Annotated in this window: 105 protein-coding genes and 3 riboswitches (2 of these 108 only partly in view); of the genes, 23 read left to right on the forward strand and 82 right to left on the reverse strand. The window is 45.5% G+C overall.

The window, feature by feature from the left end; translation table 11 throughout:
• The 14 genes from MKY95_RS17920 to MKY95_RS17985 all read right to left on the reverse strand — a co-directional run.
• Nucleotides 1-319 carry the beginning of an XdhC family protein gene (locus tag MKY95_RS17920; RefSeq protein ID WP_339193654.1) on the reverse strand. 974 nt of this gene lie to the left of the window's left edge, so only the first 319 of its 1,293 coding nucleotides appear in the window; its start codon is at nucleotides 317-319; its stop codon lies beyond the left edge, outside the window.
• A gap of 30 nt (nucleotides 320-349) precedes the next feature.
• Complete coding sequence (locus tag MKY95_RS17925) at nucleotides 350-1,672, reverse strand: 5'-deoxyadenosine deaminase (protein ID WP_339193658.1); 1,323 nt, start codon at nucleotides 1,670-1,672, stop codon at nucleotides 350-352.
• Between the two features lie 138 nt (nucleotides 1,673-1,810).
• On the reverse strand, nucleotides 1,811-3,406 hold the full coding sequence (gene ggt / locus MKY95_RS17930; protein WP_339193660.1) for a gamma-glutamyltransferase: 1,596 nt from the start codon (nucleotides 3,404-3,406) through the stop codon (nucleotides 1,811-1,813).
• Nucleotides 3,400-4,641 carry an alanine--glyoxylate aminotransferase family protein gene (locus MKY95_RS17935; RefSeq protein WP_076250345.1) on the reverse strand — a complete coding sequence of 414 codons (1,242 nt, stop codon included), beginning with the start codon at nucleotides 4,639-4,641 and terminating at the stop codon, nucleotides 3,400-3,402. Before MKY95_RS17935 ends, ggt begins: the two co-directional genes overlap by 7 nt.
• A gap of 6 nt (nucleotides 4,642-4,647) precedes the next feature.
• Nucleotides 4,648-5,955 carry a Zn-dependent hydrolase gene (locus tag MKY95_RS17940; protein WP_076328575.1) on the reverse strand — a complete coding sequence of 436 codons (1,308 nt, stop codon included), beginning with the start codon at nucleotides 5,953-5,955 and terminating at the stop codon, nucleotides 4,648-4,650.
• Nucleotides 5,952-7,355 (reverse strand): allantoinase AllB, encoded by a 1,404-nt coding sequence (gene allB, locus MKY95_RS17945; protein ID WP_339193661.1) that lies wholly within the window; start codon nucleotides 7,353-7,355, stop codon nucleotides 5,952-5,954. The genes MKY95_RS17940 and allB overlap by 4 nt, the downstream gene beginning before the upstream one ends.
• Before the next feature lie 43 nt (nucleotides 7,356-7,398).
• On the reverse strand, nucleotides 7,399-7,776 hold the full coding sequence (uraH, locus tag MKY95_RS17950; protein WP_076250339.1) for a hydroxyisourate hydrolase: 378 nt from the start codon (nucleotides 7,774-7,776) through the stop codon (nucleotides 7,399-7,401).
• Nucleotides 7,776-9,281: a factor-independent urate hydroxylase gene (gene pucL, locus MKY95_RS17955; protein WP_076250336.1), complete on the reverse strand. Its 1,506-nt coding sequence runs from the start codon at nucleotides 9,279-9,281 to the stop codon at nucleotides 7,776-7,778. Before pucL ends, uraH begins: the two co-directional genes overlap by 1 nt.
• Before the next feature lie 239 nt (nucleotides 9,282-9,520).
• Nucleotides 9,521-11,143, reverse strand: coding sequence for a PucR family transcriptional regulator (locus MKY95_RS17960; protein WP_076328573.1), 1,623 nt, complete (start codon nucleotides 11,141-11,143; stop codon nucleotides 9,521-9,523).
• Between the two features lie 221 nt (nucleotides 11,144-11,364).
• Complete coding sequence (locus MKY95_RS17965) at nucleotides 11,365-14,109, reverse strand: CHASE3 domain-containing protein (RefSeq protein WP_076328572.1); 2,745 nt, start codon at nucleotides 14,107-14,109, stop codon at nucleotides 11,365-11,367.
• 176 nt (nucleotides 14,110-14,285) lie between these two features.
• Nucleotides 14,286-15,674, reverse strand: a complete 1,389-nt coding sequence (fumC, locus tag MKY95_RS17970; protein WP_076250332.1) for a class II fumarate hydratase — start codon at nucleotides 15,672-15,674, stop codon at nucleotides 14,286-14,288.
• Between the two features lie 132 nt (nucleotides 15,675-15,806).
• Nucleotides 15,807-16,817, reverse strand: a complete 1,011-nt coding sequence (locus tag MKY95_RS17975; protein ID WP_047843331.1) for an aldose 1-epimerase — start codon at nucleotides 16,815-16,817, stop codon at nucleotides 15,807-15,809.
• A gap of 179 nt (nucleotides 16,818-16,996) precedes the next feature.
• A complete protein-coding gene (locus tag MKY95_RS17980; RefSeq protein WP_036673769.1) occupies nucleotides 16,997-17,806 on the reverse strand; it encodes an MBL fold metallo-hydrolase in 810 nt (269 codons plus the stop codon).
• Nucleotides 17,807-17,986: 180 nt separating this feature from the next.
• Nucleotides 17,987-18,253 (reverse strand): hypothetical protein, encoded by a 267-nt coding sequence (locus MKY95_RS17985; protein WP_083669612.1) that lies wholly within the window; start codon nucleotides 18,251-18,253, stop codon nucleotides 17,987-17,989.
• Nucleotides 18,254-18,469: 216 nt separating this feature from the next.
• Here MKY95_RS17985 and MKY95_RS17990 point away from each other — a divergent pair, with 216 nt between their 5' ends.
• The 4 genes from MKY95_RS17990 to MKY95_RS18005 all read left to right on the forward strand — a co-directional run bounded on the left by MKY95_RS17990 (nucleotide 18,470) and on the right by MKY95_RS18005 (nucleotide 22,794).
• Nucleotides 18,470-19,702 (forward strand): aminopeptidase, encoded by a 1,233-nt coding sequence (locus tag MKY95_RS17990; protein ID WP_036613753.1) that lies wholly within the window; start codon nucleotides 18,470-18,472, stop codon nucleotides 19,700-19,702.
• Between the two features lie 90 nt (nucleotides 19,703-19,792).
• Nucleotides 19,793-21,025, forward strand: coding sequence for an aminopeptidase (locus tag MKY95_RS17995; protein WP_127550689.1), 1,233 nt, complete (start codon nucleotides 19,793-19,795; stop codon nucleotides 21,023-21,025).
• Between the two features lie 247 nt (nucleotides 21,026-21,272).
• Nucleotides 21,273-21,863, forward strand: coding sequence for a sigma-70 family RNA polymerase sigma factor (locus MKY95_RS18000; protein WP_017688141.1), 591 nt, complete (start codon nucleotides 21,273-21,275; stop codon nucleotides 21,861-21,863).
• The gene (locus MKY95_RS18005) at nucleotides 21,841-22,794 is read left to right on the forward strand and encodes a hypothetical protein (RefSeq protein WP_339193667.1); all 954 of its coding nucleotides are present in this window, start codon (nucleotides 21,841-21,843) and stop codon (nucleotides 22,792-22,794) included. Before MKY95_RS18000 ends, MKY95_RS18005 begins: the two co-directional genes overlap by 23 nt.
• 2 nt (nucleotides 22,795-22,796) lie before the next feature.
• On the opposite strand, the gene MKY95_RS18010 is transcribed toward MKY95_RS18005, so the two are convergent.
• Nucleotides 22,797-23,309 carry a hypothetical protein gene (locus tag MKY95_RS18010; RefSeq protein WP_339193668.1) on the reverse strand — a complete coding sequence of 171 codons (513 nt, stop codon included), beginning with the start codon at nucleotides 23,307-23,309 and terminating at the stop codon, nucleotides 22,797-22,799.
• Nucleotides 23,310-23,538: 229 nt separating this feature from the next.
• Here MKY95_RS18010 and MKY95_RS18015 point away from each other — a divergent pair, with 229 nt between their 5' ends.
• Nucleotides 23,539-24,189: a hypothetical protein gene (locus MKY95_RS18015; RefSeq protein WP_339193669.1), complete on the forward strand. Its 651-nt coding sequence runs from the start codon at nucleotides 23,539-23,541 to the stop codon at nucleotides 24,187-24,189.
• Between the two features lie 70 nt (nucleotides 24,190-24,259).
• Here the strand turns inward: MKY95_RS18015 and MKY95_RS18020 are convergent, their stop codons facing one another.
• From MKY95_RS18020 to MKY95_RS18105, 18 genes are all read right to left on the reverse strand, one after another.
• Nucleotides 24,260-25,576, reverse strand: a complete 1,317-nt coding sequence (locus MKY95_RS18020) for a hemolysin family protein (protein WP_339193671.1) — start codon at nucleotides 25,574-25,576, stop codon at nucleotides 24,260-24,262.
• A 377-nt stretch (nucleotides 25,577-25,953) separates the two neighbouring features.
• The gene (locus MKY95_RS18025; protein WP_339193673.1) at nucleotides 25,954-27,537 is read right to left on the reverse strand and encodes a sigma-70 family RNA polymerase sigma factor; all 1,584 of its coding nucleotides are present in this window, start codon (nucleotides 27,535-27,537) and stop codon (nucleotides 25,954-25,956) included.
• A gap of 233 nt (nucleotides 27,538-27,770) precedes the next feature.
• Nucleotides 27,771-28,169: a spore coat protein GerQ gene (gerQ, locus tag MKY95_RS18030; protein WP_235193948.1), complete on the reverse strand. Its 399-nt coding sequence runs from the start codon at nucleotides 28,167-28,169 to the stop codon at nucleotides 27,771-27,773.
• 135 nt (nucleotides 28,170-28,304) lie between these two features.
• Nucleotides 28,305-28,727, reverse strand: coding sequence for a cell wall hydrolase (locus MKY95_RS18035; RefSeq protein WP_076217086.1), 423 nt, complete (start codon nucleotides 28,725-28,727; stop codon nucleotides 28,305-28,307).
• A gap of 160 nt (nucleotides 28,728-28,887) precedes the next feature.
• Complete coding sequence (locus MKY95_RS18040) at nucleotides 28,888-30,573, reverse strand: hypothetical protein (protein WP_339193675.1); 1,686 nt, start codon at nucleotides 30,571-30,573, stop codon at nucleotides 28,888-28,890.
• Between the two features lie 204 nt (nucleotides 30,574-30,777).
• The gene (locus tag MKY95_RS18045; protein ID WP_339193677.1) at nucleotides 30,778-31,527 is read right to left on the reverse strand and encodes a glucose 1-dehydrogenase; all 750 of its coding nucleotides are present in this window, start codon (nucleotides 31,525-31,527) and stop codon (nucleotides 30,778-30,780) included.
• Between the two features lie 147 nt (nucleotides 31,528-31,674).
• Nucleotides 31,675-32,067, reverse strand: a complete 393-nt coding sequence (locus tag MKY95_RS18050; RefSeq protein ID WP_017688132.1) for a DUF2500 domain-containing protein — start codon at nucleotides 32,065-32,067, stop codon at nucleotides 31,675-31,677.
• A 209-nt stretch (nucleotides 32,068-32,276) separates the two neighbouring features.
• Complete coding sequence (locus MKY95_RS18055; RefSeq protein ID WP_339193679.1) at nucleotides 32,277-32,846, reverse strand: hypothetical protein; 570 nt, start codon at nucleotides 32,844-32,846, stop codon at nucleotides 32,277-32,279.
• 252 nt (nucleotides 32,847-33,098) lie between these two features.
• A complete protein-coding gene (locus MKY95_RS18060; RefSeq protein WP_339193681.1) occupies nucleotides 33,099-34,202 on the reverse strand; it encodes a collagen-like protein in 1,104 nt (367 codons plus the stop codon).
• A 315-nt stretch (nucleotides 34,203-34,517) separates the two neighbouring features.
• Nucleotides 34,518-35,111, reverse strand: a complete 594-nt coding sequence (locus tag MKY95_RS18065; RefSeq protein ID WP_339193683.1) for a C39 family peptidase — start codon at nucleotides 35,109-35,111, stop codon at nucleotides 34,518-34,520.
• Between the two features lie 175 nt (nucleotides 35,112-35,286).
• The gene (locus MKY95_RS18070; protein WP_127550660.1) at nucleotides 35,287-36,033 is read right to left on the reverse strand and encodes a class I SAM-dependent methyltransferase; all 747 of its coding nucleotides are present in this window, start codon (nucleotides 36,031-36,033) and stop codon (nucleotides 35,287-35,289) included.
• A gap of 241 nt (nucleotides 36,034-36,274) precedes the next feature.
• Entirely contained in the window at nucleotides 36,275-36,700 is a 426-nt protein-coding gene (locus tag MKY95_RS18075; protein ID WP_076317651.1) for an NUDIX hydrolase, read from the reverse strand.
• Between the two features lie 57 nt (nucleotides 36,701-36,757).
• Nucleotides 36,758-37,537 carry a phosphotransferase gene (locus MKY95_RS18080; protein WP_076317650.1) on the reverse strand — a complete coding sequence of 260 codons (780 nt, stop codon included), beginning with the start codon at nucleotides 37,535-37,537 and terminating at the stop codon, nucleotides 36,758-36,760.
• A gap of 441 nt (nucleotides 37,538-37,978) precedes the next feature.
• Nucleotides 37,979-39,547 (reverse strand): peptidase G2 autoproteolytic cleavage domain-containing protein, encoded by a 1,569-nt coding sequence (locus MKY95_RS18085; protein WP_083669608.1) that lies wholly within the window; start codon nucleotides 39,545-39,547, stop codon nucleotides 37,979-37,981.
• Nucleotides 39,548-39,846: 299 nt separating this feature from the next.
• Nucleotides 39,847-41,484: a peptidase G2 autoproteolytic cleavage domain-containing protein gene (locus MKY95_RS18090; protein ID WP_256721189.1), complete on the reverse strand. Its 1,638-nt coding sequence runs from the start codon at nucleotides 41,482-41,484 to the stop codon at nucleotides 39,847-39,849.
• A 207-nt stretch (nucleotides 41,485-41,691) separates the two neighbouring features.
• Nucleotides 41,692-41,856, reverse strand: a complete 165-nt coding sequence (locus MKY95_RS18095) for a helix-turn-helix domain-containing protein (RefSeq protein ID WP_143780985.1) — start codon at nucleotides 41,854-41,856, stop codon at nucleotides 41,692-41,694.
• A 218-nt stretch (nucleotides 41,857-42,074) separates the two neighbouring features.
• Nucleotides 42,075-42,284, reverse strand: a complete 210-nt coding sequence (locus tag MKY95_RS18100) for a hypothetical protein (protein WP_076317649.1) — start codon at nucleotides 42,282-42,284, stop codon at nucleotides 42,075-42,077.
• 146 nt (nucleotides 42,285-42,430) lie between these two features.
• Nucleotides 42,431-43,708, reverse strand: a complete 1,278-nt coding sequence (locus MKY95_RS18105; protein WP_179088615.1) for a YCF48-related protein — start codon at nucleotides 43,706-43,708, stop codon at nucleotides 42,431-42,433.
• A gap of 306 nt (nucleotides 43,709-44,014) precedes the next feature.
• Between MKY95_RS18105 and MKY95_RS18110 the strand changes: the two genes are divergently transcribed.
• The gene (locus tag MKY95_RS18110; RefSeq protein WP_036613729.1) at nucleotides 44,015-44,944 is read left to right on the forward strand and encodes an L-lactate dehydrogenase; all 930 of its coding nucleotides are present in this window, start codon (nucleotides 44,015-44,017) and stop codon (nucleotides 44,942-44,944) included.
• Between the two features lie 272 nt (nucleotides 44,945-45,216).
• Here the strand turns inward: MKY95_RS18110 and MKY95_RS18115 are convergent, their stop codons facing one another.
• The 5 genes from MKY95_RS18115 to MKY95_RS18135 all read right to left on the reverse strand — a co-directional run bounded on the left by MKY95_RS18115 (nucleotide 45,217) and on the right by MKY95_RS18135 (nucleotide 51,575).
• Nucleotides 45,217-46,137 (reverse strand): tyrosine-type recombinase/integrase, encoded by a 921-nt coding sequence (locus tag MKY95_RS18115; RefSeq protein ID WP_074095433.1) that lies wholly within the window; start codon nucleotides 46,135-46,137, stop codon nucleotides 45,217-45,219.
• A gap of 99 nt (nucleotides 46,138-46,236) precedes the next feature.
• Entirely contained in the window at nucleotides 46,237-47,316 is a 1,080-nt protein-coding gene (locus MKY95_RS18120) for a hypothetical protein (protein ID WP_076317648.1), read from the reverse strand.
• 259 nt (nucleotides 47,317-47,575) lie between these two features.
• Nucleotides 47,576-49,012 carry an amino acid permease gene (locus MKY95_RS18125; protein ID WP_076317647.1) on the reverse strand — a complete coding sequence of 479 codons (1,437 nt, stop codon included), beginning with the start codon at nucleotides 49,010-49,012 and terminating at the stop codon, nucleotides 47,576-47,578.
• 520 nt (nucleotides 49,013-49,532) lie between these two features.
• Nucleotides 49,533-50,912, reverse strand: coding sequence for an amidohydrolase family protein (locus MKY95_RS18130; RefSeq protein WP_036613721.1), 1,380 nt, complete (start codon nucleotides 50,910-50,912; stop codon nucleotides 49,533-49,535).
• Between the two features lie 111 nt (nucleotides 50,913-51,023).
• The gene (locus MKY95_RS18135; protein WP_036613719.1) at nucleotides 51,024-51,575 is read right to left on the reverse strand and encodes a CGNR zinc finger domain-containing protein; all 552 of its coding nucleotides are present in this window, start codon (nucleotides 51,573-51,575) and stop codon (nucleotides 51,024-51,026) included.
• 142 nt (nucleotides 51,576-51,717) lie between these two features.
• Between MKY95_RS18135 and MKY95_RS18140 the strand changes: the two genes are divergently transcribed.
• The 6 genes from MKY95_RS18140 (at nucleotide 51,718) to MKY95_RS18165 (ending at nucleotide 57,761) form a co-directional block, all read left to right on the forward strand.
• Nucleotides 51,718-52,218, forward strand: a complete 501-nt coding sequence (locus MKY95_RS18140) for a DinB family protein (protein WP_036613718.1) — start codon at nucleotides 51,718-51,720, stop codon at nucleotides 52,216-52,218.
• An 84-nt stretch (nucleotides 52,219-52,302) separates the two neighbouring features.
• A riboswitch (FMN riboswitch) is annotated at nucleotides 52,303-52,456 on the forward strand.
• A 144-nt stretch (nucleotides 52,457-52,600) separates the two neighbouring features.
• A complete protein-coding gene (locus MKY95_RS18145; protein WP_036613716.1) occupies nucleotides 52,601-53,581 on the forward strand; it encodes a DMT family transporter in 981 nt (326 codons plus the stop codon).
• Nucleotides 53,582-53,911: 330 nt separating this feature from the next.
• Nucleotides 53,912-55,408: an amidase gene (locus MKY95_RS18150; protein WP_036613714.1), complete on the forward strand. Its 1,497-nt coding sequence runs from the start codon at nucleotides 53,912-53,914 to the stop codon at nucleotides 55,406-55,408.
• Between the two features lie 134 nt (nucleotides 55,409-55,542).
• Nucleotides 55,543-56,151: an urea carboxylase-associated family protein gene (locus MKY95_RS18155; protein WP_036613711.1), complete on the forward strand. Its 609-nt coding sequence runs from the start codon at nucleotides 55,543-55,545 to the stop codon at nucleotides 56,149-56,151.
• A 139-nt stretch (nucleotides 56,152-56,290) separates the two neighbouring features.
• On the forward strand, nucleotides 56,291-56,917 hold the full coding sequence (locus MKY95_RS18160) for a LysE family translocator (RefSeq protein WP_017688112.1): 627 nt from the start codon (nucleotides 56,291-56,293) through the stop codon (nucleotides 56,915-56,917).
• 82 nt (nucleotides 56,918-56,999) lie between these two features.
• Nucleotides 57,000-57,761: a YqcI/YcgG family protein gene (locus tag MKY95_RS18165; protein WP_036613709.1), complete on the forward strand. Its 762-nt coding sequence runs from the start codon at nucleotides 57,000-57,002 to the stop codon at nucleotides 57,759-57,761.
• Between the two features lie 56 nt (nucleotides 57,762-57,817).
• Here the strand turns inward: MKY95_RS18165 and MKY95_RS18170 are convergent, their stop codons facing one another.
• The 4 genes from MKY95_RS18170 to MKY95_RS18185 all read right to left on the reverse strand — a co-directional run bounded on the left by MKY95_RS18170 (nucleotide 57,818) and on the right by MKY95_RS18185 (nucleotide 62,156).
• Entirely contained in the window at nucleotides 57,818-59,164 is a 1,347-nt protein-coding gene (locus tag MKY95_RS18170) for an amino acid permease (RefSeq protein WP_339193691.1), read from the reverse strand.
• 623 nt (nucleotides 59,165-59,787) lie between these two features.
• Nucleotides 59,788-60,681 carry an aldo/keto reductase gene (locus MKY95_RS18175; protein ID WP_339193693.1) on the reverse strand — a complete coding sequence of 298 codons (894 nt, stop codon included), beginning with the start codon at nucleotides 60,679-60,681 and terminating at the stop codon, nucleotides 59,788-59,790.
• Nucleotides 60,682-60,815: 134 nt separating this feature from the next.
• Nucleotides 60,816-61,589 carry a glucose 1-dehydrogenase gene (locus MKY95_RS18180; protein ID WP_339193695.1) on the reverse strand — a complete coding sequence of 258 codons (774 nt, stop codon included), beginning with the start codon at nucleotides 61,587-61,589 and terminating at the stop codon, nucleotides 60,816-60,818.
• Between the two features lie 78 nt (nucleotides 61,590-61,667).
• Nucleotides 61,668-62,156, reverse strand: coding sequence for a GNAT family N-acetyltransferase (locus MKY95_RS18185; RefSeq protein WP_339193697.1), 489 nt, complete (start codon nucleotides 62,154-62,156; stop codon nucleotides 61,668-61,670).
• A 178-nt stretch (nucleotides 62,157-62,334) separates the two neighbouring features.
• Between MKY95_RS18185 and xerS the strand changes: the two genes are divergently transcribed.
• Complete coding sequence (gene xerS, locus MKY95_RS18190; protein ID WP_339193698.1) at nucleotides 62,335-63,441, forward strand: tyrosine recombinase XerS; 1,107 nt, start codon at nucleotides 62,335-62,337, stop codon at nucleotides 63,439-63,441.
• Between the two features lie 243 nt (nucleotides 63,442-63,684).
• Here xerS and mobB read toward each other — a convergent pair whose 3' ends face one another.
• Together mobB and glp are read right to left on the reverse strand one after the other, a co-directional pair.
• Nucleotides 63,685-64,215, reverse strand: coding sequence for a molybdopterin-guanine dinucleotide biosynthesis protein B (mobB, locus tag MKY95_RS18195; protein ID WP_339193700.1), 531 nt, complete (start codon nucleotides 64,213-64,215; stop codon nucleotides 63,685-63,687).
• Nucleotides 64,216-64,231: 16 nt separating this feature from the next.
• Nucleotides 64,232-65,521: a gephyrin-like molybdotransferase Glp gene (gene glp, locus MKY95_RS18200; RefSeq protein WP_339200004.1), complete on the reverse strand. Its 1,290-nt coding sequence runs from the start codon at nucleotides 65,519-65,521 to the stop codon at nucleotides 64,232-64,234.
• A 200-nt stretch (nucleotides 65,522-65,721) separates the two neighbouring features.
• On the opposite strand from glp, the gene MKY95_RS18205 reads away from it, so the two are divergent.
• A complete protein-coding gene (locus tag MKY95_RS18205) occupies nucleotides 65,722-66,012 on the forward strand; it encodes an HNH endonuclease (RefSeq protein ID WP_143780984.1) in 291 nt (96 codons plus the stop codon).
• Between the two features lie 112 nt (nucleotides 66,013-66,124).
• Here MKY95_RS18205 and MKY95_RS18210 read toward each other — a convergent pair whose 3' ends face one another.
• From MKY95_RS18210 to MKY95_RS18230, 5 genes are all read right to left on the reverse strand, one after another.
• Nucleotides 66,125-66,865: a DUF4247 domain-containing protein gene (locus MKY95_RS18210; RefSeq protein WP_017688102.1), complete on the reverse strand. Its 741-nt coding sequence runs from the start codon at nucleotides 66,863-66,865 to the stop codon at nucleotides 66,125-66,127.
• A gap of 12 nt (nucleotides 66,866-66,877) precedes the next feature.
• Entirely contained in the window at nucleotides 66,878-67,384 is a 507-nt protein-coding gene (locus MKY95_RS18215) for a DUF4178 domain-containing protein (protein WP_339193701.1), read from the reverse strand.
• Between the two features lie 23 nt (nucleotides 67,385-67,407).
• Nucleotides 67,408-67,809 carry a DUF350 domain-containing protein gene (locus tag MKY95_RS18220; protein WP_036613690.1) on the reverse strand — a complete coding sequence of 134 codons (402 nt, stop codon included), beginning with the start codon at nucleotides 67,807-67,809 and terminating at the stop codon, nucleotides 67,408-67,410.
• Nucleotides 67,810-67,904: 95 nt separating this feature from the next.
• Nucleotides 67,905-68,576, reverse strand: a complete 672-nt coding sequence (locus MKY95_RS18225; protein ID WP_339193702.1) for a PspA/IM30 family protein — start codon at nucleotides 68,574-68,576, stop codon at nucleotides 67,905-67,907.
• A gap of 129 nt (nucleotides 68,577-68,705) precedes the next feature.
• Nucleotides 68,706-69,029 (reverse strand): hypothetical protein, encoded by a 324-nt coding sequence (locus MKY95_RS18230; RefSeq protein ID WP_339193703.1) that lies wholly within the window; start codon nucleotides 69,027-69,029, stop codon nucleotides 68,706-68,708.
• Between the two features lie 153 nt (nucleotides 69,030-69,182).
• Here MKY95_RS18230 and MKY95_RS18235 point away from each other — a divergent pair, with 153 nt between their 5' ends.
• The gene (locus MKY95_RS18235; RefSeq protein WP_076250626.1) at nucleotides 69,183-69,974 is read left to right on the forward strand and encodes a polysaccharide deacetylase family protein; all 792 of its coding nucleotides are present in this window, start codon (nucleotides 69,183-69,185) and stop codon (nucleotides 69,972-69,974) included.
• 108 nt (nucleotides 69,975-70,082) lie between these two features.
• Here MKY95_RS18235 and MKY95_RS18240 read toward each other — a convergent pair whose 3' ends face one another.
• From MKY95_RS18240 to MKY95_RS18250, 3 genes are all read right to left on the reverse strand, one after another.
• Nucleotides 70,083-70,757, reverse strand: coding sequence for a 3D domain-containing protein (locus MKY95_RS18240; protein ID WP_339193704.1), 675 nt, complete (start codon nucleotides 70,755-70,757; stop codon nucleotides 70,083-70,085).
• Between the two features lie 2 nt (nucleotides 70,758-70,759).
• Nucleotides 70,760-70,954: riboswitch (cyclic di-AMP (ydaO/yuaA leader) on the reverse strand.
• A gap of 217 nt (nucleotides 70,955-71,171) precedes the next feature.
• Nucleotides 71,172-71,894 (reverse strand): amino acid ABC transporter ATP-binding protein, encoded by a 723-nt coding sequence (locus MKY95_RS18245; RefSeq protein WP_036613682.1) that lies wholly within the window; start codon nucleotides 71,892-71,894, stop codon nucleotides 71,172-71,174.
• On the reverse strand, nucleotides 71,881-73,344 hold the full coding sequence (locus MKY95_RS18250) for an ABC transporter permease subunit (RefSeq protein ID WP_339193705.1): 1,464 nt from the start codon (nucleotides 73,342-73,344) through the stop codon (nucleotides 71,881-71,883). Before MKY95_RS18250 ends, MKY95_RS18245 begins: the two co-directional genes overlap by 14 nt.
• Before the next feature lie 183 nt (nucleotides 73,345-73,527).
• On the opposite strand from MKY95_RS18250, the gene MKY95_RS18255 reads away from it, so the two are divergent.
• The gene (locus tag MKY95_RS18255) at nucleotides 73,528-74,703 is read left to right on the forward strand and encodes a M20 family metallopeptidase (protein WP_047843367.1); all 1,176 of its coding nucleotides are present in this window, start codon (nucleotides 73,528-73,530) and stop codon (nucleotides 74,701-74,703) included.
• A 310-nt stretch (nucleotides 74,704-75,013) separates the two neighbouring features.
• Nucleotides 75,014-76,780 carry an alpha-glycosidase gene (locus MKY95_RS18260; RefSeq protein WP_339193707.1) on the forward strand — a complete coding sequence of 589 codons (1,767 nt, stop codon included), beginning with the start codon at nucleotides 75,014-75,016 and terminating at the stop codon, nucleotides 76,778-76,780.
• Between the two features lie 142 nt (nucleotides 76,781-76,922).
• Here the strand turns inward: MKY95_RS18260 and glgA are convergent, their stop codons facing one another.
• On the reverse strand, nucleotides 76,923-78,365 hold the full coding sequence (glgA, locus tag MKY95_RS18265) for a glycogen synthase GlgA (protein ID WP_036673819.1): 1,443 nt from the start codon (nucleotides 78,363-78,365) through the stop codon (nucleotides 76,923-76,925).
• On the reverse strand, nucleotides 78,362-80,368 hold the full coding sequence (glgB, locus tag MKY95_RS18270; protein ID WP_051449962.1) for a 1,4-alpha-glucan branching protein GlgB: 2,007 nt from the start codon (nucleotides 80,366-80,368) through the stop codon (nucleotides 78,362-78,364). Before glgB ends, glgA begins: the two co-directional genes overlap by 4 nt.
• A 193-nt stretch (nucleotides 80,369-80,561) precedes the next feature.
• On the opposite strand from glgB, the gene MKY95_RS18275 reads away from it, so the two are divergent.
• A complete protein-coding gene (locus MKY95_RS18275; RefSeq protein WP_036613675.1) occupies nucleotides 80,562-81,788 on the forward strand; it encodes a glucose-1-phosphate adenylyltransferase in 1,227 nt (408 codons plus the stop codon).
• A 115-nt stretch (nucleotides 81,789-81,903) separates the two neighbouring features.
• Here MKY95_RS18275 and MKY95_RS18280 read toward each other — a convergent pair whose 3' ends face one another.
• The 5 genes from MKY95_RS18280 to MKY95_RS18300 all read right to left on the reverse strand — a co-directional run bounded on the left by MKY95_RS18280 (nucleotide 81,904) and on the right by MKY95_RS18300 (nucleotide 87,441).
• The gene (locus MKY95_RS18280) at nucleotides 81,904-83,412 is read right to left on the reverse strand and encodes a HAMP domain-containing sensor histidine kinase (protein WP_036673821.1); all 1,509 of its coding nucleotides are present in this window, start codon (nucleotides 83,410-83,412) and stop codon (nucleotides 81,904-81,906) included.
• Nucleotides 83,409-84,107 (reverse strand): response regulator transcription factor, encoded by a 699-nt coding sequence (locus tag MKY95_RS18285; RefSeq protein WP_017688086.1) that lies wholly within the window; start codon nucleotides 84,105-84,107, stop codon nucleotides 83,409-83,411. The genes MKY95_RS18280 and MKY95_RS18285 overlap by 4 nt, the downstream gene beginning before the upstream one ends.
• Complete coding sequence (locus MKY95_RS18290) at nucleotides 84,100-85,314, reverse strand: hypothetical protein (RefSeq protein ID WP_143780983.1); 1,215 nt, start codon at nucleotides 85,312-85,314, stop codon at nucleotides 84,100-84,102. Before MKY95_RS18290 ends, MKY95_RS18285 begins: the two co-directional genes overlap by 8 nt.
• A 127-nt stretch (nucleotides 85,315-85,441) precedes the next feature.
• Entirely contained in the window at nucleotides 85,442-86,167 is a 726-nt protein-coding gene (locus tag MKY95_RS18295; protein WP_036613671.1) for an ATP-binding cassette domain-containing protein, read from the reverse strand.
• A gap of 83 nt (nucleotides 86,168-86,250) precedes the next feature.
• Complete coding sequence (locus tag MKY95_RS18300) at nucleotides 86,251-87,441, reverse strand: MFS transporter (RefSeq protein WP_051449964.1); 1,191 nt, start codon at nucleotides 87,439-87,441, stop codon at nucleotides 86,251-86,253.
• A gap of 391 nt (nucleotides 87,442-87,832) precedes the next feature.
• Between MKY95_RS18300 and MKY95_RS18305 the strand changes: the two genes are divergently transcribed.
• Together MKY95_RS18305 and MKY95_RS18310 are read left to right on the forward strand one after the other, a co-directional pair.
• Nucleotides 87,833-88,753: a helix-turn-helix domain-containing protein gene (locus MKY95_RS18305; protein WP_036673823.1), complete on the forward strand. Its 921-nt coding sequence runs from the start codon at nucleotides 87,833-87,835 to the stop codon at nucleotides 88,751-88,753.
• Nucleotides 88,754-88,802: 49 nt separating this feature from the next.
• Nucleotides 88,803-89,567 carry an HAD family hydrolase gene (locus MKY95_RS18310; protein ID WP_036673824.1) on the forward strand — a complete coding sequence of 255 codons (765 nt, stop codon included), beginning with the start codon at nucleotides 88,803-88,805 and terminating at the stop codon, nucleotides 89,565-89,567.
• Nucleotides 89,568-89,602: 35 nt separating this feature from the next.
• On the opposite strand, the gene MKY95_RS18315 is transcribed toward MKY95_RS18310, so the two are convergent.
• The 9 genes from MKY95_RS18315 to pdhA form a co-directional block, all read right to left on the reverse strand.
• Nucleotides 89,603-91,942, reverse strand: coding sequence for a type IA DNA topoisomerase (locus MKY95_RS18315; RefSeq protein WP_036673825.1), 2,340 nt, complete (start codon nucleotides 91,940-91,942; stop codon nucleotides 89,603-89,605).
• 125 nt (nucleotides 91,943-92,067) lie between these two features.
• Nucleotides 92,068-92,559 (reverse strand): Fur family transcriptional regulator, encoded by a 492-nt coding sequence (locus MKY95_RS18320; RefSeq protein WP_036613667.1) that lies wholly within the window; start codon nucleotides 92,557-92,559, stop codon nucleotides 92,068-92,070.
• A gap of 231 nt (nucleotides 92,560-92,790) precedes the next feature.
• The gene (locus MKY95_RS18325; protein WP_036673826.1) at nucleotides 92,791-94,278 is read right to left on the reverse strand and encodes a glutamate synthase subunit beta; all 1,488 of its coding nucleotides are present in this window, start codon (nucleotides 94,276-94,278) and stop codon (nucleotides 92,791-92,793) included.
• Nucleotides 94,279-94,894: 616 nt separating this feature from the next.
• Complete coding sequence (locus MKY95_RS18330) at nucleotides 94,895-95,383, reverse strand: dihydrofolate reductase (RefSeq protein WP_339193712.1); 489 nt, start codon at nucleotides 95,381-95,383, stop codon at nucleotides 94,895-94,897.
• 50 nt (nucleotides 95,384-95,433) lie between these two features.
• The gene (gene thyA / locus MKY95_RS18335) at nucleotides 95,434-96,228 is read right to left on the reverse strand and encodes a thymidylate synthase (RefSeq protein WP_339193713.1); all 795 of its coding nucleotides are present in this window, start codon (nucleotides 96,226-96,228) and stop codon (nucleotides 95,434-95,436) included.
• Between the two features lie 477 nt (nucleotides 96,229-96,705).
• Nucleotides 96,706-98,121, reverse strand: a complete 1,416-nt coding sequence (gene lpdA, locus MKY95_RS18340; protein WP_339193714.1) for a dihydrolipoyl dehydrogenase — start codon at nucleotides 98,119-98,121, stop codon at nucleotides 96,706-96,708.
• Nucleotides 98,122-98,124: 3 nt separating this feature from the next.
• Nucleotides 98,125-99,444 (reverse strand): dihydrolipoamide acetyltransferase family protein, encoded by a 1,320-nt coding sequence (locus MKY95_RS18345; protein ID WP_047843378.1) that lies wholly within the window; start codon nucleotides 99,442-99,444, stop codon nucleotides 98,125-98,127.
• Nucleotides 99,445-99,620: 176 nt separating this feature from the next.
• A complete protein-coding gene (locus tag MKY95_RS18350; RefSeq protein WP_100527394.1) occupies nucleotides 99,621-100,598 on the reverse strand; it encodes an alpha-ketoacid dehydrogenase subunit beta in 978 nt (325 codons plus the stop codon).
• Between the two features lie 101 nt (nucleotides 100,599-100,699).
• On the reverse strand, nucleotides 100,700-101,767 hold the full coding sequence (gene pdhA / locus MKY95_RS18355) for a pyruvate dehydrogenase (acetyl-transferring) E1 component subunit alpha (RefSeq protein ID WP_017688072.1): 1,068 nt from the start codon (nucleotides 101,765-101,767) through the stop codon (nucleotides 100,700-100,702).
• 256 nt (nucleotides 101,768-102,023) lie between these two features.
• Here pdhA and MKY95_RS18360 point away from each other — a divergent pair, with 256 nt between their 5' ends.
• Nucleotides 102,024-102,758, forward strand: coding sequence for an alpha/beta hydrolase-fold protein (locus tag MKY95_RS18360; RefSeq protein ID WP_100527393.1), 735 nt, complete (start codon nucleotides 102,024-102,026; stop codon nucleotides 102,756-102,758).
• 165 nt (nucleotides 102,759-102,923) lie between these two features.
• On the opposite strand, the gene MKY95_RS18365 is transcribed toward MKY95_RS18360, so the two are convergent.
• Together MKY95_RS18365 and MKY95_RS18370 are read right to left on the reverse strand one after the other, a co-directional pair.
• A complete protein-coding gene (locus tag MKY95_RS18365) occupies nucleotides 102,924-103,394 on the reverse strand; it encodes a low molecular weight protein-tyrosine-phosphatase (RefSeq protein WP_339193715.1) in 471 nt (156 codons plus the stop codon).
• Nucleotide 103,395: 1 nt separating this feature from the next.
• On the reverse strand, nucleotides 103,396-104,097 hold the full coding sequence (locus tag MKY95_RS18370; protein WP_100527391.1) for a trimeric intracellular cation channel family protein: 702 nt from the start codon (nucleotides 104,095-104,097) through the stop codon (nucleotides 103,396-103,398).
• Between the two features lie 182 nt (nucleotides 104,098-104,279).
• Here MKY95_RS18370 and MKY95_RS18375 point away from each other — a divergent pair, with 182 nt between their 5' ends.
• Nucleotides 104,280-104,921 carry a thiamine diphosphokinase gene (locus MKY95_RS18375; protein ID WP_339193716.1) on the forward strand — a complete coding sequence of 214 codons (642 nt, stop codon included), beginning with the start codon at nucleotides 104,280-104,282 and terminating at the stop codon, nucleotides 104,919-104,921.
• 296 nt (nucleotides 104,922-105,217) lie between these two features.
• Entirely contained in the window at nucleotides 105,218-105,718 is a 501-nt protein-coding gene (locus MKY95_RS18380; RefSeq protein ID WP_253509110.1) for a C40 family peptidase, read from the forward strand.
• A gap of 110 nt (nucleotides 105,719-105,828) precedes the next feature.
• On the opposite strand, the gene MKY95_RS18385 is transcribed toward MKY95_RS18380, so the two are convergent.
• The 12 genes from MKY95_RS18385 to MKY95_RS18440 all read right to left on the reverse strand — a co-directional run.
• Nucleotides 105,829-106,533, reverse strand: a complete 705-nt coding sequence (locus tag MKY95_RS18385; RefSeq protein WP_339193718.1) for a response regulator transcription factor — start codon at nucleotides 106,531-106,533, stop codon at nucleotides 105,829-105,831.
• Nucleotides 106,534-106,652: 119 nt separating this feature from the next.
• Entirely contained in the window at nucleotides 106,653-107,702 is a 1,050-nt protein-coding gene (locus MKY95_RS18390; RefSeq protein ID WP_339193719.1) for a ThiF family adenylyltransferase, read from the reverse strand.
• Nucleotides 107,699-108,466, reverse strand: coding sequence for a thiazole synthase (locus tag MKY95_RS18395; protein ID WP_289392812.1), 768 nt, complete (start codon nucleotides 108,464-108,466; stop codon nucleotides 107,699-107,701). Before MKY95_RS18395 ends, MKY95_RS18390 begins: the two co-directional genes overlap by 4 nt.
• Before the next feature lie 2 nt (nucleotides 108,467-108,468).
• Nucleotides 108,469-108,672, reverse strand: coding sequence for a sulfur carrier protein ThiS (gene thiS / locus MKY95_RS18400; RefSeq protein WP_036613636.1), 204 nt, complete (start codon nucleotides 108,670-108,672; stop codon nucleotides 108,469-108,471).
• Nucleotides 108,669-109,841, reverse strand: a complete 1,173-nt coding sequence (gene thiO / locus MKY95_RS18405; protein WP_339193721.1) for a glycine oxidase ThiO — start codon at nucleotides 109,839-109,841, stop codon at nucleotides 108,669-108,671. The genes thiS and thiO overlap by 4 nt, the downstream gene beginning before the upstream one ends.
• A 17-nt stretch (nucleotides 109,842-109,858) precedes the next feature.
• Nucleotides 109,859-110,521: a thiamine phosphate synthase gene (locus MKY95_RS18410; RefSeq protein ID WP_339193723.1), complete on the reverse strand. Its 663-nt coding sequence runs from the start codon at nucleotides 110,519-110,521 to the stop codon at nucleotides 109,859-109,861.
• 226 nt (nucleotides 110,522-110,747) lie between these two features.
• A riboswitch (TPP riboswitch) is annotated at nucleotides 110,748-110,857 on the reverse strand.
• 75 nt (nucleotides 110,858-110,932) lie between these two features.
• Nucleotides 110,933-112,483: an ABC-F family ATP-binding cassette domain-containing protein gene (locus tag MKY95_RS18415; RefSeq protein ID WP_339193725.1), complete on the reverse strand. Its 1,551-nt coding sequence runs from the start codon at nucleotides 112,481-112,483 to the stop codon at nucleotides 110,933-110,935.
• 138 nt (nucleotides 112,484-112,621) lie between these two features.
• Complete coding sequence (locus tag MKY95_RS18420; RefSeq protein WP_339193727.1) at nucleotides 112,622-113,605, reverse strand: hypothetical protein; 984 nt, start codon at nucleotides 113,603-113,605, stop codon at nucleotides 112,622-112,624.
• On the reverse strand, nucleotides 113,592-114,143 hold the full coding sequence (locus MKY95_RS18425; protein WP_339193729.1) for a hypothetical protein: 552 nt from the start codon (nucleotides 114,141-114,143) through the stop codon (nucleotides 113,592-113,594). Before MKY95_RS18425 ends, MKY95_RS18420 begins: the two co-directional genes overlap by 14 nt.
• Entirely contained in the window at nucleotides 114,140-114,538 is a 399-nt protein-coding gene (locus MKY95_RS18430; RefSeq protein ID WP_339193731.1) for a hypothetical protein, read from the reverse strand. Before MKY95_RS18430 ends, MKY95_RS18425 begins: the two co-directional genes overlap by 4 nt.
• Nucleotides 114,539-114,554: 16 nt before the next feature.
• Complete coding sequence (locus tag MKY95_RS18435) at nucleotides 114,555-115,040, reverse strand: hypothetical protein (protein WP_036673846.1); 486 nt, start codon at nucleotides 115,038-115,040, stop codon at nucleotides 114,555-114,557.
• Nucleotides 115,041-115,102: 62 nt separating this feature from the next.
• Nucleotides 115,103-115,343, reverse strand: partial view of a hypothetical protein gene (locus MKY95_RS18440; protein ID WP_339193732.1) — the final stretch only. The gene runs 1,826 nt beyond the window's last position; only the last 241 of its 2,067 coding nucleotides appear in the window; the start codon falls outside the window, past its right edge — the gene reads right to left on this strand; it ends in the stop codon at nucleotides 115,103-115,105.

The raw sequence follows: 115,343 nt of genomic DNA on the forward strand, positions 1-115,343 counted from the left end.
ACACGGGTTCAAGCAACACAACAACGAGTCCGCCGCAGCCAATCGTCTCACCCCAGGACAGATCATCCTCGGGACGCATGTCGTATTCCGCGAATTCCATCTGCTTCGTATCCAGCACATGGCTCACCCGGGCCTGAAGATCACTCTCCAGACATCCCGGACTGATACTGCCAACCATTTTGCCATCCTCAGTCAACAGCATAGAGACTCCCTGCTTACGGTAAGCATGACCCTCTACCTTAATCGCTGTTGCGAGCACGCAGCGCGTTTCACGGGCTGCAATTGCACACAGATCATGCATTTCCATAGCGGTCTCCATCCTTTCTGGAATTGCATAAGCTTCCTTCGATCAGATACGTTTCATCAATCTTGCAATACTCTTATCCGACTCACGCAGCACAATGCTACGATCAATCGTCTGAATCTTACGATTCTTGAGCACGATACTTCCGTCAATAATAACGGTATCCACACAGCTACGTGTTGCGGAATACACTACGCGGGAATAGACATCCGTCTCATAGGAAGGGTACGTGTGGAAATCATCCAGATCCAGCAGCAGCATATCTGCCTTTTTGCCCACTTCGAGACTGCCAATTTCCTTCGACAAGCCAAGCACCTCTGCACCGCCCATGGTAGCCATGCGTAATACGGTCCGAGCATCCATCACCGTTGGGCCATGAGGGATCTTCTGCATCAGGGCCGTGAGGCGCATTTCCTGAAACATATCCAGATTGTTGTTGCACGCGGCACCATCAGCCCCGATCCCAACCGCGATCTGACGATTCAGCAGATCCGGAATATCCGCTACCCCGGAGGAAAGTTTCATATTTGATCCAGGACAGTGAGTGACTTTGACACCACGTTTGCGGATGATCTCCTTCTCTTCCTCACTCAGCCATACACAGTGTGCCAGTACCAATCTGGGGGTCGCCAGACCGATATGATCGAGGTATACGATGTTACGCATTCCGCGTTCGTGTTCTACCAGTTCAATCTCTCCGCGATTCTCGGAGGCATGGGTGTGGACTTTGACATGATATTTATTCGACAGGTCGCGCACCTCTACCAGCAATTCTTCGGTACACGATACAACGAAGCGTGGACAGAAAGCATACTGAATGCGACCTCCGCCAAACCCGTTCCATTTCTCCAGCAGATCCACACTCTGTTGTAGCGAAGTTGCTGTATCCTCACGCAGGGGTTCCGGAACTTCGTCTCCATGATCCATCATCACTTTGCCAGAGATGACCCGGATGCCGCTCTGTGCCATCGCCTGAAACGCCGAGTCCGTGTGATGTACCGTCTCCATATCCAGAATGGTCGTGGTTCCGCTGGAGATCAATTCGCCGAGTCCAAGCATTGCCGAATAATACACGGACTCCTCATCATGCGCTGCTTCCAGCGGCCAGATACGTTGACGGAGCCAATCCATCAGTTCCAGATCATCCGCACGTCCACGGAACAAGGTCTGACACAGATGAATATGCGTCTGGATGAAACCTGGCAACAGCACTTTACCACGAGCATCAATGACTTGGTCAGCTTGCATGTCGATGTGCATTGCAATCTCCTTGATTTTATTATCCTCGATCAACAGATCTCCAATGAACACTTCCTCTTCTGCATTCATCGTCACAAGCTGTGCACCCTTCAGCAGGATCGTTCCCATGCCAATCTCCCCTATCTGTGTCTGTCTATATATTACAACTCATACATATTTACACTCTCACTCCAATGACAGACTAACCTTCCGATCGCTGTTATCGTGTAAATATCTAGTTGAACTTATAAATGTCCAATGTAGCTGTTACCACCCAATAGCCATACCATCACCTCTAGGGTCTGCTGCGCCACTAATCATGCCGTCCTCACGAATGACAATGCCTTGCGACTGTCCCATAATGCCGTCCCACGGCGCTCTCGCTTCAACGTTATGTCCCCATTGGGCAAGGGTTGCACATACGTCATCGTGATATCGGTTCTCCACACGCATCGTATCGCCTTCTTCGCCCCAGGTACGTCCATACACCCAACGCGGCAGGCTGATTGCTTCCTGAATGTTCAGCCCATAATCAAGCACTCCGGTAAGCACAGATAATTGTGTCTGCGGCTGCCCTTCTCCCCCCTGTGTACCCACGAGCATATAAGGTTTGCCATCTCGTGTAACAAGGCCCGGCATGAGGGTGTGGAATGAGCGTTTGTTGGGTTCCAGAACGTTGGCATCCCTCGGATCTAAGGAGAAAAACGACCCCCGGTTCTGCATGATAACTCCCGTATCCCCCGGTACATACGCTGCACCGAAGTCAAAATACAGGCTTTGGATGAATGAAACGGCATTGCCTTCGCTATCGACAATCGCTGCATACGCCGTGTCCTGACCTATCGTTTTGGACAGAAACGGCTGTGCCACAGGTGGAGCAGACTGAATCTCATTCCACAGTTGGTCTCCATAACCCTTGGATAACAGATGATCCAGCGGAATATCCCTGAAATCCGGGTCAGTCAGATAACGATCACGATCACGAAACGCCTTTTTCACCACTTCCGCCATCAGATGATAGAATTCCGGTGAGGTACGTGCTACAGAGGACAGATCCGTATGCTCCAGCATATTTAACATCATCAGCATCGAGAATCCCTGCGAGTTGGGCGGCATCTGATGAACTTCATAGCCACGATACCCCGTACTGACCGGTTTCACCCACTCGCCCCGATGGCCTGCAAAGTCTGCTGGGGCAAGCATGCCCCCATCCTCACGAATAGCTGAAGTCAGACGATCCGCGAGTTCTCCTGTATAAAAAGTATCTCTTCCACCCGTCTGAATCAGACGAATGGAGGCAGCAAGATCAGGCTGGATCAGCAGCTCACCTTCCTGCAAAAGTGTACCCAAAGGCGCAAATACCGCTCGCAGCGGTGTATGCCCCATAATGAAATCTTCATCCCTTTCCATCCACAGGCGGAGATTTCGGGATACAGGGCATCCTTTTTCCGCATACTGCGCGGCAGGTTCAAGCAACTGCTCCCACGGTAACTTACCGTACCGTGACCAGACTTCCCACCAGGCATCCACCATTCCCGGAACTGTGATGGCACTAAGCACACCACGTTGAGGGATGGCATTCATGCCCATCGCTTTGAACGTATCCGCATGAATGCCTGCGGCTGAGCGGCCACTTCCGTTATAGGCGGTAATCTCACCGCTGGCTCCGTCATGAATCAGGAAGAAGGCATCCCCGCCAAGTCCGGTCATATGCGGATATACCACACCCAGAGCTGCACTGACCGCAACAGCGGCATCATAAGCATTCCCGCCCTGCTGGAGGATGGAGCTTCCCACTACACTTGCCAGATAATGAGGAGAGGTGACCATAACCTCTCTGGAGATTGGCATCTGATTTAACATAAGGCACCCTCCTTCCCTGCATACACATCCAATGCGGCCTGCACCGCTTCACCGGCTGGTAATACGTGACGATGACGGAGAAGAACAGCTTCCAGCGCTCCCAGCACATGAAGTACGTTCTTGCGTTGGCAGCTGAATCCCATTGTACCGATCCGCCAGATCTGCCCTTTCAACGGTCCAAATGAACTGGCAATCTCAATGCTGAAATCGTTCAGTAACATGCTGCGCACCGACTCACCATCGATCCCCTCCGGAATCGTGATACAAGTGACCACCGGAAGTTTACTGGACATATCCCCATACAACTGTAGTCCCATTCCCTGAATTCCAGCAACCAACGCACGTTCATTCACCAGATGTCTCTGGAACCTTGCCTCCAATCCTTCTTGCAGCAGAATACGTAATCCTTCGTGAAGACCGTAGAGCATGGAGGTAGCTTCTGTATGGTGGTTCAACCGTGCTGAACTCCAGTAATCCTGCAATTGGCTCAGGTCAAAATAATTGCTGGCAATCGTGCGGCCTTCTGCCCTCGCACTGGTTGCATCTCGCAGTCCGCGTTCAACTGTTTTGCGGCTCATCAGTTTCTGCTCCACTCGACTGTTGTATGTGAGAGGTGCCATCCCTGAAGGAACAGACAGGCATTTCTGCGTACCACCCATTACCGCATCCAGATGCCAGGCATCCGTCTCTACCGGAGTCCCACCAATGGTTGCTACAGCATCTACAACGAGTAAAATATCAAGGTCGCGACAGGCTTTGCCAATCTCGGCAAGGGGCTGCATCTGACCGGTGGAAGTCTCACCGTGAACCATTGCAACCAGACTTGGTTTATGGGTATGGATCGCCTTGATCACCTCTTCCGGATCAAATACCGTTCCCCATTCCGTTTCAAAAAAGACAACCTCTGCACCGCAACGTTCCGAGATTTCAACCAGCAGATGTCCGAATCGCCCGTAGATCGGAACGAGAACTTTGTCACCGGGCTGAATTAGGCTGACCAACACAGCTTCTATCCCTGAACGGGATGTACCATCAACTGGATAACACCACTCGTTATCTGTCATATACAGCTCTCGCAGCATCGCCATTGTCTCGTTCATCAAGGATGTGAACTCCGGGTCAAACTGCCCCAGGATCGGAAAGGATAATGCTCTTAGCACACGCGGATCAACCTCAACGGGTCCCGGGGTCATAATGGTCCGCAAGGACGGAGATAACTCTTTATAGTTGGACATCTGCATTCAACTCCCGTAACCGTATTTATAGAGTAGCCGGACCAGAACCTGAAAACCGTGAATCAGGTCTGCTTCAGCTGTATATTCAAGTGGATTATGACTAATACCGTCCTGGCTCGGCACAAAGATCATGGCCGTCGGACAAGCCGGCTGAAAAATCTGCGAATCATGTCCCGCCCCGCTTGGCATTGGCCAATAGGACAATTGCTCCTGCTCACAGATATCTTGAATGTCCGAGATCATCTTCGCATTCATAGGAATGGGTGTCACCGACAGATGTTCTTCCCAGTCCAGTCCAAGCTGCTGCTCGGCTGCAATCCGACTAAAAGCTTGAAGCATATCCTGCCAGCAGCGATCAATACTCTCCTGCCGGATATGGCGGATATCCAGTGAAAACACCGCCCGTGCTGCAACCACATTCCCAACACCCGGATCGGCCGTGATTCGCCCAACCGTGGCTACGAGTGGTTCTCCGACATCTAATGCGATACTCCTTACCACAGCAATCATCTCGGCTGCTCCGGCAAGTGCGTCCTTGCGCCAGGACATCGGCGTTGTTCCCGCATGATTCGCTTCTCCGCTGACGGTAATACTGAACCGCTTCTGACCTACGATATCGGATACAACTCCAATCGAATGTCCGAGACGTTCCAGAACCTGACCTTGCTCAATATGAAGCTCAATAAAGGCACCGTAATTTTTCGCGGCGGGTCTATATGCACTATCGGGCCCAAAGCCTGCATCCCGGATCGCTTGTGCAAAGGTAACGCCGTCTTGATCCTTCAAATGTTCTACGTCTTCCAGAGCCGTTATGCCTGTTATACTGCGTGAACCCCAATACGCAAAAGGGAATCGACTTCCTTCTTCTTCGCATAACGATACCACTTGAAGTGTGTGCTTCGGTGCTCCGAAATGCTTCTGCAAATACTCCAATGCCAGGACTCCCGCCACCACACCGTAAGCACCATCATATTTGCCGCCATAAACCACCGTATCAATATGTGATCCGGTCACAATCGGTAATTCTTCAGCACCAGTCGCTGATTCCTTACCCTCACTCTTGAGTGTGCCATACAGATTACCGGACTGGTCAAATTCGGGAGACAATCCTTTCTCCTGCATTTTGGCTGCAAGGGCACCTTGTGCTTCACACCAAGCCGAGTCATACAACAGTCTTGTAACGCCGTCCTGTGCATCCGCGCCATATGTCGACAGCCAGTCAAGCATGGCTTGCAGCTCCACCTGTTCCACATCCGGCAAAGGAAGAGGTGCATTATTGGTACCGGATGACCGGTATACTCCAGATTCTGTCATGGCGTCTCCTCCATTCCCGCTTCGATGGGACTAGAAGAGTAAGCCACAATGTGTTGCCCGAGAGGCACAGGAGATAATCCGGATTCCGAGTTATATACCCGTTGCCCACGGCAAAATACGTCTGCAATCTGACAGTTAAATGTACGTCCTACATAAGGGCTCTGTTTATGCGTATAATGAAGATCCTCCGTGTTCAGGGTTGTGCTTTTCTCCCAGTCAATCAGGACCAGATCTGCGTCTTTGCCAATTGCAATCTCTCCTTTGTTCTCCAGCCCAAGCCTTCTGGCAGGCTGAAGGGAGAGCACTCTTCCGAGCAACGGGAGGTTGATATTACGCTGAAGATGTCCGTCCTCCAGCATGATCAGCAATGTGCTTTGCGCCCCGGATATACCGCCCCATATTTCAAAAAAGTTATCGGATTGTTTCATGGATGGCGGACATGGAGAGTGGTCTGAGGCAATAACATCAATTAATCCTGACGTCAGTGCATCCCATAACTGCTCCTGCTCGGAAGAGCTACGAAGCGGTGGAGCGCATTTTGCCACAGCACCCAATCGGATCACATCCTGATCGGTCAGCGTCAGATAATGAGGGCATGTCTCCGAAGTGACGTCTTGCCCACGCCGTTTAGCCGCTGCAATCAAGTCCAGTGCTTCCCGGGTGCTAATATGCACAAAATGCAGTGCACACCCGGTCTGTTCACCGTATTTCAACGCTCGCGCAACCGCGACGATTTCGGCTTCCACAGGACGTGACCGGACATAGTCCATCGGATCAGTCTTTCCATCTGCAATGCTTTTCGCGCCGAGTTCGGCAACCATGCTTTCGTCTTCTGCATGAAGTGCCAACACACGTTTTAATGTTGCAATTTCATGCATTCCGTCCAATAGCGTGTGGTCATCGGCTCTGGCTAAGATGTCTTCCCCTTCGCCTCCCGGCTCAGACATAAATGCCTTGAATCCGGCAGCACCCAACCCTGCCAGTGGCGCAAGTTCCTCACGATTGCCGGGAACCAAACCTCCCCAGAAGGCATAATCAACATAGGATTGGTCTGCCGCTGCTTTCATTTTCATCTCCCATGCTTCCGGCCTTGTGGTTGGTGGTACACCGTTAAGCGGCATATCGACATAGGTCGTGATTCCCCCTGCGGCAAGGGCTGCCGAACCCGATCGAAATCCCTCCCAACTGGCGAGTCCGGGTTCATTGAAGTGTACATGAATGTCCACGACACCCGGCATCACTGTAAGCCCCTCAGCTTCTATGATGCAAGTCGCTTCACCAGCGGTCAGCCGCGTGGATAGTTCCGTTATTTTTTCACCAGTTATGCCAATATCCAGTTGCTCTACCCGATCTCTCAGCACCACCCGGGCCCCCCGGATGATGGTATCAAATGTTGTCATGTGGATGACCCTCCCCCTGAATCAGAACCGGATGTGTGCATGTTCAGCTTCCCCGGTATGTACTGTAACCTCCTGGAGCAATCAATAATGGAATATGGTAATGGCTTAAGCCATCAGATACGGCAAAACGAATCGGAACAATCGTCCATAATGCCTGGCCTAGCTCCTCCAACGAACGCTGTGCGTAATAACTCTCGACATGGAATTGAAGCTCATATATGGCTGGCTCCAACTTGCCACCATCCAACAGCGGTGCATCCAAACGTCCATCCGCATTGGTCACCGACTCAGCCACTTTTGTCTTGCTTTCCTGCTCCCCATCCCTCTTCAGGGTATACAGCTCGATCCGAACACCCGCAGCAGGCACGCCTTTGGATGTATCCAGCACATGAGTTGTAATTCGTCCATCAGACAGCGCCATTAGACGTCACCTGCTTTCCCGGAGTCACGGCCGTCTGTTCCCAGATCATCCCTTGTCATCGAGAAACCCTGGAATCCATATGGCGGTCTCGGCTCGGTAAACACTTTGCCTTCCCCCTCGTTCACTTCCTCCAGCACTGTCTCCCATGTCCGGTTGTTGGACTCAAATGAAACCTCACTCAGTTGCTCGAATCGACTTAACAACCTTCGTCCAATCTGGTAGATCAGATGTTGAATGGAAGCGGATCGACACTCATGAAATACCGCAGCAGCCAAATCTCTGACCTGTTCCGCCGCTACATACCGTCCACGCTGATCGTCCATGCCATCTCTCGGATCTTCATAACGCCAATTGATGTTCAGAAAAATAAATAACGGTCGATCCCATGTCTCTGGAAGAGTGGTATATTCATCCTGCATGAATCCGGCAAATTCACTGCCTTTGACCTTGATCAGTCTCAGATCGGCTACACCACTGAAATGGTTGCTGAGTTCAATCGAGTCTCCTGATCGTTCTGCTTCCACAGCAGCTGTCGCCCGATCATTCTGCGAATAACGAAATACGAGCGCACTCGGTCGATAACTTCCTTCTAATCCAATGGGTATATCTTCAAACGGAATCTGGTCCGCTGTCATCTGAACCTTGCTCATCTGCGGATACGTCTCCAGGAAACGCCGACTTACCAGCGCAAGAAATCCTTCCACCGTCGCTCCTGTGTAATCCGCTGCATGTTTGAGAATGAAATTTTTCATCGAATCGGTTGCGACCACCAGCGAATTATCCCCTTCTGCAAAAGAAGGCAAGAATTCATCCCCCTGCACAGCCACCTTGATGTTCAATCCAAACAGAATATTGCTGCGTCCCATAAAAGGAGATTCCGGAATGGACTGGATACCCGTCAACGGTTTGGCGTAGGAACGGTACATCCACACATCCCCTTTACCGTAATACATCGTCCGCTGCTGCACTGTGGCTGGCTTGCTCACGAACTCATGTTCATGACCGATCTGTGCAAGCCACTGCTCCAAACGAATGCCCGCAATTTTGAATACTTCCTTCATTGCAGTCTCGAATTCTTCTTCCCTGCCTCGGCGATGACGTTGCCGCATGGATTCGAGGACGGAACTTGCGGTATGGCCTTTAACGGCCAATATGAATGGAAAGCCAAATTGGCTTGTATATACTTTGTTTAATTGTTGAATTTCGTTGAATTGTTCCTGTGAAAGTGAATCCAGCCCTGCACCAGCCTGCTCCTGAACGGAGTTGCTGCTCATGCTGATTCGCGCTCCAAGATCCGGGTGATTTCGAAGCAACTGCAACTTCACCTGGTCATCCGATGCCTGAACCACGTTTTTCATCACTTTCATCATCTGTTCAAATGAATCAAAAGGTCGTAAAAGCCCGGCTCGCTCAGCCACCCATGGTGATTCCTCAAATAAGCCCCCAAACGTATGCACAAACTGTGTGATAGACCAGTTGTTAACAAGTTTAATTAAGTCGCTCATGTTAGAACCTCCGGTCTGTTGTGGATTATTGTTCTTCATTCTAAGTGCCGTTCAATGTCGCGACAACAATATTTACGCAATTTTGTAATATAACATAACATCAGAGTTGTGATTTGTTTGCTGTGCACGGGAAGAGCAGCTTTAGTTACCCTTAAACATGAAAAAACCGCACTCCATCAACGGAATGCGGTTCTTGGGGGTCTAACCCGGTAGCATTGTCATGTTGCACAATGTGCGGTCTAGAGTTGGACATTGTGCGGTCTTGCAACTGCTTTGTCCCGCACGAACTTGCGGAAGGTAAATACCAGCTTTAATTTAAGCAGATCATTCGTTTTCTTAAAGTCCATTTGCAACAAGCTGCCAACTTTCTCCATACGATAAGTGACCGTGTTGCGATGCACAAACAGTTGCTTGGCAGCTTCATTGATCAGTCCGTCATTCTCGATAAAGGACTCCAATGTATTCATCAGCACCTGATTGGGATCACCATCCCTGGCAAGTAGTGGTTCGAGTACTTTATTGCAGTAGTTCTCCATGATGTTATCCGGTACGTGTTGAAAAACGTAAGCAAATTCGAGCATTTCAAATTGCAACGCACGGTCTTTCATGCCAAATCGACGAGCCAGTTGTCGAGTATCCAGACACTCCTGGTATGCTTCACGGAGCGATTTGGGCTCATGTTTCATTTTGCTGATCCAGAAACGCGGAGCCGGTGCTCCTTTTGCTTCTTGCGCTGCCAGAACATCACCGAAACGGCTCAAGAGAAAACTTGACAGCTCTTCTCCATAATCTCGCCCTGTTGGACAGGTGTAGATGGACAGAATGCCATCTTCGATCTGAAAATGCTGTGAGGCCGTGAATTGCATCAGCGGATTGTATTGTAATTCACGATGAATCTGTTTAAGCAGCTTTCCCTCGGCAAACAGAGTCGGCTCAAGTGTAATCAATACGCACTGATAGGTTCCCTGGAACAGATGTACACCTTTGTTCTCACTCATGGTGGTCAATTCCTGAACAGTCATTTTGTTATCCAAATACTGTGAAAGCAGTGTACGCATCTCATCTTGCACGGTCGGATTAATATGCTCACGGTAAGTCATATCCATATAAAATGCTAGTACATCGGCAGCCTGCTGGAACAGCTCTTCCTCCGCTCGAAGGGATAGGGCTGAATCCGTAAACACAAGCAACGATCCGTATTCTTCATCATTTTGCTTGATGGGTACTCGATGACAACTTCCCTGATTCCATTTCACTCGGTGCATGACGGATTTCCAAGGCCAGCCTTGGGTTACCGCATCTCCTGCAATGCCTTCACTGCCATATAGCACATGCCCACGAGAACCAATGACGGCAAGCGGATAGTTCAGTACCGTGGCTAGTTCCGCGAACACATTCCGATGCGGCTGCTGTTGCAGCGCAAACTGCATTAATTTCTTCTGTTTCTGCACAACCTCATGCAGTAATCGGTTACTGCGTTCATGTTCAGCCTTGAACAAGGCATTCATCTGGTCCGAGAAGGTGAATTGAAAGGGGAGCTCAAGCAGTGGCAAACGAAGCCGATCAGCTTCCTCGACAATACCTTGGGGAATGGACTGCCAGAAACGCCCCAGCTTGATGCCGAGTCCTGCGCAGCCGCGTTCATTCAAACGTCGCATCAAACGTAGTGCATCCGTCTCACTGTCTTTCATAATAAAAGCGGTGGTGAACAACATTTCTCCGGATTTGATCCAATCCGCGATATCAGGAGCGTCCATGACGTTAACGGATTTCATCATCCGTGAAGTCCCTTCTCCACCCGCAACCAGTTTAGCCTCTGACAACGGGTATACCTGTAAAGCCTCTTTAACCGTAAGTTGCATGGACACTACCTCCCATATATATAACACAATATTATGTCATTCTGGTTAATGAAACTGAATTTCGCATTATTTTTCTAATTAAATCCATATTCATGCGTTCAACTTTTATTTGTTGTTAAGTATTATAACATCATTTTTCCGAATAAAGCTTACACGGCAAAAAAATAAAACCTATGACCTAATTACAGCGCACTTTCCTGTAATGGGCATAGGTTTTTAGATCAGATTTCCATGGTTTCGTGATTCATCCATAATTTCATACGGGATAATACATCTTTGATATTCAGTGGTTTGCTGAGATAGTCCGAAGCACCTGCTGCAATACATTTCTCCCGATCCTCTTTCATGGCCTTGGCTGTCAGTGCAATAATGGGAAGCTGAGTCATACCAAGTCGTTCACGGATCTGGCGAGTTGTCTCATAACCATCCAGTTCCGGCATCATAATATCCATCATGATGATATCAGGCTTGACTCCTCCACGCTCCAACAATTCCAGACACTCGTATCCGTTCTGCGCTGAAATAACATTCATGCCGTATTGCTCAAGAGCGTTAGCCAGCGCATATACATTTCGAATATCATCATCAACGACAAGCACTTGGCGTCCGCTGAGCAACGCTTCTTCCAGAGGTGTCAATAAAACATCAGATTGTCCGGAAGTTATTGAAGGAAGCTTATTGACCTCAGGTGTAGTGGTAGCCACCTCATTCAGGAACAACCGCGATGCATTCATAGTCTCAGGTTCATCTCTTCGCAGTGGCAGGAACAGCGTGAACACACTGCCATGCCCCTCACGACTTGTAGCCGAGATTGAACCACCCAGCAAATTCGCAAGCGATTGAGAGATGGACAGGCCAAGTCCGGTCCCCCCGTATTTACGTGCTGTAGCTCCATCCGCCTGTTTGAAAGCATCGAAGATCTGCACGAGTTTGTTATCCGCAATTCCGATCCCTGTATCACTGACGGAAAAAGCAATCACGTCGGTCTCTTGATCTTTCAATTCAGGATGAGCCAGACTCATTTTGGAGATGGTTAAGGCAACTTCACCCTCACTGGTGAACTTGAATGCGTTCGAGAGCAGATTTCGGAGAATCTGATGCAATCTCATCTCATCCGTCACGATCGTTTCCGGTAAAGGACTTTGGAGCTGAATCCGGAAATCTATTTTTTTCTGTTCCGCTGTTTTCAGGAAATACTGGTTCATAACTTCAGGAATACTACCCAGATAGACATCATCGAAATCCACTTCCATCTGTCCGGCTTCCACCTTGGATAGATCCAGAATATCATTGATCAGATTCAGCAGGTCTTTTCCTGATTTGTGAATGACTGAAGCATAGTTCTGCTCTTCACTATTCAAGTGTTGATTTTTATTTTCAGACAATATCTCAGATAAAATCAACATGCTGTTGAGCGGTGTCCGCAGTTCATGGGACATGTTCGCCAAGAATTCGGATTTGTACCCCGAGCTCGTGCGTAACTGATCCGCCACAACCGAAAGTTCATTGGCTGATGTCTCTGCAGCACTCTTCTGTACTTCCAGACGATCGTTCAGCATATGAAGTTCTTCGGTCTGCATTTGCAATTCCTCCGTCTGAGACAACATTTCTTCGGTCTGAGCCTGAAGTTTCTCTGATTGTGCCTGTAATTCTTCATTCAGAACTTGTGACTCATCATATAATTGCTGTAACTCCATGCGAGTGACGGTCGAGTGTAGTGAAACACCAAAAATATCCGTCAGTTCTTGCATCAGCTTCATATCATTCTCTTGCAACGGCTTCATTGAAGCGAGCTCGATTACCGCAATCGTTCTGCCTTCGAAGAGGACCGGTACTACAGTAAGTGATGTGGCAGATGTATACCCAAGACCCGAAGAGATTCGGATATAGTTCTGGGGCAGATCATTCATGCGTAGAACTCGCTTCTCCACAGCACTTTGACCTACAAGCCCCTCACCCGGAGCAAGCGACACTTTACCGAGCGAACGTTCTTTCTCTCCATCCCCAGCATATGCAGCCAAGCGCAGCAGTCGATTGTCTTTCCAGTAATATAAGACGCTATAGGGAACTTCAAACAACATGGCTAGCTCGTTCAGGAACAAGCGGGACAATCCTTCCAGGTTGGTCGGGTTCTGTAAGAGTGTGGCAATGCCTGTGATCTGATCCTTGACCCGATTCTGTTCCTGTACTTCATCCAGTAATTTGTTGGTTTCGTGGCCCAGATCCCCCACTTCATCATGTGTCCGCACCTGAATTCGTTGCTTCAGGTTTCCACCTTTGGAGATATCACTGATGGTCTGCATAACATCTCGCAACGTTTTGACGATATTTCCGGATATCACAATCGCGGCTACAATGGATAATGCTGCAATAATACCCCACAGCGTGTACATAATCGTCAGCAGTGTGGAGCTGCGTCTGGCAAGTTCAGTCACCCTCGCCTCGGTCAGAGCGATCTCTGTATTACGGAAGGTTGTAAGTTGAGAGCGCAGTAGATCAATTTCAGTTTTACCCGGATCAGATTCGAAGAATGCAACAACTTTCGCTTGATCCCCTTGCTTTTTCAAGTCCACCGACGGCTCCCCAGCAATCTCAATCCAGCGTGTAATATGAGCTTTAATGCTTTGCAGACTCTGCTGCTGTGAAGGATTATCGCTAATGAGAGCATTCAACTGATCATAGTTGGAACTCCACTGGGAGAGGCCTTGGGAATAAGGCTCTAGGTAACTTTCATTGCCTGTAATCATGAATCCACGCTGTCCTGTCTCCATGTTCAAGACATTTTTTTCAATCGCGTTAGTCAGATTATGTACTTCCAGATCATGATGGGAGATAAAATCATTTTCCTTCTGTAACACGTTAATTTGGGCCGTAAGCACTAACAGAACAGCTCCAAACAAAAGCACAACCACAAGATAGCCCAATAAAATTTTGGAGCGTATCGTAAATCTTCTCGTTTTTGACAACGCGGAAACCTCCAAATATATACGAATCCCATAATTAAATTAAAACTGGTGCATATGTAGTTTATATGTATACGTATAGTCTGACAAGCTTTAAGTTCATCGATAATCATAAGAAAAACGACCTGCTTGTGCAGGTCGTCCTCTTCAGTGATCTATATTGCTCATTTTGGCTGATTTTAGGCCTTTGGAGCGATCATTTTGGCTGGATCGACATATTGATCAAATTGCTCTTCGGTAAGCAGGCCCGTTTGTAACGTCGCCTGTTTCAAGGACAAACCTTCTTTATGTGCAAGTTTCGCGATTTTGGCTGCATTCTCATAACCAATATGCGGGTTGAGCGCTGTAACCAGCATAAGCGAATTGTTCAGATTATGTTCAATCTGATCCAGATTAGGCTCAATGCCCACGGCACACTTGTCATTAAACGCAATAATGGAGTCCGCCAGGAGTTGCACGGATTGCAAGAAGTTATAGATGATAACCGGTTTGAATACATTCAGTTCAAAATTACCCTGACTTGCCGCGAAACCAATCGCTGCATCATTACCCATGACCTGCGTAACCACCATAGTAATGGCCTCGCTCTGAGTTGGATTGACTTTACCCGGCATAATGGAGCTGCCTGGCTCATTCTCAGGAATACGGATTTCGCCCAATCCACTACGAGGGCCACTGGCCAACCAGCGGACATCATTGGCAATTTTCATCAAATCAGCTGCAAGCGCTTTAACCGCACCGTGCGCATATACAACTTCATCATGACTTGTAAGTGCGTGGAATTTGTTTGGTGCAGATACAAAATCTTTCCCCGTATGTTTGCCAATCTCCTTGGCAGTGAAGTCCCCAAAGTCCGGATGCGCATTAATGCCCGTTCCGACAGCTGTACCGCCGATTGCAAGCTCCTTCAGGTACTGTACACTTTCACGGATCATACGCTCACTCTTGCCCAGCATGGCTTCCCAACCACTGATCTCCTGGCCAAGCGTAATTGGTGTTGCATCCTGGAGGTGGGTACGTCCAATCTTGATAATATCCTTGAATGCATCCGACTTGTCTGCAAAAGTGGCTTTCAATACCGCGATTGCTGGCAAGAGTTGATCCTCAACAGCCAGAACACCTGCGACATGCAGAGCCGTTGGGAATGTATCGTTGGAGCTCTGGGACATGTTCACGTCATCATTTGGATGCAGACGCTCTTCCTTGCCCTTTTGCTCCAGCAGTTGGTTCCCCAGATTGGCAATCACTTCGTTCACGTTCATATTGGATTGTGTTCCGCTTCCCGTCTGCCATACTACCAGTGGGAAATGGTCATCAATTCGGCCTGCAATAATCTCGTCTGCTGCATAAGCAATAGCATCGGACTTAGCCGCAGATAATTTACCTAATTTATGGTTACTAGCCGCAGCACTTTTTTTCAAAATGGCAAGAGCACGGATAACTTCCATCGGCATATGTTCACTGCCAATCGGGAAGTTCTCCTTGCTGCGCTGCGTCTGAGCTCCCCACAGCCTGTCGGCTGGTACTTTCATTTCGCCTAACGTATCTCTCTCAATGCGGTATTCCACTTGCTTGTCCTCCTCCAAAAAGATGGTTTGGGTCTCTACAAAGCTTGTGTATCTCGTCATATTATACATGATTTGCGAGCAGGTTTTCACCTTTTCGACAAAATTGTAAGCGTAGCGCAAAATGAGCGTGAATTATTTTTGTGACGCAATTGGATACAGTCGGCTGCTCTGTTCGAATAGTTCACCTGGTTCCAAACCGATCAATCCGATTTCTTCTGCAGGTATGCCTTCAACATTAGGAGCGTTAACCAGGTTCATCTGTGGTTCAGGACAGAAGAATTCGCCACCCATGTTATTGTTCCAGATCATCCAGTGCTTGTAGGAGGTACCCACATCGTATACCAGTTTGTCTCCAGTACGGTGATCCGTAAGTTCCATATAGTTACGTCCATTCTGCGGCTCCGCAGTGTAATGATTATCCATGGCAGCAAAGAACGGACTAACCCCGTCTTTCTTCAATTGTTCTTCCTCAGGTGTAAGCGGTTGAAATTGTCCTGTTGGCAGAGAACGCTCATTCAATTCACGACGTTGTCCAATCGTAACTTTGGCCGTGTAATCCGAGGCCTGACTGTCCGGTGCAAAAGGTACAGCAATCGCCGTGTGGAATGCAAACAAATTCGGCATATATTCAGTCCCGTTGTTGCGGACGATTAATTGCTGCTGAAGTCCTTGGCTGCTCAAAGAGTAACGAAGCGTCACCGTGAACGTAAACGGCAGGTACTGATGGAATGTATGCCCTTCTTTCACGTCCTGGCTAAGCAACACATAACTCTCCAGCTGATCAGAACCGTATCCCTCAACCTTCCACTCGGCATCATGCAAAAATCCATGCAAATGGTTACCTGTAGCCGGTTCGTTCACAGGCAACTGATAAACTTTACCATTCCACGGGAAACGTCCATCCTCATAACGGTTTGGTGGAGAAAGAATCGGAATTCCATAGACCGCAGGTGCAGCCATAAACTCATCCATCTGATCCTGATTCGGTTCTCTCAAGTAACGAAAACCCTTTTCTGTATCACGGAAAGCAACGAGGTTCGCACCTACGCTTGGAATAACTGCCGCTTCAAACTGATTAAAACGAAGCCAAACGGCCGGAATCCCTCCAAATTGTTCTTCAAATGCTGCATTTTGCTGTGTCATCGTTATATGTACCTCCTGCATACTAAGGTTATATTATACGGCTCGACTATATCATGCCCGAGCGCAAAATACCAATCTATGATAGAGAACAAATTCATAATAGAAAAACAAAAAAGACAGGAAAAAGACAGCTGCAATACGTTACGGCTGTCTCTGCTGTCTTTCATATGATGGTTCAATTAATCCACATATTTGCCGTGATCCGGCACAGTGCTCTCTTCAAAGTCCAGGTCAAGCCGCTTCAAGGATTCACTCAGCATATCTCCGCTCAAGGCATGCCCATGCCCGGTAATCGCAAGTTTCGGCTCCAGATGCCTTATATGCTGGACAGATTGATGAGCAGCCTGCCAATCGGTTGTAAAATAGGAAGGCGGGCCATGCAACTGTTTGTCCTGAAGCAACACACTCCACAGCGACTCCTGCTTCACTGTGATGATTGCATCTCCCGCAATTAACAAACGGTCTGCTTCCCGAAACAGCGACACATGTCCAGGCGTATGACCTGGCGTGTGCACCCACTCCCATCCTGATAGACCTGGAACGGAATGATCTTTGGGTAAACTGAATATCCGATCATCCAGATTGATTGCCTCATTAGGATAAGCGAATGACAACCTGGACATTAGACCTCCACCTACAGAAGGGTCCGCTGGCGGGTAATCTTTTAATCCCGTTAAATACGGAATTTCAAGCGGATGAGCATACACTGGCACACCCCAGAATTGTTCCAGTTCAATAACGGTTCCTACATGGTCGAAGTGACCATGCGTCAATATGATCGCAGACGGCGGACCTTGAAATCGTTCTGTTGCAACCTGAACAATATGATCTGTGAACCTCGCCATTCCAGTGTCCACGAGGACCCAGTTCCTGCTTCCTGGCTCTCCGATGAACACGACATTAACGAATAGTGTACGTAGACTGAGAATATCGGGCGCGACTTCTTCAAGTCCCGTCAACCCTTCTGTAATCAGATTGTCAGATGCCATTCACGGTTACCTCCCATTAGGCGGATTGTCTCTCTGGTTCCATTCATCTCGTAGACTTCCCTTTTCTGGATCATCTATTCAACATTTCCAATAAAATAGACGGTATACACCCTGTTTTGGGCATACACCGTCTAGTATAGTCATCGACACAACACAATAGAACAAGAACATCTCGGCCAGTTATGCCGGAAATGCCTCCAAAGCAGCATCGAGCAATTGATTATACAGATCGTCATCATTCTCAAGCAACTCGTCCATACGCAGTAACTCTTCTTCATCACCGGATTGCTCCGTGAAATGCAAGCTATAGTCCCAGTCTTTTCCGTTCTTGCTCATGAAGGTAATCTCATATACTGACTTTTGGCCTTCTGTGCGGTAAACGGTATTTCCCACGTATCCTTTTTCACCTTCACGGCGCATTTCAGTACTTATAATTTCAATATTCACAATCATTCTCTCCTTTAATCTTTCATCTACAGTCGGTCTCCAACATTTCTGGTAAACCTAGTTTGGTAATTATTATTGGTTAATTGTACAATATATAACGTAGCAACGTATACCTTATTCAATGAAGGAACCATTCTGAGTCCTTACATAGTTGTAATGAGGACTATAATAGCCAACAAGCTACGATATTATTATCACATTGGAGGAAAAAATAGCATGAATACTTTTGAAACGAATCTGCAGCAATATGCTGAACTGGCTGTACAAGTCGGTGTCAATGTCCATCCTGGACAAACGCTCGTGGTTAACGCTCCAATCTCGGCAGCACATTTTGTACGACTGATTGTCAAAGCAGCCTACGGTAAAGGTGCGAAATTGGTCAAAGTAAACTGGAGCGATGAAACCGTTACACGTCTACATTACGATCTTGCACCTGATGAAGCCTTCTCCATTGAACCGAAATGGTTTGCAGCTGAAATGACTGAACTGGTTGAAGAAGGTGCCGCTATTCTGCACGTCATCGCTGAAAATCCGGATCTGCTGAACGGTGTAGCGCAGGAACGCATTATTACCAGCCAAAAAGTGCGCGGCAAAGCGCTCGAAAAATATCGCTCTTATCAGATGGCTGACAAATTCAGCTGGTCTATCGTGGCCGTTCCTTCTCCGGAATGGGCAGCTAAAGTGTTCCCGGATCTTCCAGAAGCGCAACAAGTGGACCGCCTGTGGGATGTCATTTTCAAAACGGTACGGATCGGTGAGCAGGATGCTGTTGCCGAATGGAAAACCCATTTGCAAAACCTGGATTCCCGCGCTGATCTGTTGAACAACAAAAAATACAAGAAGCTTCACTATACAGCTCCAGGCACAGACTTGACCATTGAACTTCCAGAAGGCCATATCTGGGTATCCGGTGGAAGTGTGAATGAGCAAGGACATGTCTTTATTGCCAATATGCCTACGGAAGAAGTATTCACGGCTCCGCTGAAAACGGGTGTTAACGGTACAGTGCGAAGCACGAAACCACTGAGCTACGGCGGCAACCTGATTGACGGTTTCTCACTAACATTCGAGAACGGCCGAATTGTTGACTATACCGCCGATCAAGGTCTCGATGCACTCAAAAACCTGATCGAGATAGATGATGGCGCACACTATCTGGGTGAAGTAGCCCTCGTTCCACATCAGTCCCCAATTTCCGATACCAATATTTTGTTCTACAATACTTTGTTTGATGAAAATGCCTCCAACCATTTGGCGATTGGTAATGCCTATGCCTTCTGTCTGGAAGGTGGTAAAACGATGTCCAAAGAAGAGCTGATTGAACGTGGTATGAACTCCAGCCTCACTCATGTAGACTTCATGATTGGATCCGGAGAAATGAACATCCACGGTGTGACCTCCGAAGGCGCGGAAGAGCCGATCTTCCTGCAAGGAAACTGGGCATTCTAATCCCGTTTGATGTGATTTAGGAGAGAGGAGATTACTCCTCTCTTTTCCTGCGTCAACAGGTCAAAAATTCAACAATTGGAGGGAACTCATATGTTAAGTTTTGAACAAAAACTGGATCGTTACGCTGAACTTGCTGTAAGAGTAGGTGCTAATGTGCAACCAGGGCAAGTATTTGTCATCTCTGCGATGATTGATACCGCTGAATTCGTACGTTTGCTGGTACGTAAGGGATATGAAGCTGGAGCCAAGCAGGTGATTGTAAAATACGGAGATGAAACCGTCAATCGATTGCGGTTTGAGATGGCCCCTGAGGAATCCTTCCAAGAGCCGCCGAAATGGCATGCAGCGGAGCTTGAAGAACTGGCGGCCAATAATGCAGCCTTCCTGACCGTATTGTCATCCAGCCCAGACCTAATGAAAGGTATTGACCCGGAGCGGATTTCCACCCATCAGCGTACATATGGTCAGGCGATGGCCAAGTACCGTCAGTATCAACAGGCGGATAAAATGAGCTGGACGGGTGTGGCATGTCCTTCGCCCGATTGGGCAGCCAAAGTATTCCCGGATCTCCCGGCAGCTGAGCAGGTTAGCCAGTTGTGGGAAGCCATTTTTGCTGCGGTGAGAGCCGATCTGGAGGACCCTGTAGCGGCTTGGGAACAGCATATTGAACGACTGGAGACCAAAGCCGTTGCCCTGAACAACAAGAAGTATCAAGCATTACATTTCCTCTCCCCAGGGACGGATCTTACTGTCGAGCTTCCAGAAGGTCATATCTGGGCGCAGGCAGGTAGCGTGAATGAGCAAGGCACCCCTTTTGTCGCGAATATCCCGACAGAGGAAGTATTCACCGCTCCAGCCAAACATGGCGTTAATGGCAAAGTGTCCAGCACCAAACCACTCAGCTATGGCGGCAGTATCATTGATCATTTTTCGCTCACATTTGAGAACGGACGTATCATTGATTTTCATGCTGAAGAAGGTCAGGATACGCTGGAAAGACTCATTTCCATGGATGAAGGATCTCATTACCTCGGCGAAGTCGCTTTGGTTCCCTTCCATTCACCGATCTCTGAGAGTGGCATCCTGTATTACACTACATTGTATGATGAGAATGCGTCGTGCCATCTTGCGATTGGCAGTTCCTATGCATTTAATATCGAAGGTGGCAAAACGATGTCTCCTGAAGAGCTTGCAGCCCGTGGCATGAACACCAGCATCACCCATGTGGACTTCATGATGGGCTCTCCCGAGACGGACATCTACGGTATCACGGCAAACGGCGAACGCGAAGCCATCTTCCTTAAGGGAGACTGGGCATTCTAACTGATCACGGAGAGTTATCTCCTGTAAGGTATTTTCAATGAACGGTCGAATAGGCTGTCTTGCAACCATGTATTCATGGTTGGTGAGACGGCCTTTTATTAATTTTCAGCAAACTTTCCCGCATGTTATACACACTTCTCTCATCTGGTTTTTCCCGGACCAACCTCCCATTGTACCGTTTCCATATTATGTTGTAAAATGTAATGATACCAATGTTTGTGGACTGTTCACCAGAAAGGAGAACATCATGGCCAATCGGCTCCAGTTATTACTAGCCTCAGATTTCCATAATTTAGGCTCTGCACTTCAAGAAGAAGTGTATTATGAATATTATAATATGGTACATGGTCTTATCGTTTATATCATCAAGGAGCGTGCTGCAGCAGAAGATATTATTCAGGAAGCTTTTATCAAAATCATTAAAAACAAACCCATCTTTGAAGACGAGGTCAAACTGAAAGCCTGGCTCAAGGTTGTCACACGGAACACAGCTATTAATTATCTGAGAAAAAATAAAAATAACCGTAACCAATTGGATACGGATAGTGTTTTTATAGATATGGAGACAATGAATCAGACGGCAGCTTCCGTGGAAAGCATGGTAGAAACGCAGATGATGGAAGAGTCCATTGAATATTATCTCAGACAGCTCAAACCGGAATATCGTGTATTGGTGGAGTTACGGTGGAAAAAAGGTCTCTCCTACCGAGAGATGGCCGAACTGCTGGATACCTCCGAAGACATTGTGAAGCAACGTTTGTTCAGAGCTCGTGGCAGTATCAAGAAGAAATTACATAAGGAATGGGGTGGAAGCATTGAGCAAAGGCAAGTCCGATAAAAACGTGGAGCAATTCGATTCAGAGCTGGAAGACGAATATTTCGACGCTGCGTTTGACCTGGCTTTTGATGAAGCTTTCCATCAGGCCGTCTCTGCCCCTTCCGCCTCCCATACCGAAGCCATGCAGCAATCCTGGCAGAAGGTAAACAGGGAAATTAACAGAATCGGTTTACGTAAAAAAAGAATACGTACCTTGCGACTTTCAGTCGTCGTAGCTGCGTCCGTGACCATCGGAGCCGTTATTTTCAGCCTGCCGTCCGGTACGCAAGCGGTATCCCCTTTTGTGCAATCCATCAAGGATTGGGGCAATGGCATGAAATCCATTATCATTGAGGATCGTACGACCCAACTGGGGGCTGATCCGTCAACAGCCAAAACGCCTCCACCACCAGAAACTAGCTTGGACGACATTCTTAAAGTACAAGAAGAAGAAGCTCTTAATACACCTTCGTATGAGTTATCGAGCCATCTGTTTCGTCCAGTACTTGTTACGGAAGAGATCGCACGCGAAGGGTTCATGGGTGACTTTCTGTTATCCAATGCCATTCCCGAGCGATTCAACAAGGTCAAATTCGAACTTGTGCTTGATACTGAAAACCCTGTGAATCCAGACGATTATTATGAGTCCACACAAATGAGAGTTCAATATACGAGTGAAGGCAAGAGCATAGAGGATGAGATTATCCAGTTTGATTATGTCCATGTCATGCCTGGGGAGAAAATTGAAGGGGCCATGCTTCGTGATATGAGCACCGTAAAGCTGGCGGATGGCTCGGAAGCACTGATGTATATCGGCCCACCCTATAACTCCTTTCAGTGGATGATGGGTTCCAACAATATGAGTCTGTTTGGCACCCTTTCGGAAGAAGAAATGACTGCTATTGCCAACGATTTTCAAGAGCAGAAGTTTCCAGGCAGCACCCGTCGATAAGATCAAAATAACACGGTGCCAGAGACATGTTTGCTTGTATCCGTGGTACTTCCATCATACGCTGTATGAATACTGGTAACGCGATAATAATATCCTGGCATAACGGTCCAATCCGATGCGGCATTCAGTAAGTTTGTATTCGTTGCATTGTTGGAACTGGTTTTAAAAGTTACCCATGCTGTTCCTGTCCAGCGCTCAAGTCGATAATCTACGGAAAGTGTCTTCATTGCTGTATATGTCATGGTCTTGGTATTGACGATAGCCGATAGTCCACCCCCAGGAATGACTGCACCGACCGCTTGATAGATATGTCCAAGTTCTCGAGTGTTAGCAAGCGAATGGATGGATGGTTCCGGCGGCGGTGGGGGTGTAAGGGCACCAGAGGACACGTTGATCATCGGGCTTGCAACGGCTGGTTCGGACGTAGGTATAGCCAGGATTGTTGGCACCATTAACCAGGCAACAAGGGTTATTTTTAGCATAGATGCTGCACTCTTTGTTTTCATTTTCCGCATATTGATCCATCCTCCGCTTCCATACTTGATTTTGTGTAAGGGTATAAACGGACGGATCGGGTGACAGGTTTCAAAAAAAATTAGACGCTCCGATGTTTCTGTCGGCAGCGTCTTTTATTGCATGCATCTCCAGCATGGTTGAAACCTAAATTATTCCAGCTCGTATGTATTGGGTAATGGATACACGAAACCATATGAACCAACAAGATTTGCAAATGAGGTGTAAAACTTGAGTAAATTTCAATTCAAATCCAGAAGGCATCGTCACAGCTCCAATCCGAATCAACTACATATCGAAGTTTCCGGCTCGTTCAAACGTTGGCTTGTTATCTTGGTGAGTGCGCTTACCGCAGGGACCTTAATATATTTCTTGGCTACAGCTCGAGAAAGCTGGATAAGCATGGGGATTGACCGCTATGTATTGCCCTTTATGATCTGGGGACTTGTACTGTCCCCCGTCCTTGCATTTCTTTTACTCAAGCAGAGCGGACGAACCCTTTCCCATGTCAAATTTTTACGTGTTTTCGGGATTGCTTTCTCCCTTCTGCCTCTGGTACTTCTGTTTTATGTGTTACCCGTAACACTTGGCATGGTGAATGATCACCTGACCCAGTATAAGCAAAATCCGGTATTATCCACCACTAAGGTGGGGGACTACAATTCTTACGAGGTTACTTTTGTCGATACGCCTATGTACGCCATCATCACCATTAAGACACCAACAACAACCCAATCCACTCGAAAAAAGCTAAATATCCAGTATGATCTGGCTCCGGGAGAGAATGTTTACGTCACTTATAAGCGAATTTCTATCGAGAACAGCTTGGTCACGGAGAATCATTACGCCGATATTGTCATTCATGCACCCAAAGAATCATGAGCATGCAAAAAAAGCTGTACGATGACCATTACGTCACCATACAGCTTCATTTGTTACAATTTCGATCTGGCTACGCGCCTTCTTCTTCAACCAATAGTTCCAGCTTAATCACATTTACTCGGGAAATCCGCTTATGCTCTGTCTCTTGAATGACAAATACATAACCCCCATACTCAACCGATTGACCAACCTCAGGTGGAATGGCATCTACTCTGGAGTATAACCAGCCCCCGATGGTATCGTAATCGGCACGATCCATCTCCAGTCCGAATCGTTCGCTGACTTCTTCAATCAGCATCAATCCATCAATAGAGTATTCCATCTCATCCACTTGTTCAATGACAGGACGTTCATGGTCGAATTCATCCTGAATCTCGCCTACGATCTCTTCCATGATATCTTCAAGTGTGACAAGCCCGGAGGTTCCCCCGTATTCATCAATCAGAATCGCAATCTGTGTCTTGCTACGCTGCATACGTTTGAGCAGATCACTGATTAGCGTGGTATCTGGCACAGCCAGGATGGGCCGGATTACGGAGATGGTATCCGTAAGTTGGGATCGCATCAGATCCTTAATGTGAATAAAGCCGATAATATGATCCTTGTCTCCGTTATATACCGGATACCTTGTTCGCATACTCTCACTGGCAATCTCCAGATTCTCCAGCATGGACTCATTGGCATTCAGACAGATCATTTCCGTCCGCGGAATCATAATTTCACGGGCGGTTGTATCCGTAAAATCAAATATATTATCAACAAGTGCTAATTCAGTGTTATCAATTAAACCGCTCTTATTGCTTTCTTTCATCAGAATACGTATTTCATCTTCGCTATGTGCCGAGTCCATCTCCGAAGCTGGTGCTATTCGGAACAGTCTCAACAAGCCGTTAGCCATACCGTTCAGTGCCCATATGAATGGATACATTAACTTGTAGAAAAACGTTAGCAAAGCCGCAGACCACAACGTGATCGTCTCAGACTTTCGAATCGCCATCGTTTTGGGAGCAAGTTCTCCCAGTACAATGTGCAAGATCGTAATAATCACAAATGCAATGGCAATAGAGATTCCATGAACGTAGACTGGTCCCAGTCCAAATGCGGTAAACATGGGCTCTAACAGATGTGCAATTGCCGGTTCTCCCAGCCACCCGAGTCCCAGTGAAGCCAAAGTTATACCTAGTTGGCAAGCTGATAGATATGCATCCAGATTACGTACGATATTGGAAGCATAGATGGCATTTTTGTTGCCTGTTTCCACCAAAGCCTCAATCCGGCTTCCACGAACCTTCACCATCGCGAATTCCGCCGACACAAAGAAACCATTCATTAATACAAGTAAACCAATGATTACTAAATTTAAAATACTCGGTAAGGGGTCACTCAAATTTTCATCCTATTCGCCGTCATTCTTCGGCAAATAGGTCCACCTCCTTCGAAAATGTAGGATATTTGCCATTCTGCCGCTCATATGCAATTTCAACTTCCCAATGCTTCCACCTCCACCTTGTTCTGTCGAATAAAAAAGATATGCTTCTTTTATTATATAATTCTAAACTACACAGTCAATCCGTGTCCTATGACAACGAAATGGCACAAACGCCTTTTTTCTTTAACAAAAGTCTCGATTACGCTGTTTTTTTAACATTTCACAAACAATGATCTACCAGAACCAAACCAAAGAGAGCATCCTCGCTCATGCTTCGACATGGCTGGATACTCTCTTTTTTGTAATACGTTATTTTCTCAGATTCTATCCGCCGATTACGATGTGGACTCAATCTCCACTACGGTTTCCGAAGCGGGGTTCCAACGCCACTTCGCTCGTCCCCCGCTTGCGTTATGCAATCCACCGATCCAGAATTCATCCTGCTTAAGCAATGCCCAATCGACTTCTCCATTCAACACCTGAATTCCGAGTTCCGTTAGCGACAGGATTCCGTCACGGAATTTTTCATCATGCTGCTTGAAATTAGGGAAAGTGGTTGCACCGCTCATCTGAAGAAGAGCATGAGGTCCTTCTGTCATCCGCTTCAGATGTGCCCAGTATTCAAGATCACCCATCCCGAGAATATGCAGTTTGTCTCCTACCTCGCGAAATAATGGATACGGATGCTCCACACCTGCTCTAATAGTCTCCAGTGTTGTCTGCTCAATGAGTCCCAGACCGTTCGATACAGATGGCAGACGGGACAAATGTGCCTTAAAGGCAGCTTTCGCAAAGGGTAGCGCAGAAGTATCTGCCTGCAAGTAATCCAGATGATACCGGAAATCAGTCGACGTATAGGCTTGCCAGAACTGTGCACCGGCTTGTAACTCGTTTTTCTCAATCACATGCCAACTGCCGGACAGACGTTCAATCTGTGTGGAGGTAAGCTGTCCCAGTCCTCTAAAGTGCTCGATCTCTGGATACGAGTCAATGCAGAGCAGATTCAGTTTTGTATTCTGGAGTGCTTGTCCTCTGAAATAATGCAATAGATACGATAACATCGTTTGATCATAGAGATCGTATTCGAACCATAAAACAATTTCCTTGTATTGTTGAAACGAATTCAACTTGCGTTCCAGTTCCTCAATCTTCAAGTATTCCGCCTGTGGAATGCCCAACTGCTGCTCTAACACGGATGCCCGATTCTGCCGCTCCTTCGTATCTCCCATCTCTTTGGCTACCGGGCCGAACGTGTACAACTCTCTCCATACCAAGATGTCTCCCTGAATTCCACTTTCTCTTAAACGATTGGCAGCGTGATCCCCATTCATAATGTGTAACAATCCTTTTCCCCCTTCATACAAGTCACTGAATACAGAGACCAGATCCCTTACTGGCATAGAGCGCTTGAGTTTGGATCGGGCATCGAACAGTCTTTTCTTTAATGCAGGTACCTTGACCCCGAGGAAATCCGATATTTCCTTGAGCGAGTATCCTTCCAAATAAAACAGTTCAACAGCAATCCGCATCGATGATGGCAGTATTGCAATGGAATCACGCAGCGTACGATACATTTCATTTTGCACCGCTTGTTTTTCCGGATTATGCGCCTGATCCTCTTCATGGAATACATGCTCCAGCTCCTGAACTGGAATCATGGTATGTTGCTTGCGTCTTAGCCAGCGATAACACTGCCTCTCCACAATTACCTTGAACCACCCGGGAAAAGCCTCAGGAGCTTCCAGCTTGGACAGATTGCCAAAGGCTTCAGTAAATGCTTCCTGTACGACATCTTCAGCCCAAAATGTATCTCCTAAACGATTGTAGGCAACAGCAAGAGCCATCCCGCGATATTGAGACATCAGTTGTGCGTAAGCTTCGGTTTCGCCCTTCATCGCTCCTTCAATCCATGAATTCAATGCTATGGACTCCCTTCATATAAGCATGCTGCTTGTTCTATTCATGTATAAGTGCCATGTTATCGCCAAAAGGTTACCTATAACTCTAAACCTATAGTAACCTTCGTATATATGTTTATGTAAAAAGCTGTCCTGTCTGCGGATTACCTCCACATTCAGGACAGCGAAGTAAATCAGTATGTGTTAGACATGTGACATGTCAGTTATCAATCAACATGATGAGGTGAAAATGATTATCTGCTTGGAGCTTGCGGGTAATTGCCTACCACGCCCGGATATTGATACAACAACGGCTCATCAAATGTAGCATAGTCGAAGTTGACCATCAACAGCATGATCCGTCTTCCTGTCTTCGGGTCACTGATGATAATATGGTCACGGCCCGCTGCTTCAATAATACCTTGGAATATGCGAGCGTTCCATTCTTTGTTGCCTTCATATGTCATGTAGAATGTACCGAATTTACCAAGATTCAAACGTAAAATATTCTCAATGTATGACTGCTCAAACTGTGGAGCTGTTGTTGTAATCACTGCACCCGTTGGTGTCATTGGGCTTCCACTGGATACGAGTGGCGGTACACTTGTGGAGCTTGGTGATACCATCCCTGGCGTTGGTGACATGGCAGGCATTCCGTTCCCGATTTTGTAAGACGTACCTTGAACCTGAGAATTAGCTTGTTGACCCAACACGGAATTCGCTTGCTGACCCATTGTTTGAGTTGTTGGTTGATAAGGCTGATTAATCATGATGATTCCTCCCAAAATTTAATATACTTCCGGACAGTCTTCGCCTGAAGGACTGAAGAAACAATGCGCTTTGAAACGTCCTGTATTTTGCTGGTCATACCACGTTGCCGGACACTCGGCCACAGGTCGGAAGAACCACAATGAATTGCTGGCAGGCCAGAAGCGCTCTCCATTAATCACCCGTTGTGCGAGACGTATCTCGGACTGTCTTGCCCGTTGGTAAAAGTACCCCTTCTGTGTTGACTCGTAGCCTCCTGGATTCTGGAATACCATACGATTGATATCGCGAATATCCTTAAAGTCCAGACAATCCACCAGCACCCGGTTCACACTTACATTGCCTACAAGCAACATACCCTGTTCGCCGTCACCTTCAGCCTCTGCCCTCATGAGCCTAGCCAGCAGCTTGACGTCCTCTGAGTTGGCTTTAATAACAGCCATAGTCTGTTTCCTCCCTTGTTTCAGCTGTTCATCACCGTACATCGTATTGTGCAGGAGCCCATTCGGTGACACGATTCCATCTTTTTTCCATAAAAAAAAGCCCGGAACCTCACCCAAGGTGAAGTCCCGAAGCAACTCGTTTCTTATAATACTCGCCTGTTTAAGGCTTGGCTTCAATCCAATAATCATAGGCATGAACAATGTTGCCCTGGTATGCCTGATGTTCGGCCAGCAGATCCGGAAGCTTGGCAAGCTGAAGTTCCATCTCCTTTGCCCCTTTTTCATAAAAAGAAATATGAGGACCTTCATGGTTCTGCTTCATTTCGACCGAAATCATCAACCTTTTACCGAAACGATCGGCGATCTCCATCTCCTGACTCACAACAGCAGCAATCCCATTGGAACCTTCGGCGTTGTTACGAAAAGCCATCAGCGACACATGATCGAGTGTACGGATCATAAATTCAGCCACAGATGTATCCTTTCCTGGCAACGCGAAGCTATCCAGCCATACAGCAAGGTCTGCGCTTGTTTCGAGATCACTGTCCTTCTTTGTTTCTTCCTGGAAAAATGTAATATTGGCAGCCCATTCGGTCAATAAGGTGTCCCGACTATTCTCCCACTCTGGCAAAGTGTAAGGCTCAATATCCAGATGGATGCCTTCAAATCGTTCATCCGGCTCGGATTCAGCATTATAGTTTTTCACATAATCAATCAATCGCTGAATGCGTGGACGATTCTCCTTTTTGCCCCAGATGGGGTGTCCACCCATCGCATGGATCTCAATGCCCTGCGCTTTTGCCCGTTTCACAAAACTGCGATAGCTGGAATAGGGTTGATCCAGGTCCAACCGGACATACAACCAGTTAATATTCTGCTCTCTAGCAAATGCTAGTATGTGCTCTCCCCCGTCATTCGTCACCTGAGAGGCCTCCCAGATATACGTTCCCCGAATCTCTGGCTGATTGGATGGAATCTCCGGTGATGGCAGTTCCGACGGCTCCAGTTGTCCCCAGTATACAATGTCATGTACAGCAGAACCTGCGTAGGAACTATACTCGCCGAATGCGGAGGCAACTTCTTCAATAACACTTTCCAGTTGTGCTGCATCTTTCCCGGCAAATGACGTGAACTCCTCACCAGGCATGGGCTTGGTGTTCAACCCAACCGTGACGCTCACATTGCTGGCATCGGCCCAGTTCATTTCCTGTTCAATCAAACGTATAATACCATTGTTCCCTTGCGCGTTATCACGGTAAGCGAGTAAAGTGACATGCTCCACTTGTTCAATGAACCAACGTGACAATGTTTCGTTATCTGCATCCTCAGAAACTCTATTTCCTGTGACGGTATAGGAATCCAGCCAAAATGGCAGGTCAATATTCACTGCAACTGCGCCATCCTGTCTCACTTGCTCAAATAACAGATTCATATTGGCTACCCAGGATTGTACCAGTGGCTTGGCATCTTTTTGCCAGGCTGGTAACACATAGGGCTTGATATCCAGATGTATGGCATCAAATTGCTCGTTGGGCTCAGCAGCTTGATTGTAATCACTTACCCACGAGGCTAATCTGAGCATGGAGCCTTCACGGCCACTGAGTGCCCAGGATGGATCGCCTCCCAGCGCTTCAACCACAATACCTGCACGGCTTGCTTTGGCTATAAACGTCTGGTATACCTCCTTGGATAGCGTCATGTCTACATTCACGTACAGCCTGTTTATCTTATGTTTAGCTGCATTGGCCAACAGCTCATCTCCGTTGCTAACAGACTGTGCCTGCCATACCCAGGCCGCCCGTATATCTGCGCCGTCTGCTTCAGCAGGTGACTCATTCCCTATCATTATCATCCCTCCGATCAGCAGTAACAGCCAAAATACCTTCCGGGATTGTTTCCCGAACATATACTCCCTCCATTCCTCTACTGTTGTAAAATCACATTTATTATAGCAACCGAGTTATTAAAAACAAATAAGCCCAAGTGCTTAACTTGGGCTTATCACTCTGAAGTTGGGACAGCTTAGGGCTCGCCCGGTTCAATCCCGGTTCTAGTCCTCATATATCATTTTTCGGGTCATGCCTCCATCAATAACGAGGTTGGTCCCTGTGACAAAGGTATTGCTTGGATCAGACAAATATAAACAAGCACGGGAGATATCCGAAGGAACACCCACACGACCGGAGGGATGCTGTTCGTGATCCTCCTTTTTCAATTTCTCCACGTCACCTGTCTCAATCCATCCCGGACTGATACAATTGACCCGAATTTGGTCCTTGCCCAGTGAGACCGCCAGCGCATGCGTCAGAGCTACAATCGCTCCTTTGGATGCGGCATAAGCTTCGGTATCCGGCTCAGACATCAGCGCACGAGTAGAAGCCATGTTGATAATGGCACCCCCGTGTTCATTGCTTTTCATATGTTTGGCTGCTTCCCGACTCGCCAAAAAGCAACTTCTCACATTGGTATTGAGTACATCGTCCCATTCTTCCAGCTTCAGCTCATAGGGTGACTTCCACTTGGCGAGTCCTGCATTATTCACTAAAACATCAATTTGCTTGAATTCTTCCACGGTTGTCCGAAAAAGATTCGTAATATCCTGCTCGCTCCGAACATCACATTGGACAAAGATGGCTTCTCCACCTTCATTACGAATGGAAGCTGCCGCGGCCGCCCCTTCTGCTTCCTTGTAGTCGGCAAGTACAACTTTGGCTCCAGCGACTGCATAAGCCTCAGCCACACTTCGTCCTATTCCCTGAGCGGCCCCGGTTACAACAACGACCTGATCTGTAAATGACATATTGATTGCCTCCTCTATGGTAATGATCTTTTGATCATAATCTTATTAAGCCTCTTCTTATATAAAAACACGTTAGGCCCATTAAGAAACGCTTGTCCAGTAAATAATCAAAAAAAGCTCACGCCATCCTGGCGCAAGCTGCTCAGTTTAACCCCGTAGGCGTTCAGAATATACGCGATTATATCGCTCGAAGCCTACATAACGCGTTCCTTTGAACGAGAGCCGTCCTTCATCCCCCTCAGCACACAAACCATACTCTTCGCCATTGACTTTGAATTCGAGCCGATCTCCACTTTCGACTTCAAAGGTGACGTAGTATAACGTTCGTGCTGTACTCCCCGGTTCAGATTGCGACTGACTCATCTTCATCCGTCTGCTGGTGATTCGTGAAGGCACGGTTAATAGCGGCTCCGAGTTGTTGCGTCCCCACCTCCATACCTCCTTTCCCATCGACAGAAGGACTATACCTATAATCAGAACAAATACAACCGGAAAGACGGTTCCAAACAAATCAAACATCCAGGATGATTCAATGCCCATGTCTCTCCCTCCGTTCATACAACTTAGGACAGCCGGAGTCTTGACCCGTCTCCTGTAATGTATATGCACGTAAACATGGAACTTGTTATCGGGATTGAAATCAAACGATGTGAAGGGAAAAACCCTCCGGCAGAATACCGAAGGGTTGCTTTATACGAAAATAAGTACTATTTCATTATCTAATACATTGCTTAACTAGCAGCCCTGTTTTACTTAAAGGTTGTTGCAAATCGTTGATCCGACAATATAACCTGATTAACCTGTCCCTCTTTTGTCAGCATAAACGATGCACGATAGATAGCCAGATCATCTTTTTCCGCTTGCAGCGACTTCTCATCCAGGAATGTTTCCTTCTGAATATGATAGGCATAATCAATATTACGTTCAGATTCGACCAGAACATGTTCCTTGCCATACAGATCGAGAATCTCTTGATGTGTCATCCCCGCCTCTGCCCCGCGAGCCGTCTTAAAGTACCCTTTCGAGTCCTTATTCAAGATGATACTAACGACTTTGGCATCCCTATAACCAATCGTGATCCCGTTATTGTATTGATAGGATTGACCCACACCGGTTGATGTTCCCTCACCGAGAATTTTCTCCGCCTCTTCCTGACTCATTCCATACGTAATCTTATCCTCACTGTCGGTCTTCGTCACAGCCAGATCCTGTTCTGAAAATTCGTTTGGATTGAATTTGCTATTGCTGCAAGCCGTGACCATGATTAATAATAATGCCGCAACAACCCATGTAATTTTTCTCCAGTGTCCATTCTTCATGCACTCACCTCTGATGTTTTTCCAATATTTTATCATATTATCAACTGAAAAAATAATTAGTAGTGACGTTTTCACCATTCCTCAAAAACAAAAAGGGTATCCGATATGTAGTTACTCTTGTACCATTATCCGCTCCAACTGAGATAACAGCCTCAGGTAAAGCACTGCTATCTCAGTTCAAGCAAACCCATGTTACCGTTGTGGATGCATATTTAATAAAGTTGAGGAGAGTTTGCTAGCCTGTTAACGGACTCATGCTAATTGTGTGATCACAAGATGTGCGGATACAGGTCTAGTTCCGCCCGCAAGTGGCGTGATTGTTAATGCTGTAGCATTACCAGCCGGGTTCCGCACGGTCAGAATAGAATTAATCACGGTTGTCTGCACCAAAGCCATACCAACAATCTGAGACGTTCCCGTTGCTCGCCCAACTACAGTAGGAGCCAAATCTGCCCCATTGAGAGTTAAGATTAATTGACCGGCTTCATTGATGCTCACCTGGAACAAAATCTGATACGTACCAATGGCTACCAGATTGAATGAACTAGGCCCCGTACGTGCGATAGTTGTTCCACTTGTCGGCCCATCCTGAGGAAAGCTTACATCAGTACCGGGAGCAACCGTTGCTGCATTATCAGGTGGCATCAGTGCGAAAAAGTCAGCAAATCCCAGTACGCTTCCGGCTGCTCCTGTTGCACCTGTACCTCCCGTGGCTCCAGCTGGACCAGCTACTCCTGTAGCACCAGTCGGGCCTACTGCTCCTGCTGCACCGGCTGGCCCTGCCGGACCTACTGCTCCTGCTGCACCGGCTGGCCCAGCAGGGCCTACCGCTCCTGCTGCACCAGCTGGGCCTGCCGGGCCTACTGCTCCTGCAGCTCCTGTCGCACCCGTCGGCCCAACAGCTCCAGCAACACCTTGAGGCCCAATTGCCCCGGCAGGTCCAGGATTACCCTGCGGACCTTGTGGCCCTACGGCCCCTGCTTCTCCCGGAATCCCCTGTGCTCCCATAGGTCCAGCAGGCCCGACCGGACCTTGAGAACCTACCGCTCCAGCAGGACCAGGCTGTCCCTGAGGCCCTTGTGGTCCAGGTGGCCCCCCTGCTGGTCCTTGAGCTCCAGTTGGCCCTTCAACCCCTTGTTTACCTGGAATACCTTGTACGCCCTGTACGCCTTGTATACCTTGTGGTCCTGTTGGGCCAACGACAGTAGGGGTAGATATATTCACTTCTGGAGGCGGACATTTTACTTGAACGAACTTTTTGACCACTTTCAATCGGCGTTCTTTTCTTTTAACTTTACACGGATGGAATGTTGCCTTTTTTCTCTTCATACGTTTCTTCACTTCTGAATGACTCACAGTGTGGACACCTCCCTATAGACATGGTTTAACGTACGTATGTAGATGAAAAGATGCGTGGACGAACAACCATTTTAACTAAAAAACTCCGCTAATTATCAGGTAAAACAATAAAATCAGTAGCAACTGCCTATACGTTTGATCTATTTTGTTCAAAACCATTAATTGAGTCGAGCTGGTTTACGTGAGGAGATTTGTTCAAAAAAACTCATGCCATTTGGGCATGAGTTGCTTGGTTTAACTAAGCAGACGTTCCGAATAAAGCAGATTAGTTCGTTTAAAGAAATATATCTTGTCCCTTGAAAGAGAGCCGTCTTAAATCTGCATCGGGTGTACGACGATATAGGAGTTTTGAGAAAAAGGTAACCACGACCTCCATAACATGTTGAGTTCATTTATGCTGATTTTTCGATTGTAATATTCTTCATCACAATTAATCTTGTGGTCTAACGATTCTGCCAAGTAAAAATGCGTTTCATCATAACCAACGACGGGAACAAAATGCAAATAACGTTGTTTGGGATGTACTCTAATAAATAAAATAACAGGCACACCCTGGCTGATCTGTTTCTTCAACGTATTCACATTTCCTCGTAAGTACATTGCCTGATATCCTAGTTTTCTGAAAAAAACAACGACCGCTTTAGGATATACGGTCCCATCCAGTAATTTGCGAGGATAGGTTTCATAAAGCTTTGTTCCGTTGGACTCCAAACCGAAATGTCTCAAGACAAACGCACTGGAAAATGCAGCGCATTCGTAGTTTTTCTGAATATCCAACCGATTTGAAGATTGAATGTAATATGTGCTCGGCACATTGACTGTGTACATGCGATCTTTCTTAGGAAAACTGAAATAAAGGGAGATCACCCAGAGAATAATCAACCAAAATAATACATTGAGAAACAATTCGTGACCTCCTTCGTCTCATCAAGATGTCTTTTTGATGTTCATTCCTCGCACCAGTTCTTTAAAACCCATTCTTTAATTTTAGTTAAAATAAAATTTGATCTATTACGTTCTCCATTGATCTGCTTTCAACCCATAAATAAACATAGCCCACTCTCCGATTCATTTCATTTAATCACCGTTTTCTTGCTTTAATCACAAAGGATACAGGTAACATCTTTGCTCTTTTAAGGAGACTATCGCTATTATTATGTAATTGCATGATATCCTCATCGGATTCTTCTATCATTTGTTCAATGACAAATCCCGCTTTCGCTAACGCATTGACATAGGTTGATAGTTGACGATCAGCCAAGGTTAATTCACCCTGACAAAAGTCAGGAGATATCGCATACCACGATTCATCAGAATATGGCTTATTGAAGACAAATCTATCATTTTCTTCAACGACACATCTATGAATTGGATGAGACCAACTGAAAATAAAAATACCATCTTTCTTTAAATAAGAAGCGATTCGGCTGAAAGTACCTTCAAGATCGGTTGTCCAACCTATGGCATAAATCGAATACACAGCGTCAAAATAATTAGTAGGAATCCCACATTCCTCTTCCATGGGTGAACATATCAATGTTGCAGGAATTCCGTATGTTCTCAAGTGTTGTTGTGTCTTTTCTATCTGTTTCTGGGATATATCCATACCCCACAGTTCACCTGCTTTGCGGTCTCCATGATACTGCAAGGATTGACCATTTCCACAGCCCACCTCTAACATCTTTAATCCTGAGACATCACCAAAAAGTTGGTGTTTTTCTTCTGAGATAAATGCTCCATAATGTGGAAGCACGATTGCTCTCAAAAAGTCATTCCCTTTTGTATCCCAATAAAAGCTGTTTGTTTCATAAACACTGTACTTGTTCATCTGATAGTCTCCTTTATACACCACATTCAGAACATCACTTGTTACCTTCGTTGAAATATGTAATCTCATTGCCATTAAGTAAGCTTTTAAAGCCGTTCTTATAGTAAGGCATAAGCTCATCTGCCTGTGTTATATCCAACCATGCAATCTCAGAGATTTCGTCTGGTCTTGATATCTCTTCTCTCCCTCCGACGATTTACATCGACTCGTTTCATTGATTGAACTTCCTTTCCGGAAACTTTTAAATATTATTCTTATCACTGAACTCAATGCAAAAAGGCTGCATCTCAGGTTTTAAGCAATACTCTATTCTTTCTCTGAAGTTTTTCCATTCGACTTTTAAAATGGCTTCATCGATCGGAAAGAAACCAGACTCTAAACTCTCCGATGATGTGATTAATTCTCCTCCTATTGGTCTTGCTAGAAATAATGTGTTACATATTGAATTTTCGATATTCTGAAATATTCCACAGAATTTGATGATTTCAATGTCGATTCCAGACTCCTCTTTCGTTTCTCTGATCGCAGCTTGACTTAGGGATTCTCCTTCTTCTACTTGACCGCCTGGCATTTCCCATCCTCTTCGTGGTCCTCTAATAAGTAATAATTCATTTTGTTCGTTGATCACGATTGCAGCGGCAGATAAGATATGTTTTGGAGGGCTCATTTATTCGACTCCTTCTAGAAAGATTAATATACGTTTGAAGAACAATTTATATCCAGGCTAAAAGAAGTTATATATCCCGTCTTCAAAATAATTGTATTCTTCATCCGTTATTCTTAAGTTTCCATACCCTTTATAAAATATTTCTCTATCTCTTTCATTGTCAAACGCATTATGTTTCGGTCTAATGGCTAATGCTACATCATATCTTGGATCGCCATAAGCTGCTCCTGCCCAGTCAATAACTCCAACAATATTGCAATCATTAACTAGCACATTATCTATAGTAAAATCTCCATGGATGAAAGTGTTCTCTATTGGTTTTGGTCTTCCTTCTTTCAACTGTTGAAGTAGTTCTGCTGATCCGTCTACAGCAAAGTGAGTTAGATTATATTCTGCTTTATTAAGCATTGTATCTAACCAAGGACTGACATTTTTCAATAATTCAACAGAACAAGAGCATTCATGTATTTTCTTTAAACAAAGCCCAAAGTTGAAAATCGCTTTTTCTTTACTTTGGAGGTCAGGCATCTTAGAGAGAAATTCTCTTAAACTTATTCCATCAATATAATCCATCAGAAGCCATCTCGATGTGTCCTCAGTATGAAATGAATACACCTTTGGAACAGGGAGTCCCGTATGGTAAAGGTATTGGAGTACCTTATATTCATCGGATAACCATTCATTATAAAGATCGTTTTCTGTCTTCTTGATGATGTACTTTTGATCAAACGTATCCAGTATAGCCACAGTAGAAGTATGACCTTGCTTAGGAAAAGTGATTTTCTGGACTTCCCCTATATGTTCTTTTATTTCAATTGGGAGATCTTGAATGTTCATAGTTTTATCCTTTCTACTATTTAATGCTCTTTCTCTTTCAAATAAAGTCAACAAAACAATTCCACATTTTGAGTAGTTTACCTTAATTATTTCTATAATAACCCATGCCGCAATATTTGCGAAGAGAATTTAAAAGCGCATACATTTCACTACAAATCAAAAAGAACCCTCCCGCAGGAGCGTTCTCCGTGAATGATTAGCCTAAGTGTACATCAAGGCCATCTTACTATAATTTTCGCTCACATACGTTTGTAGTTGTACAAGCTGATTTAATCTTCTGCCCCTCGGAAAAGTTTGATCTAACCTGCTCGGTTATCAATTGATGTGCCTACACCACGCATAACCTCATCATCAAATAGATTAAACACTGTCAGCATGACGATCCCAGAATACAAAAAAGCCCAACTTTTGAAAGCTTGGACCTATAGTTCCAAGCTCCGTTTATTTGACAAGAACTTTAATCTGGTTGGCTCCTGTTCTTGCTAATACTCGGAACCCAGCAGTAGCAGCAGTTGCAATTCCCTCATCATTAGGTCGGCAGTAACCATCCACTTGACAGGTTCCATCATCCCTCACAAGGAGCTTACCCATCATTCCTATAGCTACCCATTCCATTCGATCTATACGGGAGACGTACTCGCGTGAATGATCATAAGATGTGCTAATGACAGCACTGTTGATTGTATAAGCTGGTACTATAACTTCTCCTCGCTTATCCTTCTGCTCTAGAACCACTCTTTCTTCGTATTGGATCTTGCCCCATTCGTCTGTTTCATATTTGCCGATCCAATTTAGGTGGCTGGCTCCCCCTATAAATGATGGCCTCGCACTGACAATACCTACAACATAGTCATCTGTGTTTGTAGCTTTCCTAACTTTTTCACCAACCGTTGTTACGAAATATCCCGGTTCAATCGTCTGCCCATCTATCGTCTCAAACATTTCGGCATAATCGGCAGCAGGCGACATAACGGTTCCATCAATATATAGATTGCCGGTTGAGCCTGGGAGATTACTAACACCATTTGCCACATGCCACGAACCAGGATAGAGCGTTTGACCTGATACACCCATAATGTGAGAGGCAGTATGATCTGTTTGGACTGTTGTGTTCTGTCCTTCGGCATGGGAAATTGCAGCATTTGCCATAGTTATACGTCCCTCCGAGTGAGAAGACGCACCATTTGCTTGGGTCATCATCCCTTCCGAATGGGAAGCCATGCCATTTGACCGATTGACGTAACCTTCAGCATGGGAATAAGCAGCATTTGCTTGAGTGAAAAAATTTTGGGCATGGGCATAGTCAACTGCCCTTGTTTGGTATCCTTCTGCATGGGAATTGAGTCCAGTTGCTATAGTTAGATAGCCTTCCGCATGGGAATAATCACCAAATGCAATCGTCTCAGCACCTTCTGCATGATTAAACGCACCGATTGCAGTAGTTAAATAACCTTCCGTATGGGAGTAGTCACCAGTTGCAGAAGTTAGATAGCCTTCCGCATGCGATGCTAAACCGGAGGCAGTAGTATTAGTCCCTTCAGCATGAGATGCTTCTCCAACGGCAGCAGCACCTACGCCCTCGGCGTGAGAAGCATTTCCACCGGCCTCTGAATCAGCACCCTCAGCGTGTGCTCCGTAGCCAGATGCAATGGTGCGGGCTCCTTCGGCATGGGCAGCGTGCCCCGAGGAGACGGTAAGATAACCTTCGGCGTGAGCCTCATAGCCGGATGCTGTAGTATAAGCGCCTTCTGCATGGGCCGCATCAATCGTAGCGAGTGTCATATACCCTTCGGCGTGAGATGCGGCTCCGGAAGCGCTTGTGTGGCTTCCTTCTGCGTGGGCTGAATCCATGCTGGCATTGCTCTGATATCCTTCCGCATGTGCTGCTGATGCACTGGCTGTCGTCTGATACCCTTCTGCGTGAGAAGCAAACCCGCTTGCGGTGGTCGTATTTCCTTCGGACTCAGAGCATATACCCGAAGCATTTTGATTACAGTCTGAATCTGCCATCTACCATTCCCCCTATTAGTCGTTCTACTCTCTAATCTATTACAATAAAAAAGGTATGGTCACGGCATCTACCTATTGCGTGTGAATAACACCTGTCCAGAGGAAACTATAATTAATCCAATAAAATAAATGGTCAGAAGCAACGCAAGGAGCTACTTGTAGCTCCTGTATTGAAGAAGGAAGAGCTGGTAGAGGTCAGTTCTTTTTCATTTCTCTTTTACTATGGGCTTCTTTAGTAGAGAAAGTTTTTGTATGTAAAAATCCCTGCGCTCTTGTTAAGAGTGACAGGGGTTTCAATTCTATTTGACATAAATTCTGATTTGATTCGCTCCAGTTCTCTTAAGCACACGATATCCTTTAGTTGTCGCGGTTGCTACTCCTTCATCATTCGGCAAGCAAAATTCATCTTCAATACATGTTCCGTCGTCCCGAACAAGAAGCATTCCCATGGTTCCCACGGCTACCCATTCCGGACGATTGAGCCGTGAGACATACTCTCTCGAAGGATCATACTCAGGATTAATTACTGCGGAGTGGATAGAATGGGCTGGCACCAACACTTTGCCCGATCCATCTACTTCCTCCTCAATTATGATATCCTCATATTTCTTCCGGCCCCATTCGTCTACTAAATATTTATCTTTCCAGTTCAGATGATTGGCTCTGCCAATTACAGAGGGGACGGCACTGGTTACACCAAGGATATAATTATCCGTCTGGGTTGTTTTTCTAACTTTTTCACCAACCGTTGTTACGAAATATCCCGGTTCAATCGGCTGTCCATCTATCGTCTCAAACATTTCGGCGTAATCGGCAGCAGGCGACATAACAGTTCCATCAATATATAGATTGCCGGTTGAGCCTTGGAGTACAGCGGCTAATCCACTGCCAGGACTTATACCATTGGCTAAATGCCATGAAGCAGGGTATAACGTTTGGCCATTTCTGCCCATTATATGGGAGGAAACATGATCGGGGAGAACGACAGTAAAGTTCCCTTCAGAATGTGAATAATTTGCATTAGCCTGAGTAAAGGCACCTTCAGAGCTTGAAGCCGTAGCAGTTGATCTCGTCTCTTGACCTTGGGCATGGGAGTAAATACCGCTAGCTAGTGTTCCTTCACCCTCAGCATGAGATGAGTTACCGGAAGCAGTAGTTTCTGCACCTTCAGCGTGTGAAGCATAGTCGGAAGCTATTGTACCTGTTCCCTCTGCATGAGAGTACGTTCCTGAAGCCGTATTACCTAAACCACCTTCTGCGTGTGCTGCCATTCCAGATGCAATTGTGGAATACCCTTCGGCATGAGCATATAACCCATTTGCCCTTGTTGCAAATCCCTCTGCATGAGCATATAACCCACTTGCCGTTGTTTGAAATCCCTCTGCATGAGATGCATCTTCACTGGCTACTGTAAACTGTCCTTCGGCATGTGCGCCTGCCCCAGATGCCGTTGTATTCGTACCTTCCGCATGGGAAGCCTCTCCAACGGCGGCAGCACCTACTCCCTCGGTGTGAGAAGCATTTCCACTAGCGTCTGAATCAGCACCCTCGGCATGAGCTCCATACCCAGATGCAATGGTTCGGGCTCCTTCTGCATGGGCAGCGTGGCCTGAGGAGATTGTAAGATAACCTTCGGCATGAGACTCATAGCCGGATGCTGTCGTATAAGCTCCTTCCGCATGGGCCGCATCAATCGTAGCCAATGTCATATACCCTTCGGCATGAGATGCGGCTCCGGAAGCGCTTGTGTGGCTTCCTTCCGCATGGGCTGAATCCATGCTGGCATTGCTTTGATATCCTTCCGCATGTGCTGCTGATGCACTGGCTGTCGTCTGATACCCTTCCGCGTGAGAAGAAAATCCGCTTGCCGTAGTTGTATTACCTTCCGCCTCTGAACAAAGACCGGAAGCGTTTTGATTACAGTCTGAATCTGCCATCTACCATTCCCCCTATTAGTCTTGCTACTCTCTAATCTATTACAATAAAAAAGGCATGGTCACGGCATCTATCTTCTTTCCGCTTTGATCCTCGTAAATGATTTCAACTAACCAACCTAAATATTTCACTAGCATGTTCACCCCTCCAATGAGAACTTTTGTTTGTACTATATATTTGCTTCCTCCTTCCAGATTACCAAGCCTTTTTTAGCACTCATTCTCCCGTTTCAGTTTCTGTACATAGCGTTCTTGATCCAAGTATTCTTTACGTCGACCTCGCTGATCCATCAGTCCAAACTCACCTTGTTCCCGATATTTTCGCATCCAGCGCTTCATTCGTCCTGGGTAATGAATCCCCAGATGTTCATTAATCTTTCGATAAGTCTACCCCTCAACCGTAAGCAGACGAATAGTCTCATTTTTTATCTTCTCTGAATACGTTTTAAACTTTTGTCCCTTAATCGCCATAAAAAATACACCCCCTAGAATTTCATCGGCTAAACCCAAGGGGTTTTCCAATGTCTATTCTAAGGGGTGCACTTCAGAGGCAAAACGTTGATATATCAGCCTTCTTTGATCAGTTTTGATAGCTAAGCGTACATCAAGTCCATAAACCCGCGAGTTACTTCTCCACCTTCGGCTGGTTCGGGCTGGTCTGCCTGAGCGTGTTCTGCCATGCAAGCCTTCACTGCTTCCTCTGTCGTGCAACGATTCGCATCATCACATGTGTAGCATAATTGAAGCATATATCTGGTTAATTCATCCGCCTGCGTGATTTGAGTTTGACCGTTGGTTCTCATCTTCATCACTCCTTCTTTTGTTGAGTTAAATATATCACCTTCTAGCGAATTTATTTGTGATTTATTTCACAAACTAAGCAAAAAAGAAAAGGAACCCTTAGGCTCCTCTCCTTTCTCCTATCTATTCACATCGATAACACTCTACTTTAGAGTACTTTCCAATGTACACCGCCATCTACCGTTTGCAATAACAACGATCTTTTGGCATCTGTATTTTCAACCAATATCCAGCCAAGCTTGGGGGTAACCATCTGCATCTTCACAATCTCCGGATAATCTTCGAGAATTTTCTCCAGTACACTGCTTGCAGGAAGAGCACTCCACGTTTTGCCCGCATCCTTGGTGTGGTAGGTTATGCCCTTTTGCATCGCCCAACCTTCCGATGCGTTCAGAAATACCGGTGAAAGGTTACGATTCGCACCCGTTTGTTTGTTTAAAGTGTAATTGGACAGCTTCCAGCTCTTTCCGCCATCGGTGGTAAAGAATCCATTAAATGTCGTGCTCTCGCCTTTAGAACAGGACATTGACATCCAAGCTGACTGCGCTTCACGTCCAAAAAATTGTGGTGAACTAACACTGAAATTACCACACCCGTTGAATTTGTTTCGATCAAAGAAGGATGGTCCAGTATTCCAGTTTTCTCCGCCGTCTGATGTTACATACAACTTCGGTGTGCCGAACTCCAGCGCTGTTAAGAAACCATGTTTTGGATCCGAGAAAGTCATGCCCGTGGTGTATCCACGTTTGGAAATCTCTTCTGCTTCCTGTTTGCCCTCTTCATCACTGGAAGACATCCGATTCCAGGTGATTCCACCGTCCTCGGTGAAGTAAAGTTTCTTGTCCTGTTTACCAATAGCGGTATCAACCGTGGTGAGAATCCAGCCTTTTTCAGGAGATACAAATGAGATCGCAGTCACTTTATCCGTCTTGGACAGAGAAGACAGACTCCAAGTTACGCCTCCATTGTTGGTGCGAAGCACCATGGTATCTGTTCCACCCATACCTTCACGAACAATCCAACCATGTGCACGATCTACAAAATAAATGCTTTGTCCATATTTAGGGTTAGCCGGAAACTGTACATTTTCCGAAGGTGAAATATTGGTCCAGGTCTTTCCCTGATCCTGAGTGTAGTACAGGCGCAGCGCATTCCGCGTCACACCCCACGCCAATCCTCCGTTGTCATTGAGCAACTGAAAATCGGTCAAACGGGTCTGTATTTGGTACTTAGCGTTATCCGCAGATTCTGTACTGTTGACAGGGGGAACGACGGTTAATGTCTGCCCTGTATTCCCGGCATCCTCCTGCTGCTGCGGAGGTTCTGCTTCCGGAGGTTGATCTGAGTCAGTGCATGCAGCCAATAAGGCTGCTATACCTATAGACAGCAATGCTGTCTGCGCGATTTTAATCCATTGCAAACGCAAGTGGGTTCCACCTCTCTCATCCAATATACAGGCGCGCATGCCTGTCCTATGGCGTTTTATTTACGATTCATCAGAATCCACTGCTCCTATTCTACCACAAACCTTATGTAAAAGGCTCATTGGCTACGTATGGGCTGGCCACTCCCTTTTTCCAATTACCATTAATTTCATCCTAAACTGTTTTTCGACGGAATAATTGGTAAAAAGACATGAAATGTGAGCTATTTTATAGACAACACTCGCTTTATATTCTCTAATCCCTTAATATGGATGGGAGTATAACCCAAAAAGGAGAGGATATTGAACATGACAAATAGTGCAGCTCTGAAACCAAGTCGTGTCGTGATTGTAGGCATGGGTGCGGTGGGAACAACAACGGGATACACGCTAATGTTGAGACAGCGTTCGTCCGAGTTGGTATTTGTGGATGTGAATCATGATAAAGCAACCGGCGAAATGCTGGATATGAACCACGGTCTTCCATTTACGGGAGGCGTGAAAGTATGGGCTGGCGATTATTCCGACTGCAAAGATGCAGATATCATTATTATTACAGCCGGTGCTTCCCAGAAGCCGGGCGAAACCCGGATTGATCTGCTGAAGAAAAATGCAAGCATTTTCAAAGATATTATTGAACGCATTACTGAAGTGAATTCTCATGGTATTTTGCTGATTGCAACCAATCCTGTAGATATTTTGTCCTATACTTCATGGAAACAAAGTGGATGGCCTGCTTCCCGTGTCATCGGTTCAGGTACATTGCTCGATAGCGCACGTTTCCGTTACCTGATTGGTAAAAATAAAGGGATCGACCCGCGTAGTATTCACGCACACATTATTGGTGAGCATGGAGATTCCGAAGTACCGGTATGGAGCCTGGCTAACGTTGCAGGAACAGATCTGGAATTGGATGAAGAAACACAACAGGATATCTTCGACCGTACCAAAAATGCAGCGTATGAGATTATTAATGCCAAAGGAGCGACTTCCTATGCAATCGCCCTTGCTCTGGACCGCATTGTAGCTGCAATTCTCGGCAACGAAGGCTCCGTTCTGAACGTATCCACGTACCTTGAAGATTACAATGGTGTATCGGATGTTTATCTGGGTGTTCCATGTGTTGTCGATCGCAACGGTGTGCGCGAAATTCTGCCTCTTCCGTTGAATGAAACCGAAAAAGTGGCTTTCCAGGCTTCTGCTAACAAATTAAAAGAACAGATCGCTGGACTCGAGTAATTCAATCGCGCTATCATTCATATCGTGAACGATTCAGCACGTTAAAAGTTGTAAATTAAGATATCTGTCTTAGCCAAAAGGGCCATTTGTTTCTTCTAAAGAGAAGAGGCGAATGGTTCTTTTGTTTGATTTCTATTATAGGCCTATTTAGATTTTAGATATTAGTTTACATAATATTAATTATGTTTAAAAATCCACCATCCAAATCAATAACAAAAAAAGCCTGTCACTTGGACAGACTACTTTTCGGATTAAATATTGGCTTTTTTCTTCTAATATGTCGGAAGTTTTACGTCCAGCAGAGCCATAGCCTCTTCTTTCTCCCTACTGGTGACGTGTGTGTACACGGTTGTTGTTTGAATCGATGCATGACCAAGCAGTTCCTGTACCGTACGCAAGTCGGCTCCACGCCGTAACATCATGGTCGCGAACGAGTGACGCAGCTTATGACTGGAGTAGTTTTGACGTTGATTGGCTGGTGATTCCTGCTGGAAGCGTTCAAAGGTTTCTGTAGATATGAGCTGGATGCTGCGAATCGACAGTCTCTTCCCTTTCTGCGAGACAAATAACGCTTCCTCTTTTGGCCGCCAAGGGTCGAGACGCTCAGCCATCGCTTGAGATAATACTTTTGCCACAGTCTCCGGTACAGGAAGCGAGCGCCATTTACGGCCTTTACCAAATACATCCAATGTACGCCGCTCCGCATTATAGTCTTTGCAATCCAACGCATGTACTTCTCCAACCCGTAATCCCATATATCCCATCAGTAGGAAAACAGCCAGATTACGTGTGCGATACTTGCCTTCTACCGACTCCAGGAAACGTGTCAGCCCACTTTCATCAAGGAAAACAGGCGCACGGTTTTTCTCGGTTTTGGATTTTTTGATCCCAAACGCCGGATTATTGGTTAACAATTCAAGTTCAATGAGGGACTTGTAAAAACAGTTCACCGCCGCATGTTTGCGATTTCTCGTGGCATCACTAACCCCACGCTCCCGAGCGCGGGACAGAAAAGACAACACATGCAGCTTTTTGACCTGCTCCAGTGACTTCCCTTGAATGGAGATCAGAAATTCCACCACGTCACCCGTGTATGATTTTACCGTATGGCCTGTATATCCGGCGTCCTTCATCCATATGTGAAAAGCTTCTAGCTCGTCCGCATATTGCTCCTGAATCTCCTCGGTCATCATCTGTCTACGTCACCTCAATTCGGTTCTTTATAAATTGACTAAGATTATTTACACGGGCACTGCGATGACAGAACAACCTTCTTAAGCTGAACAGAGCCCCTAGGCTTCATCCACAATGACAATGTCAATCAGCGGAATGATCGCTTCGGGTTTGCCTTGACTACGGGTAAGTACAAACGATGGCAATGGATTCTCGTGCAGGCCATTCACGGATTCGCAGATCTGAGTATATAAATCCATGTGCAACGTCTCGCCTTCACCCGCCACATCAATAACAGGCCAATCGTTCTGAACGCAGGCAGGCCAGTAAGCTAGCTCATTCGCAGGTACGATACTTAATTGCTGAATGGACGGATCAATACGGTAGATCCCTTGCCGTTCAGGTTCATCGCCCAGCTTGTCCACGGCGAGTATTCGAGCAGACTGCTCATCTGGTGCAGAATAGAGTGAATAACACCACGGAGTCACGCCCCAGGCAATTGCCATCAGCCCCTCTTCCAGCAACGTATCTGACAGATTGCCTTCGGCAAATTGCTCGATCAGATTATGGTTACCCGGTCCCATCAGTGCCTCTACGCGTTCAGCGAGTCGAGGCAGGTCAGCGAGAATAAATCCTCCTCTCCCGTAGGAGTCAAACACATGATGGTTTCTGCTCCACACAGCTTGAGATGGTGAACTCAACGACGCTGCTTCTGCCGGGAAAAGCGATATATATACGGTGATAACTTGCGCATACTTAACCATTGCAAGTTGTTCAGGTTCGAGTGTACCTTCAGCAATACGAGGTGTTTTCATATGCAGGGAGATTCGAAGTTCGTATTCCCCCTCTTGAAATGCTTCCCAACCAAGATTAACAGACTGTTCAACGCCTTCAATAGATGCAATGGAGATTGAACTATCCGGTTTCAGGTTAACAGCATACTGCACGTATGCCAGCTCCTGACCATAGATGATATTGGCATCCTGACGATTGACCGGTGAATCCAACTGTTGTGCAATGACAGATACCTTACGTCCATCCTTCAGAAGACGCTGCGGATCAATATCTAACTGTAGGTCACCTGCACCTCCTGATTGTGAAACAACTAATTGTGCCTCTGCAAGTACGGATGAGTCAGCTAATGCAAATCCAAAAGCTGCATTTTGATGATCTGAATTCGTATGTAATGGTGTGTTCATGATACATCCCCTCTCTTATGTCTGATGGCATGTCACATCCCCAAATATATTTCATATTTGGCTTAGCCGCAACCCCGCCCCCGTGATTAAGTTCGTCACGTCCCTTATTACTTACCCATATATGAAGAAAATTCCAACCTTCCCCTGCTGTTATCATCCTTTATCTTTCTATATAAAAAAATCCCCATCCCGCTTCGCCTAAGCGATACGAAATGAGGAAAAATGAAGATATTCTCGGTTAAAGATGTTCTCGACTAATCTATTTATCCTTCGCTCTGAAAGCACTCGAGATCCGGCGTGCCGGATTCAGATGACTGTAATGACGTCCATACGCAAAGTAGATGATCAATCCGATGATCAACCAAGCAAAAAACGTAATCCATGTCAGCGCCGCAAGGCGTGTCATCAAGTATACACAACCCAATGCACTCAGAATCGGAATCAGTGGCACAAGTGGAACGCGGAATCCGCGTTTGAGATCCGGGTTATTTTTACGCAACACGATAATGCCCAGACTTACAACTGCAAAAGCAAACAACGTTCCGATGTTCGTAAGCTCCGCCAAATGTCCCAGCGAGATGAACCCGGAGAACAGAGCCACGATAATGCCCGCAACCCATGTCCCTACCGCTGGTGTCTGACTTTTGCCACTGACCTTGGAGAAGACCGGTGACAGCAGTCCGTCACGAGACATGGAATAGAGCAGACGTGTCTGACCATACATCATAACCAGCAATACGGTCGTAATGCCGGCAATCGCTCCAAGAGATACAATCCAGGACAATCCCTTCAATTGAACATATTCAAATGCAAACGCAACCGGATCACTTACATTCAACATGTTATAAGGCACAATCCCTGTGAGGATCAACGATACAACAATGTAGAGAACCGTACAGATTGCCAGTGACGCAATAATTCCAATCGGCAAATCCCGTTGTGGCTGCTTAACTTCTTCTGCCGCTGTAGAGACCGCATCAAATCCGATATAGGCAAAAAATACCGTCGCTGCCCCTGCAGTTACACCCGAGATACCAAAAGGCAAAAATGGCTGCCAGTTGGTTGGCTCTACATAGAAAACACCTACACCAATGAAGATCAACACCACGATAATTTTAATCGCTACCATAATGCCGTTCGCACGAGCCGCTTCCTTCACCCCTCGGGTAAGCAGAAAAGTGATAATTAACGTAATGACCGCAGCTGTGATGTCAAAATAGGTTCCCTTTTCCGGGCTGAACGCACTCGTAAGCGCATGGGGTAACTCCAGCCCGAATCCGGACAACAACGTTTGAAAGTATCCAGACCATCCACTGGCTACCGCCGCACTCGCAAAACCATACTCCAATATCAGATCCCATCCCAGAATCCAGGCAATCACTTCGCCAAAAGCCGTATAGCTATAGGTGTACGCACTGCCCGAGGCCGGTATGCTTGAGGCAAATTCCGAGTAACATAATGCCGCGAATGCACATATGATACCTGCCAGTAAAAATGACAGTACAAGTCCCGGGCCCGCATACGTTGCGGCAGCTACACCAGTCAACACAAAAATCCCGGTACCAATAATGGCACCCACCCCAAGTGTGGTTAAGTCCAACGGACCCAGCGCCCTTTTCAATGCACTGCTGTTATCGCCCACGGAGGCAATTGGTTTTTTACGAAATAATGAAGATCGTTGTTTGTTCTCATGCATAATTATGTTCCTCTCGTCATGAATCTTGAATGTGCTATGGATGTAGCAGCGATTGGATGGCTTCCCATCTGTTCTATGAAAAAGTCATTTGTTCTATCTTATCGATCACCTATAAAAACCTATCGAATTCTACACGTTATCGCGTTGCTTGGTTAAATTTATTTTTGTAGATCACTTATTTTGTTCTTTTTCCACGAAATTTATCATGATCTGTTGCACGTGGATGAATATGAAAATGGATTTAAAACAAAACTGCGTATAATTTATATTATGCGCAGTTTTTATGAGCATAATTTTCTGCGAAAAACATCTCTGGTACCTTGTTATCTGAAGTTAAGAAAAAGAGAGCTCTTTTCGTCTTTTTCCGCTGTATCTTCCTACCTTATCCTGTCTAATTCCACGATATGAAGGCATGTCAAAGAGCCACATATCATTATGCGGCCCTTTATTTTTTACTATAGGTAGAAGTGTATATAAAAATACGAACTGACTTCATTTCAGGTTTTTATGAAAAAGTAAATTATGAGAAAGCAATTCTCTCTGCATCTGACATCCTGTATTGGGTTAACAAATAATCTTTGCTCTGCATCGCCGCATGACGAATCGCATCCAGATCAACATTCAACAGCTTACCCTCTCGCTTCACGAGTCTACCTGCCACAAAGACCGTATCCACGTTGGATGGATTGGCAAATTGCACAACAGCGCCGATTGGATCATGAACGGGGAACATATTCAAATCGGTGGTACGAATCATGATCAGATCCGCTTCTTTCCCTGGGGTCAACGTACCGACCTTCTGTTCTAATCCCAATGCTTGGGCACCAGCTGAAGTTGCAAATCTCAGCACTTGGCTGGACTGCAAGTTCAACTCACCAGGCATCTCACCCTGCTGCAAAAGTTGTTCATTGGCTCTGGATCGTTCAGCTTGAAGTGCAAACTTCATCTGCGAGAACATATCTCCGCCTGTGGACGTCACCACATCTACACCAAGTGTAGGGGTTCCCCCATGTTCAAGAAAATAGCCGGTGGCTGGATATCCATGCCCCATCATCATTTCAACCTCAGGTGTGACCGACAAGGAAGCTCCGCTATCTGCCAGCATTTTGTATTCATCCATGCCCATAGTGTTACCATGAACGATATTCACCCGTGGACTTAAGAGTCCCGCTTCGTACAAGTGACTGATCGAGCGATCCACAGATCCCCAACTGCCAAATCCGGCATGCATGGAACAGATCGCATCCAGTTCTTGTGCTAGCTCGATCTCTTTCACGGTTGTATCCCAATGACTGAACTCCGGACCACGAATGGCAAGCCCATAAGTAAGCAATTGATCCCGTGATGAAAAATAACGTTCTTTGACTCTTCTCACATCATTATTCGAATACGTGAGTTGACTATCCCGATTCCAGTAGTCCGTCTCACCAGGTACTCCGTGAGCAAATACCGCCCGAATGCCAGCATCCTGAAGTCCACGAATCAGTTCATCCGTATGGTCAGGGGAATATGGCATGCTCCAATCCATTACTGTCGTCACTCCTGCGTTAAGCGCTTCCAAGGAACCGAGCAGGTTGGCAATATAACTATCTTGTGGGCGGAGCTTGCTTCCCATCGCACCATAATAGAGATTTTGCAAATAAACTGGTAACGACCAGTTGGTTCCCGCTGTTTTGACAAGTGATTCCCACATATGCCGATGTGTGTCCACCAGCCCAGGCATAATAATCATCGATGAAGCATCAATGATCTCCGCATCCGGAATATCCAGGTCGGGCTGAATAGCCATGATCAGTGAATCCTGAATCAAAACGTCCGCCCTCTTATACTGTCCAATTTTAGCATCCATCGACAACACACAGCCATTTTTCAACAGATAACTTGTCCGCACAAGAAACATCTCCCATCTATTTTGGTTTGAAAGACGATCACATCCTGCTTACGAATCCGTACTGCTTCTGACTATTTTTTCGCTAGTATATATACATTATATAGTTATTGTTAGTATTTATCAATTTTGGGATTTACGTTTCGCCCGAAATCTTCTGACCTTCATCAGATTGCCACACATCTTATCATCACAGTACTTCTGTGTTCTGCTTCGGGTATCATCATAGAACATCCAGCGACAATCCGAATTATCACAGATCCGGATCCTGCCGCCTTCTCCCTCTACCAAAGTCAAAGCAAAGTCAGCAGCTACCTCAGCCATAACCTGACTCCAATGTGCTTCTACAGCTACCAGTTGGAGTTTCAGTTCCTGATCAATTGTAGTCAATGTTCTTCTCACATGCCCTGCTTCCATAACGCCGTTCAACCATTGTTTTTCTATATCCGTTAATGATGCTCCAGAAGATAAGCGGGCTCCAAGAGCTATCAATTCATTCCTGAAATTTCTCATCGACAACTCCTCTTCTGGAGATGCAGGGACAGAAGCGTTAAGTTGCCATCGTTCCAGAAAATCTTGCTGCCAGTTCGCCTTCCCAAGTCTGTCCTCCGATCGATCTCCCCCACGCCAATCGTGATAATCGCTGTTTACAAAATCGGTCCATAATCTGTCCATATATACCTCCGTTTATGTAACCATCTAAGTAAACAAAGAAGGTTACAACTCGTCTTTGATGTGTTATATTGAGTGTAACCTTATTAATCAGTTTTAGCTAGTTACATCACCTATCACAATTATACGCAAGGAGGAAAAGGCAATGACAAAAACAACAGCACTAGATGTGTTACTTATTCAAAAGGATGATACTTGGGATCAATGTAATTGGATTGTACCTTTGTCGAAATCCTTGGAGGGTCTTACAGCAGAACAAGCAGCCTGGATTCCACCCTCAGGAGGATTAAGCATCTGGCAGTTGGTTAACCATATGTATTATTACAACCATCGCTTATTATGTCGCATGCAAGGTAAGGAGCCTACCCTTCCTGCTGTAGACTCCAATGAATACACATTTGGGAATCCTGGAGATGCAACGGACGCAGCTAGTTGGAATACACTGATGCAGGGTACAACTCGATTAGCCCAGCAGTTGCGAGATCAATTGGCTGCACTACAAGAGTCAGATCTTGAAGCCGCATATATGGATTCCGAAGAGAAATGGGCACACGAACTAGCTCGCTGGGTACTCCATGATGCGTATCACGCAGGTCAGATCGTGCTCCTTCGCAGACAGCAAGGAAGCTGGAAAATCGTTTTCTAAAAAAAATGCTTGAACTGCTAGCGCTTACAGGAATAAGATGAACTTATTAATGTTACAGCTTGTTCAACACACTATATAATTGAATAGGATCTTCGGGGTAGGGTGCAATTCCCAACCGGCGGTGATGTTCTTCGGAACCAGCCCGCGACTCGCTATTTGTTCTTAACGAAGGACATCTAGCGACTGACTTGGTGTGAATCCAAGGCCGACGGTACAGTCCGGATGAGAGAAGATCAACACATTGACATGCCGTTCACGGGAAGGCCTCTTTCCTGACGCATGTCCTTGGATGAGCCCCCGTTTATTTGGTATATACCAAAACGGGGGCTTTTGTCGATTTTGCCAACTGAAGATTCCGTGTTCTGACGAAGGAGTCCTGAATATGGAAAAGACATCAGCAGCATCACCTGTTTACCGCAAGGAACGAAGTAATACCGGATTCTGGCTTGTAGTTCTCGGCGCCGCCTTATGGGGTGTCGACCCCCTCTTCCGCATTATTTTGCTAAATACGATGACATCCACGCAGATTGTACTGGTGGAACATATCATCGTCAGTCTTATTGCCATTCCCGTACTGTGGAAATTTCGGGCTGATCTGAAAAACCTGCGCGCTCGCCACTGGATTGCCGTGATTTTTATCTCATGGGGAGGATCAGCACTCGCAACGGTATTGTTCACCATGGCGCTTACACATAACGATCCGAATACGGTGCTGTTATTGCAAAAAATGCAACCACTCTTCGCTATCGTGCTGGCTAAACTGTTATTAAAAGAAACGTTGCCTCGCCGCTTCGGTGGATTGTTCTTCATTGCATTAGCAGGAACGTACCTGCTTACATTTGGATTCACATTGCCATTAGGTAACTGGGACAACTGGATTCATGCTGGAAGCTTGTTATCCCTTGGGGCTGCTGCCCTATGGGGAGGTTCAACCGTTATGGGACGATTGATGCTGGGTCAGGCGCGTTACGAAACCGTCACCTCCCTGCGCTTTGTCGTTGCTCTCCCGCTCCTGATCTTTATGACGTGGAACGAAGGTGCGGCATGGACGTTCCCGTCCGGAACGGGTGAACAGACTGCTGTCATCCTCAACATTCTCGGTCAGGCATTGTTACCAGGTTTGCTCAGTCTTCTGTTGTATTACAAAGGTCTGTCGTCAACCAAAGCCTCTGTTGCAACACTCGCAGAACTTAGCTTCCCGATGGCTGGTGTGTTGGTGAACTGGATTGCTTTCCGTACACTGATTACATGGGAGCAGCTTCTTGGTTTTATCCTGATCTGGGTGGCCCTCTTCGCCATTTCCAGACAGCAGGAAAGATCATCAACTGGGGCCGATGCTGCACCGAAGCTGCGTACAGAGTAAGTGGATATATCTGAGGTTCACATATAAACAAATAGTTAATATAAATGTAAAATAAAACCATTGCACATCAAATTAGATGAGCAGTGGTTTTATTTTATTGCCATTACTCGATTATTACTCGATCATTTTCTCAATTAGCAAAATGAGCTATTAACCCTGTGCTTTATTTCTATATCGCATATGCAAATCCCCCTCTTTTTCCTCCAACCTCATAACGAGTATGCATATCATCGCACTACTTCTCTTCTATCTTTTGTCTTTTGTCTAATCCGGTGGTACGATGACATATGGAATAAACAGATGAATTATATTCAGAGAGGAACGATCATAATGTCTTCATTCTCATATACCTCCTACGACGCCGTAGGTTTGGCTGAACTGATCCGATCCCGGGAAGTATCCCCGGTTGAAATGCTTGAAGCGGCGTTTGCACGCCTTGAAGAAGTGAATCCGCAACTTAATGCGGTTATTCGTACATATGAATCTCGTGCACGGGAGGAAGCCGGTTTGGTTCGACCTGGAGAACAACCTTTTGCCGGTGTTCCCCTGCTCCTGAAAGATATCTCGCAATCCTTGGAAGGTGAATTTCTGACTTCAGGCTCACGTTTGTTCAGCGAGCATCGGTCATTACGCAATTCCAATTTTGTCACTCGACTCCGTGATGCAGGCTTTATCTTCATAGGACATACCAATACGCCTGAATTTGGTTTGAAAAATATTACCGAGCCCCGTCTTCATGGTCCCACTCGCAATCCATGGAATATCAATCACTCCCCGGGTGGTTCAAGTGGTGGTGCCGCTGCTGCTGTAGCTTCGGGTATTGTTCCTCTTGCCGGAGCCAGTGACGGAGGAGGTTCGATTCGTATCCCGGCTTCCTTTAGCGGATTGTTTGGGTTAAAGCCAACCCGCGGGCGCACACCTGTAGGACCGGGAGTTGGTCGTCAATGGCAAGGCGCATCGATTGATTTTGCCCTCTCTCGCTCGGTTCGGGACAGTGCTGCATTGCTTGATACGTTACAAGTCATTCAGCCCGAAGCTGCGTTCCATGCTCCACTCTTTCCAGGCAGTTACTTGGCTGATATGAGCTATCCACATCAACGCAAACTGAAAATTGCATACACAACGGATTCACCCGTGGGAACACCTGTCAGCGCAGAAGCCAAAGAGTCTGTATACAAGCTCGTTCGCTGGTTGGAAGATCAAGGTCATCATGTTGAGGAAAAACTGAGTCCAGTCAATGGAGTTCGGTTGATGGAGAACTATTACATGATGAACAGTGGTGAGATGGCTGCGATGATCTCTTCTATGGAACGCTCCATGGGCCGGGCTCTGACCTCCGATGATATGGAGATTGAATCTTGGGTTCTGGCTGAAGCAGGCAAAAAGGTGTCCGCTGCGGAATTTGTACATAGCTTAGCTGAATGGGATGTAGCTGCAGCCCAGATGTCCACTTTGTTCGAGCGTTATGACTTCTACGTCACACCTGTTAATGCTTTTCCTGCGCCTAAGATTGGTGAATTAACACCTCATGACGAACAGATCCGTAATCTGATGCGAATTAGTGAATTGGACAAGACCCAGCAGCAGCAACTCATTTATGAAATGTTTGAGCCAAGTCTTACGTATACACCGTTCACCCAGCTTGCAAATCTGACAGGTCAGCCTGCGATAAGTGTACCTCTGCATATGACACCTGAAGGGTTGCCAATGGGCGTTCAAGTGATGGCAACCAAGGGACGCGAAGATTGGTTATTACACCTGGCTGGACAGCTTGAACAATCAGACCTCTGGATCGGGATGAGAGGTAATCCACTATTTCCAGCATAAAGACGTATTATGTGGTGTGTTAAATTTACCATTGGATGTTCCTGCCTGAGTACAGAGTGCATCGCCATAAAAGTGCATGAAAGCATCATCTGTTCCGCATACTGAAAGCAAACAGTAGCGGAGGAATGTAACAGATGAATACAAATCAGCGCCATAAACAGTCTTATCGTATCCCAGCCAAAACGGGATATGCCTTGAAAGTAAACAAGGGTTCTTTACTACGCATAACGGATCTGGAGGGACAGCAAGTCATTGATTTTGTGGCATATGATGCTACAGATGCTAACCATCGCTTGGACCCCGGCGTGACAATGGACGTATTGCGTACTTATCGAATTAAACCGGGACAGTTTGTGTATTCCAATCAGTATCAACCTTTACTCAAGATTGTCCGTGACACCGTTGGGGTACATGATTTCTTCAACTCCGCTTGTCGCCCAGAGATGTATGAGGTGTTATACGACAAAAAGGATCATGCCAGTTGTTATCACAATCTGAACACGGCACTGGAACCCTTTGGGATTCTACCACCAGACCAACACTATCCGTTTAACCTGTTTATGAAGTCCGTTGTAGACAGTGAAGGCAAGATTGATGTTGTAGCTCCCGACTCTCGTGCAGGTGATTATGTCGAGATGGAGGCATTAATGGATCTCACAATTGGGCTCTCCGCCTGTCCTTGTGAAGAAAGCTCATGCAACGGATATAACTGCACCCCTATTCAATTGGATGTGGAACTTTAACAGAATGAAAAGGCCTTGACACAGTATGAGATAAAAGTAGTTTGTTCTAATTCACTCCTTGCGGGAATACGATGACTTGTACCCATTTTCTGTGACAACTGGTACAATTCATCGAACCCGTTAAGGAGTGAACGTGTTTATGTCTGTACTGTTCAGTTATATTATCTTGGGAATATCATTGTCCGCTCCAATCGGTCCGATTAACGCCGCCCAACTCGACCGTGGAGCCCGCCACGGATTCATGCATGCCTGGATTCTAGGACTCGGAGCTATGTTTGCAGATTTGGTGTATATGCTGCTGATTTATTTTGGAGTTGCCCATTTTCTGGACACGCCGTTCATGCGCTCTTTTCTCTGGTCATTTGGCAGTTTTATTCTGATTTACACGGGAGTGGAAACGCTCTCGAAGCTAAAGCAAGGCATTCAGGGTACATCTACTGCGGAAGCAACTGTTCGAAAATCATTTATATCCGGATTTTTGATGGCCCTGTCCAATCCACTGAATATTTTATTTTGGCTTGGGATCTATGGCTCTATTCTCGCGACAACTGTGAAACATACGGATACCGCTCATTTGCTGCTCTACAGTTCAGGCATATTCATTGGTATTCTGGTGTGGGATGTCATTATGGCTGGCATGGCCAGTCGATTCCACAAACATAGCAGTGAGAATGTATTGCGCTGGATCTCTATCATTTCGGGAATCTGCCTGATCGGATTTGGTTTGTATTTTGGGTACGAAGCTGTACGTTCCATATTTTTCTGACAACAAAATCAGGCTGGACAGTCACCCAACTTCCCCCACATTAATACTGTAACGGTATCATGTGGAATGGAGTTGGGAATCAATGGCGGAGCTGTATAGTGCCGACGAAATAAACACCTTGTTTGAGCGTCTTCCATCTTGGCAGCAGGACGCTTATTCGCAATTTGGTAAAATGATCGCCGACGAAGATAATACGTATCCATGTGTACCTGGACGAATGGGATTTCTGTCAGGACATTTGAGGTACGGATTTACGTGTGACCCCCGATCTGAACATGCTGCCGAAGATATGGCCGATCTGCTTAGACAATATGGTCCTGTCTCCAGAGACACCGGTCATTACGCTTCGATGGTCGTGATCTGTGAGACACCAAGTGATCTGAAAGATCATACAACGGTAGAGCAATATCAGACGTTATTCTGGCAAATGCTTAATCGGGTAAGTTCACACGATACCGAGCCGTGGCCGGAACATATTTCAACCGATCCTCATGATTCATCATGGGAGTTTTGCTTTGGCGGAGAGCCTTACTTTTGTTTCTGTGCAACTCCTGCACATGAACTCCGAGCCAGCCGGCATTTTCCTTATCTCATGTTTGCTTTTCAACCACGGTGGGTATTCGAATCCATTAATGACAACACCCCTCTTGGCCGTAAAATGAAAACCTTAATTCGCAAACGTCTCGCTGCGTATGATGCTGTACCTGCTCACCCTTCGCTGATGTGGTATGGTCAGCAGGATAATCTGGAATGGAAACAGTATTTCCTGCCTGATGATGAGCAGACACCTTCCAAATGTCCATTCATGCGGATGAAGCAAGCCCTAGGCAAGTTGACGAAATAATCTTAAAGCACTCATTAATCCGTTGTGCGACCTCCACGAAAGTTGCTGGGAGTTGCTTATGGTTTGGATGGTGCTGACTGCGGTGGTTTCGAGCCACGTACCTTATGAACAACATACGTGATGATGCCAAGGAACACCAGAAGTCCCACACTTGCCAGCAGACCCGTTCTGCTGGCTTTTTCCATCGCTGTCCCAGCCACAGCAGCTACAATTAATACTATGGCAATCCATACTTTGATGCGATTCCACTTCACGGGCTTCATTTTTTTAATGTACGTGATGCAGATGAGCAGCCATGTATACATTAATACCAGACTACCTGCTGTCGTCACATATTCAAACAAACTCTTGGGCATCCATAATGCCATCAACGTAGACAGGACTAATCCAGCCGCTGTGCAACACAATGCCTGAAGTGGCATGTCCTTTTTTCCCCAGGTCTTCGTGAACAGTTTTGGTGCATCTCCATCTTCTGCGAGTTTCACCAACATGGACGTAATGGCATATAACGAAGCCACCATTGTCGAGAATCCGGCTATAATCAGAATTCCGTTGAGAATGTGGACCACAACAGTGAATCCAATGGTTGCCATGGCTTTGACAAGCGGACTTTCATCTGGAGTTAACTGAACTGAAGGTACAAGCAACAGGATCAACGCAATTGCAATCACATAGAGTGTACTCACCGATAATAGCATCACTCGACCTGATTTCACTGCATCTTTTGGCTCTTTCAGGTTAGCTGCCATCAGGCCCATAACCTCGATCCCGGCAAAAGCAAAGAATGCATAGATGAAACCGGTCCATACCCCTTTACCCCCATGCGGGAACCATTCATTCTTCAATTGCTCTGGTGTGACTTTTACAGGTAACCAACCCAGACAAGCCGCTCCTGCTATAGCTATAAATGCAACCGTTGCAGCAAGTTTGATTACAGCAAGAATATTCTCCGTTTTGGTTAATCCCTTTGCTCCCAGTGCAGCAATGAACAGACCCATAGCGGCATAGATCGCAACAAATGCCCATAGCGGAAACTTGGGAAACCAGAATTGTGAGAACAGCCCAAGTGCCGTTAATGAGCTGCCCATGATGAGCATTTCAGAGAACCAGTACATCCATCCACTACCAAAACCAGCCCAAGGTCCGAATGCTTCGCCCGCATACGTTCGAAAAGCGCCTTCCTTTGGATCATCTGCCGTCATCTGTGCCAGCGCACCAAATACAAAGTAAGTACCTGCCGCCGCCAGTACCAACAATATAAGTACGGATATGCCGGCCCAATGAATCGCGAGACTGGTTCCCAGAAAAAATCCCGTTCCCAGTGTGCAACCCGCGCCAAACAAGGATAGGCTGAACCAACTTAGTTTTTCGTCGTCGTTTTTACGGTGTTGCTGACTTTTCATGAAGCTCCTCCTTCTGCCTTATCCCCTTACGATTTACAGGTCATGGAGGTTTTATGTCTGTATTACCAAAAGAATTATTATTAGTTTACATAATAATTAATATGTTAATATTATTCTGATAATGAATTTAAGGTGTATGCTTTTAGAGATTATTCATAAAGATATATTTTCAATTTGATTAAAATTCGCAAAAAAGTGGTTGACTTCAATCGCTTAAAATGGTTCTCCTTTTAAACTTGGTGGTGGGTCACTGTAGCTATATGAGAGATGGTAACTAAGGTGAGAAAATGATCTTTCTATTGTGAATTTTTCATATGTTGAAATATTATAACTTAGTCGTTATTTCTTTTAAATTGAACGTAGATTGCCTATTTTTCGTATTTTCTCAATAGCTTTATCTTTTTTTATAAATTTAATTGTTTTAAATAAAGGCTATTTCCTGGGATTTTTCCTCTTTCATCCTTTGTCACCCGTTTTGAACTAAGCTGACGTATAGACATTATCCCCTAAAATTTTTCGTAGCCCCTGATCCGAAAGTTGTTGTGAATTTTTCATATGTTGAAAACATTTTATGTTGGTCATAAAAAAAGCCGCCATATGGCGGCTTCGCTAATATTTCCGATTTAAGTCCGGCCAGTCCAATCTGCTCCGGCGATTTCTTTCCATCGTGCTCTAATCTCATCATACAGTTCCTGCGGAAGTGGCCCTTTAGCCACAAGATCAGCATTTTGCTGCCAGCGATTGGGCTTGGCTGTTCCTACAATAGCTGTGTCTACACCTTCGGTACTTAGCGTAAAACGCAGTGCTGTTTCCACCGCTGCTTGGGCATCTTCACCCAGAAAACCATAGCTCAGTTCACTTAAGCGCTTCCAGTATATAAATGGATAAGCATCTTCCGAAAGTGTTTCATACGTCCAAGCCGCATTGGCAATTGGTCTTTTGGCGATGACACCCATGTTTCTTTTTCTTGCCTCAGGCAACGTAAGATCAATTGCTTCCTGATCTGCGATATTTAATGAAGTCTCCAGGCTGTCAAATACTCCGGTCTGAATCGCATATAGCGCATCTGTTGTATCACCACTATATCCGATAAATCTGGTTTTCCCTTCTTCCTTGGCACGCTGTAGTACTTCGATCACTGCTCCTTGTCGGAGTACTTCTTCGGAGCAGCTATGCAAATGGATAACATCCACATAGTCCGTTTTCAGCCTTTTCAGACTACGGTCAATCGTTTGCTCCAGTACTTTGGCATCCCAATCCGGACCTTCGATCCCGGCAGCATGTCCACATTTGGTGAACAAATAGTAGTCATCACGCCGATGTGACAACACCTCGCCGATTAATTCTTCGCTGTCACCGTAACATTCAGCCGTGTCTATCACGTTTAATCCAGCATCCAGGGCACTATTCAGCAATGTTGCTACATCCGTTTTGGATACATTTTTGCCTATTTCCGCTCCGCCAAATCCAAGTGTACTTACGTTCATGCCAGTATTACCGTACTTGCGCGTTTCCATGGTTATCTTCCTCCAAGTTCAGTGAATTGGGTACAGATAAATAGAAATACAGATTAACTTCAACTTCCCTTATGTTATTACCCATGAGTTGGTTATGCCACCCACTTTTCCAAACTACAACCAACTTAATTTACTTAGAAGCCATAAATGGACATTCCACCGTCAACCAATATCGTCTGACCCGTTATGTATCCCGCTGCATCTGATGCCAGGAATACAACCGGCCCTACCACTTCTTCCAGTTCTCCCACTCGCTGTAGCGGTGTACGACTTACAATTTCCTGCAAATAATGGGGATCATCCAGCAGCTTTTCAGTCAAAGGTGTTCGGAAATACCATGGCCCTACTGAATTGACACGGATTCCATACTTGCCCCATTCCAGTGCGAGAACTTTGGTCATATGAATTAATGCAGCTTTGGTCGCACCATATACAACCCCTGTCCGCAAAGCCGTATGCCCACATACCGAAGAGATGTTAATGATCTTCCCAGTCCCACGTTCTTTCATATGCTGACCCGCCAATTGTGAAGCGAAGAAAGCCGATTTTAAGTTTGTCTGCATAATGGTCTCCCACTGCTCGTCTGTTACTTCAAGTGCCGGTGTCCGTATGTTCATACCTGCGTTATTCACCAGAATGTCCAGACTACCCATCTCCGAGATTGCCTCTTGAAACGTCTCTTCCATTTGTTCTTTTGATGTCACATCCGCAGTCAGAGCTAGCGCTTTACGCCCTGTCTGTTCATAGATGTAGGCTGCTGTCTCCTCAATTTCTTTCATCGTCCGGGATACAAGTACAACGTCACTGCCTGACTGGGCAAGTCCAATCGCAATTGCTTTTCCGATCCCTCTCCCCGCCCCTGTCACCAGTGCTGTCTGTCCATCGAGATGGAATGTGGGTACGTTCATGTTATTCACTCCTTCATCAGATTCTTTATTTCAGCATTCAAGCAGAATGCTTTATATGTAGGTAAACCCCGATGGGAATCAGGTTACAAAATACTGGCTTGGATTGCCCAGTTCCGGATGGAACTTTTCTCGAAAGCGGCCTCCGGTATAATCCCCTATAATTTTTCTCCAGAACGCCTGGGCAATGACATTGTTACGAACCTGGGTCACTTTCCATCTTCCTGGAAAACGTTTGAACAGCTCGTAGGCTGCCCGAGTGCCCACCCCACTACGCCGATATTTTTGCATCACAAAAAACTCAGTCAAATAGTAGTCATTATCCTTACTACCAGGCTCCAATTTCTCCACCAGAGCAAACCCTGCAGGTGCCCCATCACTTGTAATCAAAAAAGGAAACTTGCGGTCCTTTTCTGCCCAGAATGCCTCCAGACCGGGATATTCCGGATAAATGCCGTTACTGTCCACATCAATATTCAGGTATTTAGTAAAATCATATAAATAAAATTGCATTAAATGCCGAATCACCTGACTGCGTTCCCGGGGAACCAGTTCTATTTTCATATTCATCCGGTTCACCTCCTCTGCTCTACGTATACTAATTACTTTAAAGGTTTACGCGCCGAAGGGCAAGGAAGCATACCCTACTTACTGCCTGCTTTGGTGAACAAGCTGTGAGCATGTAAATTATGGTACACTAGAGCATAGAATACTATTAAATTGAATATTAATCTTATATGTTTTTCACATGGAGGTGTCGAACTTGACCAACGTGCAAAAAGAGATTGATCGACGCAAGCTGGATGACAAACTACCTTCCATGCCTTGGTTCGTTCAGCAATTCATGGACTACAAACTGCCTGACCTGTCCCCCTCTACCCTGCTCGAATATCTGAGAGATTACGAAGCTTTCTTCGGATGGTTGCGAGCAGAGGGGCTATCCGAGGCAAGCTCTAATAAAGAAGTTACCTTGACTGAACTGGAAGTCCTTCGCATGGATTCGGTTACCGCCTATCGGTTATTTCTTACAACCAAACGGGAAGGAACCAATTCCAGAATTACCGTATCTCGCAAACTCTCTTCCCTTCGCTCCCTTTTTCATTACCTGAGCCAAATTGCGGAAGATGAAGACTTTTATCCTTTGCTGAAGCGGAACATTATGGCCAAAATCGAGATCAAGCGTACCCATAAACCCAAGGACACCGCTGCCAAACTCAAAGGTAAAATCCTGGAGGAAGAGGAACTGCTGGAATTTATTGGCTATATCCTTGAAGGTTACGCTGTGGATATGGAGAAGAACAAGCAGGCCCTGTACTCCCATGAAATCAACAAAGAACGGGACGCCTGTATTGCCAGCCTGATTCTGAATTCCGGCTTACGAGTGTCGGAAGTTGTGAACCTGAACGTCGATGACCTTGATCTGAACAACAAACTCCTGTATGTCTATCGCAAAGGTAACAATGATGAGACGTACAAAACACCCGTTTATTTCAGGGAACAGGCCAAGGACGAACTCGCAATTTATATGAACCTGCGGCAATCACGTTACCGCACGCCCAAGCGGGAGAAAGGTCTGTTCATTGCTTTGCGTAACGGAGATTCCGAAGGCAGTCGAATGACCAAAAGAGCGATTCAGGCCATGATTATGAAATACGCCAAACGTTTTGGCAAACCCTACTTGACCGTGCACAAATTACGCCATTCATTCGCAACCGACTATTATTTGCAAAATGATATTTACAAAACGAAGGAGCAGCTTGGACACGCTTCTACGGAAACGACCGAGATCTATGCTCACCTTACCGACAAAACGATGTCCGAAGCCATCGAACGTCGTACTGATGACGGGATGTAACATCCCGAACAGAATAAAAGCAGCAAGCCACATCAAGGATTTCGATCCGAGAAAGGTCTGCTGCTTTTTTGTTTCTTTTGCATCATTCAAGGAGAAGAGCATAATCAGAAATGATTATAGTTTACATAATAAATATTACGTTATATTTAAAAAAGAATCAATCACGCTCTCTGTACATTCAATCATATCCAGCGATCATAGTATCCTACTTTTTTAACGTTTCTACGATTAGACTTCACCATTCTACCTACACTCGCTCTCAACCATCGCTAACAACGCTTTGGCTATATCCTCCGTTTCATGAACCGAGTACCATGCTATCTCTCTGCTTACGGTGCTCTGCTCAATAAACTGCTCTGAAGGTAACCACGAGATCATACCCACTACCCCTTTAAGCTGATCAACCAAGGTCAGATCTTTCTCTTCTCGAACCATCACAAATTTGGGATAAGAAGCATCCTTGAATCCTTCAACAACAATCCAATCATAACCGGACAGATGAATTAACATATCCTCCAGCTTGGTTACCTGTCGCTCCATAATCGCAGTACGTTTCTCTGACATAACAACCACCGCCGAGGCCCCAGCTTCTCCAAATCGATACGAATCCGTTCCTTCTTGATCCATCTCAAAATGGTCATGTCCATCATGCTTAATTGCCGCTACTTTAAGTCCCATAGAAGAAAAGTGCCCAATCAGCGCGGCTGTCAGGGTTGTCTTGCCCGTGTTTTTGTATCCAACAATCTGTATGATATGTGGCTTTGTATCACTCATTGTAGTCATCCACCAACTATCTCACATGACCTGAGGGCAATTTGAGAATGCGTACCTGCTCACCCGCAGGAATACCTTTTTTCTCAGGAGGAATAACAATCAGGCAATCACTGTCCTTAATGGTGATCATCACGCTGGATTCATCTACACTTGCGGCAGCCGGTATTGCGTACACCATGCCGTTGCGGATCTGCGTGCGTCCACGGACGAACCGTGTAAAATTGTTTACTTTGGTGTACTCTTCTTCCAAGATCGCAGTCCATTCTTCCATATAAGGATGAGCATCCGCCTGCATGGAACGTATGGTTGGACGAACAAACAAACCAAAACCTACAAAACAAGCCCCCGGGTTACCCGAAAGTGCAAACAGCAATTTATCTTTATATACAGCAGTTGTGGTCACACTACCTGGTCGCATCGTCACTTTGTTAAACAACATCTCCACATGTTCTTCCAGCACAAGTTCACCCATAATATCATAATCCCCGACGGATACTCCGCCTGTGGTCACCACGATATCATTATCTTGAATGGCTTCTTCCAGTTTGGCCCTTGCCGTATTCACATCGTCTGCAATAGAACCGTACATCACAGGCTCTCCACCTGCCTCAACAACCAGAGAGCGCAGCATGTAACTGTTGCTGTTCCGAATCCGACCTGGTTGTAATGGCTCATCTACATCAAGCAATTCCGTGCCGGTTGCAAATATCGCCACCTTTGGACGTTGAAATACAGGAACTTCTGCTATGCCAAAAGTAGCTAACACGGACTGCTCTCCTGCCCTGATGATCGTTCCTGCTTCGAGCAGTTGCTGTCCCTCTTGGACTTCCAGTCCGATTGGGGTGATATTAGCACCCGACAATATGTGCCGTTTCAATGCAATCCACTGTTCTCCATTCTCTACCTTGCTCTCGGTCATCTCCATCATAACTACCGCATCCGCACCTTCCGGAACCTGTGCACCCGTCATGATGCGAGCCGTCGTACCTGAAACAATGGTGTGATCCGAGGTGTAGCCGCAAGGAATTTCATCAATGACTCGAAACCAAACTTGATGATCACTCGATGCATCTATGGTATCTGTACTGATAATCGCGAATCCATCCATACCCGATCTCCGGAAGAATGGATACGGATGGGGTGCCTGAATCGTCTCTGCAAGTGTGCGGCCATGAGCAGATTCAAGGTGAACTTTCTCTATGGAGCCTACAGTAACTCTTGCAGCTATTTTGGCCTGGGCATCCGGTACCTGTACAGCTGTACGATTGAATTTGGCAGTTGTCATATCATGTGAATGTGAGTTCATTTTCAAAAGTATTCTTACCTCCTAAAGACTATCATCCTTTAAGAAAGTGTAGCCCGAATACTGTAAGATAACAAGTACATCACTTATTGAATTCTGTGACAAAATCTTATTTCTTACAGGTGTAACATTCCTTGACCTATGTTCAACATGAAAGGCATCTTGTCTGCCCATAATATAAGTGACAAAGGGAGGCGATGATCATGAGTAATCGATGTGAATTATGCGGAAGAGAACCTGTGAATACGACCGTTCATCATCTGACACCCAAAGAAATGGGCGGAACATTTTTGCCAACGGCCAACCTGTGTATCCCCTGTCACAAACAGATTCATTCGCTATACACCAATCGCGACATTGTAACCCTTGGTCTCACGGATCTGCAATCCTTGAGACAGGATGAACGAATGATTCCATTTATCCGCTGGATTCGCAAGCAGCCTGCTACAACGATTCCCCGCGTACACAAGTCCAATCATGTTCGCAAATCGTAAACCAAAAAGAACAGTTCCAAGGTCATATGCTGGCGAGGTGAATCCGCCTTCCCTTGTCACTGTTCTTAAATGAACTATGCGATTGGCAGCCATCCTTATGATTAGATGTTTATTATCTTCGCCTCTTAATTCGGCCGCCGCCCACTCTGGTTTTTGGTTTTTTATAGGATTTCTTAGGTGAATCAAACAACCCGCCACTGCTCTTGTTGCGATCAATGGTTCCCTTGCTCTGATCCTTGTTGCGGTTGAATAATCCTCCGCCAGATCCCACGCTTGAATCTTTATCGCTTCCGCGCCTTGTAATCGTACCTTTCCGATCAACAGTAATAGGTGGAGCAAGCTTCTTGTCATTACTTGTTGGTGCACGATAAGATCCTGCACTCGGTTTATACGTATCTTTATTGGTATATCCTCTATAGTTGCCATAACCTCGCCCGCCAAAAGAATCGAACAGATTACCAATTAATGTAGCGGTGAGGTAACCTTGTAAAAAAGATGAATCGTAGTTCTGCCGAACATATTCCTTGGAGTCCACCTCAACCAAGGTATCCTCGGGCTTGTTCGGATCTTGTTGCAGGTGATAATACTCGTCCTGATACACGAGGAACATACGCTCTGTGTTCTCTGCCGAGATCTGATCCGGTTGCCGCTGGTCAGACAATTCCTGAGCCACTTCCGGAACGGTACGGTCCGAAGCCCGGTACACATAGGACGTTGAGTTACCACTGCCGTTAACCGATTCAAGCGGATAGGTGTCCTGAACAGAAGGTGCTGCTCCGCACGCGGACAACAGAGACATCACAAGGCTGAGGACCAGCATTAATTTTAATCCATGTGCCAAGCGTTTTTTCATTGGGAACCTCTCCTAGCTCGAACGAATCACTTTGATATCCGCAGGAAGAATGGACTCACCCTCATACAGTGTAAATCTTCTGTCTTGCCACTCCACCCGAAGAAGCATATTATCATCCGACTGATACTGCCATATCAATTGTTCTCCAGCCTGGCCATATGGAGTTCTACCTGCCGTTGATACCATGCCTCCATACTCTTCCTCCAGATGAAATGCGCGTCCATCCAGGTCCAGCAATGTGGGAACCTCATCAGGTGCATCAAGCCTGCCATCAATTGGTGTATATAGAGCGTAACGTGTGAGTTCCCGTTCTTCGATATGCAAATATCGAAATGCGGTACCATCCTGCAGCGTGAGCACAACTGCATTTCTAGCGCGATTTTGTACCCGACCAACGACTTCATAAGTGACCAGAGAAACCTCACAGATATCACCAGGTGCAAGCTGAAGCATCGTTTTCTCTGCCTGCGGTGGTTCAGGTTTTGTTAGTATTCCTTTAATTCGTTTCCATACACTCATGAGAATTACTCCTGTTCCTTATCTTATAAACAAGCTGCAATAATCAGTGCGCCCACGATATGTAAAGCGCCAGAGAACAACCCGTATCCTGTCTTCCCTTGCTGAATTCCCGTATCCAGATCCAGATTGGCCCACTTGCGAATCATAAAGTGTACAACACTCTCCAAAATCAACAAAATGATAAAGGATACAACGGAGACCAGCAGTGCTTCTCCCAGGTGACCCGCCGTAGAAATGGACGTAGCGAGTACATATCCTTGTGCAAATAATTTCATAACCATACGTGTAGTAACGGCCATATTGCCAGCCTTAACTTCAGCAAAATCCTTATATTTCGTGAACAGTGAATCAACATACATCAGGACAAACAGCAAAACCGAACCAGATCCGGTCCAGACCAGCATCGCCAAAATGTTCAAATCCATTTACATAGCCCCCACATATCAACATGAACCGCATTTAAAAGCGAAGGAGAAATACTCTTCTCCTCCGCTGGTTAACCCTGCTGACAACCAAGGTATTAGTTCTTATTATCGTACTGTTTCATCAATGCTGCGAGTTCGTCTTCAACAGCCTGATCTTTACCCAACTTCTCGAACTCATCATCCAAAGATTTTCCTTTGGAAGACATTTCGTTACTTGCTTCGGCCTGTGCTTCCATCTGCATCATTTTCTCTTCCATACGCTTCATACCAGCACTTGCAGTATCAGAGCCAAACCCATTCAACGCTTTGTTGATTTCCGTTTGGGCTTTCGCTGCATTGTAACGGGCTACCAGTGTTTCGCGTTTGTTCTTCATTTGAGTCAGTTGCTTACGCATCTCGTCGAGCTTGCCACGCAGGTTATCTGCAGAAGCCTTGTTTTGGTCATAGCTGGTTTTGTACTCAGCCATCTTCTCTTCAGCAGCCTTTTTCTCTTCCAGAGCACGTCGAGCCAAATCCAGATTCTGAGCACGTGCCGCCGTATGCGCCTGCTCTTCACGTTTCTTCACAAGAGCTTCCTGCTCTTCGAATAACTGCTTGAATTTCTTCTCAATGGCGATCTGTTGAGCTACTGCTTTCTCCGCATCTTCCAGATCCTCTTGCATGTCACGGATATATTGGTCCGTCATCTTGATTGGATCTTCCGCCTTGTCAATAATGGCGTTGATGTTAGACATAGTTAGATCACGCAAACGTTTGAAAATGGACATTATGTTATTCCTCCTAGTCGATATTACATCGTATATAAACATACATACGTAACAATCTACAACTCGTTTCAATTTTAGCAAATAAAATCAAAACATTCGATGGCTCTTATGTTAGGAAGATCGTTTATCTTAGTTCAGATGATCCTCCATCAACCTCTCTGCAGTCTGCACGATTTCGTCGATCTGCATCCGCGTGATGGAATCAAAATGGATACCCATGATCACCGTAACGGTTACTTTCAGCTGCAAGGCAGCCTTTCGGGCAAGCCGCTCACACAGCTCTTGTTCTTTATGCCCAGGAATATGTACTGTCGTCCCGCTTACGCGCTCATGATCCACATAGAACGTGGCTACGGCGCCAATGTGCGCCTTTCCTCCGGTAACGAGAAAAACCTTATCCTCTCCTGCTTCAATCACCTGTAAACGTATGGATTTCAAATCATATGTACTCATACCCATCCACCTATCCTTTTCTATATGTTATATATGGAGGAATTATGGCTGTCATGAGCTAAATCGGCAATGAAACTTCTCACACTGCGCATATTTTATGGAACCCCCGGGCATACCAAGGAGAACGTCATTTTGGAAAAGGAGGCCGTTATTATGCGCGTACGCCTCATTATGCTAATGGTTATCGTTATTTTTCTCGGAGGATATCATGCTCCAGTTTCATCGCGGGATGTTTCAAGCCCGCCAAGTGAATCAGTATCAGGTTCGGATTCTGCGGAAGAAGAACAACTGACATTGGGACAATTACGTCAAAAATATGCCGATACGTTCAAAACCAATGGTCCTTCAACCAAGAAGGTTGCACTGACTTTTGATGATGTACCTGATCCACGATTTACTCCACAAGTACTGGATGTATTGAAGAAATACAATGTCAGAGCTACATTCTTCATCGTGGGTAGTCGTGCTGAAAAACATCCGGATCTAGTGAAACGCATCGTTAAGGAAGGGCATATGGTTGGTAATCACAGCTACAATCATCCTGAATTCAGTAAGCTGTCGATGAATGCCTTTCGCAAACAAATTTTACATACCGGGGATATTATTCGACGTTTGGCGGGTTATACGCCCAAGATGATTCGGCCACCTTATGGAGACATTAATGAAGAACAGCTGAGATGGGCGGCCAAACAACACTATAGCATTGTGAACTGGAACGTAGACTCCCTGGACTGGAAAGGCCTTTCAAAGGAACAGGTGAAAGATAACATCCTGTCTGCTGTGAAACCTGGCTCCATCGTTCTGCAACATGCTGGAGGCGGTGTAGGATCAAACCTGAACGGCACGATTGAGGCTTTGCCTGAAATCATTGAGGAACTACGTAATCGGGGATATGAACTGGTCACCTTGGACGAAATGTTGGGATTGCCAAAGGCCAAAGATTAAGATGACCGTGATAACAAATAATGAGAATATTAAAAGGGTGCTGTTCAATCGCAAATTTAGCGACTGGCAGACACCCTGTTTGAATTCATTTTAAATGTTATTTTCTCTCTACTTCAGAATGTACAGCTCGATATCCTGAAAACCAAATGAGCTTACAGACTGTTTGCTACCCGGGATAAAGATATCAATCCGGTGACCCTTGATTGCACCGCCCACATCACGTGCTGTGGCTACAAAAGCTTGTTTTGGCAATCCTGGATGGCTGTGACCAGTTACCAGTACTTTAGTTCCAAGTGGAATCACACTTGGATCAACTGCAATCGTACCCAGTTCAAGGTCATTCCCGAAATAATCGACTGCACCCCAGCCTCCATTTTCAGACGGATCTGCAGAGTATGCCGTTGCTTTTACGTTCACAGCTTTGCTGTAATCGAATGTTTTACCCCAGGCTTGAACCACTTTGTTATCTGCGTTAACGTCCAAGCTCGCTGTAGTAACAGTCTTCGCTTGGGTCTTGCTTTCCGTTGCCGCAGCGGCTGCAACATTGTTTGCCTTACCGGGAATCGTAATTTTCAAACCACCATAAATGTTGTAAGCCGAAATGTCGTTGTTTGCTTTAACCAACGTGTTGAGTGCTACTCCATATTGTTTTGATAAGGTGTAGAAGGTATCCCCTTCTTTGGCCACATGAACTGAATCGGCGTGAGCCGGAACGGCTTGAATGAGCATTGCTGTTGTCATTAATGCTACTGCTGTTTTGGCTATACGTTTCTTGTTAATCATGGTCTTCCTCCCTCATTGTGCCTGCGAAGTTAGTTGTCGGATTCGGATGAGGAGCCCACCCTATAGGTTCTTCGTTACATTTGAAACGTTATGTACCCAATTCACCCCAAGCAGTGTGCTGTAGATCTTCCCCCTGCACAATCTGCATCGTTACATCCCCCGCACTCCCTGTCCGGAAGTTTCGGCAGAGTTCAATATATCACAATTTTGTAACTGAACTTGTAGTAATTCTTACCAAATGGTTTTTAGCATGTAAGCATTTGTAAGAATACTGGTTAATTCAGAAAATTTGGTTGACCCGATTCCTTTACATTTGGTAACAGAATAGTTACTTTTCCGAATCCATACGTCATTATTATCCATAAAAAATAGCGTTACCGACTCGAAGTCAGTAACGCTATTTGATCACATCGTTTAGAGTACTTTCGCAAGAAAATCACGTGTACGTGAATTTTTGGGTGCTCCAAACACCTCATCAGGTGTTCCCTCTTCCACAATGACCCCACCATCCATGAACAGGATTCGGTCTCCCACTTCACGTGCAAAACCCATCTCATGTGTTACGATGACCATCGTCATCCCGCCTTCTGCAAGACGTTTCATGACATCCAGCACTTCGCCGACCATCTCAGGGTCCAGTGCAGACGTAGGCTCGTCAAACAGCATCACATGCGGCTGCATGGCCAATGCTCTAGCAATGGCGATCCGCTGCTTCTGTCCACCAGACAGCTGATTCGGGAATGTGTCTTTTTTATCGTACAAGCCCACGGTGTTAAGCAGATCAGCGGCGATTTTCTCCGCTTCCTGAGTGGATTGTTTCTTCACTTTAATTGGAGCAATCGTAATGTTTTGCTCTACCGTTTTGTGTGGGAACAGGTTGAAGTGCTGGAACACCATGCCCATTTTCTCACGAGTTGCGTTAATGTTATGCTTGGGGTCCGTGATTGACACGCCTTCAAAATCAATCTCTCCTGAGGTAGGCTGTTCCAGCAGATTCAAACAACGCAAGAAAGTACTTTTACCTGAACCGGAAGGACCGATGACCACGACAACCTCACCTTTGCCAATCGTCACGTTTATGCCCTTAAGCACATCGTTATTTCCATAAGATTTGTGTAATTGTCTAACGTCTATCACTTGCACTCAACTTCCTTTCCAGTCGTCCCAGCAGCTTGGACAAAATGAACGTCATTACAAAGTAGATGGCTGCTGCAATCAAAAATGGACTCAAGCCTTGGTACGTAATGTTCTTGACTACACTTGCCTGATACATAATATCCACCATACCGATAACGGAGATAATAGAGGATTCTTTAATGATAGTTATGAATTCATTACCGATCGCTGGTAATACAGCTTTGAAGGCTTGTGGCAATATGATATAACGCATCGCGGCGCCTCTTCCCATACCTAATGAACGCGCTGCCTCCAACTGACCACGATCCACACCTTGGATACCTGCACGGAAAATCTCCGCCAGATACGCACCACTATTAATGGAAAGCGTGATAATACCTGCCTGAAGGGCAGTGAAGTTAATGCCAAAGCTCAGGGAAAAACCATAGTAAATAATCATCAATTGTACCAGCATCGGTGTGCCACGGATCACTTCAACGTAAGCCGTACCGATCCAGCGCAAGATTGCAGCGTCATGCAAACGGAACAAACAGATGATCAATCCAATAATTACCCCGAAGATAACCCCAAGTGCAGACAACAGAAGTGTGTATCCTACACCTGTAGCATAGAAACTTTTGTACTCCCAGAATACTTGGAAAATATTTTGTGATTTGTTCGCTTTATCCGCCATCAAGAGGCTGGCGTCCGTCACCATCTGATTGATTTTATCTTCGCTTTTCAGTCGCTCCAGTGTTCCATTTACTGCAGCTAGCAGCTCGGTATTTCCTTTACGAATCCCGATTGCCGCTTCTGCTTGCTCTTCGTCCGGAACAGCAGCAGCAAGTCCAATGATATCGTCCAGATAACCTACAGCAACGGTATCTTCAACGATTGCCGCGTCAATGCGTTTTGTTTGCAGTTGAAGCACGATATCCGAGATTTTATCCAGCGCAGTAAGCTTCGCTCCTGGAATACTCTGTCCGATCGTTTCCTGAATGGAGCCTTTCTGAACGCCAATCTTCGCATTTTCAAGTTCTGCCATGGTTGGATATTTGTCTTTATCCACATTGCGAACCATAATCACTTGTTTTGATTTATAATAGGTGTCGGAAAAATCGATACTTTTCTTCCGCTCATCCGTCGGCGTCATACCTGAAATCACCAGATCAACACGCCCGCTCTGCAATGAAGGCAGAAGACCGTCGAAGCCCATATCCTCAATCACAAGCTCAGCGCCAAGATCTTTGGCAATCTCTTTGGCGATCTCAATATCGAAGCCGACGATTTCATCTTTGCCATTAATCACTTTATGGAATTCATATGGTGCAAAATCGGCACTTGTACCGAGCACCAGCTTTTTACTGCTTGAATTATCTGTATTTCCACTTGCAAGTGCCACAGGAACGGCAGTCGTCAGCAGAATAACAAAGGTCAACAGCATCATGGTGTAACGACTTATTAATTTCAACCTTTTTCTCTCCCCTTACAATACTTTGTATGCTTCTCATGTTGATGACTGAGTCATTATAAAGTACAATGCATGATTATGCAATGCATTTTGACAATACAAATCTTGACTTGTTTCTGAAAAAATAAAGCAAACATGATATAATCAATGAATTATTTTCATTTTTGCATAAGGAGTTTACTAATGACAGCTAACAAATCACAAATTCTGACGGTTATTGATCAATATGCTTCCCGTTTTAAAGCCATTTCATCATATATCGGTGCCAACCCCGAACTGGGAAATGAAGAGTATCTCGCTTCTGCCCGTTTGAAAGAAGAACTGCTCTTCCACGGTTTCACTGTAGAGGCTCCAATCCTCGGTCTGGAGACAGCTTTTATCGGAACCTATTCAGCCGCCAAACCCGGCCCTACCATTGCTTTATTGTGCGAATATGACGCCTTGCCGGAGATCGGTCACGCTTGTGGTCACCATCTGATCTGTATGATGAGTCTTGGGGCCGCTGTTGGGCTGAAATCCATTCTGGATGAAGTAGGTGGAACCATTAAAGTGTTTGGTACCCCCGCTGAAGAGACACGTGGTGCCAAAGTTCCGATGGCTGAAGCAGGTTTGTTCGATGACTGTGACGTCGCTCTCATGGCGCATCCATATTATGCCTACGAAAAGTCAGGCAGCTCGCTGGCTATTGATGCTGTGCAATTTGAGTTCCATGGCCGATCTTCACATGCTGCTGCAAGTCCGCACGAAGGCATTAATGCTCTTGATGCCGTCATTCAAACGTTTAACGGAATCAATGCATTCCGGCAACAAGTGAAAAGCACCGTTCGGATTCATGGTGTGATCAACAACGGAGGTCAGGCAGCAAATATCATTCCTGACTATGCTTCTGCCCAATTTTATGTACGGGCAGCAACCCGTAAAGAACTGAATATCCTCACAGAACGTGTGATTCAGATCGCTGAAGGTTCTGCTCTCCAGACAGGATGCAAGCTGGTGACATCCAACTATGAAACGTCCTATGACGAGATGGTTACCAATGAAGCATTCTCAGCTGCGTTTAGTCAAAATCTGATGGAACTTGGGATCCCGCAAGAAGAGATTGTGAGTGGTAATGATCACGGCTCTATGGACATCGGTAATGTTTCCCTGAAATGTCCTGCAATTCATCCCTACATTCGTGTTGTAGACGAGGTGCATACACTGCACTCCATAGCCTTCCGTGACCTTGCACTTCAGGAGCGTGCGCTGGATGGCATGATTCTGGGAGCCAAGGCACTTGCAACAACAGCCTATGACGTACTGAGCCAGCCAGAGCTGCTTCAAACCATCCGCACGGAGTTCGAGCAAGCTATTCGCTAAAATTCACTTTCAACATGTTATATAGGGGTGCCCTGAACAATCTTGAATTCCAAGCTGTTCAGGGCACCCTTTTTTCTAAATTAGCTGTAAGTATATTCAGCACAAAGCTGGAAATGCTGTGAAAGGAACCTTTGAAAACGATGAAAATAATACATTTTATTACAGTAAATGTGATTCGTTTGCTGGCTAACTTGGTTAATTATAACTATAAGTGCGTGTTCTAAAGACCGGTTTTCAGTACCGAGAAGATGGGATGAAGCGGGCTTTTGAACAACCTCTATAACTTATCCTATATTCAGGAGGTGCTGTCATGCTGCTCGAAGCCATGTATCATGTTCCTCGTGACAAATGGGCTTATGCTTATAATTCGTCTACCATACATCTGCGCGTACGAACCAAACGTAATGATGTGCAATACGTGACTGCACTGACCGGAGATAAGTACGATTGGAATGGAACATACAAGGAAATTCAATTGGAGAAGGCTGCTTCGGATAACATGTTTGATTATTGGGAGGCGGCCGTCAAGCCACAATTCAAACGTCTCACTTATATATTTCGGATAACTGCCGGTTCAGAAGATGTTTTTCTTGCGGATAACGGAATTCATTATGAGACCCCCTATCCAACTGGAGGATATTATGAGTTCTCGTATATACATGAAATTGATGTGTTTAAGGTGCCCGAGTGGGCCAAAGAAGCTGTCTTTTATCAGATCATGACGGAACGGTTTGCTAATGGAGATCCCAAGCTGAATCCAAAAGAAACGCATGACTGGGGTGGCAAACCTGAGTTGGACAATTATTTTGGTGGAGATCTGCAAGGTGTGCTGGATCATCTGTATGACTTAACTGAACTTGGCGTGAACGCCATTTACTTTACCCCGTTATTCCAGGCCAATTCCTACCACAAATACGACACGATTGATTATAAAAAAGTCGACCCTCATTTCGGTGATAATGCCCTGCTCAAACAATTGACAGAAGAATGTCATCGCCTGGGCATACGTGTCATGCTTGACGCGGTGTTTAACCATTGCAGCGAAGACTTCCCTCCTTTTCAAGACGTTCTCCAGAATGGAAAAAACTCTAAGTATGCCGATTGGTTCCACATCAATGAATATCCGGTTCAGATCAAGGATGGTATACCAACCTACGATACATTTGGGTTCTATGGCAACATGCCCAAGTTCAATACAGCCAACCCTGAGGTTAAGGCATATCTACTTGATGTAGCTGAGTACTGGATCAAAGAAATTAAGCTGGATGGGTGGCGTCTGGATGTAGCAAATGAGGTGGACAACCACTTCTGGCGTGATTTTCGCAAGGTCGTTAAGGCAGCGAACCCTGAAGCCTATATTGTTGGTGAAGTATGGAGCGACTCCTTGACCTGGCTTATGGGAGATCAATTCGATTCCGTCATGAATTATCCATTTGCCGACAAAGTGCTTCAGTTCTTCTGTGGTTCAATGGACGGTTATAACTTTGCCAACGAGATGGGTTCACTGATTATGCGCTATCCGCAACAAACCAACGAAGTGATCTTTAATATGCTGTGCAGCCACGATACCCCACGACTGCTCAGCCGGTTAGGAGAAGACAAACGCCGTTTAAAGTTGTCGGTTGTATTTCTTTTCACCTATATCGGTACACCTTGTATCTTCTACGGCGACGAAGTTGGGATTAGTGGTGATGCTGACCCGGATTGTCGAAAATGTATGGAATGGGACCCGGACAAGCAAGACAGAGAATTGTATGATTTCTATCGTCTGATGATCGATCTACGCAAAAGCAATGAAGCCCTGCGCAAAGGACGCTTCCGATTCCTCAAGGCGGATCACAATGATCCCTGTATCGTGTACGAGCGTGTGGATGACAACCTTCACTTTACCGTATGGATGAACAATACACCTCAAGATCGAACGCTTTCTCATCCCATGGAAACAAAAGACTGGAAAGATGCATTAACTGAAGAGCCTGTGTTTCCAGCCGATGGAATGATGAACATTAAGCTTGACCCCTATGGGTATCGCATTTTGTACAGACAGCTTGATCCGGCAACTATCCAACACAACTGAGGTTTAAATTCTAAACAGTCATATAAAAGAAAAGAAAAACACTTCCACCGTCTCAGATGATACTTCATTCTGAACTTTGGAAGTGTTTTTTTGGATGAGAAAAAGCCACAGCATCATGTGCTGTGACTCATTCAAGACTACATCAATTTACAGGGTCAAGTGTGATCCGACGATAAATATCCATATATTCTTCAGCTGAGACATTCCAGCTGTATTCTCCGCCCATTGCATTTTTCACAATTTTCTTCCAGTGTTCTGGCTGTTTGTAGATCTCCTCAGCACGCCGAATGGTACTCATCATGTCATGAGCGTTAAAGCTTGTGAATGAGAAACCATTCCCTTCTCCAGTAAACTCATTGTATGCCTGCACAGTGTCGTTCAGACCGCCTGTTTCCCTTACGAGAGGCACACTACCATATCGCAGAGCCAGCAGCTGACTAATACCACATGGTTCGAACCTTGATGGCATCAGGAAGATATCACTGCCTGCATAGAAACGGCGGGATAACCCATCGTTAAACGTGATCTGGGCAGACATTTTGAGCGGATAACGATTAGCGGCTTCACGGAACCAGTGTTCATACATAGGCTCTCCTGTTCCCAGTACCGCGAATTGAATGTCATCATAGTACAGCAATTCATCCAGGATACGGCACACAAGATCAAGCCCCTTAGAGTCCACGAGCCTTGTCACCATCACCATGAGTGGTACATCAGGACGAACAGGAAGTCCAAGTTCCTTTTGCAGCTCAATTTTGTTCTCCGTTTTCTTGGACAGACTTGTTCTGTATTTCACTGGAATTTTGGTGTCCGTTGCCGGGTTGTAACTCTTGGTATCAATCCCGTTTACAATCCCGCTGAAACGATCTCCAAGTGAACTGAGCAGTCCGTCCAGGCCATATCCATAATAAGACGTTTGCACTTCCTGTGCGTAAGTTGGACTAACGGTTGTTACATGGTCAGCGTAGACAATTCCAGCCTTCAGGAAGTTGACATTACCGTAATACTCGGCTCCATCCACGGTGAAATATCGATCGTCCAGCTCAAGGATATCACTGAATAACTGATGCGGGAATACCCCTTGATACAACAAGTTATGTATGGTGAATACCGTACGAATATCACTGTAGAATGGATCGTGTCTGTAGTGTGCTTCAAGCACCAAAGGAATCATTCCTGCATGCCAGTCATGACTGTGCAGCACGTCAGGCTTGAACTCAATCTGTGGCAACACTTCGAGAACTGCACGGTTGAAGAAGGCGAAACGCTCGCCATCATCCATATAACCGTACACTCCATCACGCCCAAAATAATACTCATTATCCACAAAATAGACTGGAATCCCATCATGAACCAGCATTTCTATTCCACAATAGGGCCTGCGCCAGCCAAGAGGCACATCGGTTGTAATTACGGGCTGTAACGCGTCTTTATACTCATCGGGAATCCCCTTGTACTTAGGCATAATCACCCGCACATCTGCCCCGCTCTTCTTCAAAGCAAACGGGAGAGCACCGATTACGTCAGCAAGGCCTCCTGTTTTGATAAATGGATGTACTTCAGCAGCAGCAAATAGAATATTCATGCCTTTGTCCTCCTCTTCGGTTTGAGCGTGTTGCTTTCATTTTTATTCTTCGTTTTTGAACTGACGGAAGTTATACTCGCAGGTGATTCATCCGTTTTCCGACGTGTGTTCTTTTTTAGAATCACGATGCTAAGCGGAGGTAATACCAATTCGAGACTATGCGGATGCCCATGAAAAGGAATCTTTTCGGTAGGCAGTTGCATATCATTAGTAATGCCTGAACCGCCGTAAACGGAATGGTCACTGTTCAGAACTTCGGTATACATACCGGGACGCATGACACCAATCCGGTAACGCTCCCGCTTGACCGGCTGAAAGTTAATGAGCACAAGGAGTGTATCCGCAGGTTTTTTTCCTTTGCGTACGTATGAAATGACACTCTGGTCCTGATCATCCGGAGTGATCCATTCATAACCGTCTAGGGAATGATCAAGCTCCCACAAAGCTTTTTCACTCAAGTACAGGTTAGACAGCTCACGCTCAAACTTATGCAAATTGCGGTGACTGTCATAATCCAGTAAGAACCAATCCAGTTGATCCTCATCTTTCCATTCAATGAACTGGCCAAAGTCTCCACCCATAAACAACAGCTTTTTCCCTGGGAAAGTCATAAAATAGCCCAGAAAAGCACGCATGCCGGCAAATTTCTGCTCATAAGTTCCTGGCATCTTGTCGAGGAGCGACTTTTTGCCATGAACAACCTCGTCATGTGACAGAGGTAGCACATAATTTTCAGCAAAGGAGTATACGACCGGGAAAGTCAGCAAATGATGTTTGGAAGGACGCTCATGAAAATCAGATTCCATGTAATCAAGCGTATCGTTCATCCAGCCCATGTTCCATTTGTAGTTGAAACCCAGACCACCTTCATCTACAGGTAAAGTCACCATTGGCCATGCACTGGATTCTTCAGCCATCATCAATGCATAAGGGAAATACTTGAACACCGTCTCATTCAGTTGCTGCAAAAAGGCTACAGCTTCCTTGTTCTCAAGACCACCTTCATCATTGGTACGATATTGTCCTGGCTGCTTCTCAAAATCAAGCCGTAGCATACTCGTAACCGCATCAACACGGAGTCCGTCAAAATGATACATCTCCATCCAATATAATGCATTGGAGATCAGAAATGAACGAATCTCAGGTTTCGAGTAGTCAAAGCTAAGTGTGCCCCAGCCCGGCTTCTCTGCTAACATCGGATCTGCATACTCATACAAAGGCGTACCATCAAACATACGCAACCCATGAGCGTCTTTGGCAAAATGTGCAGGTACCCAATCCAGCAATACGCCAATCCCTGCCTGATGTAGTGTATCCACTAGATACATCAGATCTTTTGGATGCCCATAACGACTGGTTGGCGCATAAAACCCTGTGTTTTGGTAGCCCCACGAAAGGTCATATGGATGCTCACTAAGGGGCATCATTTCAACATGTGTATATTTCATTTCTAATAAGTAAGGAACAAGCAAATCAGCCATCTCGCGATAACTATAGAGGCTTCCGTCTTCTTTGCGCTTCCAGGTTCCCATGTGCATTTCGTAAATATGTAGAGGTTTGTTATACATGGCACGTTGTTTGCGTCTCCAGGGTCCATCATTCCATTTGTACCCTTCGATTGAACTGGTGACAGAGGCTGTCTGAGGTCGAACCTCTGCTTGAAACGCATATGGGTCCGCTTTGAGCAATTCTGTTCCATCTTCCGTTAATATACGGAACTTGTATAAAGTTCCTTCGCTAATTTCCGGGAAAAAACGACTCCAAAATCCTGATTCGGGTATCTTATATAAAGGTTCCTTTTCGCCTTTCCATTCATTGCGGTCCATAGCCAGTCCTACTTCTACGGCGTTTGGTGCCCACACGGTAAAGCGATACCCCTGAAGGCCATCGCAAGTCTCAGGTTGCGCGCCCAACATTCGATAACTGTGATGAAGGTTACCTTCATGAAATAAATAAATATGCTCCGGCAATATGTCCGGGTGTGCTAACGGTTGAATGGCCAAGAGATCACCTTCTTCTCAAGAAAATAGATATAACAGTAACCATTACCCCAGTCTAGCCAAGTTGAAAAGAAAAATGCGGTGAATTAGAAAATGTTGTACATTTTCAGAATTTTTACAGTAACAATCGTTTCATCTGCTCTACTTTGCGTTAATGATGTACTACAATGCACAATATTTTGGGAGGGAAACGATTATGTTTAATAAAGATTGCATCGCTATGCTGTTGGCGGGAGGAGAAGGGAAGCGATTAGCCCCTTTAACCTCGAGTATCGCAAAACCCGCTGTACCGTTTGGCGGGCACTACCGGATCATCGATTTTCCTCTCAGTAACTGCGTAAACTCAGGGATCGATACTGTAGGAGTATTGACGCAGTACCAAGCGGAATCTTTACACGATCACATCGGTGGAGGAGAACCATGGGGACATGGCAACTCAAGTGAGGCAGGAATATCCTTGCTTCCATCTTATCATACAGGAAATGACGAATACTTGGGAACGGCGGATGCTATTTATAAAAATATCGACTATATTGATCAACAAAACCCCGAAAATGTTCTAATTTTGTCGGGTGACCATATTTATCATATGAATTATCGCGATATGTTGGAGGCTCATCAAGCCAATAATGCCGCTGCAACGATTTCAGTTATGGAAGTGCCATGGGATGAAGCACATCGCTTTGGGATTATGGCTGCCGATGCTGATTTGCGTGTAACCGAGTTTGCCGAGAAACCGGCTGAACCAAAAAGTAATCTGGCTTCAATGGGCATTTACATGTTCAAATGGGATTATCTGAAACGCCATCTGTTGGAAGATGCCGCTAATCCTGAATCCAGCCATGACTTCGGTAAAGATGTGATTCCTCAAATGTTGAACGAAAATAATCCCCTCTTTGTCTATAACTTTAATGGTTATTGGAAAGACGTAGGTACGGTTAAGAGCCTTTGGGATGCACATATGGATCTGTTACACAACGAGGAAGACTGGAGTCTGCAAAAAGAAAACTGGCCGATGTTTACTCGCGACTGGCGCTCCAAACCAAGTGCTTACAAAGCAAGACATACAAAGATCGAACATGTTACTTCCATGATTCACGACTCTTGTGCAATCGAAGGTCGTTCAGAACGTTCCGTCATCTTCTGCGGTGCAGAAGTGGGTAAAGGCTCTGAGGTTAAAGACAGTGTTGTTATGCCTAACGCACGCATAGGCCGTGGGGTTCACATCGAACGTGCCATCATCGGTGAAGGTGCAATAATCAAGGACGGTGCAATCGTTAAAGGTACAGCAGATGAAATTGTGGTCGTTGGACCTAACGAGATCGTCTCTGCCAAACCGGCTGTCCGTACGCAACCTGTTCGTATGTTGAAAGAAGTATATGAAAAAAGTGGGCGCCTACGCGCTGGTGAACTTTCTTCATAAGAATATGCAAAAAAGGTGAGCCTTGGATGGCTCACCTTTTTTTTGTGTTGATATGGAAGTTATAAAGCGTACATGCTCGATCATCAGGTAGAAAAATCGCTTATCTTTTAAGACCTTAAGACTTTTCTAGATCTGATTTTGTATCGCTTGCATCACTAGCTGTTCGCTCATCTGTGACTTCAGCATCACCAGACGCGGTTACAGATTCTTCTGGACCCATCTCCTCAGCCACAGCCGGTAACGTAACCGTAACGGTTGTCCCAGATCCGAGTTCACTTTGCATCGTGATCGTTCCCTCATGCAGTTCTACCAGTTCTTGCGTAATCGCAAGACCCAGTCCCGTTCCCCCATTTTGATGATTCACTTGGAAGAAACGGTCCCGTACTTTAATTAAATGTTCTTCACTAATTCCGATACCGGTGTCCTGAACAGCTGCAATGATCTGACCATTCTCCTCTTTGACCGACAAGAAGATCCAGGAATTCTCATGTGAAAATTTGATCGCATTATCCACAACATTCAGGAAGACTTGTTTCAGTCTGTTACCGTCTCCATGGACATTATAAGCACGAGTCTCGTCCGTTTCCAACTTGAGATGGACCTGTTTTTGTTCCGCTTTGGCCCAGACATTCAACATCGTTTCCTGTACAATTTCACGAATGTTGACGGTTCCTTTGACCAGCTTCATCTGATTCTGCTGCAATTTGGAGAAATCCAGCATCTCTTCAACAAGTCCAATCAGTCGTTCGGTTTCCTTGGAGATAATACCCATACCGATACGGGTTTCTTCCGGATCATAACCGCCTGAATCCAGTGTCTCGCTCCAGCCTTTGATACTGGTCAGAGGTGTTCTTAATTCATGTGAGATCGAAGAGATAAAATCATCTTTGATCTGATTACTGCGCACGATTTCATGTGCCATGAAGTTAAGTGTTGATGCCAATTCGCCCAGTTCGTGCTTATAATTCCCCTTAACCCTGACATCCAGCCGTCCTCTAGCCATTTGGGCAGATACTGCGGTGATGTTGTTAATTGGACGTACAATGGAATTTGCCATACCAATACTGATGATCAACACTATAGCAAGCACTCCAACACCAACGGCAGCTGCGAGTAGTCCCATATTCAACAGCTTTGAATTCACATCTTCAAGTGATGTCAGATATCGAATAACATAAGTATTTTCGCCGCCCAGATCAAACTTGTGTGAAACGGCCATGACAGATTCTCCAGTACCCGGTTGTCTTCCAATCCAGCGTCCCATATCCCCATTCAGAGCCTGCATAATATCACTGGTTTGCAGCACAGCACGGTCAGATTCAAAAGCAGTAGAACTCGCCAATACGCGCCCGTTCAGATCCAAAATTTCCAATTCAGTATTGGACAATGCCAAGTTCACAAGGAGTCTAGACAGATTATTGCCATCCTCCGTAGTATTCTCACGAGCGATCGGCTCGAAAAAGTCCTTTGAATTAGAAATGTGGGTACTAATCGTATTGTAGATACTCTCATAATAATACCTTTGAACTGCCAACATAAATACGAATTCGACCAACAGCAGAGCGAGAAAAACTACAAAGAAATAATGTAGTACGATCTGCCGAGTAATGCCTTTTTTAATCATTGCTCCCGGCCCTTCCATTTGTACCCGTGACCCCATACAGTCTGCAGGTATTCGGGCTCGGAAGGATTGTTCTCAATTTTTTGACGCAAACGACGAATGTTGACATCCACAATTTTGGGATCACCCATGTACTCTTTTCCCCATACGTGATCTAACAATACATCGCGGCTGAGCGGTGTATTTTCTTTTTCCAGGAAAAACTGAATCAAGGAAAACTCCGTTGGAGTCAACTCAATGGCTTCATTCTGTTTTTTGAATTGCTTCGAGATCAGGTCCAGTGAAAATGGCCCGGACTGGAACGTAACCTTTGCCGCAGTTTCCCGATGCACATTCACGCGGCGTAACAATGACTGAATACGTGCAATCAACTCTGTTGGGCTGAAAGGCTTGCTGACGTGATCATCTGCACCAACGGAGAGTGCGTACACTTTATCCTGTTCCTGAACTTTGGCGGTCAGAAAGATGATGCCCAGACGTTCATTGGTTTCACGGATCCGTCGACACACCTCAAATCCATCAATACCTGGTACCATGACATCCAGCAGAGCCAGATCAATATCCGGTACTGTCTGCAGTATGCGAAGCGCTTCATGACCGTCACCCGCTTCAAGCACTTCGAATCCGTTTCTCTTTAAATTAATCACTATAAAACTGCGGATGGATTCTTCATCCTCAAGAATAAGTACTTTACTCATTAAGTTCTCCCTTTCTATTCAGCTGAGAAGTATTGCTCAGTGCATCTTTACCCGCCTCTGATTGTGCTACCCGTGAAGCAATAACCCGATCTTTGGTACGCGTAATTTCCTTCCAGCTTTTACCCTTCTCCTGTTCCCACTTGGAAAGGGTGAAATATTTGATCTCTGCTACGGTTTCGTCCGTATCAATCATTTTAAATCGAATATATTTTTCCTTCTCCGATTTGGTATCAATAGTGATCTTACCGTACCACTCTGGCTTGAGATTTAGATGGAATAAATCAGCATCATCTCGGAATTGGAATGAGACAAATTTTTTGCTATCTTTGCCATCCCACTGATAATAGGTGTAAAACCACAACCGAGAGTCAAATACGTAATGCTCCCAACCTTTTGGAGTCTCTTTGAGCCCAAACTCAATAATACCATCATTATCAACATCACCGCTTAAAATTTTGTCATCTCTATACGTTTGATCCGGTGATTTGAAAGCATTGACTAACTTGTTATCTTTAACATACATAATTTGCGAGAAGGAACTCCGATCATCCAGCTCGGCATCCAGTACAATGCCCATCTGTCCTTTGGCAATCTCTCCGCCCAGAGCATTATAAACTTCTTTAACGGTATAATCGGTCTGCACCCGATCAACTTCCTTGAAGCTGCCATCTTCGTACTGGTATAACGCAATCGTTGCAAAACCGCTGTTGTTCAGCGAAATGATAACAAAATCACTTTTACCATCTCCGCTCAAATCCAGCGTGTTCCCCTGCGCATCATCAATGATATATTGATTATACGGAACTCCACCCAAGACCTGCTCCAGTGCCCCGCCCTTGTAGGAATATGCAGTCAGGGCTTTCTGCTCCTGCAGGCTTACACCAAGAATAATATCCGGATTTCCGTCATTCGTAATATCCAATACTTTAAAGGATTGCAACTCATTTCCCGGCACATCAAATGTAAGTTTTTTAACCCATGTGCCTCCCTGCTCTTCCAAAATCATGCCATGGATTCGCACATTCTCATTTGGTGTCTCATAAAAAACAATCGCTTCCCGAGTTCCATCCCCGTTCAGGTCTTCCACCCGAATCATACTGGTATTATTCATATCCTTGGGACGGATCAATGTGCTCTCTGGCGGCAGTTTAACCTGAACCACGTTGTACAGTTTCTCCTTATCGGTGGACATCATTGGTTTTCTCATCAAACCCTTGGGGTCACTTATGACTGTGCATCCGCTTAGAACAGAACCAAGCATAATCGCCATAGTTCCTGCTGCTACAAAGCGTCCCCACCGTGAATTAAACAATCTCATCACTCTTTTCAATAGTTTAAATCTGGTTTTTTTCTTGCTGTGTCAGTCTTCGTCCACGAATATCAAAAGCAATCTTGCCTTCTGCCAATCCCCAGATCCGTGTGGCATGTTTCTCAGCAAGCTCAATAGGCAGTACTGCAATGACTGTTGCACGTTCTTCTTCACATAATTTGCGCAGCGTTTCCAGCACCGAATCTGCTGTGTGAGGGTCAAGACCAATGACTGGTTCATCCGCCAAAACGACTTTGGCACCGTGAGCAAGTGCTCTTGCAATAGCAACACGCTGCTTCTCGCCACCACTGAGCTTCTCTGCTATTTGATGTGCTTTATCAAGTAATCCCAATCCTTCGAGATAATCCATAGCACCCATATAATCATCGGAACGTACCATACCGGTTACCATTCTCCATACGGGAGTCTGACCCGATCGTCCGATTAACACATTTTTAAGGGCCGTACGTCTAGGAAATAATTCCGGATTTTGTTCCAAGTATGCCCATTCCCGTTTGATTTTCCGTTTTCCAGACCAGCCTTCTTTCAAAATCTCGGCGCCATCCACCGTAAACCGGCCGGAATCCCATTTTTCCATCATGGCCAAACATTTAAGCAACATGCTTTTACCGCTACCGCTTGAGCCAACTACAGCTATCATTTCACCCTGTTGCATATCAAATCGAATATCCCGTAGAACGGGAACGCGGTCCACGCCAACGGATTTACTCAAGTTCTCTACTCTGATCATCGCGATGTCTCCTCTTGTCCATGTTTTTCCCTACCACTAGTGTACTCGGAAATGGACATCAATTTCCATGCGAACACCAGCTTCTATTTTAACACAGATTCGAACTCAGGTTTACGACGAAATAATATACCTGCCAAGCCGAAAAGAAGGTACATGATTCCCAGCAACGTGAACATACTTCCAGGTGAAATCCAGTTGATCATCTGACCACCTAGATTCGGTCCAATAATGCTTCCTATCGTGAAATGAAAGGATGCCACAACGTTGGCTGCAGGCAGCAACACCTTAGGCAAAATGTCTGCGGCATAGGCCAGGCCCAGTGAGAAAAAGGAGCCGACCAGACCACCTGCGATTGTTAACAATACAAGCGTCCACCAAAAATGTGTACCTGCGACTGGAACCAGCATGAAGATGATTCCTCCACTGATGCCCGCAAACATCAATATCTTCTTACGCCCATATCGGTCACTCATCATCCCGAGTGGCAATTGAAGGAACAAACCTCCAATCCCGATAAAAGGAAGCAACGACGAAATCTGATTGGTATCGAATCCAATACGCAGCCCATACACGGGGAAGTTACTATTCATACCTGCTTCCATATATCCGTATAAGAGTGCTGGTAAAAGTGCATACCAAGCCCATGCCAGACTACGACGGAATCGACGTTCCGGCAGTTGGCCATGCTCTGCTTTTTCTGGCTTCGTATCCGGAAGCTTCATTAATACCAGTATAAGCACTGCTGCTATACAGATGAACAAGACCCAGAAAGGGACAGCATCACCGAAGCCAAGCAGCTTAATTCCCAGCGGTCCAATACTGAATCCCAGCCCGTAGGACATGCCATATAGTGATATGTAGCGCCCACGCTTTTCAGGTGCAGTAACGAGCAACACCCAGAGCTGAGCCGCATAATGAAGTGCACTGTCTCCTATTCCAACCACCAGACGCAAAATGAACCATATTTTAATATCTGGTAAGTACGGAAACAATATTAAAGGGACCATGACTAATATCAGGCCACCTACAATCAACTTTTTGAAACCGAATGCACCCAGTAGTCTCTCCGCAACGAGAGTCATGGCAAAAGAACCAATGTACAACGCGGCGGCGTTTAATCCGTTTAAACCTGGTGAAACCCCTTTTTGCTCCAAAAAAATCGAAAGCACAGGTAGCAAAAGCCCCTGACTTATTCCCGCCACCACAATAACCGTAATCAAAATGAGATAGTTGGCTGTCGAGTGTGATAGTTTGGGACGAGTAATCGATGACACGAATTCATTCCTCCTGCGAGCACACAAAGAAAAATCGCCATCGCTGACGACTTTTGTATGGTATACATATGGTTTTAAACTGCTATTCAAAGATCAGGGCTTTGCCCCGGACTTGAACATTATAGTGGACAACGCCCTGCAAAACAAGCCATAATAGAGGTTGTTCAAAAAGTTCACTTTTGATTACGAATCATGCCTAGTGGCATCATCAGCTTCGAAGATGAATTTCAGCCGAAATGTCCGTTGCTCACGTAGTTTTCCTACGCTCCGCTACTCCATTTCTATCTTCATTCCATCTTCTTGGTACTGAAAACCAGACTTTTTGAACACGCACTAATCGTACTTAAGTCGCTGCGTACATTTAGATGTGACGGGAGGATTCTGCAACAATATGGCTTATCATGTGAAAATTGATGTTTCACCGATATATGAAATGCTCAACAGCTTTCTGGTTTATGTCACGAAAAAATGGATTCAGCATCTGGATATTGGTCCTGAATGGATTCTGGAAGTGGAAGGCAAACTAAGTTCCAATGTACGAGCTGCGCTCGCACCTGCTGCCACTTGGCCTTTTGATGATTTTGATGTTTTGTTTGCATGGGCAGCCTATCAAAATGATACATCGGAGAATCGTGATTTCCTGGACATGCTTGCCGCAATGACAGCGGAAGACCTGTTTGCACGTGTGTCTCCTCTTCTACCCGCTCTTACAATAGAAGAATCTACGCGCATTCGGAACAGTTATGTCCCATTATTGCGACTATGGGATGAACACTACTGTCAGAATATGAGCGAAGATCAGCGTGTGTGGCTAGAAGAAGATGCAGAAGAAAAACGCATTTTGCTTGATAAAATGGGACCTGAACTGCTTATTGAATATGCTACAGCCGGTGTTCTTGTTGAACCGATGCCTGGATTGAACGAAGTCATCCTTTTCCCAACGGTGCACAATCGTCCTATTAATATGTACTGCTTCTATGAGGGGATGATGATCATGCAGTATCCCGTAGATGCACCTGAAGAGAACGAAGACCAGCCACCAACATGCCTTTTACGTTTTACCCATGCGCTGGCTGATCCCGAAAGACTTCGCCTGCTTCGTTACGTATCGGATGAACCCAAATCCCTCGCTGAGATGTGTGAAGAATTGGGTAAAGACGAAGACACGGTCAAAGACCAGGTTATGGCGCTACGCATCGCAGGTCTGCTACGGACCCATCTGCTCGGAAGTAACCGTAAAGAGAAATACAGTATTCGGCCGGATGGCGTATCTGAATTGAATATGTTCCTGGAATCCTATATTCGCATTTAATTTAGTTGAACCATTGTGGATTTACTGGCTACAAGGAGTGAGTTAGATCATGAAAATAATGAAACAACATATTTTGTTTGACCTTGATGATACACTCGTATATTGCAACAAATACTTCAACCTGATTTTGGGAGAATTCTTTGAGAATATGCAAGAGTGGTTTGATGGACATTCTCTGACAACACAAGAGATTCGGGAAAAACAGCTGGAGATCGATGTAACCGGAGTGAACAAGCTTGGTTTTGCGAGTCATCATTTCCCGCAATCCCTGATTGATACCTATCGTTATTTCTCCGGCAAGTTCACCAGATTAACCTCTCCCAGAGAAGAATCTTATCTGAGCAAGTTGGGTATGAGTGTGTACGATCAGGAGGTTGAACCCTACCCTCATATGGTTGAAACGCTTGAGAACCTCAAAGGTGCTGGACACTCCCTCTACTTATATACCGGCGGCGAAACCGTGATTCAGCAGCGCAAGATTGATCAGATGAAACTCTCGGCTTATTTTGATGATCGGATCTATATCCGACAACACAAAAACGTCGAGGCACTGGAAGGCATTCTGTCTAATGGTCCGTTTGATCGTCGTGCAACATGGATGATTGGCAACTCACTACGCACAGATATTATGCCTGCGGTAAAAGCCGGAATTCACAGCATTTATATCAAACAACCGAATGAATGGCAATACAATATCGTAGAACTTCAGCCTAATCCGGAAACGTCGATGTATACCATCACTGCACTGGAAGAGGTACCAAAAGTCATACACGAAAATATACAACAGCAGCAACAGAAAAGGACCCTTGGATAAGGGTCCTTTTGCTGTATGTTAACTGTTAACTAAGATCAAGCATCCTGCTTCTCACCAGATAATTTGCCTGTTACTACGTCCTGCAAAATAATACGCGCTTTCACCGTACTCCCGTCTTTTCGTTTGAACGATAGTACTTGTGTACTGCCCTTCTCAATCAGCGATTTTAACATCTTACTGGTGATTTTCTTGCCTGCATACTCTTTCCAGACCACAAATGAACAGCCTTCCTTGAAACGTGAGCATCCATAACCCTTCTTGCCCTCTATAATCTGACCCGAGCAGCCGGGAGAAGGGCAAGGTGCCAGTAACTCTCTCACTCCAGATGGGCTCGCACTTGAGGACGGCGCCTTGGTGGTCGTGCTTTTCCCAGTGCCAGCTCTGGACGAAGATACCGTAGCCTGACGGGACATTTTTACAGTTGAACCGCCACTAGCCGTCTTGGCAGATGTCCTTGTATTGCCTGCCTGGGTTCTGGCTCCCTTGCCTTTCCCCCTGCCTGCCCGTGAATCTTCTCCAAAAGCATCTGCTGGAGCAGGAGCTTGTACACGCACTTTCTCAATGATGGACAAGGTGAATTTCTTGACGTTCTCCATGAACTTGTCCTGACCCGCCTCACCTTTGGAAATCTGATATAACCTTCTTTCCCATTGCCCGGTCATCTCAGGTGAAGTTAACAGATCTACACCCGCGCGACGAATCAACTCAATAGCCGTTCTGCCTTTGAGCGTTAACTGCATTTTCTTCCCTTGTAGCGTAATGTAACCTACGTTTTTGAGACGCTCAATTGTAGCCGCACGTGTAGCCGGGGTACCCAGGCCACTATCTTTCATCGCGTCTCGCAGCTCTTCATTCTCGATCTGCTTGCCTGCACTCTCCATCGCTTTCAGCAATGTTCCCTCGGTATAACTTTTGGGAGGTTGAGTCGCCTTCTCCTTGAACTCACTCTTCGTGCATTGAACAGGCAATTCAGGTTGCACACTAAAAGCCTTGTCCGTCCACTCTTCAGCTTCCTCTTCCTCATTGCCGTTTTTCTTGGTCTTCTTCTTGCCTGCACCGCCCTGTTCCTGATCTCCAGAACCGAGAACCACTTTCCATCCGAGGGACAACAGCTCTTTGACAGATGTCTTAAACTGATGTTTCTCCACTTCGGTGAGCACGGTATGTTGCTTATACTCTGCCGGAGGATAAAAGTGAGACAAGAAACGTCGGACAATCAAATCATAGATGTTCTGCTCATCCTTGGATAAGGTACCTGGTCGCTTCAAAGTAGGTAGGATCGCATGGTGATCCTCAACCCTGCTCGGATTACATACCCCTTTATTATTCTTATGAACAAGCTCCGGCTTGGCCCCCTGCGCAAGCTCACTATAGGTACCATTTTTAAGCAGGTTTAGTGTTTTGTGCATACCTTCAATATTCTGTTCTGTAACATAGTTGGAGTTTGTCCGCGGATACGAAATCACCTTGTGTTTTTCATACAAGGCCTGCGCGATATCCAGTGTTTTTTTGGCACCATATCCAAACTTGGCATTGGCTTCACGCTGTAAAAGGGTCAGGTCATACAAACGATACGGATACTCCTTCGTCTGCTTCGCTTCGTATTTGGTAATCTGCCCTGTCTTGCCCTTCACACTGGCTGCAATGGCCTCTGCTGCCTCCGCATCGGTCAACTTATCTCCCTGACGCAGTCCCCGGTACTCAACACCTTCCTGCCGAAACCAGGCGGCTACTTCATAAAAGGTCTGTGACTGGAACGCTTCAATCTCGATTTCACGATCGTAGATTAGCGCGAGTACCGGCGTCTGCACACGGCCTACAGACAACAATGCATTATGGCGGGTTGTAAACGCCCGTGAGGCATTCATCCCGATCAGCCAATCGGCTTCACTTCTGGCGCGAGCAGCATGGGTCAGATTTTCAAATTCAGAGGCATCCTTCAGACCATCAAAACCACGTCTAATGCTCTCTGCCGTCAAATCCGATATCCATAAACGCTTTACAGGCTGACGCAGCTTCAATTGCTGTTGTATGAGGGCGAAGATGTACTGACCTTCTCTCCCTGCATCGCAAGCATTAACGATCGCTGAAGCCCGTTTTGCCAGTTCTCCAATCATTTTAAGCTGATCTTTAGTCCTCGGATTGGGTACAATCTTGAACTGATCGGGTATGATCGGCAGGTCCGCTATATTCCAGCGTTTGTACTTTGTATCATAGGCATCCGGTTCAGCCAGTCCAAGCAAATGCCCTATCGCCCAAGTGATGATGTAATGTTCACCCTCCAGATACGTGCGATTGTTCTTGGCCTTTGGTTCTATGACGGCGGCAATGGTTCGACCCATGTCGGGTTTTTCCGCTATAACCAGTGTCTTCATCCGTCCATCTCTCCTCCTTCACCGTCCGCATGACGGCAAAAAGGGGCATTCCGCCGACGGAAGCCCCTTGCTTCTGAAACTCATTATATCAGATTTTGGATTCGGGAGCACCTTCCCGAAATGAATTATCCTGCTGCCTGTTCCTTTAATACATGCTTTTGTCTGCACTCTTTGCATACTCCTTGGAAATCCAGACGATGATCCGTAACAGCAAAGCCATACTGACGCTCGATTTGTTGTTCCAAACGAAGCAGACCATCTTCCATAATCTCTTCCACTTTACCACATTCTGTACAGATCAAATGATGGTGGTGATGGGAACCGTCTGTACTTCGCAGATCAAAGCGCGCAGCGCCGTCACCAAAGTTAATCTTTTCAACGACCTGAAGGTCACTCAGCAGTTCGAGAGTGCGGTATACGGTAGCCAATCCAATCTCAGGGAACTGCTCCTTAACCAGCAGGAATACTTCCTCTGCGCTAAAATGATCCTTTTCATGTTCAAGCAATACACGTACAGTAACTTCCCGTTGTTGTGTTAACTTATATCCTTTTTCAACCAATTGATTTTTAATGTGAAAGATCTGTTCTGAAATGGACTTGTCCCGGTTACTTGCCATAGCAGGTCGCACCTCCGATTTATATTCATTGAAATTTACTTTTATCGTAGAGATTCATGGTTTCAGTTAATCCTTATTTATAATCATTATAATATAATAATAAATCTTTATCACTTAAAAAGCAATGATATTGCTCACACTTACATGAAATATGTAGTCAAATTGGTTAAAATAACAGCAAACAACCCTCGCTGATCGCGAAGGTTGTCATTGATATCTTGTTCTATACTTTTACACCAGAACCGAAGCACCCATCAAGTATTTGTCCACTTCACGAGCAGCCTCACGGCCTTCATTAATTGCCCATACAACCAAGCTTTGACCACGACGCATGTCACCTGCTGCAAATACTTTATCCACATTGGTGTTGTATTTGCCGTAACGTGCCTTAACGTTTGTGCGACGATCTGTTGCAAGTCCCAGTTGCTCGACCAACGTTTGTTCCGGTCCGTCAAAACCAATGGCAATCATGGCCATCTGAGCCGGGAATACACGCTCTGTACCTGGAATCGGCTGATAAATCTTGCGACCAGTCTCATCCACAATACGCTCGATCTGTACTGTATGCAATTCTTTGAGGTTCCCCTCATCGTCTCCAACAAATTTTGTTGTCATGATGGAGAACTCACGCGGATCTTGACCAAACAACGCTTTGGCTTCCTCTTGCGCATAATCAAGTGTGTATACGTTCGGGAATTGCGGCCAAGGGTTGTTAATGCGGTCACGCTCCATAGGCGCTTGTGTATGCGTACCGAATTGAGTGATCGTACGACAACCATGGCGCAGCGATGTAGCCACACAGTCAGATCCTGTATCACCGCCACCAATGACGATAATATCTTTATCTTTAGCGGACAGATATTGACCATCTTCCAGATTGGAGTCCAGATAACTCTTAATGCTGCCATTCAGGAAATCCATTGCGTAATGAACGCCTTTCAAGTCGCTGCCTTCAATATTGAATTCACGCGGCTTCGTTGCACCACCGCACAATACAACAGCGTCATATTCATCCACCAGTTGTTGTGCTGCAATATCTTTACCAATCTCGGTGTTCGTAATGAATTGAATGCCTTCTGCTTCGAGCAGATCAACACGACGTTGAACTACGTTTTTATCCAATTTCATCGTTGGGATACCGTACATCAGCAATCCGCCGACACGGTCCGAACGCTCATATACGGTTACCGAGTGTCCTGCTTTATTCAACTGAGCCGCAGTAGCTAATCCCGCTGGACCTGAGCCTACCACAGCTACACGTTTACCCGTGCGTTTTTCAGGAGGTTGGGGAACCACCCATCCTTCTTCGAAACCTTTTTCAATAATTGCTTCTTCAATCGTTTTGATGGTTACAGGCTGACCAATTAAGCCAACTGTACATGATCCTTCGCAAGGAGCTGGACAGACGCGACCTGTAAACTCTGGGAAATTATTCGTTTTGTGAAGGCGCTCAAGTGCTTCTCTCCACAGTCCGCGATATACAAGATTATTCCATTCTGGAATCAGGTTATGCACGGGGCAACCTGACGTGCCGCCAATCATATCTATACCTGTATGGCAATACGGGGTACCACAATCCATGCATCGTGCACCTTGTGTTCTGAGCTCTTCTTCAGCCATGTGTTTATGAAACTCTTCCCAATCCTTAATCCGCTCCGCTGGCTCACGATCTGTTGGCAGTTGACGTTTGTATTCCATAAATCCAGTAGGTGTAGACATCTTACGTTTTCCCCCATCCGTTCTTGTCTTAATCCCTTCATGTGCATGGTTCTATATGAAATGGATTACTCATTACTTGAGTTTTTGTCTATTGTATCACAAAATCTTCTCGAAGATATTTCAATTATAGTAGCATTTACTGTGCTGAATATTAAATGGATTATCCGCATAATTATTTGTATTTTATACATCATATCTTTCAAGTCTACCCATGGTCAATACCCTTATTTTGGTGTTAAATGTGGTTTTGAACTGCGAAATCTGGTGTGTGTTAAAGAAATAAAAGGTCGAAACGTTAAGTGAATGTCAGATAATTTGTCATCAAATTCAACATATTTTGCTATAAATCGTTCTAAATTCCGAATATCAGACCTGTTTTAGGGCTTCACAACGTTAAAACCTCAAAACTTTTACACTTTTTTACTGTTTAATGCTTGGCCGTATGTATAATATACATAAATACCAATTACTTATGTTATATTAATGTTATATGTATTCCAGTTTAAACAAGTGACTCATTTTTTTTATAAAGAAAAGACGCTGTTCACGAATATTTCGCAATCAGCGCCTCTCATCATACAAATACGACCGAAGTCAGGAATTTCTTATGCCACATTTACCGTTTACGTTCGTAAAATTCAAATGTATACGCATGAACATTTTTTTCATCCTGTTCGCCTTCAATCTGTTCAATCAGTTCCCATTCGGACCAATCCACTTCAGGGAAAAACGTATCTCCCTCAAAATTCTCATGAATTTTAGTCACCACAAGACGATCTGCAAGTGGCAGGAACTCACGATACACTTGGGAACCCCCAATTACGCACAGTTCCTCACCTTTGGTTACACTCAGACCCTCCTCAATCGTATGTACGATTTCAGCCTGTTCCACCTTGTAGTTCAGATCTCTTGTCACTACAATATTACGACGCTGAGGAAGCGGCTTACCGCCAAAAGATTCCCACGTATTACGTCCCATGATAATTGTTTTGTTCAGCGTACGTTGTTTGAAAAAGGCCATATCTTTGGGTAACCGCCATGGAATCGAATTATTCAATCCGATCACACCGTTTCCCCCCATTGCCCATACCAATTCAATACTCAAGGGTAATACACTCCTTCAATCCAAGTCTCTTGTCGAGATTGAATACATAATTAGACTGCAATTGGAGCTTTAATGCCCGGATGATGCTGATAGTTCTCAAACTCGAAATCTTCAAACTTATAATCAAAAATAGAATCCGGTTTACGTTTGATTACCAGCTTAGGTAAAGCATAAGGTTCACGCTCCAGCTGAGTTTTAACCTGATCAACATGGTTAGAGTAGATGTGAACATCCCCTCCAGACCAGATGAACTCACCTACCTCAAGATCACATTGCTGGGCGATCATATGAGTCAAGAGCGCATAACTCGCGATGTTAAACGGCAATCCGAGGAACGTATCCACGGAACGCATCGTAAGCATACAAGATAATTTACCCTCTGCAACGTAAAACTGAAACGCAAAATGACAAGGTGGAAGCTTCATATTATTGATCTCAGCCACATTCCATGCACTGACAAGGTGACGACGCGAATCTGGATTATTTTTGATCGAATCAATTACTGCAGCGATCTGATCAATTTTTTCTCCGTTTGGTGCTTCCCATGTGCGCCACTGCGAGCCGTATACCGGACCGAGATCCCCATTTTCGTCCGCCCAATCGTCCCAGATCTTCACACCGTTTTCTTTCAAATAAGATATATTGGTATCGCCACTCAAAAACCATAACAGTTCATGAATAACCGATTTGAGATGAATTCGTTTGGTTGTTACCAGCGGAAATCCTTCGGAGAGATCATAACGGAGTTGTCTGCCAAATACAGATTGTGTTCCTGTTCCTGTACGGTCTCCTTTATGCACGCCGTTGTTCAGAATATCCTGCAATAAATCGAGATAGTTTTTCATGTTGAAATCCCCTCACTAAAGAATATTTACACTTACCACTCCGATGACAGAACAACCTTCCGATCGCTGTTATCCCCAGGTTTTTTTAATCTCCTTTTCCAAAGGTAAAATCCGGTGATAAAGGCGAAGCGTATGCTTCCGATGCAGCTTTCCTTCAGAAAGCTTTTAGCTCCGCTTCTTCAGGTTTTTTCTGTCCTCTACGTTCTCGTGTAAAAGGTTAGTTTAACTAAATATATAGACCGTGATTGGCTTGGAGCCACATCATAACTGATCATTACTACAGTGTACCACAATTGAGTTGTTGGATAAAATCAATTCACTGAAACTTATGAGCGTGTAAATTTTCATCATATTACATACACGAGTATCTTAAATTTCTCGGCTCTTGCTCAGAAAAAAGAGACGAATAACGCGTTAACGTCATTCGTCTCTTCTGATATACGTATAATGCCGGACGGATCCGAAGCTTAGATGATCTTAACGGGAGATGATGTGGATCGGGTGACCCATAACCAATTCCGCAGCTTCCATCACGATTTCGCCCAAAGTTGGGTGAGCGTGAATTGTGAGAGCCAGATCTTCCAAAGTTGCGCCCATCTCAATTGCCAAACCAAGCTCAGCAATCAGGTTGGAAGCTTCCAGACCTACGATTTGGCAACCCAATACAAGGCCGCTTTCTTCGTCAGCTACGATTTTCACGAAGCCTTCAGCGTGGTTCAAAGATACAGCACGGCCGTTACCCGCATAAGGGAACTTGCCTGCTTTTACTTTGTAACCTTTTTCTTTAGCTTCTTTTTCAGTGTAACCTACGCTGGAACATTCTGGATCTGTGAACACAACAGCTGGCATACATTTGTAGTCAACTACAGATGGTTGTCCTGCGATTGCTTCAGCAGCCACTTTACCTTCATAAGAAGCTTTGTGTGCCAGAGCCAAGCCAGATACGATGTCACCGATAGCAAAGATGTGAGGAATGCTGGTACGACCTTGGTGGTCAACTTTGACAAATCCACGCTCGTCAACGTCAACACCAATCATGTCGAGACCCAGTTCTCCATCTGTGTTTGGACGACGTCCAACAGTTACCAGCAGGTAATCTGCAGTTACTTCTTTGGACTCACCATTTACAGAGTACTTAACAGTTACTTCTTTATCCGTTTGCTCAGCACTTTCAGCTTTTGCACCCGTTACGATTTCGATGCCTGTTTTCTTCATGTTTTTAGCCACGAGGCTAGTCATGTCTTTATCGAAACCTGGCAGTACTGTATCCAAACCTTCGATGATTGTTACTTTCGCACCGAATTTGGAGTACATTTGACCAAGCTCAGCACCGATATATCCGCCACCGATAACGATCATGCTTTTTGGTACTTCAGGCAAATTCAGAGCTTCTGTCGAAGACAGAATGCGTCCGCCAAACGGGAAAGGTTTCAGTTCGATTGGACGGGAACCTGTTGCAATAATTGCATTTTTAAATTTGTAACGTGGAGACTCGTGGTCATTGAATACACGAGCTTCGTTTTCGTTGATGAACATGCACTCACCGTTGAAAACTTCAACTTTGTTGCCTTTGAGCAAACCAGCTACGCCGCCAGTCATTTTCTTAACAACGCCGTTTTTGAACTCTTGAGTTTTGCTGAAGTCCACTTTTACGTTCTCAGCAGAGATACCAAAAGCTTCACCGTGAAGTGCAGACTCATATTGGTGTGCAGCAGAGATCAGGGCTTTGGATGGAATACATCCACGGTTCAAACAAACACCGCCCAGTTCGGATTTGTCTACGATCAATACGCTTTGGCCCAGTTGAGCAGCGCGGATGGCAGCTACATAGCCGCCAGGACCCGCACCAATTACTAATGTGTCGATATTGAGAGAAGCGTCGCCTACTACCATATCTTACACCTCCATAACAAGCAGCTCAGGGTTAGCGAGCAGCTGTTTAATGTAATTCATAAAGTTTTGTGCTGTTGCGCCATCGATGATACGGTGGTCAAAGCTCAGGGAAAGAGCCATTACAGGTGCTGCAACTACTTCGCCGTTTTTGATCACTGCTTTTTCGCTGATGCGTCCTGTTCCAAGAATAGCAACTTCAGGGAAGTTGATGATTGGAGTGAAGAACATACCGCCAGCAGAACCGATGTTACTGATGGAGATTGTGCTTCCTCTCATTTCATTCGCGCTCAATTTGCCCTCACGACCACGAGCAGCCAGATCACGGATAGAATCAGCAATCATCCAGATGGATTTACGATCAGCATCTTTGATAACAGGAACGATCAAGCCGTTGTCTGTATCTGTAGCGATACCGATGTTGTAGTATTTTTTGTAAACAATTTCGTTAGCTTCTTCATCAATCATAGCGTTCAGAGCCGGGAATTGGCGGGAAGCCGCAACCAGTGCTTTAACGATGAATGGCAGATAAGTAACTTTTGTTCCTTTTTTCTCTGCGATTGGTTTCATGCGAGTACGGAAAGCAACCAATTCAGTTACGTCCACTTCGTCCATGATTGTAACGTGAGGTGCTGTGTAAGCCGATTTAACCATTGCATTAGAGATCGCTTTACGGATACCTTTGAATGGTACGCGCTCTTCTTCAACGTGTTGATCAGCTGCAGCTGCTGGTGCTGCGGATTTTTTCTCTTCTTGAGCCGGAGCTTCGGAAGATGCCGCTGCGGAAGAACCGCCACCGTTTTTGAAGGATTCAACATCTTCTTTGGTTACTTTACCGTTGTTGCCAGTGCCGTTAACCTGAGCGATGTCTACACCTTGTTCGCGAGCAAATTTACGCACGCTTGGTGTTGCCAGAACGTCTTTGGCAGGTACTGCCGGAACGCTGTTGTTGCCGCCTTCTTTAGCTGCATCCGAGCTGGAAGCTGCTGCAGAAGAACCGCTTGTGTCAGCTCCGCCTTGAGCTGCATCTTTCTCTTGCTCGCCTTGATCGCCAGCAGGAGCGTCGTCTTGCTCAGGAAGTTCGCCTTCTGCATCGATGATCGCTACAACTTCACCAACGTGGCAGACTTGACCGTCTTTAGCGAATACTTCTGTAACTGTTCCGTTAACCGGACAAGGTACTTCTACAACCGCTTTGTCGTTCTGTACTTCCATGATGATGTCGTCGTCAGTTACTTTGTCACCGACTTTGATGTGCATCTTGATGATTTCGCCTTCGTGCAGGCCTTCGCCCAATTCAGGGAATTTATATTCAAATTTAGCCAACTGAAAAACCTCCTTGATTATGTGCTCAATCCTGAAAACAACCCTTAACTCCAAGAAACAACTGTTACTGCTAATGCAAATAACTGTTACTCAAGGGGCTAATGGCTGTTTACAGTGCAGCTTGCGCTGCGGTGTGAATCACCATACTGCGCCTTGCGGCATGTCAGATGATTAAATTAGAAATTTACGACTTTGTTAACCGCAGCAATGATACGCGCCGGGTTAGGCAGCCATGTATCTTCGATTTGTGCAAATGGATATACAGTGTCCGGACCAGCTACACGCAGAACCGGCGCTTCCAAGTGCAGGATTGCTTTTTCATTGATTTGGGCAATGACTTCAGCTGCAACACCTGCGCTCTTTTGAGCTTCCTGTACAACAATTGCACGGTTTGTTTTCTTAACGGAAGCAACGATAGTATCGATGTCGATTGGGCTAACCGTACGAAGGTCGATAACTTCAACTTTGATTCCTTGTTTTTCGAGTTCATCTGCTGCTTTCACAGAAGTGTGAACCATCATACCGTAAGTAATGATCGTTACATCAGAACCTTCACGAACAACGTTCGCTTTACCCAACTCAACAACGTAATCTTCTTCAGGCACTTCTGCACGGAAAGCATGGTACAAGTTCAAGTGCTCCATGAAGAATACAGGATCGTTATCGCGAATAGAAGCGATCATCAGACCTTTTGCATCGTAAGGGTTAGAAGGAACAACGACTTTGATACCTGGTGTTTGCGTGAGCAGACCTTCCAGGGAATCTGTATGCAATTCTGCCGCTTTTACGCCGCCACCGAATGGTGTACGGAATACGATTGGAGAATTATATTTTCCACCGGAGCGGAAACGCATACGAGCAGCTTGCACTACCATTTGGTCAAGGGCTTCGAAGATAAAACCAACGAATTGGATCTCAGCAACCGGACGGAAGCCTTGTACACCCAGACCTACAGCCAGACCACCAATAGCGGACTCAGCCAATGGTGTATCAAATACACGCTCTTCGCCAAACTCTTTTTGCAGACCTTCCGTTACACGGAAAACGCCGCCTACATTACCTACGTCTTCACCGAAAAGCAGAACGTTAGGATCACGTTTCAACTCCACGCGAAGCGCATCACGGATTGCTTCTTTCATGTTCATTTGTGCCATTTGCTTCATTTCCTCCTTAAACATTGACAGTTCACATTTGAATTCGTACATGTATACCGGGACATTAAAGTCGCGGATGTTTATGCTTTATCGGAAAAAACTTATTGGAAATCAGCTTTTTGCTCTTCCAAGTGCTTAGGCGTTTGTTCGAACATGCTGTCGATCAAGCCTGAAATCGTCATTTTCTCGGTTTTTTCCGCTTTTTTGATCTCTTCGTTTACTTTAGCTTTTGCTTCTTCTTTCACACGTGCTGTATCTTCTTCAGTCCAAAGACCTTTTTTCTCCAGATATTTAGCGAAACGTGCGATAGGATCTTTAGCAGACCATTCAGCCTCTTCTTCTTTTGTACGATACTTGGAAGCATCATCCGAAAGGGAGTGAGGACGGAAACGATAAGTTACTGCTTCGATCAATGTTGCGCCTTCTCCGTTACGTCCGCGCTCAGCAGCTTCCTGAACAGCTTTGATAACAGCGAAGATGTCCATACCGTCAACTTTAACACCTTTGATACCTGCTGCTACCGCTTTGTGAGCGATGGACAGAGCTGCTGTTTGTTTAGCAAAAGGAGTTGTGATGGCATAACCATTGTTTTGTACAAAGAAGATAACAGGCAGTTTGTATACACCAGCGTAGTTCAGACCTTCATAGAAGTCACCTTCAGAAGAACCGCCATCACCTGTGTACGTGATAACAACTTGTTTTTGTTTCTTCAATTTGTAACCCATAGCGATACCCATTGCATGCAGAATTTGTGCACCAATGATGATTTGTGGCATCAATACATTAACGCCATCTGGAATTTGTCCACCATGTTGGTGTCCACGGGAGTACAAGAATGCTTGATAAAGAGGAAGTCCATGCCATACGAGTTGCGGAATGTCACGATAGCCAGGACATACAAAGTCTTCTTTTTCAATTGCAAATTCACTACCAACCATTGTAGCTTCTTGACCAGATACTGGAGCATAGAAACCAAGACGACCTTGACGGCCCAGGTTTACTGCACGGTCATCCCAAGTACGGGTAAATACCATGCGGTACATAATTTCTTTTAATTGATCATCGGAAAGTGTAGGCATCATGTCTTTGTTAACAATTTCGCCGTCAGGAGACAGCACGGACAGAGCTTCTACATCCTCTGTATACACTTCATAAGGAACCTTGCTCATTTTTTTCTTCACCTCAACAAAAAATTTGAATATCAAGTTCCGCTGTTATAATATTATTATACACCTGTTTCACTCCATACGTCAAAGAAATCCGTAATTTTTTTATGTTTCCTGCCGGATTGTATGTATAACAGGGGCTTAATATTGGTATAACAGCATAATACATGACTGCGTGTTTGACCTAACCCCGCACAAGGGTAATCTTACCGTATTGCGCGGTCGAATGCAAAAAATTAACCGAGAAAGGTGACGTTTTATGACGGATTCCCGCTATTTGAAACGCACGATTGTGAAGGAAGAGATTGAAAGTCGCTATCTCGGAGAGAAGCGAACGCTCCGTATTTACCTTCCTCCGGGCTATAACGAATTGCTTAGCTACCCTGTCGTATATTGTCAGGATGGCGAAGAATTTTTTAATTTCGGACGAATTGCTACAACAGCTAACCAAATTATTCTGGACGAAGGAGCCGAACCTTTCATTATTGTAGGGGTTCAGGTCGATGTGTCCGTGAGAACGAAGGAATATGCTCCATTTGGAGATCGGTTCAAGGCATATACCGCTTGCTTCGCTGAAGAGATTATTCCCTATATAGAAGAGAAATATCCTGTGCGCCGTTCTCCGCAGGAACGCATTCTTGCCGGAGACTCGCTCGGTGGCAGTGTTTCGCTTCATCTTGCTCTGTTATATCCGGATCTGTTCACACGTGTGATCAGCCTGTCTGGCGCCTTCTACTCTGCTTCTCAGGAAATCTATGCCGCAGCTGAAGATCTTTCTTGGCTCTCGATCTGGATGATTGTTGGTTTGCAGGAGACTGATTTCGAAGCAGACACAGGTACGTATGATTTCGTTCAATTAAACCGGGATACTCGAGAATTGCTGGAAAAACGTGGTGCCCTCGTCTCCTACCAGGAGAAAGACGGAAAACACCAATGGGGTTTTTGGCAGAAGGAATTGCCCGAAGCATTACTTTATTTTCTTCAGGAAAGATAAAAGGACCACTTTAACAGGCGGCTGAAATGCCGCTATTGTTTTTTGTTTTAATGATACCGCTTACAATTGTAACCTGAAAAAGAAGCAGGATATCCTGCTTGCTTTAAGTGCTCTGCTCCTGCTTCTTTGTCGAATTACAAATTAAGCATGAATTTCGTTTACTTTTTAGGCTAAGGAATGTTCCGCTTCAATCTTACTCAACAGAACATCGCAGCCTGCGTTAACCAGCTCGTACACCTCTTCAAAATTGCCCGTATAATATGGGTCAGGTACTTCTCTGAGTTTTTCCTCGGGAAGCATGTCCATGAACTTGATGATGTCCGCCTCAGCTCCGCCTGGAACGTTGCGCACATTATCTGCATTGGAATTGTCCATACACACAATGTAATCAAATTGAGTAAAGTCTTCGCTGGCGAACTGTCTTGCTGCCATGTTGGCATAAGAAATCTGGTACGAATCCAGCAATTTTCGAGTCCCTTCATGCGGAGGTTTACCAACATGCCAGTCCCCTGTACCCGCAGAGTCCACACGAATCTGGTGTTCGAGCCCCTTCTCAAGGACTTTGTGACGCAAAACGGCTTCAGCCATTGGTGATCTACATATATTACCCAGACATACAAACAACACATTAATCATATTAATCCCCCTTGCTTAACGTACCTTGAAGTACCGACGATGATGGCTGTGTCACAATGCTCTCTGGCTGAGGACTGACGTTTCCGGTCTCAGATGGCACCAACGAACGACGTGGCAGTTTCCATTTATAATGTACAGAACACATCCGGAAAAACACAACGGCCGCGAAACAAAATAATAATCCAGCATTCGTTGTTAACCAACCCATACCTATAACAAAACCGGCTGTCATTGCCCATACAGCATAGATTTCGTCACGCAATACAAGCGGTTTACGTCCAGCAAGCACATCACGAATAACGCCTCCACCAATACCGGTCATCACTGCTGCAACGATAACTGCGCTAATGGGATGTCCCATGTTCGCCGCGTACAGCGCCCCTTGAATTGCAAATGCTGCGAGTCCGATTGCATCAAACAACGCCTCTGTTCGCTTCCAGTGACTAATCCACTTGAGAGGTAATATAAACGCAATCGCTACAGATACTAAGGCTAACATAATAAGTGATCCCTGACTCCATAGTGTCGTTACAGGTATACCTATAAGTACATTCCGGATAATCCCGCCTCCGAATGCCGTGACAAGTCCAAGCACTAGTACACCCAGAATGTCATACTCCTCTTCCATTGCCACGAAAGCGCCGGACATTGCAAATGCGATAGTGCCTATAATGCTGAATACTTCAAAAATGTGTAAGTCCAACCTGTTCAAACCTCACTTTTCAAGTCATCTCCATGTCGCTCTACCCATTGTATCCGCGAGCACTGAAATTGTGCAACCACATTTTGTGGATTATACTGATTTGGTGAATATATTTGTACAGGTTCCAACATTATATTTGGACTATGAACTATTTTTCTCTGAATTAGGAAGGATGAAATAAAATGACGGCGAAACGGATTATTATTTTTACAGGCGGAAACTTATCTGTAGAATTACTTCAGGAAATACGAGAAGATGATATGATCATCGCGGCCGATCGCGGTGCATTATTTTTAATTGAACACGGCATTCAGCCACACATTTCAGTTGGTGACTTCGACTCCATTAATGAAGAGGAACGTATTATTGTAAGTAACAATAGCATTCGATTCATTACATGTGACCCTGTTCATAAAGATCTTACTGATACAGAAATGGCTTTTGAGACAGCGCTAGATTACGAACCATCTCACATCTTAATGTTAGGTGCTACAGGTACACGTATGGATCACACACTCGCCAATGTACATATCATGGTTCGCGCGATGCAGCATCATATCTCCTGTGCCATTCAGGACAAGCACAACTACATGACACTGACCACATCCAAAGCTGAAGTTGAGCACCGTGACTATAAATATGTTTCTCTGCTCCCCTTGACTCATGAAGTTACAGGAATAACTCTAGATGGTTTTATGTATCCACTAGATCAAGCCACCATACGCATGGGACAATCCTTGGGTGTAAGCAATAAGCTCTTAGGCTCCTCCGGTACAGTCACTATCGATAGCGGCTTATTACTGATTATTCAGAGCAAAGATTGAATCTACTCGTATGCTTTATAGTTATTTATTACGTTTTTGTAACCAGTGATTCAATGAAGTAAATAGGTTCACACATAACTAAGACCCTTGATATTCAAGGGTCTTTGTTGATTCATCTATATTCTTCATCCGTCAATGATTAATTTTTTGACATTTTTAATCATATTTTAATAAACATACCCAAACCATTGTGGCGCAAGGGATTACACTTCCCTATCCAATTTCTAGGCTGTTACAAAGCTGTTATACTCGCTCTAGCAACTTAACGAAAACGAATTTTGGAGGTACTAACTAACATGAAAACAAACATCTTTGTCCAAAAGGCCGTAACCGTCGGGTTGTGCGCTACACTAGGTTTTGGAGCTGTACTAATGACTAACGCACCTGTTGCACAGGCAGCAACTGCTTCTGTATCCACAGGTCAACAGATTGTTAACTATGGCAAAAAATTCACTGGAACTCCATATAAATTTGGTGCTTCAACTTCAACAACCAAGGTTTTTGACTGCTCTTCTTTTATGAAATATATTTTCAAAAAGTATGGTGTAGATTTGCCGCGCACTTCCGTGAAACAATCCAAAGAAGGTAAAGCTGTGTCTAAAGCTAATCTGCGTGTCGGAGATCTGGTATTCTTCTCCAGTGGTAGCCGTTCTACCGGTTCCAATGTCACTCACGTAGGCGTTTATGCGGGAAATGGTAAGATTCTGCATACGTATGGATCTCCAGGCGTAACCCTCTCTGATCTGGACTCTGGTACTTGGAAGAGAACGTATGTTAAAGCTCGTCGTGTACTTTAGAATCACATCATAGCTAATCAGTAAGGACCGGAGGTTACTATCCGGTCTTTTATTTTTACCCTCTTTTTGCCACACTTTAAACTGGTGATTCATGGAACTAACTTCGTAATCTAATTTTTATCATGCAACATATAACCGATCCCACGCACAGTATGAATCAGTTTCACACTTCTTCCCTTATCCACCTTAACCCTCAGATGTTTGATATACACATCCACAACGTTGGTATTCATCGCATATTCATATCCCCATACTTCCCGCAAAATATCACTCCGGGTACATGCTTCATTCACATGCAGGGCCAGGAATTCCAGCAATTCGTACTCTTTTGGCGTTAATGTCAGGTATTCACCCGCACGATTTACCCGCCTCGAACGCAAATTAACTTTAAGATCATGGACTACAATTACTTCTTCGCCCTCTGGTGTTGCATTCGCAAAAACACGCAATAAGTTTCGTATTCTGGCAAGCATCACGGTCATGTGGATAGGTTCCTCCATCACGTCATTAGCTCCATAATCCAGCCATTCCACGATGAACTGAGGAGATGCATTTGAAGTAATAACCAGTAGAGGTATAACCTGACCTTTATCTAACCATCGTTTTAATTCTAATTTCTGATCCTGGCCACAATGTTTCGTCCCCTCTTCCCGGTCTACCAGGATGATCAGGTTAATATGCAACAACGAAGGCTCGACGGATTGGTTTAGTTCGGACCACTCCATTCGTTGCACCTCATACCCTTCTCTATATAAAACATCCTGAATAAGGCTGACCTGCTCTCCTGCTCCAATCAGCAAAATGGCTGTTTTCACTCTTTTTCACCCGGCCTGTCTCTTTCCCCACTGCTCGCAGCAATGGTTGGTACAGATAGCATGCCGTAAAATGAAAAAGTCCATTCCCTCAAGGGAACAGACTTTGCATCTTTCATGCTTTAACCAAAGTAGCGATGGACGAGCGTACGTGCTTCAGCTGTGTCTTTTGTTCCGTGTACGAGGACACGTCCATCTTGGAAAATGACCATTCTATGGACTCCTGTTGTAAAAGAAACCAGAAACGGATTGGATTCCACTTTTCCTTCTTGAAGTCTATCCAGACGTTCCGCTGTATGTTGAAGATCCAGATTCATGCGCCGTGCAGGTCGGATTTGAACCGTATCCCTGCCACACAACACATCGGTTTTCTCCAGATTGGACGCAGAAAGATATGGATACGTTGCCGAATCTCCGCAGGAAGGACAGTCTTTCTTTTTCGCACCATCCACATTGATGGATATGTATTCGTTCCTCCACACGTCAAATGACAATAACTTACGTCTCAATGCATTTGCATTGCCACTAAGTAACTTCATCGCTTCTGCGGTCTGATTCGCCGTTACCATCTGTACGGCTTGAGGTATGATGCCAGACGTATCACAAGTATCTCCACCCAGAGGGACTTCACCCAGCAAACAATTTAAACATGGCGTATCTCCGGGCATAAACGTATAGGTAATACCATAACTACCTACGCATCCACCATAAATCCAGGGAATACCGTGCTTCTGTGCCATATCATTAATAAGTAGTCGGGTATCAAAGTTATCCGTTGCATCCATGATCAAGTCTGTATGCTGAACGAGTTCTTCCAACTCATCTACTCTGACGTCCAACACTTTCCCTTCCACATGAACCATGGAATTAATGGCAGATAAACGTTTTTCCGCCGCCATTGCCTTCGGTATCCGCTCCATCGCGTCCTGTTCTACATATAATTGCTGCCGCTGCAGGTTACTCCACTCCACATAATCACGATCCACAATCGTTAAGTGTCCGACTCCTGAACGAACTAACGTTTCTGCAATTCCTGTTCCGAGTGCGCCAGCGCCTACAATTAAAACTCTGCTGCCCTTTAATCTGGCCTGGCCTTCCTTGCCAAGTGGCGCGTACCGTTCCTGTCTGGAATAACGATCGGCCTGCTCGGAAGATGTTATTTGATCTGTCATGTATGAACCATTCCTTCCACCGGACTACTGGCTGCTGCATAACGCTTTACGGGAATCATGCCTGCCTCATATGCCAATCTACCCGCTTCTACCCCCAATCGCATCGCTTTAGCCATGCTCACTGGATCCCCTGATCCGGATACGGCTGTATTTAACAATACGCCATCGGCACCAAGTTCCATCGCATAAGCAGCATCTTTTGGGGAGCGCAATCCTGCATCTACAATTACAGGAACAACGGCCTGCTCAATGATGATCTCAAGGTTATAGGGATTGATGATGCCTCTGCCAGCTCCGATGGGAGAAGCGCCAGGCATTACAGCATGTACGCCAAGCAATTGCAGCCTTTTGGCTAGAATGACATCATCCGAAATATAAGGCAATACCGTGAATCCCTTTTCAAGCAAAATTTCGCAAGCCTTGTACGTTTCAATCGGATCTGGGAGTAACGTCATTCCATCTCCGATGACTTCGACTTTTATCATATCACAAAGTCCTGAAGCCCGCGCAAGCTCAGCAATCCGCACCGCCTCTTCCGCATTGGAAGCCCCCGCCGTATTCGGAAGAAGTGTGTATTTGTCCAAATCCAACGTATCCAGGAAATGCTTCTGATTACGTTCCTCCAGATTCAGACGACGAACAGCAAAGGTTAAAACTTCCGTTTCAGATGCTTCCACAGCCTGACTTTGCACTTCCAGATCGGAAAACTTGCCTGTTCCGAGCAACAATCTGGACTCAAACGTATATTTACCAATGTTCAACATCATCAACCGCCTCCTACAAAATGTACAATCTCAATTCGATCGCCTTCTCTTAATGCCGTCGTTTCATGGTACTCGCGGGTTAAAATATGCTTATTCAGCTCTACAACTACAGTCTTGACTTGCAAATCAAAAGATTGGAGTAATTTATCCACACGATTCAATCTGTCTTCAATCTCCATCCGTTGACCATTAACGATGATATTCACTGCACCACTCCCTTTCTGTTCAATCGCTCAGGGCTCAGCGCCTCAATTCCGAGCTCTTCTGAGCTTTTGCCCGCGAGCAATTCAGCGATTAGTCTGCCTGTTATCGCACTGAGCAAAATACCGTTACGGTAATGTCCAAAGGCGGCAAACAGCCCGGGAACACTTTCGCAAGCACCTATATAAGGTAGACCATCCGGAGTTGCCGGCCTTACGCCTGCCCACGCCCGCAAAAATTGTGCCTCTTTCATCCCAGGCACCCAGTGGGTAGCCGCTGTTAATAGCTTCTGAACACCCTGTACAGAAACGTTTAAATCCGTTCTGCCTGGCAGACTGGTTGCCCCGAGCCAAACCTCTCCATTGGCTTTGGGAACAATATAGATATCCTCTGCATACACCGTTCTGTCAGGTCTGTACCCTGCATGTTCATTTGAGAACTGAACGGCGGCTATTTCACCTTTTACAGACCACACAGGCAAGCTCAGATTCACATGTCTCATCAACTCTTCACTCTGTAATCCAGCCGCTATAATGACATGTTTGCATTTCATCTCACCGATCGATGTGGTGATCCCCTGCACGCCGTGTTCGTTTGCTTGCACACGTATATCCTGTATGTCCTCAATGACCCCCGCTCCCAATGCTTGAGCGGATTCAGCATATGCCTTCGTTAGATGGACTGGAAGAATCTCACTCTCATAAGGTCTGTAGTAGGCTCCATACGTATCTCTGTTAAGCCATGATGCCTCCTGTTGCACAACGGAACGATCCCACCACACCTCATCAGCAGAAGCAGACAACGCAGACTTCCGATTGTCCTTATAACTACTTAATTCACTGTATGAACGAAAAGGAGTTAGGAATCCCTGGCGTTGCAGACCAGTCTCTGCCTCACTTAGTGTAGCCATTAGCACCTGTTGCTCATGAAGTAACTGTCTACTCTGTCTGGCGAGCTTAGCCATCAAAGGATGAGCAAAATCCTCACTATCTGCCGCCAGCATTCCAGCCGCCGCACAAGAAGTGCCTCCCGCAATCGCCGAACGCTCCAGCAACATCACATCCTGTCCACGGGAAGCAAGCTCATACGCAATGGCACAACCAACAACGCCTCCACCTACAATAATCGTTTCTGCATGAATCTTATCCGGTCTATCAGTAATGATCTTTTTCATCCTCTCATCTCCTTGATTCAGCGGCTCAAACTTTCTGTAGCAACGATAGCCTGCCTTAATAATGCAGCAGCCCGATCCGGGGAATCGCTCGCCCATACATTCGAGATCACAGCGACTCCCTGTGCGCCTGCAGAGCGAATAGCGTGAATGTTTCCCGGTTCGATGCCCCCAATTGCCATGACAGGAATGGAGACACCAGAGCACACTTCAGCCAGAGCATAAAATCCTCTTGGTTCAAGATCAGGCTTACTGTTGGTTGAGTAGACATGCCCGAAGAAAAGGTAATCAGCTCCCCGTTCTTCAGCGATTTTTGCCTCATCGATTGAATGAACAGATACACCCAGACGAATTCGCTGGACATTGCTTATAACAGCAGGGTTGTAGTTACGTATAGCCTCTTGCCCCCAATGTACACCGCCATAGATGTCATTCTGTGGTGGCAGTTCTGAACCATTGATAACGATGCGACAAGACGGAACGCCAACGCTACGCAGACTTTCAGCCCAACCGATCTTGTCTTGCCACGAGAATTGTTTCTCTCGTATATGGATGTAGTCCACCCATGGCCAAACGTCCTTTGCAGCTTTTACAAAAGATGCTTGATTCCCTACACCCGTAGATACAACATGCAATTCAAATGATTCGTGAACATGTTCATGAGAACTTACCGTACTGTTCATCCCCTTCCATGTGTGAATGCTATGAAAACACAAAAAAGCCACTCCCGTAGGGGAGTGGCTGCGTATTAATTATAGGACCAGATGACTGACTGATACATACAGTTCATTTCGTGCAATAAAGCTATAGACCTTATAGCCATAACGTTATACACGCAACTGCATGTTTCAATTCGTTAAGCAGACGGTTGAAATCCTTCCGAATTGCCGTTTGCTCACGTCATCCACTGAAACGCGCTCGCCACTTCCCTACGCTGGTATGATCCAGATCAGGTGCAAAGGGTCCGGAATCGCATTCTTCCATCTCAGCCACATCGTGTGGCCCCCCTAGTGTTCATATGAAGTTGTAGCCTATGTTACCATAGAAGGATTTTTTTGTCACCGTTCATTTCTATTAAGCGTTGCTTGAATTGTCTAGTTTTTCTCAGACCATTCTTCAACATTCCATGTTTTGGTAACCCAACCCTCGTAGAAATCAGGTTCATGAGATACCAGCAACACCGTTCCCTTGAATTCTTGCAAGGCACGCTGTAACTCAGCTTTAGCTGTGACATCCAAATGGTTCGTCGGCTCATCGAATAGAATCCAGTTGCTTTCACGCATCAAGAGTTTGCATAGACGAACCTTGGCTTGCTCTCCACCACTCAGCATGTTAAGCGGACGGGTAATGTGCTCATTTTTCAACCCGCAGCGAGCGAGATGACCCCGGACCTCATTCTGGGTCAAATGTGAAAACTCATTCCAGACATCCTCAATCGGCGTGATATTTCCAGCACGAACTTCCTGCTCAAAATAGGCCGTTTCGAGATAATCTCCCAAAAAGGTCTTTCCACTGAGTGGAGATATTTTGCCCAAGATGGTTTTCAGCAGCGTCGATTTACCCACACCATTACAACCTACGATGGCAATTTTCTCACCACGTTCAATTGTCATTGTCATCTTAGGCAGCAAAGGATACGTATATCCAATTTCAAAATCAATGCCCTCAAAGACCGTTTTGCTACTCGCACGGGCATCCTTGAATTTGAACGTTGGTTTGGCCGCTTCATCTGGACGATCAATACGTTCAATTCTGTCCAGCTGTTTCTCCCGGCTCTTCGCTCGACCTGAAGTTGAAGCACGTGCCTTGTTACGCTGAATGAAATCTTCCTGCTTCTTGATGTACTCTTGCTGCTTCTCGTACGCATCAATATGCTGGGCTTTATTCATATCAGCCATCTCGAGGAACTTGTCATAGTTCGCTGCATATCTCGTTAATTTGGCAAATTCCAAATGATAAATGACATTTACGACTTCATTCATGAATTCCGTGTCATGGGAGATTAAAAGAAACGCATGAGGGTAGTCCTTCAGGTAACGTGACAACCATTCAATGTGCTCTACATCCAGATAGTTGGTCGGCTCATCCAGCAAAAGGGCTGTAGGTTTCTCAAGCAGAAGCTTGGCAAGAAGCACCTTGGTACGTTGCCCACCACTTAGAGCTGCGACATCCCGATCAAGACCAATTGCGGACAAACCAAGACCATTGGCCATCTCTTCCACTTTTACGTCAATCAGATAAAAATCGCCCTGTTCCAGTTGTTCCTGAATATCGCCCATCTCTTCCAGCAACTGCTCCAGCTTATCTGGATCTGCATCTGCCATCTGGTCCGTTATATTCATCATTTCTTTTTCTAATTCAAGCAACGGAAGGAATGCATCTTTAAGAACGTCACGAATAGTTTTGCCTGGGGTAAGCTTTGTGTGCTGATCCAGATATCCATAACGTACCTTAGGTGTCCATTCTACTTTTCCACTATCTTTAAGCAATTTACCGGTAAGGATGTTCATTAATGTGGATTTACCCACACCATTGGCACCAACAAGTCCTACACGCTCTCCGGCAAGTAAACGAAACGATACATTTTTAAATAACGTGCGATCTCCAAAATTGTGACTTACGTTCTCTACTGACAATAAACTCATAAGATGAGGTTGCTCCTATCTATTAGACATTACTTTTGTTATTGTTCCGAAACCCTATTCTAGCACAGGTCCCGTCTTTTCTGAAAGTAATGTAAACAGTTCAGGAACCTCTTACATGATTTTATCATACAGGCTACCCTAACGATTAGAGCATTTATATTCAAAATAGCCTTGTGCAGCTGCTTGTCTTGCGTCTGTGAACACCTCTTCAGCACGGTAACCATTACCACATGTGGAGGGGTAATAGTACTTGATACCCGTTAAAGGATCTACCCCACCTACGATAGCCGTTTTCTTCACAAGTCTGCCTCCACCGATCGCATAATTGTTGATCTTTTGGTCACCCACACCTATACCTTGGATAAAGGCCATAATCCCTGTATCGTTAATGGAGTTGTACCAATCTTCCTGCGCAATCAGGGGCATCGTAAACGTATAGGAAATACCGTTCTTTCTGGCAAACTCATTATGGCGGTTAATCACATCAGCCAGATCATCCTGTACAGCAGTCACAATCCGGCTTTGTCTAACTTGCTCAAATACGCTGGTATTCTGAAGTAAAGGAATCTGTGTGCTTGAGGCCAGTTCTTTTTGGAATCCCTCAATCCATTTCCCTGCGCTTGCGTCAAAGGCATATACGTAGTCGTCCAGTGTAAAGTTAATACTGTTACCATTAGAATCTGAATATGTATAAGGTTTCTTGGGACTCCACACTTGCCTTAAAGAATCTTCACGGTTACCTGTCAACTCTGTTTCTGTGGACAACATATAATAGCCATCATAATCCAGAATAACCACGGCAGGAATGTAATTAAACATGTTTCGAATAGCTGCAGGATCATTCTGAATCCCCATATTCAAAGCCATCGTCTGCGTAAATGTCAACAAGGCAAGCTCTTTGTCCGCTTTAACAAACTTGGTTGAATCATAACCTGCTTCATCATTTTGCTTCTCATTTTGATGCATCACTGCACCTGCATCCATGACTGCAGTTTGAAGTGCAGATCTGTATCGTTGGCCAAGATATTGAGCCTCCTCGGCATCTTGCGTATGGAGTGAGATGATCCAGAAGAGCGGGAAAAAGATCAGCACGAATACAATGGAAAGCTCAGTAATCTTCATTGAGGACCATACCTCCGTATGTTACAAATACTGCTGAAGCCTGAGCCGTACCACTCAACCATTCACGAATAAGCATGGAAGGTGTCCGATTTGTATTTTGGAGAGTCACGGTGAAAAAATCCCCTGTCGTCAACATATATCTTCGGCCAGGATCATCAACCGGTATCACACCTGAGGATGGGAATAGTCTTTCTCGAATCTGAGCTGCATAATATCCATCCTGCACTACCTCATAGGTCCCGGTAAAACTGTTATTGCCCATCGGGTCTGTATAATGAGGTACATATTTCTTATGTAAATGTTCCATCGACAACTCATACAGATTGCCCGTCTGGGCCAGTTGCTCCTCAAACTCAGCCAACATTCGAGGTGAAATATATCCTTTCGTTCGAACAGCATCAACAAAACGTGTTACATTCTGAACAGCCGTCATACGTGTTATATCATCCTGTCGATCGGCTGTTTCAGCAGCTGGGTACACATAGAGCAGAAGGACTGCGAGCAATACGGCAAGCAGCTTGGATGCGGCATTAATCAATTCACACTGGCCTCCTTCCAAAAAACAATCTTGAGCAGTTCTCCAGTTTCATTTCGTATAAACTCTGGTCTGTAGTTGGCATCGAGTTGGACAGGAATCGTCGCTGTTTTGCTGACAAGTGGATCGATCACATACGAAGTCCCATCTACCACCACAGGAATGCCTGTGCCTGTCATCTGTCTTACGGTATGCAACACTTCCGCACCACTATACTGATACGGATTGGTGGTATGCAGTGTTGTTGTCAGCCGACCTTCCATGCCTGTTGTTGTCTGTACTCTGTCGTTCAAGGCCGCTGATAAAATCTTAACATTCTGTTGCCCGTACAGGCAGGCTGTCACAAAAAGGACAACCGCCGTACAAAACAACATGAGATGCTGGGTATTCCGGGACATGTTAAACCAACTCCTGTCAGGATTGCTGGAAGATCAGCCCTCTTACCACGTTCGAACGGTCTTTTACGATAATGGCTTTGAATTTACCACTTGGATTGACATATTGATTTTCTTTTTCACTCATGGTCTGGTTAATAATCCCCACTTTATCGTCGGGTGCAATAACCGAGCCGTAGTCCGCATTATTGAGATCCTGTGAAATGTTTAATTGATTGCCGTACCATTGACCCGCTTTATTTTTACCTGTAATAACTTGAATACCGAACTGATCCTTGTCCGCATATTTACGCAGCGCATTCGTTACCTGTGATCCACTGATGGTTGTTCCGTCATATACCGTAAATGCAGCCTGGGACAACTCGGTTTGGATATCAGCAAAATTGTTCTGGGCCGTCTTGGTTGCCTCCTGAGCCGAAATAAACAACAGAACTACAATTGTGATCAAAGCGATTGTTAAGAATATCCCTGCTGCCACCTTTAAAGCGCTTGATGCATTGTTCATGATAAATCCTCCCAAGTTATAAGTTATTAAACTATTTCAGACTGTCACACAGATGAATTGTGCTACAGTTTCTGAATTTGCTCATAATAAATGCTCATCTGTAAGAAGCTCATACCGACCAATGGAATAACCAGATACAAAAAGATAAGGGCGTACATAGGTGTAAATCCAATGGTTCTCCCCCATGATGCTTTGACATCTATCATTTTGCTGTACTCCTGTTTGCGTTGTTCAAAATAAAATGCCATCATGCTCTCAAGATCATCGAAGGCTTCACATATTGAGATTTTGCCAAGGGCAAGC

The organism is Paenibacillus sp. FSL P4-0176 (assembly GCF_037975265.1).
GTDB classification, from domain to species: Bacteria; Bacillota; Bacilli; order Paenibacillales; family Paenibacillaceae; genus Paenibacillus; species Paenibacillus amylolyticus.

Bases quoted from the DNA above. Each gene is read 5' to 3' on its own strand.
- MKY95_RS17925 (WP_339193658.1), bottom strand. From the start codon at position 1,672: ATGGGAACGATCCTGCTGAAGGGTGCACAGCTTGTGACGATGAATGCA.
- MKY95_RS18185 (WP_339193697.1), bottom strand. From the start codon at position 62,156: ATGAATATGAAAATAGAACTGGTTCCCCGGGAACGCAGTCAGGTGATT.
- MKY95_RS18075 (WP_076317651.1), bottom strand. From the start codon at position 36,700: ATGAGCCCTCCAAAACATATCTTATCTGCCGCTGCAATCGTGATCAAC.
- MKY95_RS18125 (WP_076317647.1), bottom strand. From the start codon at position 49,012: ATGCATGAGAACAAACAACGATCTTCATTATTTCGTAAAAAACCAATT.
- MKY95_RS18260 (WP_339193707.1), top strand. From the start codon at position 75,014: ATGCTGCTCGAAGCCATGTATCATGTTCCTCGTGACAAATGGGCTTAT.
- MKY95_RS18220 (WP_036613690.1), bottom strand. From the start codon at position 67,809: ATGGATTTGAACATTTTGGCGATGCTGGTCTGGACCGGATCTGGTTCG.
- MKY95_RS18130 (WP_036613721.1), bottom strand. From the start codon at position 50,912: ATGTTTCTTGTGCGGACAAGTTATCTGTTGAAAAATGGCTGTGTGTTG.
- MKY95_RS18140 (WP_036613718.1), top strand. From the start codon at position 51,718: ATGACAAAAACAACAGCACTAGATGTGTTACTTATTCAAAAGGATGAT.
- MKY95_RS18035 (WP_076217086.1), bottom strand. From the start codon at position 28,727: ATGGCTGTTATTAAAGCCAACTCAGAGGACGTCAAGCTGCTGGCTAGG.
- MKY95_RS18410 (WP_339193723.1), bottom strand. From the start codon at position 110,521: ATGAACAGTACGGTAAGTTCTCATGAACATGTTCACGAATCATTTGAA.
- MKY95_RS18350 (WP_100527394.1), bottom strand. From the start codon at position 100,598: ATGGCACAAATGAACATGAAAGAAGCAATCCGTGATGCGCTTCGCGTG.
- MKY95_RS18210 (WP_017688102.1), bottom strand. From the start codon at position 66,865: ATGAAAAAACGCTTGGCACATGGATTAAAATTAATGCTGGTCCTCAGC.
- MKY95_RS17940 (WP_076328575.1), bottom strand. From the start codon at position 5,955: ATGACAGAATCTGGAGTATACCGGTCATCCGGTACCAATAATGCACCT.
- glgA (WP_036673819.1), bottom strand. From the start codon at position 78,365: ATGAATATTCTATTTGCTGCTGCTGAAGTACATCCATTTATCAAAACA.
- glp (WP_339200004.1), bottom strand. From the start codon at position 65,521: ATGAACTCACATTCACATGATATGACAACTGCCAAATTCAATCGTACA.
- MKY95_RS18010 (WP_339193668.1), bottom strand. From the start codon at position 23,309: ATGCGGAAAATGAAAACAAAGAGTGCAGCATCTATGCTAAAAATAACC.
- MKY95_RS18255 (WP_047843367.1), top strand. From the start codon at position 73,528: ATGACAGCTAACAAATCACAAATTCTGACGGTTATTGATCAATATGCT.
- MKY95_RS18085 (WP_083669608.1), bottom strand. From the start codon at position 39,547: ATGGCAGATTCAGACTGTAATCAAAATGCTTCGGGTATATGCTCTGAG.
- MKY95_RS18135 (WP_036613719.1), bottom strand. From the start codon at position 51,575: ATGGACAGATTATGGACCGATTTTGTAAACAGCGATTATCACGATTGG.
- MKY95_RS18315 (WP_036673825.1), bottom strand. From the start codon at position 91,942: ATGAAGACACTGGTTATAGCGGAAAAACCCGACATGGGTCGAACCATT.
- MKY95_RS18100 (WP_076317649.1), bottom strand. From the start codon at position 42,284: ATGAGAACCAACGGTCAAACTCAAATCACGCAGGCGGATGAATTAACC.
- MKY95_RS18205 (WP_143780984.1), top strand. From the start codon at position 65,722: ATGAGTAATCGATGTGAATTATGCGGAAGAGAACCTGTGAATACGACC.
- MKY95_RS18150 (WP_036613714.1), top strand. From the start codon at position 53,912: ATGTCTTCATTCTCATATACCTCCTACGACGCCGTAGGTTTGGCTGAA.
- MKY95_RS18225 (WP_339193702.1), bottom strand. From the start codon at position 68,576: ATGTCCATTTTCAAACGTTTGCGTGATCTAACTATGTCTAACATCAAC.
- MKY95_RS17975 (WP_047843331.1), bottom strand. From the start codon at position 16,817: ATGACACAGCAAAATGCAGCATTTGAAGAACAATTTGGAGGGATTCCG.
- MKY95_RS18390 (WP_339193719.1), bottom strand. From the start codon at position 107,702: ATGACAGATCAAATAACATCTTCCGAGCAGGCCGATCGTTATTCCAGA.
- MKY95_RS18080 (WP_076317650.1), bottom strand. From the start codon at position 37,537: ATGAACATTCAAGATCTCCCAATTGAAATAAAAGAACATATAGGGGAA.
- MKY95_RS18435 (WP_036673846.1), bottom strand. From the start codon at position 115,040: ATGAACAATGCATCAAGCGCTTTAAAGGTGGCAGCAGGGATATTCTTA.
- MKY95_RS18415 (WP_339193725.1), bottom strand. From the start codon at position 112,483: ATGAGTTTATTGTCAGTAGAGAACGTAAGTCACAATTTTGGAGATCGC.
- allB (WP_339193661.1), bottom strand. From the start codon at position 7,355: ATGACAACATTTGATACCATCATCCGGGGGGCCCGGGTGGTGCTGAGA.
- MKY95_RS17990 (WP_036613753.1), top strand. From the start codon at position 18,470: ATGAATACTTTTGAAACGAATCTGCAGCAATATGCTGAACTGGCTGTA.
- MKY95_RS18120 (WP_076317648.1), bottom strand. From the start codon at position 47,316: ATGAACACACCATTACATACGAATTCAGATCATCAAAATGCAGCTTTT.
- MKY95_RS18160 (WP_017688112.1), top strand. From the start codon at position 56,291: ATGTCTGTACTGTTCAGTTATATTATCTTGGGAATATCATTGTCCGCT.
- MKY95_RS18310 (WP_036673824.1), top strand. From the start codon at position 88,803: ATGAAAATAATGAAACAACATATTTTGTTTGACCTTGATGATACACTC.
- MKY95_RS18165 (WP_036613709.1), top strand. From the start codon at position 57,000: ATGGCGGAGCTGTATAGTGCCGACGAAATAAACACCTTGTTTGAGCGT.
- MKY95_RS18235 (WP_076250626.1), top strand. From the start codon at position 69,183: ATGCGCGTACGCCTCATTATGCTAATGGTTATCGTTATTTTTCTCGGA.
- MKY95_RS18395 (WP_289392812.1), bottom strand. From the start codon at position 108,466: ATGTTGAACATTGGTAAATATACGTTTGAGTCCAGATTGTTGCTCGGA.
- pucL (WP_076250336.1), bottom strand. From the start codon at position 9,281: ATGAGCGACTTAATTAAACTTGTTAACAACTGGTCTATCACACAGTTT.
- xerS (WP_339193698.1), top strand. From the start codon at position 62,335: ATGGAGGTGTCGAACTTGACCAACGTGCAAAAAGAGATTGATCGACGC.
- MKY95_RS18115 (WP_074095433.1), bottom strand. From the start codon at position 46,137: ATGATGACCGAGGAGATTCAGGAGCAATATGCGGACGAGCTAGAAGCT.
- MKY95_RS18375 (WP_339193716.1), top strand. From the start codon at position 104,280: ATGACGGCGAAACGGATTATTATTTTTACAGGCGGAAACTTATCTGTA.
- MKY95_RS18045 (WP_339193677.1), bottom strand. From the start codon at position 31,527: ATGTCATTTACAGATCAGGTCGTTGTTGTAACCGGGGCCGCTCAGGGA.
- thiO (WP_339193721.1), bottom strand. From the start codon at position 109,841: ATGAAAAAGATCATTACTGATAGACCGGATAAGATTCATGCAGAAACG.
- MKY95_RS18110 (WP_036613729.1), top strand. From the start codon at position 44,015: ATGACAAATAGTGCAGCTCTGAAACCAAGTCGTGTCGTGATTGTAGGC.
- MKY95_RS18430 (WP_339193731.1), bottom strand. From the start codon at position 114,538: ATGTCCCGGAATACCCAGCATCTCATGTTGTTTTGTACGGCGGTTGTC.
- uraH (WP_076250339.1), bottom strand. From the start codon at position 7,776: ATGGCGCTGTCTGATGGACGAATTACAACTCATGTGCTGGATACATCC.
- gerQ (WP_235193948.1), bottom strand. From the start codon at position 28,169: ATGCCTGCCATGTCACCAACGCCAGGGATGGTATCACCAAGCTCCACA.
- MKY95_RS18285 (WP_017688086.1), bottom strand. From the start codon at position 84,107: ATGAGTAAAGTACTTATTCTTGAGGATGAAGAATCCATCCGCAGTTTT.
- MKY95_RS18180 (WP_339193695.1), bottom strand. From the start codon at position 61,589: ATGAACGTACCCACATTCCATCTCGATGGACAGACAGCACTGGTGACA.
- MKY95_RS17980 (WP_036673769.1), bottom strand. From the start codon at position 17,806: ATGGCATCTGACAATCTGATTACAGAAGGGTTGACGGGACTTGAAGAA.
- MKY95_RS17935 (WP_076250345.1), bottom strand. From the start codon at position 4,641: ATGTCCAACTATAAAGAGTTATCTCCGTCCTTGCGGACCATTATGACC.
- MKY95_RS18170 (WP_339193691.1), bottom strand. From the start codon at position 59,164: ATGAAAAGTCAGCAACACCGTAAAAACGACGACGAAAAACTAAGTTGG.
- MKY95_RS18090 (WP_256721189.1), bottom strand. From the start codon at position 41,484: ATGGCAGATTCAGACTGTAATCAAAACGCTTCCGGTCTTTGTTCAGAG.
- MKY95_RS17960 (WP_076328573.1), bottom strand. From the start codon at position 11,143: ATGCAACTTACGGTTAAAGAGGCTTTACAGGTATACCCGTTGTCAGAG.
- MKY95_RS18280 (WP_036673821.1), bottom strand. From the start codon at position 83,412: ATGATTAAAAAAGGCATTACTCGGCAGATCGTACTACATTATTTCTTT.
- thyA (WP_339193713.1), bottom strand. From the start codon at position 96,228: ATGAAAAACTATCTCGATTTATTGCAGGATATTCTGAACAACGGCGTG.
- MKY95_RS18305 (WP_036673823.1), top strand. From the start codon at position 87,833: ATGGCTTATCATGTGAAAATTGATGTTTCACCGATATATGAAATGCTC.
- mobB (WP_339193700.1), bottom strand. From the start codon at position 64,215: ATGAGTGATACAAAGCCACATATCATACAGATTGTTGGATACAAAAAC.
- MKY95_RS18040 (WP_339193675.1), bottom strand. From the start codon at position 30,573: ATGATAGGGAATGAGTCACCTGCTGAAGCAGACGGCGCAGATATACGG.
- MKY95_RS18145 (WP_036613716.1), top strand. From the start codon at position 52,601: ATGGAAAAGACATCAGCAGCATCACCTGTTTACCGCAAGGAACGAAGT.
- MKY95_RS18055 (WP_339193679.1), bottom strand. From the start codon at position 32,846: ATGAAGAATGGACACTGGAGAAAAATTACATGGGTTGTTGCGGCATTA.
- MKY95_RS18070 (WP_127550660.1), bottom strand. From the start codon at position 36,033: ATGAACAAGTACAGTGTTTATGAAACAAACAGCTTTTATTGGGATACA.
- MKY95_RS18320 (WP_036613667.1), bottom strand. From the start codon at position 92,559: ATGGCAAGTAACCGGGACAAGTCCATTTCAGAACAGATCTTTCACATT.
- MKY95_RS18240 (WP_339193704.1), bottom strand. From the start codon at position 70,757: ATGATTAACAAGAAACGTATAGCCAAAACAGCAGTAGCATTAATGACA.
- MKY95_RS18215 (WP_339193701.1), bottom strand. From the start codon at position 67,384: ATGAGTGTATGGAAACGAATTAAAGGAATACTAACAAAACCTGAACCA.
- MKY95_RS18380 (WP_253509110.1), top strand. From the start codon at position 105,218: ATGAAAACAAACATCTTTGTCCAAAAGGCCGTAACCGTCGGGTTGTGC.
- MKY95_RS18175 (WP_339193693.1), bottom strand. From the start codon at position 60,681: ATGGAAACGCGCAAGTACGGTAATACTGGCATGAACGTAAGTACACTT.
- ggt (WP_339193660.1), bottom strand. From the start codon at position 3,406: ATGTTAAATCAGATGCCAATCTCCAGAGAGGTTATGGTCACCTCTCCT.
- MKY95_RS18000 (WP_017688141.1), top strand. From the start codon at position 21,273: ATGGCCAATCGGCTCCAGTTATTACTAGCCTCAGATTTCCATAATTTA.
- MKY95_RS18365 (WP_339193715.1), bottom strand. From the start codon at position 103,394: ATGATTAATGTGTTGTTTGTATGTCTGGGTAATATATGTAGATCACCA.
- pdhA (WP_017688072.1), bottom strand. From the start codon at position 101,767: ATGAGCAAGGTTCCTTATGAAGTGTATACAGAGGATGTAGAAGCTCTG.
- MKY95_RS17995 (WP_127550689.1), top strand. From the start codon at position 19,793: ATGTTAAGTTTTGAACAAAAACTGGATCGTTACGCTGAACTTGCTGTA.
- MKY95_RS18420 (WP_339193727.1), bottom strand. From the start codon at position 113,605: ATGAAGATTACTGAGCTTTCCATTGTATTCGTGCTGATCTTTTTCCCG.
- MKY95_RS18275 (WP_036613675.1), top strand. From the start codon at position 80,562: ATGTTTAATAAAGATTGCATCGCTATGCTGTTGGCGGGAGGAGAAGGG.
- MKY95_RS18230 (WP_339193703.1), bottom strand. From the start codon at position 69,029: ATGAGTACATATGATTTGAAATCCATACGTTTACAGGTGATTGAAGCA.
- MKY95_RS18290 (WP_143780983.1), bottom strand. From the start codon at position 85,314: ATGAGAAAACCAATGATGTCCACCGATAAGGAGAAACTGTACAACGTG.
- lpdA (WP_339193714.1), bottom strand. From the start codon at position 98,121: ATGGTAGTAGGCGACGCTTCTCTCAATATCGACACATTAGTAATTGGT.
- MKY95_RS18325 (WP_036673826.1), bottom strand. From the start codon at position 94,278: ATGTCTACACCTACTGGATTTATGGAATACAAACGTCAACTGCCAACA.
- MKY95_RS18050 (WP_017688132.1), bottom strand. From the start codon at position 32,067: ATGGGCATTGAATCATCCTGGATGTTTGATTTGTTTGGAACCGTCTTT.
- MKY95_RS18360 (WP_100527393.1), top strand. From the start codon at position 102,024: ATGACGGATTCCCGCTATTTGAAACGCACGATTGTGAAGGAAGAGATT.
- MKY95_RS18155 (WP_036613711.1), top strand. From the start codon at position 55,543: ATGAATACAAATCAGCGCCATAAACAGTCTTATCGTATCCCAGCCAAA.
- MKY95_RS18295 (WP_036613671.1), bottom strand. From the start codon at position 86,167: ATGATCAGAGTAGAGAACTTGAGTAAATCCGTTGGCGTGGACCGCGTT.